This window comes from Desulfovibrio legallii (genome assembly GCF_004309735.1).
GTDB lineage: Bacteria > Desulfobacterota > Desulfovibrionia > Desulfovibrionales > Desulfovibrionaceae > Desulfovibrio > Desulfovibrio legallii.
In genome coordinates this window covers 1-89139 of the sequence record NZ_SIXC01000012.1, presented here as the reverse complement: position 1 = coordinate 89139, position 89139 = coordinate 1, and the positions used below count along the sequence as shown (strand labels likewise).

Here is an 89139-nt window from a genome sequence, read left to right as displayed (position 1 = left end):
GCGCACCATTTCTTCTCGACTACGAACCGTCAGTTTGGCATTCTTATGGCTGTTCACCCTTTCCCCCTCTCGGTTTGCTGTTGTCTGTTAACTCCAGCTTTACCGATTTGGGGAGGGTGAACAACCTATTGAAACACTACACCTAGAGTACCTTTGTTGCCATATTTTTGACTTTCTCTAGAAAATCCGCTCCGCGCAAGAGTTTTCAGATTCTGGCACCCATCTTGCTTTATTCTGCGCCAATGGCTTGAGGCGGCATTTTTCGCCGCCCGCTTTCCCCATAGATGCGGGCGCGCGGCAACTGGGGCAGGCCAGTGAGAATTGTGCGGCAATAAACTGTCAAGGGGGCGTTTGTGACTACCAGCAGTCAAAACCAAGTTCGGAATATGCTCCATCTGCGCCACCCTGCTGCGGCATCCCCGGAGGACGGAGACGCCTTTGCTGCGCCGCCCCCCCTGGACCCGGCGGCCCGGCGTGCTCTGGACAGCCTTTCCCGCATCTATCCGCTGGTACTGCCTGCCCTGGAAGCCCGCCTCGATGCCCTGCAGGAAGATTTTTTAGCCCGGCTGACGCTCTTGATGCAGGCGCGCGGCCTTGCCCCGGAGGGGCGGTTGCGCCTTTCTGTAGCCGGGGGTAACGCCGTGCTGGTTGAAGGCGAAGAGGACGAGGCTGCCGGGCTTTACGCGCTGTTTGCGGAACATCAGGATTTGAGCGTGCATTTTCACGAAATGGCCCGCCTGGCCGTGCTGGCCCACGGTATGGAAGTGACTGCGCAGGCCTGTGCCGCTGCGGAAGAGAATGTGACCGCCCTGGCGGATAATGCCGCCCTGTTGGGGCGCTATCAAATGTGCCTTAAAGGATCGCTTTCACATTTTTATCTGCGTTGAGCCTTTCACGGGCTTACGCCACCCAATGCCCCCAAGAGCCCTTGCCAAATAGCGGCGAGAGGCTTATCTTCCAAAAGAACCCATTGGGGGGCGCACTGGCTTCGACGGGGACGTAGAAACCGGAGCGGCAGGCCGAGGCGCCGCTGGCCTCGTAAAAAGCGGCAACAAAAGTAATTGCCAACAACGATTACGACTACGCTTACGCTGCCTAATAACAGCGAGGCAAAGACCGCCTAGGCGGTCACGTCGCGCGGGGCCACGCCTGATAACCCCGTGCGGCGACATTTATCAGGCTGGCAGAGACCGGTGCCCACCGGGGTCTTCTGCGAGGAGGTTACCGGCGGGATTGCCGTCCTGCGCCTGGTCGGGGGCCATCAGGACGGTGAAAGCCATACTCGACCTAAGCCTGTAGATGCTTCGTGTGGAATGTTCGCGGACGGGGGTTCGACTCCCCCCGCCTCCACCATTTGGAAAAGACAAACCCGTCTCTCTGGGGTCATTCTCCGGGGTGACGGGTTTTCTTTTTCCCCTTGTTTCTAAAGGGTTTGCGCCCGTTTCACATCTTTCCAAAGCACCTCTCCGCACCATCGATTCTCCCCATCCTCCAGCCTTTCTTTCTCTGTTTGGCCCCTGATTCTCTGTTTTCTCCGGACGAAGTCCGAAGCGCGTCCGGAAAGCTACATCCTTGATTGATATGGGTTTGTGGCTGATTGCCATTTTTGGCGGTTGTCTTAGGTCATCGTTCGATGCCGCAACCGGACGTTTTTTTCGAAATCACCCGCTTTGCCCATGAAAAGAAGCGTGGTCAATTCCGATTTCCTGCCACCCAAAGTAGAAAAGCCGACGCTGATGGTCGGCTCTCTGGGGTGGTCTCCGGTCCGGTCGTCAGTCGGTGGCGAAGCCGAAACGGCGGCGCTGCTCGGTCCAGTCCTCGGGAAAGGTCTGGGTCAGCTTCGCCAGCGAGAGCCCGTTGGGTTCCTCGCCGTTGATCAGGGCTTCGACGATGTCAGGGGCCAGGGTCGTCAGCTTGAGAATGCGGGCCACATACGAGCCATCGACGTCGAGTGTACGGGCAAGCTCGCTGATGGACTTGATCTGTCCGGATTCGAGGATGTCGGCCCAGGAAAAGGCCCTTCCCAGCGCCTGGAGGATGGCGGACTGCACCGGTTCCTGCGCTCCGGTGATTTCTCCATCCAGGGCCTGGGGAGCGATGACCGTCTTGCGGCCACGCATGCGCCGGATCAACATCGGGATGTGGATCTGCAGGTTGCCGTTGTCGGCAACGGTAATGGTCGGCTTCATTTTCATCGGCTTGCCCTCCGTTCGGTGACTTCGCATGCCAGACCAGCCAGCTCGGCGATGAGCGTTGTCAGCCCGTTGGTACGCAGTTCCATGTCGATTCCGGTCTCGCGGATCTCGACCTTGTCTACCAGGAGGCGGATGAGCCGATTCCGCTCCACCGGAAAAAGGTCTTCCCAGAAGCCCTCGACATTCTGGAAGGCCTCCGACACATCCTGTTCCGTAATGCTGTTCCCCTGGTAGGCTCTGCAGCGCTCGCTCACATGGGTCAGTTGTTTCGAGAGCTCGACCGCCTGGCGGTTAACCGTCGTCAGCATCTCGGTTTTGCCCGGCTGATCGTTGCCAGGTTTCATCAATTCGAGTGCCTGCTCCCGCGCCTGCGACAGCTCCATCTCGAGCTGGGCTTTCTGCTTGAACAACCGCTCCCGCTCTGCCTGCTCGATGTCCCGGGCCGCGAAGTAAGTCTTGGCCACCAGCGTCGGTGTGCGGAACACGGCGCTCAACTGCTCGATTACCGCCTGCTCGATGTCCCCGGCGGGAATCCGTTTGAGCGGGCACCGGCTCACGGTCCGCTTGCTGTCTTTCTGGCAGATGTAATAGGTGTAGTGGCGGCCGTTCTTGCGGGCGTAGGTCGGTCCCATCGCGCATCCGCAGTGGCCGCAGCGGATGACGCCTTTCAGCGGGGCGACCATTTTGGTTCTGGCCATGGACACCTTGACCGGTTTGTTGTCCTCCAGGATGGCCTGAACCTTGTCCCAGGTCGCCCGGTCGATGATCCCTTCGTGCTCACCGGGGTAGCTGCGTTCCTTGTGGGCGATCTCGCCGACATAGATCCGGTTGTTCAGCAGCCGGTAGATGTGGGCGGTGTTCCATTCGGAGCCCTCGCGCACTCTGCCTTTCTTGGTGGTCCAGGCCTTGGTGCGGTAACCCTGTTCGTTCAGCTCCTGGCCCAGCTTCTTGGCCGAGCCGATCTGGATGAACCGGCGGAAGATGTACTGCACCGTCCTGGCTTCATCGGGGTTGACCAGCAGCTTCTTGTTGTCCCTGTCGACGTCGTATCCGAGGATGGGTACGCCGCCGCAGTATTTCCCCCGGCGCTTGGCTGCCGCCACCTTGTCCCGGATGCGTTCGGCGATGACCTCCCGCTCGTACTGGGCGAAGGTGATCAGGATGCCGAGAAACATCCGGCCGGTGGGATCGGTGGTGCTGAAGTGCTGGGTGACCGAGACGAAGCTGACGCCCTTTTCATTGAAGAGATCGATCATCTTCATGAAGTCCAGCAGCGAGCGGGACAGTCGGTCGACCTTGTAGACGACGATCACATCGATCTTCCCGGCGTCGATGTCCGCCAGCAGTCGGCGCAGCCCCGGGCGCTCCATGTTCCCGCCCGAGAATCCACCATCGTCGTAGCGATCCGGCAGAGCCGTCCAGCCACGCATCCTCTGGGCTTCGATATAGTGTTCCGCCGATTCTCGTTGCGCATCCAACGAGTTGAATTCCTGTTCGAGCCCTTCCTCGTGGCTCTTGCGGGTGTAGATGGCACAGCGCAGAGTCTTGTTTTTGCCCGGCGCGACATTGCTGTTATCAAGCATCCGAACCTCCCTCGGCTTTTCTGCCGTAAACCTTCTTCAATCCGAAAAAGACCTTGCCATTCCAGCGCGTCCCGGTGATCTCCCTGGCCACCGCGCTGAGCGACCGGAAGGTGCGACCTTCGAACTCGTAGCCATCGGCAATGACGATCACCTCATAACGCCGGTCGTTCCAGACCCGCACCAGCCTGGTTCCAGGCAGGATCGCCTCGTTCGATTTCCGCTCTTCTGGGATGCGTCGATTGACAGTGGCAACCGGGTCCTCCTTGGCTGCCTGCTGGAGATGGACCTTGGCCTGCTCGGACAGCCCGCCGTAGAAAAGCTCCTGGATGCGATAGGCCAGCCGCTTGATGAGGAATTGCTTTTTGTACTGGGGCGGCTCTTCTCCGTAGAGGTCGAGCCATTTTTCCCGGAGCTGCTCAAGGGACATGGATTGCAGCAGGGCCATCTGCCGAAGGACCGAGTTTCGTGTTCGGTCCTGATTCTTGCCGCCTGTGGCTGCGTTCTGTAACTCATTCATTTTCAACTCCTTATTTTGGTTTCCGGACGAGTTGTCATGAATGAATGCTCTGTTCCGGCAATGAATCAAGTCCTTCTCCGAGCACAGGGGAAGAATCTTCGAAAATCTCTAACCCACTGCCTACACATGCTTTTTTGGCCTTTCGGCGCAGGATCGCAGTGGCCAGAATGGAAGCGGCTGACTGGAGCCTCGCCTCACCCGACAGGCGACCGGGTTTGCCGTTTTCGCCGAGACCTTCCGTCCCCGGCACATCATTCATTTCCTGTACATCCAACATCGAACACCTCCGGTGGGACCGGGGGGCTGGATGGTGTGGATGCCAGAAAACGGTGGCGGTCGGGATGCGCGTTCGATGGCACCCACAACCGCCTCAGCTCCGCCTCTGGTCGGTTATCTGGTTTCTAACTGCTCGTCCGGTTTCAAACCGGCATTCTTCAGGCCTTACCTACCGAGGGGCTCGTGGAAGTGTCGGAAATCAGGTATGAGATTATTTCTTGACCTGATATGCATCAGGTTTATATTATTAGGGTTTGGCGGCGCATTGCGCCTTTTTGTCTTTCAACAGAAATGGAGACGCCATGGGCAAAGCGAAGACGGATGAGATAACGCCGTTGCAGCGGAAAACGCTCGAAGCGATATGTCGTTTTGTCGATGCCAAGGGCTTCCCTCCAACGGTGAAGGAACTGAGCGAGATCTTTGAAATCAGCCCGGCGAGTGCCCACGACCGGATCAATCAACTGGTGCGCAAGGGATACCTGAAGCGGGAGGACGGGAAGTCGCGGGGCATTGCCGTCGCCCGCCGTCCCAGCGAGATGGCCGCCGCCCTGGTAGCTGTACCGATTGTGGGCGTGGTGCCCGCTGGCAGCCCCATCCTGGCCGAAGAGAACATCACCGGCCAGGTGCTGGTCGAGTCAGCCGTGGTTCGTTCCGGAAAGCACTTCGCACTCCGTGCGATGGGTAACAGTATGGTCGGTGCTGGTATCAACGATGGTGATTTGATCATCGTGCGGCAGCAGCCCATCGCCGAGGACGGAGACATCGTTGTCGCGCTGCTCAACAATGAGGCGACCGTCAAGCGGCTGAAAATCAAAGACGAGCTCATCGAATTGGTGCCCGAGAACCCGGAGGTAAGAAAGATCCGGATCAGGCCGGAGGATGACCTTCGAGTTTTAGGCAAGGTCGTTGGATGGAAACGGAATTAACCGAGACAGACATGGACGAATAACGACAAAACGACAGGAGTATTTGATGGCAACTTTCAACCTACGCCGCTTTTCGAAGCCGGAGATGCTCCGGCGAATCGACAGGAAGCATCTCATTGCCTTTCTGGAGCCTCATGCCGCCTATTTTTCAGCTCGCGGCGTAGAGTTGCCACCAGTCCAGCAGGAAGATGGCCTGGACTACAACGCCCTCAGCCACCTTTTGCTGACGCCGGACAGTACCACTCCGGATGATCTGGCCGAGGCGCTGTTTTATGTGAATGAAGTTTCGACCCCCGAGGGTTTTGATTCCATTCAGGATGAGATCGCCGGAACGGACATCGACGTGGAAATCGGGGAGAACGCCGCACCGGCAGACTTGGCGATCCAGGTCTGGATGGCTGACCGGGAAATCATCGAGAAGGTACACGCCGAGCAGTTCTTCATGAACGTCAGGTCCTTCGAGTATTTCAAGACCAAGAAAAACCCACTGCCGGATTTCGTGCTGCCATCGGAGGAAACCCTCGCGGCCCTTGAGTCCGATCTCGACGAGTGGTTTTCCAAGAAACGTCGGGGCAAGTATTCCAAGGTGTTCGTCTATCCCAAAGAGGGTCACACATGGTTCCTCGTGCGCCATGGCAAGCCCTATGCCCGTGAGGCGGTCATTGAGGCCGGTGAGTCCACCAGCCAGTATTTTCGTCCTGAAAAATTCGACGTGCTTGCATACAACCCCGTCATCGGGGAGATCCGTATGAACGCCGAAACCAAGGGTGAGAAGGAGCTCTACCGCAAGAAATTTGGATTTCACCTGTTCGGAGACGAAGAGTTCTTCAACGAACGCAGCCGATTTGACCTGGAACCTTTGCGGCAAATTGGTGAGGACGCGCTCCTATGTGACGACGTCGATGGCATCGAGTATGTCAGGCTCAAGGAGGTTCAGGTCTTTTGGGGCGGCGCTCATAAAGACGTCGAAATTCGCAGGTCTGAGGACATTTTTGCATCCCTTCGTGATCGAGGCGCTTCACTCCCAGGTGGAGGGAAAATCATCAAAGCAAGCTTCCAGATTAAGTTCGAGGGGTCCAAGACTCCAAGATCTGTGATCTTGAGTTCAGGCAACCGGGCGCAATTCAAACGTGATGGTGATGCCGAGGTTATCGAGCGTTGGCTTGGACTCAGGGGATTCATCGTCGGAGCCGGGGGCGTTTCGGATGAGTGATCCCGTCTGGGCATATCTGGAGAGATTGCCTGGGAAGTCGGCGGCGCTGTTCGATTGGGATAAGGCGCTATCCGGCTGGGATCGGTATCCGTTGTTTCGGGATCACTTCCTTCAACTGACCAAGGATCATGCGACCGCAGTGGATTGCCCGACGGAATGTGGCCTCGGTTGCCCACGGAGTGTGGTTACCCATGCGAAGACCAACATCCGGGCCATCTGCAATGAAAAAGAAGGCCCGGCCATTCAGCTCTCTCCAAGGCAGACGCTGATCTACCGGCTCAAGCAGTCAACCATCAATGGCGCTATCTGCGCGGCCTTGGGAATAGAACACCGAGAGTCGAAATTCGATGGCCTGCCCCACACATGGAGATTGGGCGATTTCATACCCACGGCGGGGATGGACTTCCCGGTTGTACTGACGATGCAGGACAGCAAGGATGCGCTGATCGAGGTCGTGCGATCATTATGCCTTTCAACCATCAAGCCTTTTGTCTTAATCGCGCCCACGCGCCTTCATCTGAGTCCTGCAGTTGAAACACTGCTGGCGCAGAAAGACAGCCTTTTCATTGCGCTGAACGAAGATCTGTACCTGGGTGATGCTCCACGATTCCTGACCCGTCGGGGCAGATCTGAGATATTCGCGCCCCTTATCGGCCAGGTGCCTGAGCCGGATTCTGGCGGCACGGTGTTTTTCCCGACACCGCCGGGGACCACATGGTCGCAAATCAAGATTCAGTTCCGCGATGGTCATACCGTCACAATATGGGCGGGAGATCAGAGCGGCCGATACACCTATACGCAAATGGGAATGGCGAGCAGGAAGAATGGCAATCCTACCGAGCAATGGAAATTGCTTGAGGGGTTTGCCAACTCCCGTGGCGAGATCGACTGGCACAGCCGATACGCCTCGGACAAGCTGAAGAAACAGAAGCAGGAGCTGTCGAAGCACCTGCGCGAATTCTTCCGGCTCGATGACGATCCCATCGAATGGGTCAAGGACACAAAGACTTACCGGTGTAAGTTCCGCATCCTCCCGGAAGGTGCCGAGGTCTACTGACCCCCTTTATAGCCCGACAAATCTAAAGCCCCGATTCAGGATTCTGGATCGGGGCTTTTTGCGTCTTGGAGGCCCGCCCGGTGAAATTTCACCGGGGTCGGGCAAAAAAAGTTAAAAAAGTTTTCCTCTGTAAACCCACCCCCAATCAGAGCCTTACGGGCTTACCTCCTCCTTGAACCAAGGCGTTTTTCGGGGTCGCAACGAAAATTCGCCAAAGCAGGGTGACAGGTCTGGTGAACACAAAGAGTTCACGACCGCCACCCGGGAAATTCATGCCGGACCTGTCTCCCGGTCGGTCCACAAATGAAGGAGGTTCGGCATGAACCAGACAAGTAAAGCACATCTCACCCCACCGAAGCGGCGACTCATCGAGCTGATGCAGGACATCAACTTCGGCCGCATCACCAACATTCCGGTCCGCGACGGCGAGCCGGAACTCACCCCTGACACGGTCATCGAGCGCGAGATCAAGCTGGGCGGACAGAGTGGTCCCCGGCCCGAGCGCGACCAGGATGACTTCATCCTCAAGCAAGAGGTCGTGGCGCTGCTGGAGCACCTCGCGCAGATGGGCAGCGGAAAAGTCTGCCTGCTCGAGATCAAGCACGGTCTCCCGTTCCTGATGCGCATCGAGGAACGGGCAGCCTGAACACGTAACGACCTGAACCCTTAGACACTGGACAACAAGCTGGACGCATGGCGGAGGCTGTTGTGGGTGTCGCCGAGCCGAATACGGCAATTGGCGGCGTACCTGCGACCCCTTCGCCCACGCGACAGCTTTGTCCTGTGATCTGGCCCGTGCCGACACCCACGCGGACCTCCTCCTCGCTCCGAGGAGGCCCCGATGGTTTCACAGAATTCTTACGACGGCATCGACAAGTATGCCGCCGACCTCATTCGGCACAAAGCACGTCAGCTCGTAGGCAAAGCCGGATTCACCGAGGACGACAGACCCGACCTCGAACAGGAACTGATGATCGATCTGCTGCAGCGGATGCGGCATTTCAATCCCGCCAAGGCCAAGAAGACCACCTTCATGGCCCGGATCGTCGAACGTCACATCTCCACCATTCTGGAGGCCCGGTTCGCCCAATGCCGGGACTGGCGGCTCTGCCAAACCTCACTCAACGAACCCCTCGACAACGGTGAAGGCGACACCACCGAGCGGATCGACTTCCTGGACAGCGAAGGCTCTCTGGGAAGCGGCACCCGCGAGACAAGGGAGCGTCTCGCCCATGAGATCCGCATGGATCTCGACCGGGCCATCACCTCGCTGCCGGAAGAGCTCCGGGATCTGTGCGTGCGCCTGCACGACAGCACCATGGCCGAAATCGCCCGGGAGATGGGCATCCCCAGAACCACCCTCTACGACCGGCTGAGCAAGCTGCGGGAGGCTTTCAGCGAGGCTGGCCTGACCGACTACCTGTGATCTCCGACGCATCAGCCCCGGCTCCGGTAAGTAAGCACCGTGCCGCATGGTGCGGCTATCCGGGGCCTCGGAAATCAGAACCTGAACAAAAGAGGAGTTCAACCATGACTCACGACACCTACAAGTACCGTTTTGACGAGTCGGTCCCGGCCCAGGAACTGGAAGACACTTTCATGCTGGCGATGCTGGCCGTCGAAAGCCTGCATGGCCGTTCCCGTGTGCGGATGGAGAGCCGGTTCAATCTGGACAAGGCCCGACGCACTTGCGTGATCGACGCCTCCACCGATGTCGGCAGCGACCTCGCCCGCATCTTCACCGGCTTCGCCACCAAGGAATACGGCGAACGCTCGGTCCTGATCGAACGATCCCAGCCGTCGGGTTGCGCCTGTGCCTCCAAGCATCGCGCAGCGCCTGCCGCCGCTACAGCGGGGGTGGCGGTATGAGCGAGCTGATGACCACCACCTATTCCATGTGGCGGCTGTTCCGCAACTGCCGCATGGCCTGCAAGTGGCGCTACATCGATGAGCTGGTGCCGCTCGAGCGCGATCCCAATCTGGCCTTCGGCGCGGTCATTCACGATTGCCTGGAGTGCTGGCACGGCGAGCGGGATCTGGCCAAGGTCCTCGACCACATCGACCGGACCTATCCGAACCGGGCGCAGGACGATCATCAACAGGCCGACTGGCATCTCGCCCGAGCCATGATGAGCGCCTATGCGGAACACTACCCGGCCGAAGAGTTCGAGGTCGTCGCGCTCGAAAAGACCTTCGAAGGTCCCATCGTCAACCCGGCGACCGGCGCGACCTCGCGCAGTTTCATTCTCGCCGGAAAGGTGGACGGCATCGTCCGTCAGGATGGCCAGTATTTCCTGCTGGAACACAAGACCGCCTCGCAGATCGACGCCAGCTACCTGGAGCGGCTGTGGACCGATTTCCAGATCATCCTCTACGCCTGGTACCTGGAGCAGACCCTCGGCATCACGGTCAACGGCATCATCTACAACGTCCTGGTCAAGGCCAAGCTGCGCCAGGGCAAGGGTGAGACCGAGGCCGAATTCGAGGCCCGCCGGGCGGAGCTGATCGCCAAGTCGAAAACCGGCAAGAGCAGCGCCAAGCGCAAGTTGCCCGAGGACGACGACACCTTCCAGCAGCGGCTTCAGGAGAAGTACCTCGAGCCGGGCATGTTCCATCGCGAGGTGCTCTACATCTCCCGCGACCAGTTCGAGGAACTGCGGGCGGAGCTGTGGGAACTCTCCAAGGCCATGCTCGACGCCCGTCGGCGCGACACCTTCTATCGAAACACCAGCTACTGCTTCCAGTACGGAAGGCCCTGCGCCTACTTCCAGCTCTGCCGCTCGGGCGGCAACCCCAACGTCATCGAAAACCATTTCCAACGGATCGCCCCGCACGAAGAGCTGCGGGACGGAGCCGGTGAAGACGCCGCTCCGGTGTTTTAAATCCCAACCATAAGGAGACGAAGCCATGCTTCCCAAGACCAAAAGCAAACCTAAACACACGCTCTCGGACCTCACCGCCCTAGTGTACGGCCCGAGCAAGATCGGCAAGAGCACCTGGTGCTCCAAGGCCGATGACGCACTGTTCCTGGCGACCGAGCCGGGCCTGAACGCCCTGGAGGTGTTCCAGACCCCGATCACCTGCTGGGACGACCTCCTGCAGGCCTGCGCCGAAATCGCCGAGGGCAAGCACGAGTTCAAGACCATCGTCGTCGACACGGTGGATAACGCCTACAAGATGTGCTCGGACTACGTCTGCAAGAAATTCAAGATCGAACACGAGTCCGACCTGGGCTACGGCAAGGGCTACGCGCTGATCAACAACGAGTTCCAGCGCGTCATCAATAAGCTCGCCTTCCTGCCCTATGGGCTGATCCTGATCTCCCACTCCCAGGAGCGGGACATCGAGACCCGGACCGGCAAGCACACCCGCATCGTGCCGACGCTGCCGGAGAAGGCGCGGAAACTGGTCACCGGCCTGGTGGACCTGATCCTGTTCTGCGACCTGGACATGAAAACCGGCGAGGACGGCAAGCCGGTCTGGCAGCGCGTGATGCGCACCAAGCCCAGTCCCAACTACGACGCCGGTGACCGCACCGGCCGACTCCCCGAAGTCATCCCCCTCGATTTTCCGAGCTTCATGAAAGCGTTCAACAACACGGCAGCCGGAGCTGCGGCGAGTGCCGCCCGGCCGAAGCCGGAGCCGACCGCGAGTGCGGCGGCGAAACCCCAACAGTAAGGAGATCCGACCATGGAAAACTATGAAAACCAATCCAACAGCAACCTCGACCTGGCGCAGTTCGACGACGCCTTCGAAACCGCCGAAGTCGAGGAACGCGAGTTCGAGGCCGTCCCCGACGGCAAATACCAGGTCAATGTCGACCGGGTCGACCTGACCCGCGCCCAGACCTCGGGCAATCCCATGCTCAAGTGGACCCTGCGCATTCTCGCGCCGACCCACAAGGGGCGTCTGCTCTGGCGCAACAACGTCATGGCCAGCAACGAGAACATCAAGTGGCTCAAGCAGGACCTCTACACCTGCGGGCTGCAGCTCCAGAAGCTCTCCGACCTGCCGGGCCACCTCGAGCAGCTTCTCAACATCAAGCTGGAGGTGACCAAACGCACTCGCGGTGAAAACGAGAACATCTACTTCAACCGTCGCATTGTCATGGCCGACGATGCCGGGGCTCCCGGCGCTGCGATGGACGACATGATGCCGTTCTGATGATGGACCGGATCACCGTTGTCGTCGACACCCGCGAACAGGAGCCCTACAGCTTCGATACAGACAAGGTTTCGGCGGTTCGCAAGGCGCTGCCCGCCGGTGATTACTCGCTGGTCGGCCTCGAGGAACGGGTGGCGGTGGAGCGCAAATCCCTGACGGATTTCGTCTCCACCGTCATCCGGGGGAGAAAGCGGTTCCACCGTGAGCTGGAAAAGCTCTCCGCCTACGAATCCGCCTGCGTGGTTGTCGAGTGCAACTTTCGCGATCTGGTCGATGGCCGCTACCGCAGCGATGCCCACCCGCATGCGCTGATCGGAACGGTCGCCTCCATCGTCGTCGACTTCGGTGTCCCCGTCTACTTCTGCTCGGACCGGCAGGCCGCCTGCCGTTTTGTCGAGGAGTACCTGACACGTTTTCACCGGAGGATCGCGAGATGCCAAAAAGAAATGAGAGTAACCCGGCGCGACTCCGGGGAAGAATAGAGCGCGTTTACTATGCCGGACCCAAGTTCTCCGCAGGCCGACTGCTCACCCCGACCGGTGAGGAAGTCCAGTTCGCGGGCAATTTGTTCGCCCGGGAAAATCAGCCTGTGGTCCTGCTCGGGTCGTGGTCCACCCATCCCAAATACGGTCGTCAGTTCAAGGTCGATGGGATGGAGCACGACCTCGAACTCGATCCGGAGGGGCTGATCCACTATCTGGCCAACCATCCGGAGATCAAGGGCATTGGACCGGCCAAGGCCAGATTGATCGTCGAAAGCTTCGGCGACGCCTTTGAAGAAACCCTTCTGAACGACCCCGAGCGCATTGCGCTCAAGGCTCGACTGCCCCTGGACGCGGCCCGGCGGTTGCGTGACGAATGGTTGAAGAACCGTAGCGTCAACACCGTCATGGCCTGGCTGTCGGCATTCGGCCTGACCCATCATCAGGTCACCACCCTGGTCGAAAGACTCGGCGGCAACTGCCTCGATATTCTGAAGGAAGACCCGTATATCCTCATTCTGGAGATCCGGGGATTCGGCTTCAAGAAGGTCGACAAGATCGCCCGCAAGCTTGGCACCCCCAAGGACCACACCCCTCGTATCCGCGCTGGGTTGAATTTCTGCGTCCGTGAAGCCCTGGACAATGGTCACTGCTGGATCGAATACGAGGATCTGGTGGACCAGGCCAATCTGCTGCTGGTCATGGATGCCCTGGACAGCCGGGTCCGCATCGAGAGCGCCCTCGACGGGCTCATCGAAGAACAGGCGCTTTCCTGCGATTCCCACGGCGGACGTTTCGTGGTCGCTCTGCCGGAGATCGTCCGCATGGAGCGGGAGTTGGCCTCGCTGTTCGGCCAGGCCGAAACACCCAATCCTCATTTCCAGTCCGTCAAAAAACTCGACGCCCTGATTCGGCGCTGCGCGGCGACGCTGAACGAGAAACAGCTTGAAGCGGTACACTCGGCCCTCCAACACAGCATCAGCCTGATTTCGGGTGGAGCCGGTTCGGGCAAGAGCTACACCATTTCGGTCATCAACACCATCTGCGAGGAGAGCGATCTGGAAGTCGTGCTCGCCGCGCCGACCGGCAAGGCCGCCAAACGCCTGGAGGAAGTCAGCGGCCGTAGCGGCACCACTATCCACCGCCTGCTCGGCTATGACGGCAAGGGTTTCTCGCGCAGCAAGGAGAACCCCATCGATGCCGATGTCCTGGTGGTCGACGAGTTTTCGATGGTCGATGTGCCGCTGGCTTGGCACCTGTTCGAGGCGGTCGATCTGTCGCGGACCACGGTGCTGCTGGTCGGGGACCACAACCAGCTTCCGCCGGTGGGACCAGGGAACATCCTGCGCGATCTGATCCAGACACGCGCCATCCCCACGGTCATCCTCGACAAGGTCGTGCGTCAGGCTGGCGTCCTCAAGGAGAACTGCACCGCCGTTCTCAGGGGCGAGGTGCGCAAGACCAGCGAAGCGTCGGTCGGCGGATGCCGGGATTGGTACCTGGTAGATCAGTTCACCGATCCAATGGCTGCACGCTCGTTCCTGCTGGAGCTGTTTCAGGAGCGGCTCGACGCCCTGGGGTTCGACATCATCAAGGACGTGCAGGTGCTGACGCCGACCCACAAAGGTCCGCTCGGCACCAAGGAATTGAACGAGGAACTGCAGCGGCTCATCCAGCGCAAGCTCTGGAACACCGAAGTGCCGCCGGTCGCCATGGGCCGCCGCGCTCCGTTTCTCAAGCACGACAAGGTGATCCAGACCCGGAACAACTACGACTTGAACGTGATGAACGGTGCCATCGGCTATGTGGTCGATGTCCTCGCGAACGGCACTCTGGTCATCGACTTCGACGGCATGTCGGTGGAACTGGAAAAGGGTTCGCCCGACCTGCAGGATCTGCAGCTCGCCTATGCGCTCACCATCCACAAAACCCAGGGTTCCGAGTTCCCCTGTGCCGTCGTGGTGGTCCACAAGGCGCATTCCTTCATGCACCACCGCAATCTGCTCTATACAGGAGTGACCCGCGCCCGGCGCACCGCCATAGTCCTGGGTGATCACTGGGGCATCCAGAATTGCGCCAAGCGATGCCAGGTGGATGACCGCCGGACCTTCCTGCCCCTGTTTCTGGACGCCGCCCAGCACGCGGATGCCGATTTCGCCCGTGTCGCGGAGGCCGAATGAGTATGGGCGGAACGGATAACGTCAGGGAGTATTACCGGCTCGTCACCGAGATGGACATCGGTGAGGTGGCCCGGGAACTCCTGCCAGGACGGATCACCCAGGAGACCGGCCAGCGCTTGATGTGCGACTGCCCCAACCATCAGAGCCAGTCGCGCCTGTCGTTGCATGTGATGCTCGACAAACAGGGCTGGTACTGTTTCGGCTGCGGGGTCGGCGGCGACGTGCTGCAGCTCGTGGAGTTCATTCAGACGGGCTCGGTCACCGCCGGGCAATCCGGTCCGATGCCGGACAGCCACCGCCAGGCCCGGGACTATCTCGCCAAGAAGGCGGGCTTACCGCCGTTGTCGCGCTATGGCCTCAGCCAGGAGCGTCTGGCCCAGACAGAGGCCGACCGCGCCTTCGAGCTGCGGGTCAAGGACGCGCTAACCGCGCTGGCCAGGCTTTACCACGCCAGGCTGAAGGAGTCGCCAGAGATCCTCGACTGGCTGAAATCCAAATACGCCCTGAGCAATGAAACCATCGACGATCTCCTGATCGGCTACGCGGACAACGCCTCCGGCGCGGTCGCCCAACTGACCGGGGGTGAAGACGGCTTCTCCAAGCGAGAGCTCGCCGCCACCGGCGCGTTCCGGCCCACCAGCCAGGACGGGCTGACGCCATTTTTCGAGCGCCGCATTGTCTTTCCGTACTGGAGCCGTGGCCGGGTGGTGTTCATGATCGGCCGTAAAACGCCGTGGACCCCGGACAATAACTGGGAGCAAGGGAAATACAAGAAGCTGCCGGTTCACGACGAGCACCAGCGACCCTACGTCGCCGATTTCATCAACAACGCGTTGCTGTTCAACGAGGACTGCCTGCTGGCCAGGCCCGGCAAGGTGATCATCACCGAGGGGGTGACCGATTGCCTGGCGCTGATGCAACTGGGCCTGCCCACCGTATCGCCGGTCACCGTCCGCATCCGGGCCGCAGATTGGGAGCGCCTGATCCCCAAGTTGCGCGGCGTCGGAACCGTCTACATCTGCCAGGACAACGAACTCTCCCAGGCCGGTCTCAAAGGGGCGCTGCAAACCGCCCGCACCCTGGCCGAACACAAAATCGACACCCGCCTGGTGACGCTGCCCTTGTCGGAGACACAGCTCTCGGCCCGGCAGGAGCTAACCGAACGCTTTGGCCTGACGGCGAGCGTGGGGCCGAAGGAGCTGGCCAAGCTGCTGGCGGGACGTCCCGCCGAGGAAATCCAGTCAGCCGAGGCGCTTCTCGCCACCGCCAAGATCGACGTCAACGATTACATTGCCGCTGGGCATACCCGGGAGGATTTCGAACGCCTGCTCGCCGAAGCCAGCACGCCCATCGAGTTCGGCGTGCGCTCGCTGCCCGAGGGCGCTGAAGAAGAGGAGCGCAACCGCCTGCTCGAGCCGATCCTGGGGGAGATTTCCGAGCAATCGCCGCTGGAACAGGCCCGCCTGCTGAAGCTGGTGCAGGAGCGCATCGGCGGTGGCGTCTCCATGGCAACCCTGAAAGAGCAGATCCGCGCCATCCAGAAGGACCGCAAGGTCGAGTTCCGTAACGAAAAGAAAAAGGCCAAGCGGATGTCCGGCGCGATGCCCGGATCGTGCCGCGCCCGGGTCGACGAGGTGCTGATCGACACGGAGCTGGAGAACGGAGCACCTGATTACACCCTGGCCGCCGAGGCCGCCTACGACTGGTTCACCGCCAACGGTGCCCAGTTCTTTCATACCCTGCAGGGCGAGCCGTTCATGTATTTCGACAACGCCATCTATTGGATGGATTCACCGGACCGGGGCCGCAAGCGCCATTACGCGGCCATGCTCTACAAGCACACGGGCATGGTGCCGACATCCAACGGCGGACGGACATTTTTCGAGGTACTGCCCAGCCTGGCCATGATCCGTGGCCAGGTGCGCGACCATTTTTCCTGGCTGCACACCGATGTGGCTTCCTACACCGTCTATTTCAATCTGAACAATCCGGAGCACGAAATTGCCAAGATCACCCCGGACGAGATTCAGATCATGAAGAACGGCGGCAACGAGGATGGCATCATCCTGGACGGCTCACGAAAGATGAAGCCGCTGAAATTCCTGCCCGACGCCGACCTCGAAGAGGCGGACCGGCTCCTGGTCGATCTGCTGGTGGGCAACATGACCTGTCCGCAGGGGGATCGCTTTCTCATCCTTTCCTGGCTCTCCTGTTTCCTGCTGATCGACTTCGCCGGAACGCGGCCCATGACCCGCTTCGAGGGCTCGGCCGGATCGGGCAAGACCACCGCCAGCAAGATCACGTCGACGTTGCTCTACGGTGAGCCCCAGCACAAGAAGGCCACCGACGCGGCGAACTACACCGATGGCTCGCAGAACCCGCTCATCGTCCTCGACAATATCGAGGTCAAGCAGATGACCGAGGATCTGACCACCTTCATGCTGACCAGCATCACCGGCATCGCCAAGGAAAAACGCAAGAGCGGCACCGACAGCGAGACCATCACAGAGCGGACCAAGTGCCTGCTGAACACCACCGGCATCGAGCCGCTGTGCGGGGAGCTTTCGGAGATCCTGTCGAGGTCGTTTGTCATCAACTTTGACCTGGCCAACCAGGCCAGCGACTGCTTCCTGGAATCGGAGGTCATCTCCGCCATACAGCAGAACCGGGATCTGATCATCTCGGCCATCATGAAGCGGACCAGCCATGTGCTGGCGATGATCCGGGACGGAGCCCAGAAACAGGTCATGCGCCTGCTGCACCGAACCATGCCGACTCATGGCAAGCGCCGGTGCAACGACTATCTGAGCCTGATGTATCTGATGATGCTGGCCGGGTCCGAGGAACACGAGGTGACCACCGGACTCGAGGAGCTGAGCCCGCTGTTCATCGAGCAGATCCATTCCATCAACGACACCAGCCAGGAGATGGCGCGGGAGTCGAACCCCATCGCAACGGCGCTGGCATCGCTCTTCCATGCCTACCGAAACGCGGTGGAGCTGGACGAGAAGGCCCGCTACGGCGAGGACGACCGGGCAAACCACGTAGTGGGGTTCATCGAACGCTACCAGGTGAGGTTCGAGAACGAGAACACCATGGAACCGGTATCGGCGGGACGGCTGCTCGCGGCGCTACGCAGGGTTGGCAGGGAATTCAACCTCGAGTTCGAATACAAGAAACCCGCCCAGCTCGGTCGGCGCATCAGCAACGACCTGGACGTCATACGGGACGCCGGGTTTGACATCGTCCGGCAGCGCAACGCCCACACCAAGAACTTCGAGTATTGGATCAGCGCGAACAGGGGGAAATGAAGGAGAACTGGAGAGTTATGCCTGTAATAGACGACGTTGCAGCAAGGTCTGCATATCGCGGCGGCCGTCGGCAATCACCATGACATAAACATTTTCGGCCATGACTCGATAGATGATGCGGTAGGGTTTGAAAAAAATCTCACGGTACTCGCGAAGCCCGATGGCCAGCAGTTCTTTTGGATAGGCTCCTCGCTCCGGGTTCTCGGAGAGGCTCGAAAAGGCCTTCTCTATTTGATCGAGAACGTAATCCGCTTTTCCCGGCGCGTCGTGGGATGCAATGTAGTCGTACAACTCCTCCAAATCCCGTGACGCATCGTCGGTCAGAAATATCTGGAAGGTCATCAGCGACTCTTGCTCCGGTCGCGAAGCCGCTGGATGACATCACCGGCGGGCTGGACTTTGCCTTCCTCGATCTGACGCGAGCCGAGCGCGAGGATCTTCAGAAGGGCCATGGTCTCCTGGGTTTGCTCATAGCTTTCGATGTCCTGCATCACGACCTTGGCTTCGCCATTCTGAGTGATGACCAGGGGTTCACCTTGCCCTGACATATTGCGCACGATTTCTGCGGCATGGGCTTTCAGGTAACTGATCGGTTTGATTTGGCTCGATAGCTTCATATCCATCCTCCTTTGCATGACCAAATATAGTCCGAAAACAGGTCAACTGTCAATCTGAAACGCTCCGAGTCGCCACCGTGGTGGCTTGGAAAATCATCCAGGACGCTCTCGGGCGTCCTTTTCTTTTGCGGTGGTGCGGTGATCACCGCTGTCTCTCGCGGTGGATGACCACCGCACGCCAAACCCTTGCCAAACAAGGCGTTCATGGCCTTTGCGGTGGATGCGGTGGCAAATCCAGAGGTCTCACCCCCTATGGGCTGGATTATTTTTTCGATTCACCGACCCAGCGTCCCCCACCAGGGAAATTCCGGACCAGCGTGAGAGACATTCCCCAAATACCACCGCAACCACCGCACTCTATCTTCTCTTTCTTCATAACTATCTAAAAACAAATAACAAACAAAGAACCACCCCCTGCGGTGGGACGAGAAAACCTTCCACCGCACGACCACCGCAGCCACCGCACGTATCCACCGCAGATTCTGCCGGTTTCTCGAAAAACGTTTAGAGACCTCAAAAAACAGTTACAAAACGGCTGCTCGCTAAAAAAACGATTACAAGCGAAAGCATCGGTCCGCCGTCACCTGGCCATGGGCTCCGGTAAGTAACGGGAAAAGCGATTAACCCGTATTTCTGGAGCCTGAAGCCATGAGCCTTCTGAAAACCATGATCAAGCACACCGCTGGAGGACAGGACGCCTCGGCAGGATGTGAAACCCCATCATTACCACCGCAACCACCGCAGCCCGCCATCTATGTCTCCACCGGGCTCGACGTCCACGAGATCGAGGACGCCAGTGACTGGCCTGAAGACCGGGAGGTCAACGGCACGCTGTGTCGCCGTCTGTCGCCTGAATACTTTGCCTGGCTACGTTCCCGCATGCTCACGGCCCAAGCCGCGCACAAGGCCGGAAAGCTCCCCGACGATGCCTGGAACACGCTACGGCAGAGGTTCAACGCCCTGCAGGAGCTGGCCATCCGGGAGTTCGGCAAGGATAGCCTGCAGGAGATCCTGCACTCCTTTTCTCCGAAGAACTACCGGCCACCCGCGCTTCGTCCCGAGCCACAGGAGAAACCCGTCGAAGTTCCCAGAAAGGACTGGATTTATCCCGGGAACCAAGCTTGGAAATGTAAGCAGCCGGTGACTTCCCAGGCTGTCGCCAAGGTCGACACCATCCGTGAGGAGGCCATGGCCAAGGGCTGGTCCGAGGTACGCCTCTATCAGAACCAGGGCCGGTTCCGGTTTCCCTGCGGCGAGGACTACGGTCTGGTCTGCTTCGTCGATGGCGATCAGGAGATTGGCGAGGTCACCGAGCGTTCTATCGAAATTATCCACGGGCCGAAGTCCGGGCGTCCCAGCACGCTGCGGTTCTACAACCCGGACGTGCCGCAGCCGTGGATGAAGAAAGTGGAGGATTGAGCCGTGAAGAAAAAGAAACGCTACGCCAACGCCAAGGATGTCCTGCCCGAGGAACTCTTCGAGCAGATCCAGAAGCACTACACCGGAATTCTCTGGGTCCCGGCACCGAGCCGGTTTTACCAGGAGCGCCGCGACCTGGTGCTTGCCCTTCATCTGCAGGGGATCAGCAGCCAGGAGATCTCCAACCTCGCCGGAGTGACCACCCGCCGTGTCAACCAGATCATCGCCGCCGAACGAAAACAGGACCGGGACCGACAGTTGGCCGCCGTTTCCGGTAAGTAACCCCTGAACCGGCGGGAGCGCGTTTGGAGGCTAAATCGGCCTCCCGCCCCGCATCCCGGCTTGGGAAAACAATATTCGGCAGGATTTCCACGTGGCACTGAACAAACCGGACAAAGAGACGCTGGACCGCTGGCACCGCAACGAGGGCAAGACCGAACCGCCCCGGCGCGGGCCTGGTGCGCCCGAGGGCAATCAGAACCGGCTGCGTCACGGCATCTTTGCCGACCGCTGCCTGACGCCGGAAGAGAAGATCATGTTTGACGCCATCATCGACCGCCTCAACCAGGACTTCGAGTTCAACAAGTCCAGCGACTTCCTGCAGGTGGAGCTGGTGGGCGTCTACTCGGTGAAGCTGGTCCGCGCCCAGATCGAAGGGAACACGGACGCCGCCGAAAAACTCGACCGGATGATCCGCTGCCACATGAAGGATCTCAAGACCACCAAGATCGCCCGCGAGGGTGAGGAGCCGAAAGGCCCTCAGACCTCTCCGGCGGAATGGGCGGCCGCGCTGCTCGAGAAGGTGGCCGAGGCCGCCAACGCCCCAGCCACGAAAACCTCCGGCCGCAAGAAACGCGGAAAGAATTGCGGATAACACCATGGAGGGCTTTTCCGATGACCCCGGCACACGGCGACTTGCGGCAGACAGCTTCACCAGGAATTGCGGATAAGACGTGTTCCTTGCACTTTCGGAATCGGCATTCTTCGGCCGCCGATCATCATTTCCACTCCTCTATTTCTTCCTGCAGCTCTCGATATCCGCTTGGCATGTGTGCGCATAAGCCGAGCCGCATAAGCCAAGCAGATATTGGCATGTTCACGCCGGGGCTCTCTCACACAACCCAAGTAAATATGGGCATGTCGAGCCCCAGGCAGAACCGGCCAGGCCCCGCAAACAGCCATTCCTTCGGCAGCGGCCCCCACATAAGCCAAGCAGATATTGCCATGTGTGTTCCGCGCCCGGAGCGCACAAGCCAAGCAGTTATAGCGATGTGCGGCCGACAGACAGAAAAGGAGAAATTCCGGTCAATCGATATTTCCCGCGCCGCCCGGGAGGCCGAGAACCATCGTCATGATCATTCATCATCGGCGGATGTGTTCTTCTGCGGGCTCTGTCATTCACTGTCTTCGATACTGTCTTCCCCAACGAAAACAGGAGCAGCCGAGGCCGCTCCCATCGTCGGGTCCGGAAGGATCAGAGGCGTTCGAGGGCTTCCTCGAGCTGGCCGTCCACGAGGTGGGTGTAGATCTGGGTGGTGGACACGTCCCGATGCCCCAAGGCCCGCTGCACCACGAGTAGGTCGTTGGTCGCGCCGTAGAGGTGGGTGGCGAAGGTATGCCGCAGCCCGTGCGGCGTCAGTTCCTTTTCGATCCCGGCTTTCCGCAGCCAGTGAGCGAGCCGGTTGGCAATCTGCCGCTGGCAGAGCCTGCCGTCCCGGTTCGACAGGAACAAGGCTTCCATTTCCGGGCGGCCGTGTCGACGGCGCTCGGCCAGGTAACGGCGCAGCAATGTGCGGAGGTCGGTCTTGATGAACTTGACCTGCGGCACATTCCCCTTGGCCCGCACCCGCAGATGCTTGGCGTCGAGGTCGATGTCTTCCATGTCGAGCGCGGCCAGCTCGCCAAGCCTGATCCCGGTGCCCAGCAGCACCTCGATCATGGCGCGGTCGCGCAGCGCGGAGAAGTCGGTCCGTCCCTTGAGTTCCTTGAGCAGTCGTTTCTTTTCGGCGGTGGTCAGGAACACCGGCAGCTTTCTCGGCAGCCGATGCATGCGGATGGACCGGGCCGGATTGTCATCGACCACGCCAGCCTCGGAGGCCCAGGCGAAAAAGGCCCGCACCGCCGCCTTCATCCGATGGAGCGAGGCCGCCGAGCGTGGGCCGCGCTTACTCTCGGTGACAGCCTCGGCGGAGAACACCTGGTCGAGGAGCCCGGCCGTGACCGCCCGGCAGGCGATGCCCGGGGCCAGCTCCCCGGCCACGCGGGCCACCAGGGCGAGGTCCCGGCGGTATGCGGCTATGGTCGCCGGGGAGCGTCCTTCGGCCGACAGGCGGGCACAGAACGCCTCTATCGCGCCCGTCAGGTCGAGGTCAGCCGTTCGGTTGCTCATCGCTGGACTCCTTCACTCGGCTGTGGCCCATGGGCGTGCTCTTGGGCAGCGGCAGCTCCTCGATGCGCCCCGACTCCCTGGCCCAGACCATCATCATGCGGAACACCCGGACGGTCTTGGCGACGGTGCGTTCGGCTCGCTCCTTGCCGTCGGGGAGTTTGAGCAGCAGGTCGGACTTGTAGAACTTGCCGACCTGGGGAAGCCGGATCTCTGCGAGCTGGCGATCCGCGCCGAAGAAGGACTCAACCACGTCGAGGTCCTTTCGGTAGGTGTAGAGGGTCCGCTCTTTCTTTCCGGATTCCCGCAGGTAGCCGATGAAAGCCTCGGCGGCTTGATGCACGGTGCATTCGGTCATGTCGATGTCTCCTTTGTTGGTGGCCCGGTGTGTTCAGGACAGGAACTCGTCCAGCTCCCGCAGCAGTTCCTCGACGTGGCCGAGGGAGCCGACGCTCGCCCAGGTGATGTCCGGCTGCTTCGCGTCCGCTTCGAGCTTGCCGCGAATGCCCTCTATCAGGCGGGCGATGTTCTCCTGCTTTTCTCGGTACGCCTTGAGTGCCTGCTGGCGGTTTCTGTCGTAGGTCATGGCCTGCCTCCGGTTCCGTTTTCGTGGATGCGGGACCATCCCGCGTCACATCCAATGACGCTTCTATTTCGTTGGAAATCAAGTGTTTGCAGAGATCTTTCTGCATGTGCCCAAAACCCATAACCCAAAGGAGATCAACATGTTGAAGAAGACCATCGGATGGACCATCCCGCTGGCCCTGGCCGGAATCATGACCGGCTGCGCCACCTACCGGCCACCGGCCCAGATCCAATCGGCGGTGGCCATCGTCAACCGCCACACGCCCGAGTACGTGACCGAGGCCAACAAGGCGCTGCGCGAGGTCGGCCACCCGGACGCCGAGCGCCTGACCGGAGTCGGTCTGCGCCTGCAGACCGCCGTGGACGCCCTTGACCAGTGGGCCAACGGCGCGAACCAGGAGGCAGGCCAATGAAAGAGATTCTTCAGGAGAACAGCGATGCCGTTCGCCAGGCCGGTGAGGCCCTGGTTGAAATCGGCACCGAGCTGGCGGCGGGACGGATCGAGAACGCCCTCGGCCGTCTGGAAGCGGCCCAGCAGCAGTACCTGGCTTGGGCGGAGTTGGACCAGGCCATCATCGACATTCAGGAGGCTGTCCACGACCGGAAGAACACCCTGGCCGTGCAGCAGATCCTGACGGAACTGGTGGGCACCATCCTCGGCAGCGCCTTGAGGACGGGAATGCACTGATGGCGGTAACCGACAAGGAGCGCAAACTCGCGGCGACCCTGAGCGATCCCGTGTTGTGGGGGCAAGCCTACCTCTACAACCGGGATGGCTCAGGCCGCGACTATTGGCCGCATCAGGTGGAGGACCTGCGCTGCCCGGCCAAGAACATCATCCACCTCGACGGCCGGGACGTAGGCAAGTCCATCGTGCTCTCGACCGACGCGCTCCATTACGCCTTCACCACGCGAGGCGGCCAGGGCCTCATCGCGGCTCCGCACCAGGGGCATCTCGACACCATCATCGAGGAGATCGAGTTCCAGCTCGACACCAACCCGGATCTGATGAACAGCATCGCCCTGACCAAGTACGGCAAGCCCAAGATCCACCGCAAACCCTACTTCCGGCTGGAGTTCACCAACGGTTCGGTGCTCTATTTCCGCCCGGCCGGGGCTTATGGCGACGCCTTCCGGTCCCTGCACGTGGGCCGCGTCTGGGTCGATGAAGGAGCCTGGCTGACCGAACGGGCCTGGAAGGCGCTGCGCCAATGCCTCAAGGCCGGGGGGACGCTACGCATCTACTCCACTCCCAACGGCCTGCGCGACACCACCTATTACCGGCTCACCTCGTCGGATCAGTTCCATGTGTTCCGCTGGCCGTCCTGGCTCAACCCTCTGTGGACCGAGGATCGTGAGTCTGAACTGATGGAGTTCTACGGCGGTCGCGACAGCTCCGGCTGGCAGCACGAGGTGGCCGGTGAACACGGCAAGCCCTCCTATGGGGCCTTCAATGTCGAACAGTTCAACCTCTGTCGGCAGGATCTGCTGGAGTACCAGAAGATCGTCATCACCGATTCCGAGCTGCGCGATTGCGACACCGAGGAAGCGGCCCACGACCGGCTGGAGATGCTGCTCAACCTCACGCCCCGCAGCGGGCAGTTCTGGGTTGGCGGCGACCTGGGCTACACCAACGACCCCACCGAGATCGTCGTATTCCAGGAGACGGAGATCGGCGAGCGGACGCTGTTGAAGATGATCCTGCGCGTCCATCTCGAACACGTTTCCTATCCGCACATCGCCCAGATCATCGCGCTGCTGGAGCGTTACTACACCCCGGCGGGCATCGGCGTGGACAACGGCGGAAACGGTCTGGCTGTGGTTCAGGAATTGCTCACCCTGGACAAGTACAAAGGGCTGGAGCTGGAAGGCAGGCTCAAGGGATACGACTTCGGCGGCATGACCCGGCTGGCGGTGCGGGACGGCAAGGAAATCAAGAAGCGGACCAAGGAGCTGATGACCAGCCTCATCAACGGAGCCCTGCAGCGCAAGCAGCTCATTTTCCCCTCGGACGACCTGGAGGTGGAAGACCAGTTCACCACCCACACCTACACACTGCGGGACGGCAAGATCATCTATTCCAAGGGTAACGACCACATCATCGACGCGGTGCGCTGTGCCATGCTGATCAGGGAGGAAGGCAACCTCGACCCGGTCGGCGAAGAGGTGGTTTCGCTCAAGCCGGTGCTCACAAATCCGGTCTTCATCTGACCGCATCCTCCGACGCTTTCCAACCCTCTCCGGTAAGTAACCGGCATCGAGCCGGGTTCGGCCCACACGGGCCGGATGTGCGGCTGTCATGGCCGAAACTACCGAGAGGATCACGTGGAAAGCACCGCCCATCAGGACGAACAACCCGAAAGCCTGGACACCACCGGCTTTGTCATCGCGCCGCTGGCCGCAGCGGCCGCGCTCGACTCGGCCGCCTTCAGCAAGGTCAACGCTACCGAGGCTATTCCGGCCACCTGGGAAGAACGCGCCCGTAAGGCCTGGGAATACTATGTCGAGGAGCCGCTGGTGAAGAACTGCGTCAACTCCTGGCGCACCTTCGCCGTGGGCGACGAGATCAAAATCACCAGCGATGACGAGACCCTCAAGGAGCAGGCTCTGGAGGCCGCCTGGCGGTTGAACATCACGCAATTCATCAAGGACATGGTTCTTCAGCTCCTGGTGAAAGGCGACGCCATCGGCTTCAAGCGCTTCACCAAGTCCGGCCAGGACATCGAGGAGCTGGTCTGCGTCAACCCGGTCTCGGTCAAGGTCAAATACGCCCAGGGCGAACTGATCGAGGCCCGGCAATTTCCCGAGGACACACCCGGCGGCGGGGAATCCATACCGCTGCCCGTCGAACAGGTGGTCCACCTCAAATGGGATGCTCCAGCCTTCTCGCCCCGGGGCAACTCCCTCGTGCTTCCCGCCTTTCAAGCCATCGAACTGCTGCGCGACTACCGCCGGGCCGAACAGGCCATCGCCAAGCGCTGGGCCACGCCGTTCCGCCTGCTCAAGGTGGGCGGCGCGTTCGGCCAGAAGATGGTGATGCCGGACCAGCGGATGCTCGAACAGGTCCGCGACATGGTCAACAAGATGGACATGAAAAGCGGCCTGGTGGTCCCGTTCTACGTCAATGTCGAAACCCACGGTACCGATGGCCAAGTCCTCAACGTCGAGGACAAGGTCAAGGAGGTGAAGGAAGACATTGTGGTGGCCCTGGGTTTGTCACGTTCGCTGGTGACCGGCGACGGTCCGAATTTCGCCACCGCCTCGGTGAGCATGCAGAAGATGATGGTCATGATCCGCGAGATCAAACAGGCCGCACGCAAGCTCCTCGACTGGGTGTTCGACGACTGGATGGAGCTGAACGGCCATGGCGACAAAAGCATCCAGTTCATCTTCAACGACCTCGACCCCAGCGACGCGGTCGATTTCAAGAAGCTCCTCATCGAACTCTACGACCGCAAGCTCATCAGCCGCTCCAGCCTTCAGCTCAAGATGGACCTGGACCCGGACATCGAGGCTGCCAACCGCGAGACCGAACGCAAGCAGATCGACCTGATGGACGAGAAGCAGGTGAAGCCGGTGGTGGATATGGTCGTCTCCGGCATCCTCAGCGTGCCTCGCGCCAGGAAGATGCTTCAGATTCCTGCCGAGGACGATGAACCAACGGCGGAGGCGGCATTGGTCTGGTCGGGCGACCTGGAGTCCACCGGCATTGCTGCCGTGTGCGACGAGTGCAGCCACTTCATTGCTGACACCAACCACTGCCGGGTCCACAACAGCGAGCGCACCTTCGACGCCCCGGCCTGTCGTTTCATCGACCGCCGGGAGCCCCGCTGATGCCATCGGACCTCAAGCAGCGCATCCAGGCGGCCACCCTGAAGAGTCTGACGGCCCGCAACCGCTACAACGACCAGGTCACGGCCCAGCTCACCCAGGCGCTGAAACAGGCCGAAGACGAGGTCGCCCGCGCCATCCTCCAGTACCGCTCCCTCGGCTCCCTGCCGGACAACAAGCTCGCCGCCCTCAAGGGGCTGGAAAAGCTCCAGCTCGAACTCGAGGACACCATGAAACGGCTCAAACGGGAGCAGACCCTGGTCTTTCGCAAGACGACCAAGGAATCCTTCAAGCTCGGCATCCAGCAGGGAATCGGAGAGCTCGCCGATGCGGCGCTGCCGTTCTACGCCGACCTGAAGCCAGATGGCATCGACAAGCTGGCCACCAAGGTGTTCACCATCGTCGACACCAATGCCCTCGACTTCATGGCGCAGTACAACCTTACCCTTGCCGGTGACGTTAACCGCGAACTCTCAGACGGTATCAAGCGCACCATCCTGAACGGTGTCGCCACGGGCAAGGGAGCCGACGACATCGTCCGGGACATGGGCAAGGTGATCATCGACAAGGACTCCTTTCGCCAGGCCGGAAGCCGGGTGTTCAGCAAGGCCCAGTACCGCATGGAGATGATCGCCCGCACCGAGGTCCTCCGCGCCCACAACATGGGCAGGCTCAAGTTCCACGAGCGGGTCGGCATCCAGAAATTGGAATGGCTGGCCATGGAGGACGAGCGCATGTGCCCGGTCTGCGGCGGCCTGGACGGCAAGACCTTTCCCATCGACAAGTTCCCGCAGCAACCCGCGCATCCGCACTGCCGCTGCACCAATATCGTGGCGTGGCCGATGACCGTCTGCGGCAGCGAGATGGTCGCCAAGGCCGCCGCCCAGGCATCGCAGGGGGACGCCTGCATTCTCCCGCCCCATGTGCTGGAAGGCATGGCCGACGCCCAGGCCAAGGAGAACGCCAAGCTCAAGAGCGCCTTTGAAAACGGCGACATCGCCGACCTCGGTTCGCTGACGGTCAAACAGCTCCAGAGCCTGGCGAAACAGAACGGCGTGGCCATCGCCCGGACCAAGGCCGATTTCATCAAGCTGCTCGATCTGGCCGAACCCGGGATCGATCACGGCGACCTGGCCGGAGCGGCGCTCAGCGCCAAGCTCAAGGAACATAAGATCGGCCTGCTGCGGACCAAGGAAGAACTGGTCGAGCTGCTGGGACTGAAGCAGGCGGAACTCAAACAGGCCAAGCTGCTCGCCGCCCAGATGGCGAAGATCCCTCCCGCCGAGGGGCTGGAGGGCATGACCGCCCAGCAGCTCAAGGAGATGGCAAAGGAGAACGGCATCTCCCTCAACATGACCAAACAGGAGACCATCGAGCTGCTGGACAAGCTGGAACCCGGCGTGGACCACAGCGGCCTGATGGGCAAGGAACTCGCGGCGGCCAAACAGAAGCACGGCATCGGCATCCTCAAGAACAAGCAGCAGCTCGTCGAGGCGCTGCAGAAAAAGGCCGGTGCCGACATGGCCGAGTCGGTCAAGAAAAAGGCGGTCGACGAGGCCAAGCAGAAGCTGATCCTGAAACAGAAAACGGCCCTCGAAGACGCCGCCAAGGCCGTGGTCGTTCCCGACACGCCGACCGGCTACAAGGATTTCCTCGACGCGATTGCCAAGGCGGAACAGGCGGTTTCCGGCGGCACCGATCTGCCCCAGGATCTGCTTGCGGCCCACAGCAAGGAAATCGCCCTCAAGAAACAGCTCTTCCAGGATCAGGTCGGCAAACTGAAATCGGCAGAGCTCAAGACGCTCGCCAAGGAGACCAAGGTCCAGTATTGGCAGTGGGCCAACAAAGACGAGCTGACCACGCTCTTCACCGAGACCGACCCGGCGAAAATCAAGGCGGTTCAGGCCAGCATCGACGCCAAGCACGCGGCCTGGGCCGAAAAACATGGCGGCAAAAAGAAAACCTTACCGGCCAAGCCCGCCACGCCGAAGAAAGAGCCACCGAAACCGGCTCCACAACCGAGCCCGGTCAAGCCGCCCGAGCCCAAGATCGTCAAGAAAGGCGCGGAGTTCACCACCGTCGATACCGCATGGCAGCAGAAGGGTCAGCCGTCAAAATTCAAGAAAACCGGCAAGGCCGCTGTCGGCGGCGCACATGAAAAGGAGTTCTGGACCGATGAAAACGGCGACAAATGGCTGTTCAAGCCCATTGGCCGCAAGGATGACGAGTTCATCGCCTTCGGAGAGGAAGCCGCCTACAAGATCGGCCGCCTGATCGACCCCCATTCCATCGAGGTGCGCACCATCCAGTTGAACGGCCGCACCGGCTCCATCCAGAAATGGCGTACCGATCTGCGGGACGACTTCGATTTTCGCAATATCCTGCCCCAGGATCTGACCACCATCGAACTGGAGCAGATCCAGCGCGAGCATGTGGTCGACTGGCTGATCGCCAACCACGACGGACACTCCAAGCAATTCATCCGCGCCCGGGACGGTCGCGTCTACGGCATCGACAAAGGCCAGGCCTTCAAGTTTCTGGGCCAGGACAAGCTCTCGCTCGACTATCACCCCAACGGCGTCTGCGGCGAGGAAGAGCCGTTTTACAACAAGGTCTTCCGGGCGGCCAAGGAAGGCAAGGTACGGGTCGATCCGAACGCGACCCTTCGCTACATCCAGGAAGTCGAAAAGATTGCCGACGAGGATTACCTCGATCTGTTGCGGCCCTACGCCGAGGGACGGTTTTCCAAGGACCCGGCCGGGCTGCGGTATTTCTACGATCAAGCCCTGGATCGGAAACACAATCTCCGGCGGGACTTCGAGGGCTATTACGCCGATGTGCTGGGGGATCGGGGCTTCCGTTTCGACAAGCTGAGCGCCGCCACCGGCAAGAAAAAGCTGCTCTCCTCCGCCGAAGAGACCCTGGTCGAAGAGGCCCGCAAACTCGGCTGGCAGGGCAAGACGCTGCCCTTCGACAGCGGCGACGTGGAGGACCAGAACGCGCTGATCTTCACCGAGAGCTTCAAGGGGAAGAAGCGCACCGTGGTCAAGATGAAGATCCGGCCGGACACCGACCGCCGCATCGACGAGGTGCTGCGCAGGTATGTGCAGACGGCGGCCGGGGAAAAGGGACAACCGCTGGTCGAAGACAGCTTCTTTCCGACGATTCTGGACGCCGTCAAAAACGTCAACTTCCACGTGGGCGACGGCAAGTACAACCGGACCAAGATCGACAAGGCCCTGCGCCTGCGCAAGAAACTGGAGACCCTGCAAAAGAGCGCCGACCCCAAGGTCAAGGAGATGGCGGACCACTATCTGAAATGGGTCAAGGAGATCGAAGAGTCCGTCGACTGGGACCGGGCCACCAACGGCGTATTCGATCAGTACTTGCCCAAGCTCGACGCGCAGAAACCCAAGGAGAAACCGCCGTTTAAGGTGGAACGTGGCAAGGTGACCCATACCAAGCGCAGGATCGGTTCCGGCACCATCACTGTCGAGGCCGACGACATCGACAACCGGACGCTGTTCAATCACAACTCCCGCATGCAGGACGGACACCAGTACACCGTTACCTTCGAGGACGGCACCCGGGTCCGCTATCGCCCCTGGTCGGACACCAACCTCTATGCCCAGCGCGGCGAGCTGGAAATGATCCTGGACGGCGACGCCACCCCTGGACGGGTCGAGGCGATGCTGGAAAAGCTCGAACAGCTTGGGATCGATACCCGGGTGGCCACGGCGGAAAACGCCGAGCAGATGTATCTCGAAAAGCTCGCCTACATCCGCAAGACCGACAAGAGCGCCGACTACAAACGGCTGCAGAAATCCCTCGACGACCGCAATGCCACCACCACCGAGCGGGTCCAGGCTCTGCGCGGCTATTGGCAAAAGGAACTGGGAGTTCAGGACATCACCCAGCTTTCCGGATACAACCCGCTGGGCGAATACCAGGCGGGTTTTCTGGACCGCGACGCCAAGGGCGGATACCGGCACCAGTTCCGGTTCGACATCACCGAGGAGGACCTGGAAAAACAGATGAAGGGCTACTCGCTGGTCCACGATCTGACCAACGGTGAGAGCATGTCCGGCTTCATCGACTTGATCATGGAGAACAACGGAGCCATGGTCAGCACGGTCGAGAAGATGCGCATGGGCGTGGCTCCGGGCGGAATGTCCCCGGTGGCCGACATGCAGACCGGCGGCGCGAGCTATTTCTTCACCCGAATCAAGAAGCAACCGGCCAGCGATGCCTCACCGGCCCTCTACTTCAAGAAACAGATGCTGCGGCGCATGGACGCCATCAGCTATGACCATGACGCCTACGGCAAGGTGATCGACGACTACGTGCAGCGCAACCGGGGAGCCAGCATCGATGATTGGAAGCGGTTCTCGCAGCGCCATGGCAACGAAACCATCTTCAAATACTCGGTGACGCTGCTGGACAACATCGAGTTCATCGTGGCCAGAAGCGACAACGAACGCCGGGAGATCATCCAGAGTTTCACCCGGCGTGGCATCAAGAAACTGCCCGACGGGCGCAAGGTGGAGGACATCGTCCATACCTCGCAAAGCTGGAGCAAACGCAAACAATGACCATGAAAGACTTTATCGAACAGGAGAAACGGCGGCTGCAGGAATCGCTGCACTGGTTCAACAGCCGGGGCAGCCGCATGACGGTCAGAGAATCCGGGGACCTCTTTCTGGATACCCTGGTGGACAGCTTCACTGTCACCCGGATCGCACCCCATTTCGACGCTGCTGGCAACCATCTGCGCACCGATTTCTGGCTGTTGTGGAAGGCGCTCGGTTACGACGAGGGCTTCCAGCACGCCCACACCATCAAGGTGGTGGATGTCCGGGTCGAAGACACCCTGACAGCCGAACATGACGGTAAGAAGGCCGAAGGGTGGCTGATTGTCGATCTGACCGACGACCTGGGCCGCATTCACCATGTCGAAATGATCGAGCCGGTCTCGGAGCCCGAACTCGCGGCGGACTGGCAACGCTGGATCTCCTACAGGAAGAAAAACGCCGAAAGATTCCACCGGCTCGACGCCCAGCTTCTGGCCGAGCATCTCCGGATCGCGGAGGACTGGTCATGAAACTGCGCTATATGATCGACTCGATAATGGCCGACCGGGAGGCCGCCGTCCCGGAATACGTGCCCGTGGGCGTCTGGGTTCAGGGACCGGGTCCCGGTCTGGATGTGGAGATGTACTACCTCGACCGGGGACCGAACGGGCTTACCGACCGCAAGGATGAGGCTGCCTGGGTGGTCAACCGTCTGGTCGAGGCCGGGGCCACCTCGCTTCCGGCGGATTTTCTCGAATACCACCGGCTGTCCCGTTCTCCCTACGACGGGGTCTTTTCCGAGATCTCAGAGAGCGACGAATACCCTTCCATCGACGCCTGCGGCAAGGCCGTTCTGGCCCGGCTGAACCCCGTCCGCTGAAATTCGCCGTCACCCTCCGACACATCGCCGACGCTTCCGGTAAGTAACCGCTGAACGCTCCCCGCAGGTCGCGGAGAGCACAGCAAACTGACCGGAGACGCTGATGGAACTGTTCGCCACAGACCTGGAAAGGCTGGCGTTTCTACTGGAGGCCGATGCGGCGCTGACTCTCGATCCCGACACGCTCGGGTCCGAGGCCGCCGAACAGTCCGCTCCTGAAGAGCTCCCTCCCGAGAAGCGCCCCAAGTACATCACCAACTACATCGGCAGTAAGCAGAAGCTCGTCGACTGGATCTGGAAGCATACCCCGGAAGGCGCTGGCACGGTGCTGGATGCCTTTTCGGGGTCTGCGGTCGTGGCCTACATGTACAAGACCAAGGGCCTCCAGGTCATCGCCAACGACCGGCTCCGCTACTGCCACCATGCCGCCAAGGCGATCATCGAGAACAACTCGGTTCGCCTGAGCGAGGACGAGATCGAGGCACTCCTGGCCGACAACGCCAAGGCGGGCAGCTTCGTTCAGGACAACTTCAAGGGCATCTTCTTCGCCAAGGGCGTCCATGCGCTGATCGACACCATCCGCGCCAACTGCGACAAGCTCTCCGGCTTCAAGAAAGACATCGCCCTGTTCGGCCTCGGCAAAACCTGCATGAGCGGCAAGGGTGGCTTCGGCCACTTCTCGTCGTCCACCGATTATGGCCGCCGCCAGGACACCCCTGACGAGTTCAAGGATCGTCTGCGCAAGAACCTGCAGCGTATCAACGCCCTGGTCTTCGACAACGACAAGGAGAACAAGGCATACCGGCAGGACATCAACGACCTGCTGCCGAAAGCCAAGGCGGATCTGGCCTACTTCGATCCGCCCTACGCCACCGAGTTTTCGACCACCAACTACGAGCGGGCCTACCACTTCGTGGAGGGGCTCATGACCTATTGGGAAGGGCTCGAAATCAAGGCCGACACCAAGGTCAAGTATTACGAGACCGACCACAAGACCGTCACCAAGGCCAACGCCAACGAGTTCTTCCAGACCTTTCTCGGTAATGCAAAGCACATCCCGCACTGGCTGATTTCCTACCGCGATCACGCCTATCCCAACGAGCAGGAGATGAAGCGGATCATCGGCTCCTTCGGCAAGCAGAGCCGGATGAAGTCCAAGGATCACCACTACGCCATCACCTCCAAGCACGGCGAGGCATCCAACGCCAAGGAGCGTCTGTTCGTATGCGCTCCCGGGGCCAAGGTCAGCGCCGAGCGGGAGGAAAAACCCTTTCCGATGGCCGCCGCCGCGAACTTCCACACCAGCATCCCCGTGGATATCCGGCTGGGCGAAGGCGAACGCCTCGCGACCGAGGCCATGGATGTCGGCTCGGCGGGCGACCCCCAGTTCAGCTTCGTGCTCTGCCGCACCGGGACCAACAAGAACGGCGACCACTTCACCGCCGAGGAGTTGTCCGGTCGGCACATGACGGCCGTGAACAAGAAGGTCGATCTGCAGCATTCGCAGGAGTTCAACGACATCGTCGGCGGCATCGTCGCCGCCGACTACCTGGAGGACGACAACGGCGGCCGCGTGGAATGCGTCGGCGAGCTTTACGTCCACGACACCCCGGCCGCCCGGCTGGCCTACAAGCTGATGAAGCGCGGGATCATCTCCCAGGTCTCCATGGAATGCGACTACCAGGAGGGCGAATGCTCGGTCTGCCACAAGCGCTTCCAGAACAAGGCCGACTACTGCACCCACCTGCGCAAATTCAAAGGCCGTGATTTCAACGGCCAACCCGTTTTCGAGATTCTGCACGGCGTCACTTTCACCGGACTGGGACTGCTCGACCGCAAAGGCGCGGACGAGAACGCCAGGATTCTGCAGGTGGCGTCCCTTCAGAGCCAGCCCGACCAATCCCAACCCGAAGGAGATTCCACGATGGAAGACAAAACCAAACCTACCGATGACCCGGCCGTCGAAGCGGCCAAGAAGAAACCGGCCCAGCAGGAAGGCGATCCTGCCCGCGTTTCCGACCTGGAAAAGGAAAACCGGCAACTCAAAGCCCAGGTCGCCGAGCTGCAGAAGCGCGTCCAGGAACTGGAAGCCGAACAAAAGGCGGCCGCTTGCCGTTCCCGCGCCAAGAAACTGCTCACCCGGCTGGAGAAGCAGGGGCTCTCCTTTGCGTCCGATGAGGACCGGGAAGCCGAGCTGAAACGCCTGGCCGAACTGTCCGACGAAGCCTTCGCCGCCACCGAGGCCGCTTATGAGCGCCTGCCCAAGTCGGCCAAGGCGGACAAGGACAAGGACAAGGAAGAGAAACCCGCTGACAGCGACCAGGGCGGCAAGCCCGCCGCCAAGGCATCGACGGAAACCCCGCTGCGCAGCGACGCCGGTGTTCGGCCCCACGATGTGGACGACCGCAAGGTGTCGCTCGAGGACCGTCTGCGCGACGGGTTCATGGCCGCTTACCGCAACCGTGTCGGCGAGGACTCTCCCGAACACTCGCAAATCAACGCATAAGGAGGAAACACCATGCCATTCATCAATCCGTGTCACCGCAGCCTCGCCTATGGCGACGGCCACATCCAGGGCGACGGCCAGCTCGGCCAGGTGGTCCGCGTGGTCGGCGACGACCTGTTCGCCGTCAACACCGATCCCACCAAGCGCTCCTTCGGCATCCTGATCAAGGACTACGCCGGTGGCGAAATGCCCGGCATCTACTGTGGCGGCGGCGTCTACGAGACCGACGCCTTCGAAGGGACCGTCGTCGCCGGAGACGACCTGAAAGTTTCGGCGAGCGGTCGCCTGACCAACGGCGTCGCGGCCGGGGAGCACGTCGTCGCCCACGCCATTTCCGTACAGAGCGGCGTCCTCAAATTCAGCCTGCTCGTCTAACCCAAGGAGCCAACGCACATGAAAACCAATCAGTTGAAGATCCATTCCCAGGAATACATGGAAACCATGGCGCGGCTCATGAGCGAGGCTCTCGAGTCGCCCGAAGGCATGCGGGCGCTTGCCGCCGCCATCGCCGCGCCCATCGAACAGGAGATCAAACGCAAGGAGATCTCCTCGCTGCTGCTCACCAAGCACACGCTGCCCAAGGGCGAACGTCCGGTCTATCAGAAGAAGCCGACGGTCAAGGCCCACTGGATCAGCAAGGACGGCGACGCCCAGGAGCAGGAGGTGGGCAAGGACGAGGTCGAGTTCCCCACCAACCGCATCCACTCCAACCCGATGGTGGACGTTTCCGTCCTCAAGAACGGCAACATCGGCACGCTGATGGACATCCAGACCAGCGCCGCCGACGCCATCCGCAAGGAGATGGATCGCCGCACCATCTCGGTGCTCTCCTCGGCCATCCCGGCGGCCAACATCATCGAGGTGACGGGTGGCGAGCTGGTGGAAGACGCCCTGAACGAGGCCATCTCGATCATCGAGGACCTGGAGCTGTCGGTGAAGTACATCGTCATGCGCGGCCGCCGTTTCAACGACATGCGCGGCTGGAACCTCGATCCCCAGACCAAGCTCGAGCTGCGTCAGAAGGGTGTCATCAAAAACTACGGCACCGGCGGCATTCTGTTGACCGCCTCCATGCCGCTGGACGAGATCATCATCGTCCCGGATGAAGAGGTCGGCAAGATGCCGGTGCGCGAAAACCTGAAGACGGAGTCCATCGACCAGAAGACCCGCTTCAAGACTGGCTGGCTGGTGTGGTCCGAAATCGGTCAGGGCATTACCCGCCCCGACATCATGGCCAAGGTCAAACTGGTTCCGTAATCCGGGAGGTGACGTGAGATGAATCGAATCAAGAACATCCGTCCCGGCGTTCTGGTGATCCCCGACGCCGGGCTGAAGCTCAAACCCGGTCAGGTGGTCGAGGTGGAACGCCTCACCAAGCAGATCCAGGCGGCTCTCAAGAACGGCCGCCTGGCCATGGCCGACAAACCGAAGCAGGAACCGCTCGCCCCTCCAGAGCCCGACCAGGACGCGGAACCGGTGGACCTGAGCAAACTCTCCGCCACCGACGCCATCTCCCGGGTCAACGAGGAAGCCAATCCGGAAACCCTCAAAGGCTACATGGACACCGAGAAACGCCGCACGGTGATCGACGCGCTCAAGAGCCGTCTGGAGGGCCTGCAAGGTGCTGCTGAGTGACCTGATCGCCGACCTGCGGCTCGACCTGTCCGATCCGGGCGCATCTCTCTTCGAGGACCAGACTCTGGAGAGATGCGTCCGGAAGGCCGTTTTCCGGGTGAGCCGCGACCTCGACCAATCGCTGACGATCACGGCCGGAGAGATCACCCCCGATCCCACCGGCGAGGTCCGCGAGCTCCTGGTGATCATGGCGCAGATCCACGCCTGCCAGGTCATGCGTTCCGCCACCGCCAACGCCTTCTCTTTTTCCAGCGGCGACAAGCGGGTGGACAAAACCGGCCAGCCCGGCCACTGGGCCAAGCTCGAGGCCGATCTGCTCGCCGACTACCGGCAGCGGCTCACCGAGCTGCGTCCGGCCACCCAGCTCGATCAGGAAGCCTACATCCTGACTCCGAGCGGCCTCGCGCCGGTCATCTACGAACAAGGGATCGATCTAGATGTTGTTGAATGACCGGGAACGCGCCGAAGCCGTGGCCGACGTCGCCCGGCTGATCCTCTCCTCCGGCCAGACAGCACGCGTCCTGCGCGTGGTTCCCGGCGAGCGGCTCTATGGCACCGACGATGCCGAATACGCGGAGATCTCTGTCATCCCCCTCGAACTGAACGAAACCCCGCCGGAGGAGCTGAGTGGCAAGATCGACGCGCTCGCCTGTGTGCTTCCGGATGCCGATGTCCGGGGTGAAGACCGCCTGGCCGCAGACAGGGAAACCTATCGCATACAGAGTGTGGAAGAAGAACACTTCTTCGGCACTGTCACTCACAAGAACCTGCAACTGGTGAAGCTCAATGGGCGTTAGGCGGACCGGTGACTGGGACAAGGCCCGCGCCAAGCTGACCACCGGCATGGGGCCGCGCCTGGCCATGGCCCTGCGTCAGGCCACGATCCGCAACGCCCTTTTTCTGGTGCGCGAGATCCAGCGGGGGATTCGCTCCCAGGCCCCGGGCGGACAGGCCTTCGTGAAACTCGCCGAGAGCACCATCGAGCGCAAAGGCTCCAGCAAGGCGCTCATCGACACCGGCTTTCTCGTCAACTCCATCACCCAAAAAATCATGGCCGACAAGGCGTTCGTCGGCCTGCTGCGTGGCACCGTCAACAAGGACGGGGAAGACATGGTGAACATCGGTGCCGTCATGGAGTACGGAGCCACCATCAAACATCCCAACGGCGCGACCATCGTCATCCCCGCCAGACCCTTTCTGCATCCGGTGATGGAGAAGTACCGCGAGCAGATCCTCCAGAACTATCGCGAGGCGATCCGCTCAGCGCTTTGAGCCTCCGACACATCGCCAGCGCTTCCGGTAAGTAACCAGGCAGAAAACGGAGGCGTCCTTTGAGCACGATACAGACCGTCACAGAAACCCTGATCCGCCTGGCCAAACAGGCCATCCACCCGGACACCGTGCTGGTGTTCCCGGATGACCTGTTCGAGGTCCAGCGAACCCCCAGCGTCATCCTCCAGGGGCCGAAGCTGACGGAAGACCGTTTCCGCCGCAGCCACAGCCGCCTGTTCGAGAAGAATGTCGCGGAGCTGAGTTTCGAGGAGTGCCGGTTTCCCCGGCTCTATCACCTCGATTTCGACCTGGTGGTCACCGTGGACCGGGAGGCCGAACTGCTCGGTTTTCACGAATCGGTGTCGCGGTTCCTCCAGCTTCACCCGGAGATCGCCATCGCCGACCAGGGCAGCTTGAACCTTACCGAACTGGTTCCTCTGGGCGGCCTGGCCCGGGTGAACCTCTCCAACCTCCGGCAAAGCTCCGGACGCATCCGCATCGAATCCTGCCCGGTGTACGACGGCGACCTGCGCGACGGTCGGCTGATCCGGGACCGGACCTTCCAGTTTCACGGCGACGTGACAGAGCAACGAACCATTCAACCGTAAAGGAGAACAACCGTGATCGAGATCAGAAACCTGCAGTTCCAACCCCTGACGTTCAACCTCTCCGGCCAGGGAACCCTCCACCTCGGGCCGCGAGAACGCAAGAGCATCGCCCGCAAGGACCTCTCCGCCGAGATCAAGACCGCCGGAAAACGCGGCCTGGTGCGCATCACCGACCTGACCGGCGGCGTGGAACCGGAGCCGGAAAAGCCCACGGCGACCGATGACGCCGCAGCCGATGAGGCCAAGACCACCAGCAAGCGGAGGAAATAACCATGCCGACCTATCTATCCCCCGGGATTTACACCCGGGAAACGGACTTCAGTTTCTATGTAAAGCAGATCTCGACCTCGTCGGCCGCCATGGTCGGAGTGGCCGAGAAAGGCCCGATCAACAAGCCCGTGCTGGTGACGAGCTGGGAGCAGTTCATCAACCGTTTCGGCTCCTATATCAACGAGAGCTATCTGGCCTACGCCGCCCGGGCGTTTTTCGACAACGGCGGCTCGGTCCTCTACGTCACCCGCATCGCCCATCTCACCGATCCCACCGACCGGGACACCCTGACGGCGCTGAAGTCTTCCATCGTGCTGCAGAACCGGGAGGCGACGCCCGCCGACGCCCTGCGGATCGAGGCCGTGAACGAAGGCGTCTGGGGGGACCGGCTCTCCGTCTCCGTCGAGGACGGCTCCCTCGACCCGGCCAACCATTTCAACCTGGTGGTCCGGCATAAAGGCGATGTGGTCGAGGTGTTCAAGGATCTGAGCATGAACGAGACGCTGCCCAACCATGTGGAGCTGGCGATCAACGACCGTTCGGATTTCATCCTGGTCCAGGATCTGGCAKCCGCGTCGGGAACGCCCGGCGACCGTCCGGCATTGGGCGTGTTCACACTCACCGGCGGTGACAACGGACTGACCGACCTGGCCGATGCCGATTTCATCGGCGATCCCTCGCAGCATACCGGCCTCTATGGCTTTGACGAGATCGACGCCCTGAACCTGCTGATGGTTCCCGGCGTCACCACGGTGCCGGTCATCAACGCCGGAATCGCCTATGCCGAGGTGCGCAAGGATCTGCTGTTCCTCGCCGACACGCCCATGCATCTGGAACCGCTCGAAGCGGTCGACTTCCGCAAGGGACAAGGGATGTACAGCCACGCGGCCTTCAACTCCTCCTACGCGGCGCTCTACTACCCCTGGCTGGAGATCAGCGATCCGGTCAACTCGCGCAAGAAGCTGGTGCCGCCCTGCGGCGCGGTGGCGGGCTGCATCGCCCGCAGCGACCAGAAGACCAACGTCTGGAACGCGCCCGCCGGTATCGACCGGGGCCGCATCTTCAATACGCTCTCCCTGGCCTACAAGACCAGCCGTGGCGAGCGCGATGTGCTCTATCCGGAAGGGATCAACGTCATCGCCGTGTTCCCCGACACCGGCATCAACATCTGGGGCCAGAAGACGCTGCAAAGCCAGCCCTCGGCCGTGGATCGCATCAACGTCCGCCGCCTGATGATGTTCATGGAGGAAGCCATCTCGGAATCCTCCCGCTTCGTGGTGTTCGAGCCGAACCATCCCCAGACCTGGCGTGCCCTCGGCCGCCTGATCAATCCCTTTCTGCAGGACATCAAGGACAAGGGCGGCCTCTACGACTTCGCCTTCCAGTGCGACGAGGAGACCAATACCCCGGCGGTCATCGACCGCAACGAAATGGTGGCCCGCGTGTTCGTCAAGCCGACCAAGACGGCGGAGTTCATCGAGCTGAACTTCATCCTGACCAGCACCGGCGCGGACTTCAAAGAAATCATCTAACGGGAGAACACGGCTATGAGAAGCGGAAATATGCCCAAGAGCCTTTACCAGAACTGGCAGTTCGCCATCGAGGTAAACGGCTTCGACGTGGCCCTGTTCCACAAGGGACAGGAGCCCAAAACAGAATTCGAGGAAGTGGCCTTTGCCCCGGCCGGTTCGATGTTCGACCAGAAGGTGGCGGGGCGGGTCAAGTTCGAGGACATCACCCTCGAGAAAGGCAACCTGCAGGACGGCTCCGACGAGGCGGCCCGCGAATGGATCAAAAAACAGGTGGACGTGAACGCTGTCACCGGCGGCCTTCCGGCCAACTACATGCGCGACATCGACGTTGTCCGATACGACCGCACCGGCAACGAGACCCGTCGCTGGACCCTGCACGGGGCCTGGGTGAAGGCGCTCGAATACGACGAGCTCGAGGGCGGCAACACCGAGAACACCATCGAGAAGCTCACCATCTGCTTCCAATACTGGACCTAAACCGGAGGATCGACCATGTACAGCATTGAACTGCCAAGCGGCACTGAACTCGAGCTCCGGGAGATGACCGGGGCCGAGGAAGAACTGCTCACCAACCAGCGCCTGATCCGTTCCGGAGAGGCGATCAACCAGGTGCTCCGCAACTGTTTTGTCCGGCTGGGCGAGAAGACCGACCCCGATCTTTCCGAGGTGATGAACCTGCTCTCGGGTGACCGGTTGTTCGCCCTGGTCCGCCTGCGCCAGATTTCCCTCGGTGACGAGGTTGAACTGGAGCTGAGCTGCCCGAACAGCGCCTGCCGCATGACCAACTTCGTGACCGTCAATCTCGAGGATCTCAAGGTTACCCTCTACGGCGAGGAGCGCGAGTTCACCTTCAAGCTGCCTGGCTCGAAAAAAACCGTGCGCTTCGGATATCTCGACGGCCACAAGGAAAAGCGTTTGGCCAGCCTGCGCGAGCCCAACATCACCTCGGCCATGCTCATCCGCCTCCTCGACATCGACGGCAAGGCTCCCTCCAAGAAGAGCCTGGCGGAAATGTCGATGCGCGACCGCAACGCGCTGCGGCAGGAGATGTCGCGGGTCGACGCGGGAATCGAGACCTCGGTCGAGACCGAATGCGATGGCTGCGGCACCAAGATCCGCACCCGCCTGGAGGCCGAACCGGCTTTTTTGTTCCCCGGAGTTCGCTTGTAAGCGACGCATTCTTTCTCGCTTACGGCGGACTGCACTGGGGCTGGTCGGAAACCCGCTCGCTGCCGCTCAGGGTCCGGCGTCAGTTCGTCGAGGCCCTCGAGCGGCAGCTTGATTTTGAACGTGAGCAAACGGAACGGCGATAGATGAACGGCGATCTCGGACTGGGCATAGTGGTATCGATGAAGGATGCGTTCTCGCAGAACGCGCAGCGCATCCGTGGCTCCATGATGGACCTCGATTCCACCGTGGCGGATGCCAGCGAGCGGATGACCCGCAATCTGGACCGCATCCAGCAAGGGACCATGATGCTGGGGGCGGGACTGGCCCTGATGGCGATGCCCGCCGCCCTGGTCGCCTCCACCGCCGCGACCCAGAAGGCTCTGGGCGAGCTGGCGTCCCTCGGCGTGCAGGACCTCCGCGCCATCGAGGACGCCGCCGAATCCTTCACCAACCAATGGTCCGGTGCCGACAAGGCCGCTTTCATCACCGCCACCTATGACGTGAAGTCGGCCCTGTCCAATCTCAGCGATGAGGCGGTGGGCGTCTTCACCTCCATGGCCGCCATGACCGCCAAGGCGACCAAGGCCACCACCCAGGAGATGGTCGGCACCTTCACCACGGCCTACGGGATCTTCAAGCCCATCATGGCTGACATGAACGACATGGAATGGGCGACCGCCTTTTCCGGAGCCATGGCGCAGACCGTGGCCTCGTTCAAGACCAACGGCACACAGATGGCCGACGCCATCAAGAACATCGGCGCGGTGGCGGCGGCGAGCAATATTCCGCTGAACGAGCAACTCGCCGTGCTCGGCCAGCTTCAGACCACCATGCCCGGCTCCGAGGCGGGCACGCTGTACAAGGCGTTCATCATGAAGGCGGCCGAGGCCGGTGACGAGCTTGGCCTGTCCTTCACCGACACCAGTGGCCGTCTCAAAGGCGTGGTTCCCATCCTGCAGGAGATCAAGCGCCAGTTCCCCGATCTCTCCAACGCCGCCGCCCAGGTAAAGCTGAAGAAGGCCTTCGGCTCGGACGAGGCGGTCAAGTTCCTGCTGCAGATGTCGGCGGGCATGGAGAGCCTCGAAGGCAATATCCAGTCGGTGGGCCGAGCCATGAAAACCGGCACGGCGGTCACCGAACAGATGGCCGACGCCATGAACCAGGACATCGGAGCCCGGTTCCTGCTCCTGCGCCAGCAGGTGGCCAACCTCAGCGAAATCCTGGGACGCACTCTGCTACCGGTGGTCACGCCGGTGATCAACGGCGTCTCCCGCTTCATTCTGTTCCTGCAACGCATGGCCAAATCGATGCCGGGCGTGACCCGGGTGGTCCTGGGACTGTCCATGGCCCTCGGCACCATTCTGGTCGTGGCCGGAGCCGTCACCGCCGCCGTGGGCATGGTGGGACTCATGCTGCCCGCCATCAAGGCCGGGTTCGTGGCCATCAGCGCTGCGCTCGCCGGAGTGGGTTCTGCGGTCGCGACCTATTTTCTGCCTGTTACCGCGATTATCGCAGGGGTGATCCTTTCGGTGTATTTGCTCAAACGCGCCTGGGAAACCAATTTCGGCGGCATCCAGGACGTCATCACCGGGGCCTGGAACAAGGTCTCGCTGGTGTTCCGGGGGATCAGGGAGCTGGTGGGCTCGCTCAGCGGCGGTGTCGGGCAGATGTCGGCCGAACTGGCCAAAAAGCTCGAATCCGCCGGACTGCTGGGCTTCGTGGTCACCGTCTTCAAAGCCTATTACCGCGTTCGTGAGGCCCTGGCCGGATTGTGGGGCGCTTTCTCCCATGCCTTTGGCCGTATCCGCGCCATCCTCGAACCGACCGTCCGCACCCTGATGAGCGCCTACGCGGCACTGGCCAGCGCGGTCTTTTCGGTGGTGGAGATCTTCGGCGTGGCCGCCAGCGCCACCGACGGCTCGTCCTGGCGCACCTTCGGCACGGTTATCGGCACCGTCGCCGGTGTGCTTCTGCAGGGACTGGCGTTCGCGCTGAAGATCGTGGCCTGGAACCTGTCGCTCATCGTGCGAGCCCTGGCGGTGGTGGTGCGCAGCGTGGTCTGGGTCGGCAAGGCCATCGTCGGGTCACTGGTCGGAGCGACCAAGTTCATCTACAAGTTCCTGTTGCCCGTGCGCATGATCGGCGAGGCCTTCATGGCCGCCGGGAAGATCGTCTATGCGGTCTGGCAGGTGCTGACCGGCGACATCTCCCTGCTGGACGGTCTCAAGGCCATTGGCGGCGCGGTCTACGATTTTCTTGCCACCCCGTTCCGCTGGGCGCGGGATGTGGTGGTCGGTGTCTGGAATTTCATTTCCGGCATCTTCACCTCCATCGGACGCCTGGTGGCCGACGCCGCCGGACATATCGGCCAGGCGATTCTGAATCTGCCGATTATCAGCACTCTGCGTGAGCTGTTTGCCACCGTGCGCTCCTTCTTCGCCGGGGATACTACCTTTTTCGAGGCGGGCAAGAAGCTACTGATCACCCTTGGCGAAGGGATCTGGTCGGCGGTGACCTATCCCTTCACCATGCTTAAGAACGCCCTCGGCAAGCTGCGCAATCTGCTGCCGTTCTCCGATGCCCGCGAGGGACCACTCTCCAGCCTGACCGTCTCCGGTTCCGCGCTGCTCAAGACCCTCGCCGACGGCATGAGCCTTACCCAGTCGCTGCCTGCGAAAGTGTTCGGCTTCGCCGCTCGCGGGATTCTCTCGGCCGCTGCGGGAGCCTGGCAGCAGATCAAGACGGCGGGCGGAAACCTCATGGACGCCGCCTCGGCTCCCTTCCGGATGGCTGGAAAACTCTGGGATGGGTTGACCTCCGGGGCTCAAACCGTCGCGGCCAAGGCCGGGGCCATTTTCGGCGGTCTCAAACAATCCCTGTTTGGCAACACGCCCGAACTGGCGCTCAAGTCGCCCCAGGTCAATACCTGGGACGCGCTGGCCACGGGAGCCGTCAATCTCCGCGACCGGATCGTTGCCACGCTGTCTGCCGTCCCCGGGGCTGTGGGCCGAATCTTTGCCAGTGCCGGTACCGAGGGGCAATCCCTCTGGCAAAGGCTTTCCAGCGGCGCGAGCGCGGGCATTCAGGCGATCAAGGATCGCAGCGCCGGGATCGCCAACGGTTTGCTCTCCTCCGCTCGCGCCATGCTGGGAGTCCAGACCCCGATTCCGCAGGTGGCCGAGCAGAAGCAACCGCTCGGAGCTGCGCCGCCCGCCGAATCGATTGGGCAACGCATCATCGAAAGCGTGCTCAGTCTCGTGCCGCGTCTGGACGAGCGCCTGGTGCCCAAGGCCCTGAGCGCCATGCTGATGCTCCAGCCGGTCATGGCCACGGCCGCGCCGCCTCCGCAACCGATAAACGGCACAGTGCAGACCGTCGCGGCGGCCGTCGAGCCGGTAAGTAAGAGCTATATCCAGCCGTTCGCGGTGGAACCGGCAATGGAAGTCGGAAGTGCCTCTCCGGCTCCGGCCGGGATCGAGCGGCCCATAACGGTCGCTCCGACTCCGATAGCGAAGCCCCTGCAATCCGGACTCGCCGAGACGGTGCCTTCCGAACGGTTGATTGCTCCGGCCCGCACCGCTCCCGCGATACCCCTGCGCGGAGAGGACGCCGGTCCGGGGCTGCGCGAACTGCTGGAATCGCTGCTCTCGCGCCTCGATGGTCTGGCCGACCGCCCGGTGGAACTGAGCGTGACCACCAACATCGATGGCCGGAAGGTGGCCGAGGCCGTCTACAAGGATCTTCGGGAGCGGAAGATCAGAAACTACGAAACACTTTGAGAGGACCGATGAAACGCATCTTTGTCTGCAGCCCGTTCGCGGGTGACATAGCTCGAAACGTGAAGGTCGCCGAGGCGCTTTGCCGACGGGTCATGAGAAACGGTCACGCGCCGTTCGCGCCGCACCTGTTGTATCCAACCTTCACCGATGACAGCGTTCCCGAGCAGCGGGAGACTGGCATCGCCTGCGGCCTGGCCTACATGGAATGTTGCGACGAGGTGTGGGCGTTCACCGGCAACGGCATTTCCAGCGGCATGCGGCTGGAACTCGACCGGGCCGGACAACTGGGCAAGACGATCCTCGAGATCGCCGAGGTGTAAGCAATGGCCTGGGATCAACAGCCCATCAAGGGATATCTGGTGGACGCCGACACGGGAGAGCGGCTTGAATTCCAGTACAACCCCAACTCCATCAGCGACGAGAAGTCGACCGACTACGCGACGATTAAGATCCCCGGCATGAGCCACCCGCGCTACCAGTACGTCGCCGGGGAGCCGCGCCGGATCGCTTTCAAAGTCGAGCTGTTCAAGGGGCCGGTGAAACAGAAGGTCGACTGGCTCCGCTCGCTGCAATATCCGGAACACGCCGGAACCATGCTCAAGAACGCGCCGCACCGTGTGCTGCTGATTTTCGGCGATCTCTACCCAGGCGTGACCTGTATCGTCCGGCAGGTGAAGGCGCGTTTCTTCGGCCTGTTCGACCGGGACAACCTGCTGCCGCAACGCGCCGAGGTGGACATCGTCCTCGAGGAATATGTGGACCGTTCCATCAACTGGTCGGAGGTGCGCTCATGATCGGCCGCAATTCCCGATACGCCCGCTGCCTTCTCTACCGGGACAGCGACGGTACCTCCCTCGGCATGCGCCAGCGCATCGACACCACCCCCAGACACGACGACCGCCTACACACCGTGGTCGAGGGCGACCGCCTGGATCTGCTCGCGCACCGCTATCTGGGTGACGCCAGGCTCTGGTGGATCATCTGCGACTACAACGACCTCTTTTTCCCGTTGGCGCTCGAGCCGGGTCTGGCGCTGCGCATTCCCTCCCGCGAACACGTCCAGATGCGCCTGCTCGACTGAAGCGTCCGACACCTCGCCATGCCTTCCGGTAAGTAAGCAGGGAACTGCGAACCACCGGAGAGACGCATGGATCTGGATACCTTCAAACCGACATTTCTGATTCAGATCGAGGGGCAAGACCTCTCGAAGGACATCACCCAGGAGATCACCTCGTTCGTCTTCACCGACAACGAGGAAGAGCTGGATGTTCTCGAGCTGTCGGTGACCGACCGCAACCTGCAGTTCGTCGACGATCCGCTGTTCCAGGAAGGCAACGAGATCGTGGCCCGCTTCGGCTACGTGGGAAACCTCTCCCCGCGCAAGAAGGCGGTCATCAAGGACATCGATTACGATTTTCCGGAAAATGGTGATCCGACCATCCGCATCAAGGCCTACGACAAGGGCTTCAAACTGGCGGGCAAGGAAAACCAGAAGGTCTGGCAGAAACCCGCTCCCGGCATCCTCTATTCGGAAATCGCCGAACAAGTCGCCGCCGCCAACGGTCTCACGCCGGTGGTCACGGCTACCAAGGGAACCCATCTCCGCGTCACCCAGAGCAACATCTCGGACGCCCAGTTCCTCAAGGAGCTGGCGGAAAAGGCCCGCGACCGCGATGGCGACGGCGTGAGCGGCTATGTCTTCTATATCCAGGACGACGAACTTCATTTCCATCCCCGCGAGCTCGACCAGACACCACTTCTGACCCTCGAATATTTCACCGATACCAAGGGCCTGTTGCGCTCGTTCCGCCCCAGCACCCAATCCCAGGGAGCCAAGGGCGCGGGGGTCGAGACCAAGACGGTCGGCGTCGACCCGCGCAAGAAGGACGTGGTCGAGCACAAGGCCAACAACGCCACCACGCCCGAACGGACGGCCCTGGGCAAGCAGACCTATCTGGTCGACGGCAACACCGGCGAAGGCAGCTTCAAGGAACAGGAGACGGGGCAGATCGTGCCCAGCTTCGACCGTTCCGAAGGCTTTCACGAAGAGCCGCGCCAGGAGCCCGCCCAGGACAGCGCCGAAGGCAAGTTCCGCGAGGCCGAGCTGCGCCAGGTCGAAGCGGACGCCGCCACCATCGGCATTCCCCAGCTACGCGCCAAGAAGAACGTCGAGATCAAGGGCGTGGGACGGAAGTTTTCCGGCATCTACTACTGCCACTCGGTCCGCCACAGCATCAGCGGCGCTGGCTATCTCTGCGAACTCAAACTCAAGAAGAACGCCCTCGGCAAGGGCGCGGGCGACAAGTCCGCCGAGTCCCAGGGCAAACCCAACGACAAGGAGGCCCCGCCCACGCCGCAAAACGAGCCGCCAGCCATGGTGACCATCGACGCGGATTCCGGCGCGGTCACACAAGGAGGCGGCAATGGGTGATCTCAGCAAGAATTTCAACCGTTCGGAATTCGCCTGCAAAGGCACGAACTGCTGCGGCCATTCGGCTGCGGTCCATCCCGACCTGGTCGACGCCCTGCAGACGCTGCGCGACCGCATCGGCAAACCGCTGTCCATCACCAGCGGCTTCCGTTGCAACCGGCACAACAAGGCGGTGGGTGGCGCGGAACAGAGTTTTCACACGCTGGGCATGGCGGTCGACGTGAGCTGTCCCGCAGGCGTTTCGCCCGAGGAACTGGCGGTCATCGCCGAGGAGATTCCACTCTTCCGCGAAGGCGGCATCGGCGTCTATGCCTCCTGGGTCCATCTCGACGTGCGTCAGTCGGGCAAGGCGAGGTGGAGGTCATGAGCGCCGAAGCCAAGACCCTGTTTTCCGGCACCGCGCTGGGTCTCTCCGGGCCGCTTCGGGTGGAGATCCTGCCCAATGGAATGACCGCAAGGCTGACCCAGCCGTTCCGTGTCCGCACCGGCGCTGGCCGCATCATCGAAGTGCCCGCCGGGTTCGAGACCGACTTCGCCTCGGTGCCGCGCCTGTTCTGGCGCGTGGTGCCGCCCTGGGGACGATATTCCCCGGCGGCCGTCGTTCACGACTATCTCTACCACACCGGCAAGGTCTCGCGGCTTGCGGCCGACCGCCTCTTTCTCGAACTGATGGCGGCTTTGGGCGTGCCTCTGTGGAAAAGGCAGGTCATGTATTGGGCGGTTCGCCTGGGCGGCTGGCTGGCCTGGGACGCCAGTCGAAAGCGTGAGGCGGAGCATGCTTGAAACTCGCGACCGTCAATCCGAGGAGCGCTACCGCAACCGCTGGTACGGCAAGTACCGGGCCTTCGTGCGCGACAACAACGACCCCGAACGCCTCGGTCGGGTCCGTCTGGAAATCCCCGCCGTGCTCGGCAGCGGGCGGGAGAACTGGTCCGAATGGGCCGCGCCCTGTTTCCCCTACGGCGGCAACGACGACACCGGCATGTTCCTGGTCCCAGAAGAAGGGGCCTCGGTCTGGGCCGAGTTCGAGGGCGGCGTCGTCCAGTATCCGATCTGGACCGGGGTCTGGCTGGCCAAGAGCAATCCCGGTGAGCAGCCCGAGGAATCGAAGCGCACCTGCGCGAATGCCTTCTGTCATGACTGTGAGGACAAGGTTGAGCATCAGGCCAACCGGCACGACGATCTCGAACACAAGAAGTACCACGGCCATCCGCCGTATTACTGCCCGCGCCTGAAGGTCCTGCTCAAGACCGAAACCGGCCACACCATTCTTGCCGATGATCGCGACGGCGACGAGCTGCTGCGGATCATCGACCGCGCCGGGCAGATCCTCACCATGGAAGGGAAGGTGAAGCCGGAGATGCAGAGCGGCAACGCCCTGCGCCGAGGCACGAAGGACGCCGAGAAAGGCGACCAGCTCGACATCGCTTCGCAGATCGTCGGCTCCCGCGCCCGCATCCAGCTCACCGACCTCTGCCGCCAGCAGGTGATCCTCGAAGCCTGGCAGGACAAGGAGAAGGTCCACATCCTCTCGTGCGACAAGGGCCGCTCCCGCTGGCAGAAGATCCTCATCGATACCACCAAGGGTCGGGAGAAAGTTCACATCTGGGGGCTCAACGGCACCCAGGAAATCCTCGTCGATTCCACCGCCGCCGCCGAACAGATCCGGCTCACCGACAAGGCCGGTCAGGTGGTGCGCATGAACGCAGCGCCCGGCCAGGAGAGCATCAGCGCCACCGACAAGTCCGGCAGCCTCGTGTTCATGGATGGGGTGGCCGGAAACATCATCATTCGCTCGACGAACACTGTCTTGATCAACACCTGAAGGAAGCATCGCATGGGAGAAAGAACAACAACGCCCTCCGGACTCTCGGCCAGCGAGGAATTGCTGGCCCGGACCTTCGATCATTGGCGGGAGGAATTCCGCAGCATCCTCGAAAGTCACCGCCGGGAAATCCAGGACCGACTCGAGAAGATCGAACGTGAAATCGAGAAGAAATCGGACAAGGAAAACGTCGAGGTACTGGTCCGCTCGATCTATTCCGATCTGCACCGGCACGCCGAGGAGATCGACCGGCTGCATGCCCGGGTCGGCTCCAAGATGGGGACCGAGACCATGTGGAAGATCGTCGGCCTGGTGTTGACCATCGGCAGCACCATCGGCGGACTCATCGGCTTTCTGATCCATCTGTTGCTGAAGGTGAATCCATGAGCTCCCAGGCGCGACTCGGTGACATCAGCAGTCACGGCGGCGTCATCATCACCGGGGCCAGTCGGACGCTGGACAACGGCATGCCCGTGGCCCGTATGGGGGACCTGCACGTCTGTCCCATCCCGGGGCATGGCGTGACGCCCATCGTGACCGGCAGCTTCGACACCATCACCGAAGGATTGCCCAACGCCCGCATCGGCGACATCACCGCCTGCGGAGCCATCATCGTTACCGGCAGTCCCGACACCATCGACAACTGAGGGGGATGCCATGAACAATCTCGAACAACCGCAGGAACCGCACTACTGGGATGTCTTCCCGAAGTTGATCCGGGTCTCGCGATCCCCATTCGTTCAGCGCATTCCGCTCTCGATCCGGGGTCTGCCCGAAGCGCCGGTGTTCGAATCGTCCAATCCCGACGTGGCCAGTGTCGATGAAGACGGCAATGTCGAATGCGGCTTCGTTCCCGGAGCGGCCATGATTCTGGTCTGGGATTCGCCCGAGCGGCTCAGCCTGCGGCACGTTCAGGTCGAGGTCTATGGCGGCGGCGTCTCCGCACCGGTGGAGGTTCCTTCATGACGGATACCCCGTCAACCTTTAGCCACTGGGAGGTTCAGCCTCGCTCCATCCGCCTCTCCTCCGGCGAGTTCGAGCAACGGATTCCGCTCTCACTGCGCGGCGACGTGGACGCTCCGGTCTTTGCCACCAGCAATCCGGAGGTCGCGGAGATCGGGCCGGACGGTGTCATTCGCTGCGGCTGGACCATCGGCAACGCCGTGCTCATGGTCTGGCGATCCTCGGCCCGGGACAGCCTCCGACATGTACTGGTGGAGGTCCGTGATCCGTCCTGGTTCGCCGACCACCCGGACTTTGCCAGCGGAGCCACGGTCCTCCTCAGCGGCATGGTGGTCAACGCCCTCAACACCAGCGGCGTCGGCAACGCGCTGATCGAATTCCGCCGCTCGGAAACCGGCCCGGCGGCGTACCAGACCTTCGCCAACGCCTATGGCGGGTTCGAGCTGTCCGTACCCGAGGGGTTCTATTACGTGGAGGTCACCGCGCCGGGATACATCGCCTGGCATGGCTGGGTGAATGCCGACCCCAACACCTCCGGCGACATCCAGATCGTTCTCTCGCCCGAGCTCGACGGCCAGGTCGCCCGCATCGTGTTGCAGTGGGGCCTGAATCCCCGGGACCTCGATTCCCATCTCACCGGACCGACGCCATCCGGCGGCAGGTTCCATGTGTTCTATTCCCACACCATCGAAAACGAGGCGGCGGAATTGGACGTGGACGACACCAGTTCCTACGGGCCGGAGACCATCACCATCCATCGGCTCATCCCCGGCATCTACCGCTACGCGGTCCACGACTACACCAACCGCAACGCCAATCCGAGCTCCGGCCTGGCGCAGTCCGGAGCATCGGTGAAAGTGTTCTTGAGCGATGGCCGTGAGCAGACCTTCAACGTTCCCAACGCCCCCGGCACGGTCTGGACCGTGTTCGAAATCGACGGCGCGACCGGAACGGTGACGCCGGTCAGCGCCATGAGCTATCAATCCCAACCCGCCAATGTCGGCATGTAATGGAGGTTATCCATGATTTCCGAAGAACCCTCCGACTTGCAGGCCACCATCGAACAGACCGATTCCGGCGAGCAGCAGTATGTTTTACGGGCGCTCTGCGATCACCTGTCTGGCATTCGTGAGGAGCTTTCCGGCATCCGCACACTGCTGGAGGCCGGTCACGCCGCCTCGGAGGCGATGCGCGGCCAGGCCCAGGCCTATCTGGAAGCCCAGCAGGCCAGGACGCAGGAGTATCTGGATCAGGTACAGGTCGAGCCGGAGCCCGATTTCTATCCCTTCGTCGAACTGCCTGCGGGCACCGAACCCCGGGATCTGCCGGACGGCAACCGGCTCTTCACCTTGCCCGACGGCATGATCCTGCGGACCACTGACGATCAGCGAATCTGCGTCATCGACGCCGGGGAGCAGCAGGTCGTCACCCCCGGACCCGGCACGGCTGTCGAGGTCGCCCCGGGACGCCTTTACACCCTGGTCGAGTCCTATCTGAGCGCGACCCGGGAGGCAGCCGGTATCAGCGGACTGCCCGCCGGGATCGATCCGACCGCCATGGGCGCGGAACGCTTCGCGGTGGATCTACCCGAGGGCATCCGTCTCGACGTCGATCACCGGGAGCGGTTCATCACCCTGATCAACCCGGCCGGACCAATCGACATCATCGGCATCGGCCGCATCGAGGGCATCGGCGAAACCATCGCCGTCCGTCTGCTTTCCGGGGGAGCCAAGGGATTCCAGTGCGGCCAGTCCGGCCACGGCGGGCTGATCGAGGCGAACGGAACCATTCACCTGGGGCTCAAGAGCGGCCTGGATCTGGTGATCCGGTTCCAGGGAGAAGCCGTCGACGACGCCACTTCGGAAAATGGCTGCTCGGGACAGTGCGGCATCGACTGCGAGGAGCGTACCTGATGAGCTATGACTTTCTCGGCAAGGGATTGCGCTACCCGTTCCGGTTTCAGTCGGTATCCGGCGGCACCCAGGTATCGACCGCCACCTCGCGGGAGCACGAGCACATCCGCGAAAGCATCCTGCAGATCCTCGGCACCCGGATCGGCGAACGGTTCATGAATCCGGAGTTCGGCTCCAGGCTGAAGGATCTGGTGTTCGAACAGAACGACGAGGTGCTCAAGGGCTTGCTGCGTCATTACGTGATCGACGCCATCAAGCGCTGGGAAAAGCGGGTGATTATCACAGAGGTGCGCTTCGACGACCGACCGCTGAACATCGACGGCAACCTGCTGCTGGTGCATATCGCCTACCGGGTGATCCAGAGCCAGGTGGACGGCAACCTGGTCTATCCCTTCTACAGAGAAGACCCGAACAATCCCGCGCCCAGCTATCCCCAGCCGGAACCCGAGCCGGAACCGCCGCCGGTGCGCAGCGTGCGCCTATCGCCGGATGTGCGCTCACTGTTCAATCTGCTCTGGTTCGACGCAGCCGAGATGAGCCCCGATCCGGACGATTCCTTCATCTGGCCAGCCGGGGAATACGAGATCGCCTACATCGAGGGAGCTTTTCAGGACCGCAACGGCAAGTGGATCGTCAGCGATCCGGGTGACAACCACGGCCATTATCTGGTCTTCAAGGGAGCACCCGAAACGGAAACGCCCCAGGCCGAGCACGCCCTCTATCTGGCCGCAAGCGGTCTGGGCTTCGACACCCAGAGTCAGGCGGAAGATAACGCCGCTGGTACCGCTCACCGGATCACCACGTCGGAGCCTGGCCGCATCGGTCTGTTCTATTTCGAGGGCAAGAAGGAATCCCACTACCTCAACAACACCTCCGGGCAGCCCAACCCGGTCTGGCAACTGCGCGGCCCGCTCTGAGGCATCCCGCCTCCGACACATCCAGGCCCCTTCCGGTAAGTAACCGGCGTGGCGAGAGCATCAGGCGCTCTCGCATAACCGCCGAAAACCGGAGAGACCATGGGCCGCGCAAGCATCGGATACATCAACAAGGATTACGAATCGATCCGCCAGGAGCTGCTGGCGAAGATCCCGCAGCTTACTGACCGCTGGACCGATTTCAACCACTCCGATCTCGGCGTCGTCCTGCTCGATCTGTTCTGCGGCGTGGGCGACATGCTGGCCTACTACCTGGACGCCCAGGCGGCGGAGGCTTTCCTGCCCACGGCCCGCCAGCGGCAGAACGTCATCAACCTCTGCAAGCTCATCGGCTACCGGCTGGATTCACCGGTGGCCTCCACCACCACGCTGCGTTTCCGGCTCTCCGCCCCGCTTGGCAAGGACCTGACCATTCCGGCGGGAACGGCCTGCCGCGCCTTGCTGAATGACGGCGAGGCGGATTTCGAGACGGTCGAGGACGGCCTGATCCCGCGAGGCGTGCTCTCTTTAGACATCCCGGCCCGTCAAGGCGTGCGCCGCACCGAGACCTTCACGTCGACGGGGCTGCCATTTCAGCGCATCCGCCTGACCGGCGACGCCATCGCCCAGGGCACCATCACCGTTACGGTGGGGGACGACGCCTGGAGCGAGGTCGATCATTTTCAGGACAGCCTGGCCGACAGCCGTCATTTCATGGCCGACCTGGATGCGCTCGACATCTCTACCCTGATTTTCGGCGACGGGCAAAGCGGCGCTGTACCCGCTCAGGGAAGCACCATCACCGTCAGCTATCTGCAGACCATCGGAGACCAGGGCAATCTCGGCCCGAACCGGATCACTCAACTGCTGAGCCCGGTCTACCTCGACGGCGGCCAGGTCTCCCTGACCGTCACCAATCCTGTTCCCGCCACTGGCGGCGCTTCGCGGGAAGCCCTCGAACACGCCCGCCGACAGGCACCGGCGGAACTGCGAAGTCTCTGGAAGGCCGTCACTCTGGAGGATTACCAGGTCCTCGCCGAAGGTTACCCCGGCGTCGCCAAGGCCAAGGTGCTCGACACCAATGCCTGCCAGAACATCCGCTATTACAATGTCCAACTGGCCATCGCCCCCAACGGCGGCGGAATGCCCTCGGCGCTGCTCAAGCGGGACCTCGCGGAGTTTCTCGAACGCCGCAAGGTCATCACGGTCGAGATCAATCTGTTCGATCCGATCTACCGCCCCGTTTCCATCGACGCTGAGGTCTACGTCTGGCCCGGTGAACCGCTGGAAAACGTGCGCAGCCGCATCGAAGCCGCGCTCTCCGATTTCTTTTCCTTCGACCAAGTCTCTTTCGGCCAGACCATTCACTTCTCCGACCTGGTAGCACTGATAGACGGCGTGCGTGGCGTCAGCCACATGCATCTCTACGCACCGCAGCAGGACATCGAGCTGCGCCACGGCGAAATCCCGGTCCTCGGCAGTGTCAACCTCGATCTGCGGAGGGCCGGTTGATGTCGGATTGGTTCAAGGACAATCTGCTCGGCCTGCTGCCGCCGCTTTACGAGCACAACGACGAGGCCGGTGACCTGCGCACCTTTCTGAGCCTTCCCGCCGGAACGCTCGACGAGCTCAAGCAGGCTATCGACGACTTCCCGACCATCTTCGACGTCGATCATTGCGACGAACGCTTCTTGCCACTGCTGGCGAGACTGGTCGGCCTCGAAGTGGACGGCACCTGTTCGCCGGACTGCCAGCGCCGCCGCGTGCGGGAGGCGGTCGAAATCTATCGCCGCAAGGGCACTATCCCGGCCATCGAACGCGATTTTGACGCGCTCGGTTGGAAGGGGGAACTGCAGGAGACCTTCCGCTCGGCTCTGCGTCTCAATGCCCGCTCAAAACTCAGCAGCGCCAAGCTGCCCGGGCTGGTGTTCAGCCTCGGCGTGTTTCGCGTGCTGTGCCTCAACCAGACCGAGGGGCTGCGCGACGCCCTGGTGTTTCACCACCCGGCGGGCACGCGCTGTTTCTGGCTCCAGTTCCTCCTGGAATGGATCGAAGGCGGCGCGATGCTCGACTTCGGGCATGCCAACGCCGTGCGCCGGATCGTATTGGCATTTCTCGACGAAACCTTCGTCCTTGGCCGATCCTCGCTCGGTTCCTGCCGCCACCTGACCAACAAGCAGAGGGCCTGGGAGCTGTTGCAGCTCACCAGCACCACGGAGATGATCCCGGAGATCGATCGGGCCGACGTGAAGGTCTCCCGTTTTCACGGCCGCCAGAACCGGATGCGCCTGAACCACAAGGCCCTCAACGACTGGCGGCTGCCGTACACCCGCGTGGGCGAGGATCGGGTTTCCTTCTGCACGCCCATCTACACCGGCCGCGATTTCGAAGGCGATGTGCTGGAAAGCGGCTTCGGGCTGGGTGAGAGCCATCTCAACCGCAAGCCGCTGACCCATGGCGAGACCGCGCTGCGCTACTGCTTCCGGCAGAAGGATTTCTTTTTCGACACGCAGGCGGAACCGGTCGAGCGGGCGGAGGCCAAGTACGACCTGCGCCTGCCCTTGGAATCCCGGCACCGCCTCTGCTTTCAGCTTGGCCGCGCCAGGCTCAACGAAGGTCTCGACCTCACCGCCAACCAGGGCGGCATCAGCAATCTGCTGCTCGCCTCCACCGCTGGCTGCGACGCGGACGTCACCCTGGCCGTCGACCGGATCGACCGATGGCGGCGGAGAGGGCCTGTGTTCCGGCTCAACGCGAACACCCTGAACACCCGGTATCTGAGCAATGCGAATCTGACCGGCGAACGGGCTTCGCTTGAAGTCTATGTGGACACGGGCTCTCTCCAGCGCCATCGGGTCGAGACCATGAAGCTGGGCGCAAGCCCGCTCAACACCACCGGCCTGCGTCTCTCCGTGGATCGGACCCGCCCCATGCGCGTCAGCCGCATGCGCCTCAACCAGGCCGGATTCCGCTGGTCGCGGCCTTCCTACCGCTGGCTGTTCCGTCAGCAGGATCTGCACGCGCCTACGCAGGCCGGGTTCGAGGCCGCCACCAACAACTATCGCGCCACCCAGTGGCCCACCTGAAGGAGAACCCATGGCGATACATCTCTATCTTGACGAAGCGCTGACCCAGCAGATTTCCGAGGGGGATTTCAGCCGCCCCGAGGCCGAGAGCTACAACGGCACCGACGGCGACATCAAGGATCGGCAACTCTACGTCGCCAACGAGCAGACGGGCCTCGCTTCGGCCATCGACGCGGCGCAGACATCCATCGCCCTGGCCGAACAGCGCTTTGCCGACGGCGAACTCATTATCATCGACGGCGAGCAGATGCTCGTCGAAAGCGGCGGCGGCACCGCCAATCTCACCGTGCAGCGGGGCGTGGCCAACACCAATCCGGCCGCGCACAACGTCGGGACGACCGTCTATTCCGGCTACGACTACACCGGGCTGGTGCTCGATCCCATCGATGAAACCGGCACCGACGAAGCGGTCTGGTACCGCCTGGCCCTGACCCATGCCGAACTCGACACCGCCACCCAGGGCGCACCGCTGAATCTCGGCGACAAGGCCTTCCAGCAGACGCTGTCTTTCTGGCGGCGCTGCACCGTGCTCCCGGGCACGCCGGTGCAAAACAAACTCGACATCAAGCTGCGCCTGACCGGCACGGAAAACCCGATTCTCTAAGGAGGCCGCCATGGCATACCACAGCATTCAAGGACTCGCTCACGGTCGGCTCGACCTGCTCAATCAACTGCGGACCTTTCTGGTGACCACCACCGGCTGGACCCTGCACGACGATCAGTCGGCCGACCCGCAGCCGTATTTCGTTTTCAAGTCGCACGGAGAATCCGGAGCCGAGGACGCCTATCTACAGTTCCGTATCAGCACCACCTCCGGGCGAATTCACGTCGCCGCATTCCAGTATTGGGACGCGGCCACCCACACCGGCGTCAACGAGGCTTCGCACACCAGTTACACCTATCTGCGGGTGGAGGACAGCGCCGACTTCATCTTCTGGCTGTTCGCCGATCTGGACCACGTCTTCGTGGTGACCAAGCTCGTCTCCACCTACTACGGCCATTACAGCGGCCTGCTGAAACGCTTCTGGTCCGGGGCCGTCGCGCTCACGCAGGCGGCGGCCACCGCCGGAAGCGGCGTGGTGCTTCAGGTCAACGACGCCACCGTGGTCACGCCCGGACAGGACTATGTGATCAAGGACGACGCGGGCATCGAACGCGTGCGTGTGAGCGCCATCGACACCGCCGTCACGCCGAACACCATTACCGTCGAGACCCTCGTTCGGGATTACGCCTCGGGGGCCAAGATCGGCGAGGACCCGCAGCCGGTCATCAACAGTTACTACAACGCGCCGGGCACCTTCTACGCCGTGAACAAGTTCGACGGCTGGACCTCCGCCTCCGGCCAGCAGGGCCGTTGCGGCGCGGCCAACGGCGGTCTCCAGGGCGAAACCGATCCAGAGATGCGCTACGGCACCACCATCCTTTTTCCCTGGCTCGCCTCGATGTCCGGTTCCGCTGCCTACCAGGAACTGCGCGGCGAACTCATCGAGATCTTCTCCGTGGGCGGCGGCAACGTCGCCTCGGAAGACACCATTCAAATCGGAGCTGACAGCTACCGCGTGTTCAACCTGACCACCGGCGGCTGGTGCGCGGTGAAGGAATAACGCCATGGCAATGCATAGCGGAAAGCTCAAACCCATCAGCACGATCACCGGCCAGCGTCGTCCGGAAACGCTTATGTCCATGAACCGTGGCCAGGCACTCAAGCTCAGCGGGAGGATTCGCCGTGGCCGTGCATAAGGGACAACTGGCATCCATCACCACCCGCAGAGGCACACGGCGGCCGGAACTGCTCGCCATTGGAGCGGCGCAACCCGGAGCGCTTTTCGAGCTGTTTTCCGGGGCACCGGCCAGGCGCACGGTGATGGTCCGGGCCGACAGCGCAATGCGGGTCGCCCATCGGCTCGAACGTCGATCCGACCTCGCGCTTCGCGTGAACAACCGCCTGAACCGGAGCGCCGACCTGTGGCTCGTCGTCCATGGCCGTCTGGGCGTCGATGTTGACGCGGCGGTGCGGGTGACGCGCCCCTGGCTGCGGAACATCGACACCAGCGTCCGGACATCCGGCGCACACATCAGCCGTTCCGACACCGTTCAGCGCATCGCGGTCCCGGCCGGGCTGCTGGCCGACACGCGCCAGATCCTGTTCGCGGTGCTCATCGATCAAGACCACGAAATTCAGACCTAAAGGAGAACAGCAATGGCACTGGGACTCATCGTCAAAACCGGCCGGATACTGACGGCCAAACTCCTCCTCGGCCAGGCCGTGGACGGCATCACCCACTGCGCCATCGGCGACGGGGATGCCAGCTTCAGCGACCCGCAGAATCCGCCCGCGCCGGACATCGGCCAGACCGGGCTCAGAAACGAACGCGCCCGCAAGCGCTACTACAAGCGGACTTTCCTCAAGGAGGACGCCGAAGGGGCGCTGCTGGTCAACGGCGTGCGCTATCTCGAAACCGGCGAGGAGACCAACACCATCGGCATCTTCTTTCGCTTCGACGAGGCGGAGGCCAACGGCATCACCATCCGCGAATACGGCTTCTTCGGCGGCGACGTGCAGTACGTGCAAAGCGTCACCGGGGATCTCGCCATGGGCGGCGTGTTCCATCAGGACACCAACCCAACCGGCGAGGTGCTGCACCCGGGCTACCTGTACGAGGTGAAGAACATTCCCGACTTCAACAAGATTTCCGACACCCGCGTGGAGCTGGTCGGGATCATCAAGATCTAACTGGAGGATTCAAACATGAGCATCTCACGCGAGACATTCGACCCGACCAAGAACTACAAGCGCATCCGTTACCATCAGGATCGCGACCTGCTGGATTCCGAACTCAACGAGCAGCAGGACATCATCAACCTGGAGCGGCGCAAGATCGCCGACATCCTGTTCAAGGAAGGCTCCATCATCATGGGCCTCGAGGTCAGCGCGGCCGCCAACGTCCTGACCCTGGCCCCGGGCGTGGTCTACATCGACGGCCATCTGGAACAGGTGAGCGGCGCGACCCTGACCTATGATCCGGCCACCACCAGCGGGGCCGAATACGTTTACGTGGAGCTGCTGAAGTACAACTACGGCTACACCCAGGACCCGGCCCTGATCAATCCGGCCACCGGCGAGCCTACCGCCGAGCGGGAAAAATGGGTTCTTTCTCTCAAGGCGACGGACACCAGCGGCCAGACGCTGCCCAACAACGTGGCCGAGCGCCGGGTGATCCCGATCTACAAGTTCGACCGCGAGAGCGGCGATGTCACGCCCACGGTGCAGGAGAAGTCCAACCTCTACCTTCGGGATCTACTGGGCACTCTGCCGGGCAGCCGGATCACCGTCTCCTCGATCACCGAGGACCAGCTCTCCTTCGCCGCCGCCGAAGGGCTCAATTCCCTGATTCAGAATCTGGCCGAGCGCACCTTCGACCAGGCCGGAAGCTATCTGGTGCGGGGCTTCGACACCTTCATCGGCGGCGTCGACGACGACAGTGTGGAGGCGATCACCAACGCCGGACGCGCCTACATCCAGGGCTTCCGGCATCAGCGCGATCTGCCCACCTCGACCCTGGTGCCCAAATCCATCGCCACCAAGTCGGTGCGCGGTGAGCAGAAAACCTTCGACATCAACAAGCGCCGCTATCCGGTCAACTCCACGCCGCTGAAGGAGACGACCCAGGTGGAAGCCATCGTCGAGATCACCCGCAACGTCACTCGCGGCTCGGTGGGCGGCGGCGAAGACCTGCTCGATCCCAATCCCGTGGTGGACATCCTCGAGGTCAGCCAGGGGGCGACCATCTTCCAGGAGGGCGTGGACTGGCAGCAGTCAGGCAACCATGTCGACTGGCTCGGCTCCGGCAACGAACCGGCCATCGGCACCACCTACACGGTGCGCTGGACCTACACCAAGCAGATGGTCAAGGGCACCGACTACGTGGACAGCGGCTGGTTCGGACAGGCCAACCATCCGGCGGCCGGAAACTACTTCTATCTGGTGACCGCCTACAACGCCACCGGCGAGACGGCCTTCAACGCCGCTGCGGTCATCGCCCGGGTCACCGCAGCCGGGGAGATGAACAAGCTCTCCTGGCTGCCGGTCAGCGGCGCGACCGGCTATCGCGTCTACCGGGCTGCCACCAACGGCGCACGCACCGACTACAAGCGCCTGATGGAGCTGGGCAGCGAGGCGATCTCCTACGTCGACGACGGCGTCGAGGAGATCGGCACCGCTTCGCCTCCGGCCACCAACACGGCCGGACTCACCATGTCGCCGGTTCAGCTCGAGCTGGGTAACCTCAACGTGATCAATTTCGGGCGCGGCAGCCTCGGCGATCAGCCGGTGAACGGCTCCAACTGCAGCCTGGACTATGACTATTACCTCGGCCGCCGCGACATCGTTTACGCCACCACCACCGAGATCAAGCGGCTGGAAGGGGCTCCGGCGGATTTTCCGAAGCTGCCCATCGTCCCGGAAAACGCCCTGGGGCTGTGCAGCATCGACTGCCCGCCCAACTCCACCGACATGGAGATCCGCAACTTCGGCCTGACCCGCATCACCATGGACCAGATCCACGACATCATCCAGGACGTCGAGGATCTGAAGTACAACGACGCCCAGTACCAGATGAACAACGAGCTGCAGAACCGGGACGCCCAGACCAAGAAAGGCATCTACTCGGACGACTTCTCGAACACCGCCCAGTCGGACATCTACCACGCCGAATGGGACGCCCGGGTCAACGAGATCGCCCGTTTCGTCGCGCCGGACCGCATTCCGCACTCGACGGTGCTCTCGGTCGATCAGGCGGGCAGCAACGCGAGCTTCTTCGGCAGTCTGGCGCTGCTGCCCGGCAACGAGACCGTGCTCGTTGAACAGAACGACTGGTCCGAGGAGCGCAACATCAACCCCTACGCCGTGTTCGACAAGCCCCCGGCTATGTTGCAGATCACGCCCAACCTCGGGCGGCGCGGCCAAACCGGGATCGCCGTCACCGGCATCAACTTCACCCCGAGCAAATCCGGCATCGTGCTGCGCTGCGACGGCCAGGTGATGGCCAGCAACCTGATCAGCGACGAGGCCGGTCGGGTCAGCGCCTCCTTCACCATTCCGACCAACGCCCGCAACGGCAACCGCATCGTGGAGATGGCCGACGGCGTCTACTCGGCCCGGGCCAGCCTGCAGATCAACGATCCGCTGGTCATCACCCGCATCGAGCGCATCATCGAGAACCGCATCATCCGCGTGCCCGTGGTGCAGGTGGTCTGGCGCACCCAGACCATCTTCGTACCCCGCGATCCGCTGGCCCAGACCTTCAGCTTCACCCAAAACCAGGTGATCTCCAGCATCGGACTGCAGTTCACCGCCAGGGACCCGAGCATCCCGGTCACGGTGCAGATTCGCGGCGTCACCACCGGTCTGCCCAACGGCGTGGTGTTCGCCGAGAAGGTGTTGGCCCCGAACGAGATCAGCCTGAGCGGCGAGACCCGCATTCGCTTCGATGACCCGTTCTACGCCGAGGCCAACACCAGCTATTCCGTGGTGCTGCTGACCAACAGCACCAACTACAAGGTGCGCACCGCCACCCTGGGCAAGATGGGCCGCTGGGGCATCATCACCCGCCAGACCTACATGGAAGGCGTGCTGCTGGAGAGCTCCAACGCCGAGACCTGGACGCCGCTCAACGGCTCCGACCTGGCGATGAAGATCTACGGCTACAACTTCCAGTCCGAGGGTATGATTCGCTTCCAGCCGATCACCGGCGTGCAGTTCTCCGACATCAACCTCGACGAATACTCGGCCATTCCCCAGGGCACCGGCCTCGACTGGGAATACTCCACCGACGGCGGCGTGACCTGGGACGCCATGGTTCCCGCCGAGGAGGAACGGCTGCCCAACCTCGCCACCCGGGTCCAGATCCGCGTGCGCCTGAGCAGCTCCCTTGCCAACGACACCCCGGCCATCAACTTCCGCGACGTCAACCTGGTGGGCTACCTCAACAAGACCACCGGGGCCTACCTGACCCGCGAGAACGAGCTGACCCAGGGAGTGGAATCGACCAAGGCCTATGTGCAGATGCAAATCCCCAGCGGCACCACCCTGCAATGGTTCGCCAGCAACGACGGCGGCCTGACCTGGGAGGCGATGACCATCCAGGACACCCGGCCCATCGACGAGAACTGGACCGAGTACACCCTGGTGCGCACCTTCACCGACAACACCGGCAACAAGGTCCGTTACAAGGCCGAGATGACCGGCACGCCGTTGATCTACCCGCGCATCCATTCGCTGGGCGCGACCCTGAGCTAAGGAGGCACGGCCATGATCGTTCGACGCAAAGGCGGCCTGACCGAGTTCATCCCTACGCCGCAGGAGAAGCGCGACGGTCTGATCCGTGACCACGCCCTGGGCCTGCTGGAGAATCTGCACCAACGCCTGGCGCGGCTGGAACGGGCGTCAAAGCTCCCGGCCGCCGAAGCGGAGGCCTTCACGGCGCTGCTGGCACGGATGCGGGCCGACGAGTCGCGCAACCTCGAGCTGCACGCCAGCCTGATCACCTCAGATACCGCCTCCGGCTGACCGGCTCACTGCCACCGCTAACTCAGAAACCCCGGATACGGCCAGCCCGTTCCGGGGTTTCTGCCGCCTGTGCGCCGCCCAATCCGGCCAAGTTCGCAAGTCATTGAAAATAAACGTGTTAAATGTCGGCTCCGGCTGTTCTTCTACTTGATTTGTGTCCGGAAAGAAGCATTCATTCATGGTGTGAGCGGAGGTTGAAAAGCCTTGCCAGACAACGACTTAGAAGCGCCATGAACGACGGAGGCACGCATGAACCTGAAAGAGATCCACTACGGGATCGAGATCGAGACCGTAAAACGCACCCGGGAACAGATCGCCTGGGCCATCCACTCGGTGGTGGGCGGCACGGTCCGCCATGTCGGCATCCCCAGCAGCTATGACCCCTGGGAGGTCGAGGGCCTGCGCGGCCGCGTCTGGAAGGTGGTGGGGGACGCCTCCCTGACCAGCGTCCCGGCCCATCTGCGGGCCGAGGTGGTCAGCCCGGTGCTCGGCTACGACGACATCCCGCAACTGCAGGAGGTGGTTCGGGCCATCCGCCGCGCCGGAGGCAAGATCAACAGCCAGTGCGGCATCCACATCCATATCGACGCCGCGCCCTTCGACGGCAGGCACCTGGGTAACCTGGCCAAGATCGTCTACAAGCAGGAGCCGCTGATCCTCCACGCCCTCGGCATCAGCCGCGACCGGCTCAACCGCTACACCCGGCCGGTCAGCGACGAGCTGATCCAACGCATCGAACAGCATCGCCCGCGCACCAAGGACCAGCTCAACCGCATCTGGTACGGCTACCACAACCGCCAGCCCCAGCACTACGACAACAGCCGCTACCACGGGGTCAACCTGCACAACGTCTGGTACCGGGGCACGGTGGAGTTCCGCTGGTTCGAGGCGACCCTCCACGCGGGGCGGATCAAGGCCTACCTGCAGTTCTGCCTCGCCGTCGCCGCCAAGGCGCTCAACGGCCGGGCAGCCTCCAGCCGCAAGCGGGACTTCGACCCCCAGAGCGCTAAGTACGACTTCCGGGTCTTCCTGCTCCACCTCGGCCTGATCGGCGACGAATTCAAGACCGCCCGCAAGCATCTGATGGCCAACATGCCCGGCGACGCCGCCTTTAAGAACGGACGCCCCAAACCGCAGGACGTCCTTCCGGACGAAACAACCACCACTCTCACCAACGAGGCCGGGCAAGTTCCCGGCCTCACTGTTTAAGGAGGTGCCCCATGAAGATTCTGATCCGCTCCACCACGCTGGATGGCGACCCGATCCCCGGCAGCGGGGAAATCATCCAGGCCGCCGACTGCCTCGAAGTTGTCGAGATGATGCGCGGTCAGACGCCGTTCACCGCCAGCCGAGCACCCCGGGACTACATGACCGAGGTGCTCTCCGGCATCGAAGGCGGGCCGACCCAGCCGTTGCCGGAGGACGCCGCCGCTGCGGCCGCCGAGTTTCTCACCCGCCTGGCCCGGCACGGCCTGATCGAGTTTCTGCCCGACGACAAGGCCAGCGATCCCTGGCCGGAACGCTTCCTCGAAGCCCTGGAGACGGTGCGGCTCTCCGGACTCACCAACATGCTCGACCACCCGGAGGTGACCCGCCTGACCGCTGAGATGGGTTATCCGGAGGTGGCCGAGTGGCTGGCGGATCACAGGCGTGAATACGCGGCCTTCGTCCTCGAAGGAACGAGACCGCTCGGCAAGAACTTCGGCGGCAAGGAGGACCCGGCTCCATGTGCGGACAAGTAGGCATCATCTTCGGCCGCAAGCGCAGACGGCCCGACGAGCGGGATTACCTGCGCGAGGTCTTCATCCGCATGCTGCTGCACAGCGAGGAGCGCGGCCCGCACGCCTCCGGTCTGGCCTGGCTCAAGACCAACGGCAGCCACCGCATCTTCAAGCGGCCGATGCGGGCGCACGAGCTGGTCTACGAGAAGCCGTTTCAGGAGCTGCTCGGGCAGGTCGACAACGAGACCACCATCCTCATGGGCCACACCCGCTGGCGCACCCGGGGCAACGAGTTCAACAACCGCAACAACCATCCCATCCGGGCCGGGATCGTCATCGGCACCCACAACGGCACCATCTACAACGCCGATTATCTGTTCCGCCGACTCGGGCTGCCGCGCTACGCCGAGGTAGATAGCGAGTTGATCTTCCGCCTGGCCGACCGCTTCGCGCCCGAAGGCCCCATCGACCAGGACGGCCTGAAGAAGGCGCTCGCCCTCTGTCGCGGCCAGATGAGCGCCGTGCTGGCCTCGCGTCTCGACCCCGGCACCATCACCGTGCTCAAGGGCAACAAGCCGCTCTGCCTGCGCATCCACCGCCAGCACCGGGTGGTGCTCTACGCCTCGGAGCCCGCCTTTATCGACTTTGCCGTGGACAACGAGAAGGGCTGGCGCGAGCTGGAGGTGCCGCCCATGACCATGCTCACCATCCGTCACGAGGATGTGCGGGCCATCGAAAACAGCGAATTCCGCTTCATACCCCAGGAGCGCAAAGGGACACTGCCCGAAGGAGTGAATGCATGAACATTGGAGACACCGCGAACCTGAACACAAACCCGGAAGACACTCCCGAGACCATCCTCCGTCTCTTCGTCTACGGCACCCTGAAAAGGGGCTACTGGAACCATCAGCGCTTCTGCGCCCAGGCCCGCAGTATCGAACCGGCCGTGGTCTGGGGCAGGCTCTACCACCTCAACGCCGGGTTCCCGGCGCTCGAGGTACCGGAGGGGCTGATCCTGGCCCGGGGTACCGCCGACCCAATGGCCGATGCCCGCAGACAACAGGAGATCGACACGCCGCGCTTCGGCCGCCCGACCGGCGACTGGGATCTGATCTATGGGGAACTGGTGACCTTCACCGACCCGCTGCGCGATCTTCCGCCCATCGACCGGCTGGAAGGCTTCCGGCCCTGCGGCCACAGCATGTACCAGCGGGTGATGGTGGCGGTGATGTGCGGTCGCACCTCGATTCCAGCCTGGACCTATTGGATGCCATGCCCGCCTTACGCGGAAAGAGTCGCCAGCGGCGAGTGGTTACGCCCATGAGCCTTCTTTTGCGGCCTTATCCGGACGAAAACGTTTGACAATCGGCCCCTGCCTAAAGTATGTTAGAGGATATTTTAAGTTGGGGGAGTTGCGCCCAGCATCCCCATTACCGCCTCTGGCGTGGCAAGAAAACCAATTGCCCATGAGGACATAGAGAAATGGCCGAGATGGAAGACCGCTGGTTATCAGTAGACGAGATAGGCAAGTACCTCGGTGTCAGCAGTGACACCGTTTACCGCTGGATCGACAAGCATGCGATGCCCGCCCATCGCATGGGCCGTCTTTGGAAGTTCAAAAAAGACGAGGTTGACGAGTGGGTGAAGGCTGGCGGCGCGGCGGACAAGAGCAGACAGGATCAAGCTGAATGAGCAGGAAGAACGGAAATAACAATTCAGTCGATCTGGATATCGGGACCCTCTCCGGGCATCTCTGGGAGGCGGCCAATATCCTGCGTGGTCCTGTTGACGCGGCCGATTTCAAGACCTACATCTTCCCGCTGCTGTTCTTCAAACGGCTCTCCGACGTCTATGACGAGGAGTATGTCGTGGCACTGGAAGAGTCAGACGGCGACGTGGAATTTGCCCAGTTCCCCGAGAACCACCGGTTCCAGGTTCCGGAGGGCTGCCACTGGAAAGATGTCCGGGCCAAGAGCGCCAACATCGGACATGCGCTCCAGAAGGCCATGCGCTGCATCGAGCAGGCCAACCCGGACACCCTGCACGGCATCTTCGGCGATGCCCAGTGGACCAACAAGGACCGCCTTTCGGACGCGCTGCTCAAGGACCTGATCGAACACTTCTCGTCGCTCAACCTGGGCAATGAGCACTGCAAGGCGGACATTCTCGGCCAGGCCTATGAATACCTGATCAAGAAATTTGCCGACCTGACCAACAAGAAGGCCGGTGAATTCTATACCCCACGCTCCGTGGTCGCGCTGATGGTTCGCATCCTTGCGCCCAAGGCCGGGGAAACCATCTATGACCCGGCCTGCGGGACCGGCGGCATGCTCCTCGAAGCGCTGCACCATGTCAAAGAGCATGGCGGCGACGAGAACCTCATGCTGGGCAAGCTCTACGGCCAGGAAAAGAACCTGACCACATCCTCCATCGCCCGGATGAACCTCTTTCTCCACGGCGCGGAAGATTTCCATATCGAACGCGGCGACACACTGCGATTGCCCGCCTTTTATTCAGGCGACAGCCTCGCCACCTTTGACTGTGTTATCGCCAATCCTCCCTTCTCCCTGGAAAAGTGGGGGGACGACGTCTGGATCAACGACCCCTACGGACGCAACTTTGCCGGACTGCCGCCAGCAACCTCTGCTGACTTCGCCTGGGTTCAGCACATGATCAAGTCCATGGCCCGCAAGACCGGCCGCATGGCTGTGGTGCTTCCCCATGGCGTGCTGTTCCGCATGTCCAAGGAGGGCGAGATCCGGCGCAAGCTGCTGGAGATGGACATGCTCGAAGCGGTGATCGGCCTCGGTCAGAACATTTTCTACGGCACCGGTCTCGCGCCCTGTGTTCTGGTCTTCCGCGACAGCAAGCCCAAGGCCCACCGCCAGAAGGTGCTGTTCATAGACGCCTCCAAGGAGTTCAAGACCGGTCGCGCCCAGAACGAGCTACTGCCGGAACACGTGGACAACATCCATCGCTGGTACGAGGGCTATCAGGATGTGGAAGGGATCTGCCGGGTGGCCACGCTCGACGAGATCCGCGAGAACGATTTCAACCTGAACATCCCCCGCTACGTGGAGCCGGTGATCGAGGAAGAATCCACGACCATCGATCAGGCCATCACCAACCTTAAGGAATCGCTGCAGGCAGCGTATGCGGCCGAGGATCGCCTGAAGGGGCTGCTGCTCCGGGAGGGTCTGCTGTGAAAGTCTACCAGTACAAATCACCCACCGGCCTCTTCCTCATCAAACCGCAAGCAAACGGTCGCTGGGGGCTGTGGTTCAAGGATGACCTGCTCGGCTCCTATCACTCGGCCATGGCGGCCGCCGATGACGTCTACATGCAGGCGACCGGCGATTACGACTGGGACTCCCTGGATGACGTCGATATTCCAACGGACATTTCTGAATGGGAAGTGGTAGCGCGATGAAGAAAAGCAAACACATTTCCCAATCGGAGCTGGAATCCTACCTCTGGGGCGCGGCCACCTTGCTGCGCGGCTACATCGACGCCGGGGACTACAAGCAGTTCATCTTCCCGCTGCTGTTTTACAAGCGCCTGTGCGACGTCTATGACGAGGAGCTGGCCGATGCGTTGGAGGAATCCGGCGGCGATCAGGAATACGCCGCGCTTCCCGAGCAGCACCGCTTCCAGATCCCGGAAGATGCTCACTGGAAGGCCACCCGTACCAAGGTCAAGAACGTCGGTAAGGCCATTCAGGATGCCCTGCGGGCGATTGAGACGGCCAATCCCGACACCCTGTACGGAGTCTTCGGCGACGCCCAGTGGACCAACAAGGACCGCCTGCCGGACCACATGCTGCGCGAGCTCATCGAGCATTTCAGCTCGCAGACGCTTTCTCTCTCCAACTGCCCGGAGGATGAGCTGGGCGTGGGCTACGAGTTTCTGATCAAGAAGTTCGCCGACGATTCCGGCCACACCGCTGCGGAGTTCTATACCAACCGCACCGTGGTCCACCTGATGACCGAGATGCTCGAACCCAAGCCGGGCGAGTCGATCTATGACCCCACCTGCGGTTCTGCGGGCATGCTGCTTTCCGCTGTCACCCATCTGAAGCGGCAGAACAAGGAGTGGCGGAACCTGCGGCTGTTCGGCCAGGAGCGCAACCTGCTCACCTCCGCCATCGGCCGGATGAACCTGTTCCTGCACGGCATCGAGGACTTCCGTATCGTCCGGGGCGATACCCTGGCCAACCCAGCCTTTGTCGAAGGCGACCGGCTCATGCAGTTCGATGTGGTCCTGGCCAATCCGCCGTACTCCATCAAGCAGTGGGATCGCGATGCATGGTCCGCCGATCCATGGGGCCGAAACATCTACGGCACGCCACCCCAGGGCCGCGCCGACTATGCCTTCTGGCAGCACATCATCAAGAGCATGAAGGCCAAGAGCGGCCGCTGCGCCATCCTGTTTCCGCATGGCGTCCTCTTCCGCAACGAAGAGTCGGCCATGCGCGAGAAGCTGGTCGCCCACGACGTGGTGGAGTGTGTGCTGGGCCTCGGTCCCAACCTCTTTTACAACTCGCCCATGGAAGCCTGCGTCGTCATTTGTCGGATGAACAAACCCAAGGAGCGCAGGAACAAGGTGCTCTTCATCAACGCGCTGAAAGAGGTGACCCGCGAGCGGGCACAGAGCTTCCTCACCGAAGATCATATCCAGCGCATTGTCGCCTCCTACCAGGCTTTCGGTGACGAGGACGGCTTTGCCCGGGTGGTCAGCAATGACGAGATCCGGGAGAAAGCCAGCAACCTCAGCATCCCACTCTACGTGCGGGCGGACAACGGAAACGGTAATGGCAACGGAGCGGCCGATGCGGTCAGCCTCAAGCAGGCCATTGCGAACTGGCAGCAAAGTTCGATGGCATTGCGGGAGTCGATGGATGGCCTCTTCGAGGTGCTTGAGGACGCACGGGTGATGGGAGGTGGCAAATGAGTGCGCAATCCCTGAAGCCCGGCTGGAAGATGGTCAAGTTTGGCGACATCGCCCAGAACGTTGCTGTGCGGGTGGACCCTGCCGATGCCAAGACTGATGTCTATGTCGGGCTGGAGCATCTCGATCCCAGCACGCTTCATCTGCGCCAGTGGGGGCAGCCTTCAGATGTCACCGGACAGAAGCTGGCCTTCAAGAAGGGCGATGTGATTTTCGGCCGCCGCCGTGCGTATCAGCGCAAACTCGCCGTGGCGGAGTTCGATGGCATCTGCTCGGCCCATGCCATGGTCGTCCGTGCAAAGCCCAAGATGATTCTGCCGGAGTTTTTGCCGTTCTTCCTGCAATCCGACATGTTCATGGAGCGAGCCATCGAAATATCGGTGGGCTCGCTTTCGCCGACGATCAACTGGAAAACGCTGAAAGTGCAGGAATTTCCGCTGCCGCCGCTTGATGAACAGAAGCGCATTGCCGAGATCTTGTGGGCGGCGGATGAGACTATGGAATTTTTTGCGAAGGCATACTTGCATTGTGAAACTATGCAAGGAGCATTGATTGATGACTTGATCATAAAAAACAACAGTCATCAAAATTTTATAGCTCTAGGTAAGTTAATCCATGGAAAGCCACAATATGGCGCAAATGCGCCAGCAAGTGAATTCCAGAATGACGGCCTTCGATATATTCGAATAACGGACATAAACTCAAATGGCCTTTTAAATCAGGAAGAAAAGGTTGGGGTTCGCCTTGGTAATGATGATGAAGAAAAATACCTACTGATGCATGGTGACGTTTTGTTTGCTCGAACCGGAAACACAGTTGGTAAGGTTTATCTGCATTCAGAACAAAATGAGAAGTGTGTTTATGCAGGTTACCTCGTAAGGTTTAAGCCTAACACCAAAAAACTTCTACCAGACTACTTGTTTCTATTCACGCGTTCTAGTTATTACAAAAAATGGCTAGACAACACTGTAAGGGTTGGTGCCCAGCCAAATATTAATGGGCAAGAATACTCTACATTGCCAATTTTTCTTCCGCCCATAGAGACGCAGATTCAACTTGTTGAGAAATCAAAAACAATCGGATCTGTAAAAGGGGAGGTTTTAAGGCATATTGCAAGCGTACGGAGGCTTTCCAAAGCTCTAATGGAAGGCTATGAACATCGGGAGGGAGCCGCCCATGTTTAACGAAGAAAACACGGTCGAACAGATGGTTCTCGACACGCTCTGCGGCAGCGTGACTTCGAACATGGTTGCCGAAGAGCTTGCCAGTTATGGCGGCGAGCTCAAAGGCTGGCGCTTCGTTGCCGCTGAAGAGCTGCCGCGCCAGCACTCCGACGTGCTGGTGGAGTCGATGGTGCGCGACGCCCTCATCCGCCTGAACCCGGAAATCAAGGCCCAGCCCGACCGGGCCGACGAGGTGCTCTACCGCCTGCGGACCATTCCGCTGTCGGTGCAGAGCGAAGGCCTGGTGCGGGCCAACGAACTGTTTGCCGAATGGCTGCGGGGCGAGAAGTCCATGCCTTTCGGCGAGCGCGGCGAGCATACGCCGGTGCGCCTGATCGACTTTGAGAATCTCAGCAACAACGATTACGTGGTCACCAACCAGTGGGTCTATCCAGTCAAGGAAGGTGGCCGCCGCTTCGACATCATTATGCTGGTCAACGGTATCCCGGTGGTGGTCGGCGAGGCCAAGACGCCAGTGCGCCCGGCGGTGACCTGGGTGGACGGGGCCAGCGACATCCACAACGGCTACGAACAGAGCGTACCGCAGATGTTCGTGCCCAACGTCCTCTCCTTTGCCACCGAAGGTAAGTGCTACCGCTACGGCTCGGTGCGCATGCCCATTGATATCTGGGGGCCGTGGCACGAGGGAAACAACAAGGCCGAGGGGACGCTGGCGGACGTGCAGCGCTCCATCCGCTCCATGCTGCGCCCCCATGTGGTGCTGGACATCCTGCAGAATTTCACCCTCTTCGCCACCGACAAGAAGCACCGGCGTATCAAGATCATCTGCCGCTATCAGCAGTACGAAGGCGCTAACCTGATGGTGGCCCGCGTGGTCAAGGGCTACCCCAAGAAGGGCCTGATCTGGCATTTCCAGGGCTCAGGCAAGTCGCTTCTGATGGTATTCGCGGCGCAGAAGCTGCGGATGCATCGCAAGCTCGGCAACCCCACGGTGATGATCGTGGTGGACCGCATCGACCTGGACACCCAGATCACCGCCACCTTCAACGCCGCAGATATTCCGAACATGATCGGCGCAGCCACCCGGCAAGAACTGCAAAGCCTGCTGGCGGCAGATACGCGCAAGATCATCATCACCACCATTCACAAGTTCGGCGAGGCGGACGGCCGCCTGAACGAGCGTTCGAACATCATCGTGATGGTGGACGAGGCGCACCGTACCCAGGAAGGCGACTTGGGGCGCAAGATGCGCGACGCGCTGCCTAACGCCTTTCTCTTTGGTCTGACCGGTACGCCGATCAACAAGCGGGACCGCAACACCTTCTGGGCCTTCGGCGCGGACGAGGATGAGCAGGGCTATATGAGCCGCTACTCGTTCCAGGACTCGATCCGGGACAAGGCCACGCTGCCGCTGCATTTCGAGGCGGTGGACGTGAAGCTGAAAATCAACAAGGACGCCATTGACGAAGCCTACTCCCAGATGACCGATGAGCTGAGCGAGCTGGATCGTGACGACCTGGCCAAGCGGGCCGCCAAAATGGCGGTGCTGATCAAGGCCCCGGCACGGGTGAACGCCATCTGCCAGCACATCGTCAAGCACTTCCAGGAGAAGGTGGAGCCGAACGGCTTCAAAGCCCAGGTGGTGACCTTCGACCGTGAATGCTGCGTGCTCTACAAGAAGGCCATGGACGAGTTGGTCGGTCCGGAGGCCAGCGCCATCGTCATGCACACCCAGGGTGGAAAGTCCGACGATTACGCGGAATGGAAACTGGCCAAGGACGAGGAGGAAAAGCTCCTCGACCGATTCCGCGATCCGAACGACCCGCTCAAGTTCCTGATCGTCACTTCCAAGCTGCTGACCGGTTTCGATGCGCCGATTCTGCAGGTGATGTACCTCGACAAGCCGATGAAGGATCACAACCTGCTGCAGGCCATCTGCCGCACCAACCGTGTCTACCCCGGCAAGACCCATGGCTTGATCGTGGATTACCTCGGCATCTTCGATGACGTGGCCACGGCCCTCGATTTCGATGAAAAGGCGGTGCAGAAGGTCATCACCAACCTGGATGACCTCAAGAAAGAGCTGCCCGGCGTGGTGGCGAGATGCCTGGCGTTCTTCCCTGGCGTGGACCGTACCGTCGGCGGCTACGAGGGGCTGATCGTGGCGCAGGATTGCCTGCCGGATAACGAGACCCGGGACAAGTTCGCGGCGGAATACTCGGTGCTCTCCCGTCTGTGGGAGGCGCTGTCTCCCGATCCCTGTCTCGGTCCCTATGAAAAGGACTACAAGTGGCTGACCCAGGTCTATGAGTCGGTGAAGCCGCCGAGCGGCAATGGCAAGCTGCTCTGGCACGCCCTGGGGGCCAAGACCATCGAACTGGTGCATGAGAACGTGCATCTGGAGACGGTACGCGACGATCTGGACACCCTGGTGATGGACGCCGAGGTACTCGAAGGGCTGCTCGATGCCAAGGACCCGGACAAGAAATCCAAGGAAATCGAGATCAAGCTCATCGCCCGCCTGCGCAAGCACAAGGACAATCCGAAGTTTGTCGCCCTGGGCGAGCGCCTCGAAAAGCTCAAAGAGCGGCACGAACAGGGTTTGCTCCACAGCCTCGATTTCCTCAAGGAGCTGCTGACCCTGGCCAAGGAGGTCGTCCAGGCCGAGAAGCAGGTGGACCCGGTCGATGAACAGGCCAAGGCCAAAGCGGCCCTGACCGAACTGTTCGCCGAGGTGAAGAACGGCAAGACGCCGATGGTGATCGAGCGGATCGTGACCGACATCGACGAGATTGTGCGCTTAGTCCGGTTCCCCGGCTGGCAAAACACCAAAGCTGGAGAGCGCGAGGTCCAGAAGGCCCTGCGCAAGGTGATTTACGTGAAGTACCAGGTCAAGGACCAGGATCTGTTCGACAAGGCGTTCGGATATATCCGGCAGTACTACTGAGAAGGGATGGTAATGGGGCTCTATGGCTAAAACAGGTCAGGCAAAGCAGATCGTTGAAAACCGCAGAGGTGACACCTTTGGCGGTTGGCCTGCCCGTACCCTGCTGGAGGCGGGCGACATTCCCATTGCCCAAATCGCCGAACTTGCCCTGCGTGAAGGACAGAGCTCGAATCCTTTGTATCGGGTCCACCGCTGGTTTGCTCGCCGGGTGGGCTCTCAGTTCCGTTCGATCCTCACCGCGTTGACCCTTCCTCCTGACAAGGCCGACACCTTTTGGGATACCTATCTCGGCAAAACCTCCGTGCATGGCGCTGTCGTTCTCGATCCCTTCATCGGCGGCGGGACAAGTTTGGTGGAGTCCATGCGCTGCAACGCCCGGGTGATTGGTTTTGATATCGACCCGGTCGCGACCTTTATTACCCGATTTGAGTTGGCCGCCTCCCGGATGGAGGATCACTACCCGGAAATCGAGCAGATTTGCAATGAGGTCGCCCAACTCATTACGCCGTTGCATCGGACCATGGTTGATGGTGTCGAACGGGATGTTCTTCATCATTTCTGGGTCCAGGTGAAGCAGTGCTCGAATTGCCAGAGCGATGTAGAGCTCCATCCCCATTTTCAACTGGCCTACTCCAAAGAGAAAGGTCTGCAGTGGGTATTCTGCAAGGACTGTCATGCAGTCCACGAATTGCCGATTGAACGCAAGGTGCTGCACTGCTCTTGCGGCAAGCGCACGACTATCAGCGCGGGCACGCACGGCAACGGGATCATGACCTGCCCGACCTGCAAGAACACACAGAAGATCGCAGCGGATGACCTTGACGGTGCCGAAAGCCCCACTTGGAAGCTCTTTGCCCAGGAGTATCTGGTCGGAACCGGCAAGAACTGCACAAGGCATTTCAAGCGCGTCGAAGAGGCGGACCAGGAATTGTACGACCGAGCCACCCGGAAGCTGCGGATGATCGGGAATGGCTTGCTTGTGCCGACGAGAAGCATTCCCCGCGAGGGGCGTTCGGATGGACGACCTCTGATCCACGGGATTCGGCATTACGCAGACTTTTTCAACGACCGGCAGAAGCTCCACCTGCACCTTCTCGGTTCGGCCATCGGCCGAGTGGAAAGCGATGAGGCGCGGCGCTGCCTTGAGCTGGCCTTCAGTGAACATCTCACCACGAACTGCATGTACACGGCCTATGCGTTTGGCTATCGCCGAACGAGCCCAATGTTCTCCATCCACTCATACCGGCACATCACTCGTCCGGTCGAACTGAACCCTTGGCAGGATGGCGTCGGACGGGGGACGTTCATCAACACGGTCCGGAAAATATCGAAGGCGATTGCCTTTTCCAAAGCGCCCCAGGAGCTGCATCCGGAAGGCACCAGAGTTGCTTATGAAGATGATTTCGAGCGCGAACAAGCCTGCCTTGGCTCTGTCGATGATGTATTGAGCGGCAGCGCCACGGCGGCGATTGAAACCCAGTCTTCCGAGGAACTCCATTTACTACCGGACGGCTCAGTGGATCTCGTGCTGACCGATCCGCCGTATTTCGACAATCTGAGCTACTCGGAACTCTCGGACTTCTACTTGGCCTGGCATCAGGCTTTGGGAATCGCACCGCCCCCGTATGACGACAACGTCACTTCGGCTCCGATACTGCAGAACCTGGCCATCACGCGACGGTCCGATGAAGCCATCAAGGGATACCAGGAGCGGCTTCAGCAGATTTTCATGGAATGCAACCGAGTGCTCAAGCCGAACGGGATCTGCGTGTTCACCTACCACCATAAACTTGCATCGGCATGGGATGCTCTCGGCACGGCTCTGCTTCATTCGGGACTCTCGGTAACCAAGGTTCTGCCCATGCGTGGCGAAGGCCAAGGAGGCCTTCACACTTACGATGGCACCATCAAGTGGGACGCGGTGCTGGTCTGCCGCAAGAAGAAAGGCGTCATCAAGAGGGGCGTTCCGGTCATCAGCGAAACCGCCTTCAAAGACGCTGTCGTGGAGGCGGAATCTCACTTTGATGCCTTGTCCGCCCATAAACGGATCGGCTTCAAAATTCCTGATTTCACTAATTTGGCTCGGGCGTTGGTCGTCAGTAGAGGTTTTTTAGGCGAGGCGGATACCAGCACACGACCGATGTCGGATGCATTGAAGAACATACCAACCCCGGGAGAGTTGTGATGGCGAAACTCGATAAAGGAACGCTTGCCCTAACATTCAAATTCGATTGTGACCGGTTTCTCCGGTTTCGTCTGGCCAGTGATGCTGAAAGGGACTCACTTGGGGTCTCGGCCGAAACCTACAAACGCCCTGGTATTGAACTTATCAAAGCGGCCGGACGGCGTTGGGAAGCCGACAAATACCAGGATCTGATCGACACCTCAGATGATGGGAAAGTTGTGTTCCTTCTCGAGGACAAGGTCGATGATCTTCTGGGACGGAAGCCCTTCAAGAAAATTCAGAACCTTTTTGACATCCTCCGGCAACAGGAACCACCCCAGGCAATTATCGAGGCGGAGTTCACGGTTCCCACAAACATTACTCCCGGCCTTCAAAAGGCATACGACGATTTCGGTCTCGACCAGGTACGAGTGCGCCCGGACATCCTTTGGATACGTCCAGGTGGTACTGGTGCGCCGCTGATCGGCAATGGGACTGTGCCTGAATACGAAATCCATATCATTGATGTGAAAATGGCTGCGGAGCCATCCCTGCGGCACTTCACGGAAGTGACCTACTACGCTCTGGCATTGGCCACAACCATCCAGCAAGAAGGGCTTGGCGGCAGATATGCCGTTTCGGCGGAAGGCACCATCTGGCCAGGAAGCCATGACATCAATGCGTTCAGGAACCTGGTCCAGCTTTATCAGGCCAAGGGAGCCGCAGATCCTGTTTCCGAGGCCCTCAGCGAAACGTTGATTCGGGTTCCGTATGAAGTCTATGAAGTCCACGTGAAGCAGTTTTTCGAGGATCGCCTTCTCCGGGTTCTACAGACCGGTATGGAGGATGCCAGTTGGCATGTCGGTCCCAAGTGCCAGCTTTGCGACTACGTTCGCTACTGCCGAGACAAGGCATCCGAATGCGATCACCTTTCCCGGCTGGCCTGGCTCAATCAAGGGCAGGCGGAACTTCTCCGTTCAAATGGCATTACCACTACGGCGGGACTGACTGAAGCCGTGACTACCGCCGATGATCGGTGGCAATCCGTTATCGATTCCAGCCACCAGTTGCGGGCGGATGGGCCAGCGCTGGCAACTCGCGCCCGTTCCTTGACCGAGGGGGCACCCTTGCCGGTCGATGGACGGCGCAGCGCCATGATCCCCGCGTGGACTGACCAAAGCATCTTTATCACGATTCATTTCGACCCGGGCTCTGGTATCTCCTTTGCCCTGGGCGCGGCGCGGCTCTATTTCCCGCACGGCCGCAAACCCGGCGATCCTCCGGTGACGGACGAAAAGATTTTCATCGTCGACCGTGTCGATGCGATGAACCCGGAAACGGAGCGCGAGAGGCTGAAGGAATTTGCGACCGTGGTCTCTGAGTGGTTAGAGGAGGTGTCGACCGTCAACACAGGTCTACCGGCTCGTGACCGTCTCTCTTCCCACATCTTCTTCTGGGACATGCTGGAGGTGCGTCAGCTCAAGCGCATGTTCGAGCGTCATATGCAGAACCCTGACGTGATCGAACTGATCGAGGTACTTACCCGATTCTTCCCGCCGGACAGTCTGTTGCCCGATCCGGATGCTTTCAAGTCCCAGCCGGGGACCATCGTCAAGGAAGTTCTTCGAATGCTGGTTGGGCTGCCGGTTGCCCACGATTACTCCCTGTTTGATGCAGCGAACAGTTTCTTCCCAAATGTTCGAGAGGATGGCACCCCGTATAAATTCGATCTGCCTTTTGGGTTCGCTACCCCAATGAGCGATCAGATCCCCTTCGAACGTGCCTATGAGCTGTGGCAGGACAAAATTTTCGTCCGCCATTTCAATAAACTTCATCCTACTGACCCGTCAAAGTGGAGGCGCTACACCCGGGACGAACTCTACGATGGCATTAAGCGGGCCACGAAGGTTCACCTGCAAGCTTTGCAGCACATCGTCCGGCGACTGCGTGAAAACTACAAAGACCGGTTAGTGCTGAAAAAGAGCGGCTTCTCTGCCGCACGATCCTCCCAGGCAAGCGTTCCGGAGGCGGCAAGAAGCCTGATCGCTTTTGAGAAGCTCAATGTCGCGTGCCAGGAAATGGAGAACCGGAACACTCGCTCACTGCCCGTCGATGAACGGGAGGCGAGGTTTTTCTCGATACGCGGGTTGACCTTGAAGCCTCAAGCAGAGGCTGATCCGATCATCGATGAGATCAAGTTCGCGAATCCACAGTACCAACACGAAACGCTCTATGTTTTCGATTTTTCTCCGACCAGCAGGGATTCCCGAATCAAGGAAGGCGAATTTACCGTCGCCCTATCCAACGAGAATGAATACGTGGATCTCGACGAACCGTGGCGTCGGCGACTTGGATTGGGCTTCCAGGATGCAGAAGAACTGCTGGGCGAACACGGCCTGACCGAGCGGTGGATGACGAACAAGTCGATAGGGGCATTGCTTCAGGTAGAGGTCATTCGGTTAGAGGCCATGCAGGACAATCCCTATGTGGTTCTTAAACCGGGTCACCAGGGGCTCTTTCAGTTTGCGGTCGCCCAAGGACTCGTGGCGCTCGACTCACCGCTTGTCCTCGATCCGATGTACCGGGACTTCTCGAGCGACAGGATAGAAAAAGCATTGAGGTCTGTCGGCGGCAAGGCAGCACCGATCAAACGTGCCAGGAAGCGGAGGTAAGGCAATGGCTAAGAGACCGACAAAAATGACCGAACCAGCCCATAGCCTGATGTATACCCCCGGCTCGCTGGCAGCAGGAAAAGCATTCGCCGACACCAACCAGTTGTACGCGAAGGTAACACCATATCTGAAGGATGCCTTTAACGAAAAGCAGGAATCCCTTTTTCACGATGCATTCGGAAACAGGATTTCTTTGCTTTGGGGGCCGCCGGGTACAGGAAAGACCACGGTCTTGGCCGGGACTATTCTTGGGTGGATTGAACATTACGCCGAGGCGGGAACTCCGCTGCGTGTCGGTATCGGGTCCAGCAACTACAACGCTATCGATAACGTCCTCAACGAAGTCCTGGAACTGATCAACAGACGGACGACCTCGGTCGGAGCTTTAGCTTGTCCGGTTCGTGTCACAAGGGTGAGGAGCGACTCCTCCGCACCCCCCTTGAGTGATCAGATCGAAGATATGCCGAGGACCTCTGCAAGGGCTCAGGGTTTTGTGAATGCCCTGAAAGGCGACGATCCCGGGATCATCATCGTGGGGGGTACCTGGCAACAACTTGGACGGCTGGCCGAGAAAGACCACCAGGATAGCGAGCCGACAGCCGAATGGTTTGATCTGCTGGTGATCGATGAGGCGTCACAGGTTCAGGTTGCTGCGGCTGCGGCCTACTTTCTGCTTTTGAAGTCTGATGGGCATGTTGTCCTTGCAGGTGACGACCGGCAGCTTGGGCCGATCTACGGCTTCCAGATGAAGGATAGCGTTCAAGGGCTGTTTGACTGCATTTTCTCTTACATGAAGGAGACCCACGGCATCACCCCGGTGCAGCTTAAACACAACTACCGGACCAACGTGGAAATTTCCGCATGGCCCTGTAAGCGTTTTTATAAGAACGAATACGAAGCGTTCTTCCCCGAGAGAAAGCTGGATCTCGCCATCAATATTGATGGAAGACCCGCCGACTGGCCTGAGCAGTTGCCATGGTCCGACGAGTTTCTCCGCATTCTTGACCCGGCTTGCCCTGTGGTGGTGATCAGCTATTCCGTCAACACCTATACGTTATCGAACCCTTTTGAGGCGCAGATCGTTTCCGCTTTGACCCTTTTGTACAAGAAGCTGGTCGACGCCCAACAGTCCGGAGTAAGCGCCCAGGAGTTTTGGACGCAGAAAATCGGCATTGTGACTCCCCACCGAGCCCAGATGGCATCCATCAGAAATCTGCTCGTGGACGCAGCCGGTATGACGATGGACCCGCCTCCATTTGTGGACACCGTAGACCGGTTCCAGGGTCAGGAGCGCGACCTGATCCTTTCCAGTTATGTGGTGGCCGACCGGGATTTTGTTGCGTCTGAAGATGCGTTCATCCTAAGCCCACGACGATTCAATGTGACGCTGACCCGGGCGAGAAGCAAGTTTGTGATGCTTATCAGCGACGCGCTTCTCCAGTATCTGCCATCCGATCCGGACGTGGCTCGTGACGCCGCTCACCTGCAGCTCTTTGCCGAGCAATATTGCAGTTCGGTATGCGACACCATCGACTTGCCGTTCTTTGAACGCGGTGCTCTGTCGACCATGAGATGCAAATTGAGGGGGCGATACGAGAATGGAGTTTGATGCAATCAACGCCGATCCATTTGTGGCTGTAGGGGGGGAGTACTGAAAGATGCCTTCCGTCCTTGCATGGATTGACCATGACTCGAAAGCAAGGGAACGCACGCTTCGCATCCTTTCCCTTTTCCAGGAAAAGGAAAGTCGTGACGAGCTTGGGCTCGGCTCCGTGCGGGACAGCTTTGCCGATCAGTTGTTTCCAGGAACAAGCACGATCCAGACACGCCTTCGCTACATGCTTTTCGTGCCATGGATTTACCATTCGCTAGAAGAGAAGCGACTACCTGCAGAGAGTTTTTCGATCCAGGCTGACAAGCTGGAAAGAGACCTGGTTCAGCCATTGATGGATTCCGATGATCAGGCTGGCGTCTTTGGTAAGACCGCAGGAAAGAGGCTCAAACGGTTGCCCAGCTCCGTCTACTGGGCCGGTCTCGGTGTCTGGGGAATACGCATTACGCCATTCTCGCAGGACGAATATCACAGGCGCATCGACGAAACATACCGTCGCCGGAATACCCTGAAGGCTCTTGAGAAAGACGCAAAGGTACGGGGAGACGACATCGACGTTGAGCAGCGGATGGCCACTCTCAGTTGGCATCCTCGATTGCCAGCACCTCCGGAAGACTTTCCGGGGGCGGTGAACTTCGCTTTATCCAGGGAAGAATCCGAATTTATTCGGGATCGCATCCAGGTCGCTTGCCCCAACAGTCTCCTCTCGTTCTTGGCACTGCACTGCGAACCCGCCGACACCCAAGCTCCGTGGGAACATCCGGACTACGGCAGCTTTTCCGAACAGCATAAAGAACTCCTGACCCATGCACGGCTGTTCTCGGAGGTGATGCATGGAGCGGCGCTCTCGTACAACGTTCAGCTCGCCAGGCTTCGAAACCATGAAGATCTTGTCGCCGAGCATCAGGCAAGTTTCGATGAATGGACCGCAAATCTTCCCCTGGAGGAAATTCGCTCCTGGTCGGTGAGCCGCCTCTGGGAGTTGACCATGGATCATGGCCACACCATCACCCCGCAAACGAGATTTTTCGTTCAGCAGTGGATCGACCATACCCGGAGGTCCCCCAATGACCTCCTTTCTAACGCAGATGCGCTCACCCTGATCAAAAGAAGGGAAATGAAACTCAAGGGCACGCGTTCCCGATTCAGGAATCAAAGGGCGCTCGAGCAGTGGGGCGGGTACTCCGGAGTCGGAAGACTCGTCTATCGCTGGCCGAATGTGAAGGTGCTTTTGAACGACCTGTACCAGGGGATGAGCCGGGAGGAGCAATGCTGAATCCAAACTCCCGGAGCCTTTATACCTCTGCATTGACTCCACCGCCGGGGATGATTTTCAACGAGGCTGTTGCGACTACCTTTTCGATGGACCCAGCCCTGCTGCTTGAGGCTCCTGTCTATCTGGCGTTAATGGCGGCGGATGGTCAGACCGATCCTGACCCGTTGTCTGTGCTTGAAGCCATCCGCAGGTACTCGAAACGCATCACCGTTTATGTGCAACGAGGACGGATTCAGGTGCCCCAGATTGCCAAGCCCAACCCCTTGTTTGGGTTTCTGGAGGAAATGGTTGTCGAGGTAACGGCCCCTGGCGGAGGCGTCTTCCATCCGAAAGTCTGGGCAATCCGTTTTGTCAGCCCCGATCAAAGCAGCTCGATGTATCGTCTGGTGGTCCTGACGAGGAATATGACCACCGATCAGTCCTGGGACCTGTCACTTCAGCTCGAAGGGACGATTGCAGGCCGGAAGTCCAAATCAAATAAACCGCTGGCTCATTTCTTCAAGACGCTTCCTGATCTGGCCACCGGAAAAACAGAGCCTGGCAGGAGCGAACAAGCTCTCAGATTCGCGGACGAGTTGCATCGAGTCCAGTGGGAACTCCCCGACGGCTTTGACGAGCTGACCTTCTATCTTCCGGGAACGAAAGCGTATGACTGGGAGCCTCCCATGGCGAATCGGATGGCCGTCATTTCGCCGTTCTGTTCTGATGAGGCCCTGCGAGCATTGACGAGAAAAACCAAGGCCGCTGATGCTCTCATCTCACGTCCGGAGTCATTATCAGCCCTGAAGAAGGAGACTCTCGAGCTCTTCACGCAATGTCTTCATCTGGACGACGCGGCGGAAACCGAGGATGGCGAGGAAGACGACGCCATCGAACAGCCGCTTGCGACCGGCCTCCATGCAAAGGTCTATCTGTTTGAGACCAGGTACTATTCAGACTATACCCATGTGATCATGGGGTCTGCGAATGCAACCAACGCGGCGCTGAATGCTTCGAAGAACGTCGAGATTCTGGTCGGGCTAGTTGGCCGGAAGAGCAAAGTTGGTGGCATCGACGAGCTTCTTGGCGCTGACGGATTAGGTGAATATCTTGTCGACTTTGACACGAGCAAGGAAGCAGAGATTGATGCTCTCCGGCAGGCGGCTGAGGAATCCGTCGAGGGGGCTCGCTCCCGGATAGCTGAAACAGCTCTGTCCATCGAATGCAGTCCGGGATCGAAGGACGGTCTGTGGGCATTGGTGTTGACGGGAGAAATCCCAGCCCTTGAGGGGATCGTCAGTGCTATTGCATGGCCGATAACCGTTACTCGGGACTTCGCGGTGGACATTCTTAACGGAGATGCTCACGGCGGGATCGGCCTCGGAGAGTTCTCCGCCTCTTCTGTAACGGGTCTCATCGCGTTTGAGCTTAAGACCAACCATCCGGATGTTTCGGCCCGGTTCGTTCTGAATATTCCCGTTACCGGCGTTCCAGAAGAACGCAACTCTGCCATCCTGCAAACCGTGATCAGCAATCAGGAGGGATTCCTGCGTTATCTCCTGCTGTTGCTGGGGGATGACAGGGTATCCGGACTTGATCCAGGTAGTGGCTCCGGGTTTGCCAAATGGTTGGCCCGATTGGCCGACGGTGAGGATATCCCGCTACTGGAAGAGCTGACCCGCACGTACAGCCGACACCCGGAGAGACTATCGGAAATCTCGGGGCTGGTTCGCGATCTGTCCCAGGGAAGCCAGAATGCGATTATCCCCGAGGACTTTTTAAACCTCTGGGCGGTTTTTGAATCTTCCATCGGGGGGCGTGATGCATAGCAACCGCTTTTTATCTGCTCCCGCCTTGGCCGGTCTGAAAGATTTCCAGAGGAAGACCGTTGAGTACGTCTTCAAGCGGCTCTATGGCAATGAGCCAACTTCCCGTTTTCTGATCGCCGATGAAGTTGGACTTGGAAAAACGCTAGTCGCCCGGGGAATCATTGCCAAGACCTTGGAGCGCCTTCAAGACGAGGTGGATCGGGTCGATGTGATCTACATCTGCTCCAATGCCGCCATCGCGACCCAGAATGTCAATCGGCTCAATGTCAGCGACACGGATGGTTTTTCAATCGCTACGCGACTGACCTACCTGCCCAGGCAAGTACGCTCGCTGCGAAAGAACAAGGTAAATTTCATCAGCCTGACGCCCGGTACCGCCTTCGACCATGCCCGCAGTCGAGGGGGGCATGCCGATGAACGGGCTATCCTCTACCGGATGCTGTACGACTTGCCCCTGGCGCAAAATGAACGGCGCAGACGGCTGCGCGTAGGCCTCCTCAACATTCTTCAGGCGACAGCAGGGAAGGATAACTGGCGAGCCAAGGCCAAAAACCTACCAGCGGAGGATCTGGATGCAGACCTTTCCAAGGCCTTCCGCCGGGCAGTTCTAGAGGATGCCGAACTTTATGCGGCCTTGAAGGAAGGCTGTGAACGCTTTGCTCGTTACCGGGACTACAGCAGAATCCCCTGGGAAGACTCTGAGCTTCGCTACGACCTGATCGGAAAACTCAGAAGCAAGCTGGCGTCAGTATGCCTTTCCGCGCTTGAGCCCGATTTGGTCATCCTTGATGAATTTCAACGATTCAAGCACCTGCTGGATGGCGATGACGAAGCCTCCATGCTGGCGACCGCCCTCTTTGAACATCCCGACGTTCGCGTTCTCCTGCTGTCCGCAACGCCCTACAAAATGTTCACCCTCGACCAGGAGAATGACGAGGACGACCACTATCCAGATTTCATCAGGACACTGAACTTCCTCTTCAATGATTCCGGCAAGGTTGATGCGGTCAAAAATCTCTTGTCAGAGCATCGAACAATGCTCCACGCCTGCGCAAAGGGTTCCGTATGTCATCCGGGGAAAAAGGCCGAACTTGAACGAGCGCTCCTTAACGTCATGTGCCGAACGGAGCGGGTCGCGACGACTCGTGATCACAACTCAATGCTGACCGAGATCGAGCGGACGGCTCCCCTAAAGCCAGCGGATCTTCAGCACGCCGCGACCGTTGACGCAGTGGCAATCTGCGTTAAGGCCGGGGAACCAATTGAATACTGGAAGTCTGCGCCTTACTTGATCAACTTTTTGAAACATTACGAGTTGCGGCATAAGTTGGATGCCCAGTTGAATGCCCCTTCAGATGCTCTTCGCGGAACTCTTTCGTCGGCAAATGGACAGTTGCTGACGAAAAACAAATTTGAAGGCTATCAGGCTCTCGATCCTGCCAACCCAAGGATGCGCGTGCTCTTCGAAGACACTATTGATAAGGGCATGTGGCAGCTTTTATGGATGCCGCCGTCCATGCCGTATATCAAGCCTGGTGACGCATACCGGGACAAGGATGGTTTGACCAAAGCCCTTGTGTTTTCCTCTTGGAGCGCCGTTCCGGACGCGGTTGCGTCAATTTGCTCCTACGAAGCCGAACGAATGATGATCGCCGGAACCTCGGTTTCCCACAGCGAACTCTATGACAAGATCAAGCCATTGCTGCGGTTTGCGGTAGCCTCAAACGATAACCGCCTTACTGGTATGCCGGTTATTGCCTGGTTGCTGCCGTCCCCAACCCTTGCCACCAAGATTGATCCGCTCGAGATTGCACTTCGCCATGGAAGCGGGCCAGTGGACGCCCAGGAACTGAGGAACGAGGTTAAGGCTACCTGCCGTAGTTTGGTCGAAACCCTGCCTCGTGCCGGGGAAGGGACACGAGCTGACGAGCGATGGTATTGGGCGGCTCCCATTTTACTCGATTCTCATAACGAGTTGCTGGACTGGTGTAAGAGCCATTCGGGATGGAGATCCGCTACACCGGACCATGAATCTGGCACTCGCTTCAAAGATCACATCGACCTGCTGGTCAGCATGGCGGAGGGTAACATTCCTCTCGGCCCTCAGCCGGATGATCTAGTCGATGTGCTTTGCGATCTGGCTCTTGCCGGTCCTGGCGTGTGTGCCTTGCGAGCTCTTCGCCGTATCAGTGCCGAACTTGACGTGTCCGACCCGAACCTCCTGTCAGCCGCAGCCAGGATCGCATCCGGCTTCCGATCTCTTTTCAATATGCCGGAAACGATTGCCATGCTGCGAGGCTCCGGCGAGGACACTTATTGGCGGTTAACGCTTCAGTACGGTATTGACGGCAATCTCCAATCGGTGCTCGACGAATACGTGCATGTCCTTCGAGAGTCTTTGGGTCTCCAAGAGCACTCACCGGAAGAACAGGTGGCTGGCATAGCCGAGTGTATCCAATCGGTGTTGTCACTGCGGACCGCGCAGATTCGAATCGATGAAATAAAGATGTCGGGCGACGGCTTTGCTCTTGATGATTTCAACACCCGCTGTCGTTTCGCGCTCCGGTTCGGGGATATTCGAGACGACAACAACCAGGCTCTCGTTCGTGCCGACTCGGTGCGGGATGCCTTCAACTCACCGTTTCGTCCCTTCGTTCTGGCATCGACCTCAATTGGTCAGGAAGGGTTGGACTTCCACACTTGGTGCCATGCGGTAGTCCACTGGAACCTGCCTTCCAATCCCGTTGATCTTGAACAGCGCGAAGGCCGGGTTCATCGCTACAAAGGCCATGCGGTCAGAAAGAATATCGCGGAACGATATGGTCTGACTGCTCTCTCCGAGGCGTTTGAGGAAGGTGATCCGTGGCAGACCCTTTTCCATATCGCGGCCCAGCGAAAGTCCAATGGGCACTCCGATCTCATCCCATATTGGATCTTCGAGGATGGTTCCGCCCGGGTGGAGCGCCGCATCCCTCTACTCCCGTACAGCAAGGAGGTTGGGAAGCTCAAACGACTGAAGCAAGGCTTGGCCCTTTATCGGATGGTTTTTGGTCAACCCCGCCAGGAGGACCTGCTGTTCAGCCTTAGCCAGAACGGTAACCATGAGTCAGCGGATTTAGCTGACTGGCTGATTTCGCTTCAACCCCCGGAAACTGTTTTGAAGGATGAATCGGCCGAGGAAAACACCCTGATCCTGCCTCCGGCAAAGTCCGCTCAGGGCATTAGCAATTGATACGAGGGAGCGCATGAGTTTTTCAAAGGAAATCGTCGAAGATGCATTAGTCGCCTGCGGGCGATCATGCTGCATTTGCCACAAATTCTGTGGGGTCCGAATTGAGACTCACCACCTCAAACCAAAGCACCTTGGCGGTGACGACAGCTTTGAAAATTGCATTCCGCTCTGCTTTGATTGCCATGCAGAAGTCGAACACTACAACAATAACCATCCTCGAGGACGCAAATTTTCGGAGGGAGAACTCAGGAAACATCGGGACAACTGGTACAGCAAGGTCTGCGAGCTGAATACGCCGCTTCCACGTCCTGAGAATTCCGTCCACGTTATTCAGGCGGTGAATGGCAAAGGAAATATGGTAGCCGGTCGAGACCTGAATATTGTTACCGAGAGGGTGGTCAAAAAGACTGTCGTACAGACTGATCCGGGCGGTAAGCACATTAGCAATACCACAGCGAGAAAAATCCTGGAATTGGTCAATGAATATATCGATATTTACACGGCGGCCGAGAAAGATTCCCAGCGTGCTGCAAAACGGATCTGGAGCTCGCTAAAAAAGGAATTCGATGTTACCACCTACAAGGAAATATCATCTGACGATTCCGATAGAGCCATCCAGTGGTTGCACGCTCAAATTGCCATGGCTCGTCCGAAGATCAGACGCAAGGCTCCGGAGCGGTGGAAGCAAAGTTTCTATAAGCCGATCTATGCCCGAGCTAACGAACTTGGGATGTCAAAAGAAGATCTCTATGCGATTGCGCAAACACGACTTGAATTGAAGAAACCGGTCGGTTCACTAAAAGACCTGACCCAGAAAAACCTTGAAAAATTACACCATATTATGATTGGCGAGGTTAACAAATCGAAGCGCGGGGATTGATCAGTGGAAACGGCAGATACGCCTTTTGGGCCGAATAAATTGGGTCGGAAACACATCAAGAGTTTTGCCAGCGGCATCGCTCACATGTTTTCCTGTTCGGCCCAGCATTATGCTTGGCTGGCGTATCAGCACCGGTTGCCAACGGTGACAATTGACCTCCTGGATCTGCGAATAGAGCCCTCGGAATTCGACATTGAAAGGAACCGGATTCTTGCCGGGATGTGTCAGAGAACGCTCTTCAGAAACTTCGAGCAATTGGCACCACCTGGAGCTGTAGTCTCGGCCGTTCTTTCTGCCCACTTCGGGATTGATGACTATTCGGAGGACGGCCGTTCTGCCTCGATTGGCAGGTCAGTTTTCACCGCAATCCTGACCGATGACAGAGGCAAGGAGTGGCGCGTTGACCATGCCGAGAAGCGGATGCTGATAGATGATTGAGGACACGTAAAGGGCGGGTATGCAAGCTATCGCAGAATTTCAGGAGAGGAGGCGTGGTTTTGACAGGCTGTGCAATCAGCTTTGGAATCCTAACGGGGAACCGTATGAGGTCTTCAATCGCTGTGCCTGTCCCGCGTGTGGGTACCCAACCATAGAAGAGCGTTCTCGATATGATATGTGTCTCTTGTGTAAATGGGAGGATGACGGCCAGGACGATGATAGTGCCGATGAGGTTTGGGGTGGGCCAAACGGGGATTATTCGTTGACAGACGCGAGGCTGAATTTCTCCCGCTTTGGCAGTATGTACCCTCCGGATGATATTTGCGGATCTGAGTGGGCGAACAAAGACGTTGAGGAAAAGAACAAACTCAGAAAATTGTACGATTCTCTGCTAATTATCTCGGACAGCAAGAAACTCGCGGAACAGATATTGGCAGTGAAAAGGCTTGAAGGGTCACCGACGACACTGGAGGAATATCTGTCACGGAAACCTCTGCGCTATGATCAGCGAAAGGGAGTGTTCCTCGACAATTGGTGGTTAGCTCATCCCGTTTGGGAGGGGACCCTTTACGGATATGGAAGGGTTACTCGAGAATTAGCGGTCGGATATTCTCTTCAACGTATCAGCCGAATGGAAGATCTCTGCGAACGTCTCAGAGGTAAATCTCCCGGTTTTGATCGTCGTCCCTGTCTGGCTTGCGGGCTTCCAACTGCTCCAACCGGTGATCAACGATGCCTGTTATGTGGATGGCCGGAGAATCCATTAGACTCGGATGCATCTGGCAGCGAAGAGCCGTCGCACCTGGATTACTCTCTGACTGAGGCGCAGGTAAATTTTGAAAAGTATCTGACAATGTATGCTCCAGAGGATGAGCCGAATTTCAGCCGAAGTCAGACAAATCTGTTAAAGAAATGCCTTCTAATCAGAGCGTATTTGGATCTCTCTGCAGGCAGCTTCCAGCTTGAAAACCAGATACATGCAATTCTGGATCTTGAGAAACAAGTCCTGGCAGAGAGGTAAGGATAGGTCACTGCCTTCAAGGTCAGGCCGATTCGATTCCCGTTTTGGGAACTGAACCGGCGTCCGAAAACCGGATTCGAAGTTGTTGCTGAGAAGCGCCAGGTATCCGGTTTTACTGCAAACCCGTAACCCTCGTCCGGTGCAGGGAAATCAGGGGAGAAAATCGTTTCTCTGGTCGGGTTGTCGGGAAGTGGTTGTGTGAGATGACTTCGGTGTTTATTATCAAGGAGTTACGAGGAGCGCGGGCTTTGAGACTGTTTTGCGGTAGGTCGTCGTTCCCTCCACCAACAGCTCAGTCCAACGATGGACAGAAAAGGCCAAAACACCTTGCAAATAAAGGGTTTTGGCCTTTCTCTTTGTCCGACAGAATCCGGCCCAAAGTGCCTTTGTACTCAATTGCCTTGATAAGAATTTGAGTAGAAATGGTAATCCTCCCAAAAAGAAGTAGCGTTTATGGGTAGAATTTCCGATACTGACCCGAACGGAGATTTTACATGAAAGCGTCCAGATTTTCTGACAGCCAGATTTTGGGAATTTTGAAGCAGGCCGAGAATGGGATCCCCGTGACCGAG

Annotated in this window: 84 protein-coding genes, 1 other RNA gene and 1 pseudogene; 77 read left to right on the top strand and 9 right to left on the bottom strand. The window is 60.4% G+C overall.

The window, feature by feature from the left end:
* Positions 1 to 386 precede the first annotated feature (386 nt).
* Together EB812_RS09820 and ssrA are read left to right on the top strand one after the other, a co-directional pair.
* Positions 387 to 887, top strand: a complete 501-nt coding sequence (locus EB812_RS09820; protein ID WP_118228863.1) for a hypothetical protein — start codon at positions 387 to 389, stop codon at positions 885 to 887.
* A gap of 86 nt (positions 888 to 973) precedes the next feature.
* Positions 974 to 1353, top strand: a transfer-messenger RNA (tmRNA) gene (ssrA, locus tag EB812_RS09815).
* A gap of 419 nt (positions 1354 to 1772) precedes the next feature.
* On the opposite strand, the gene EB812_RS09810 is transcribed toward ssrA, so the two are convergent.
* Genes EB812_RS09810 through EB812_RS09795 form a run of 4 tightly spaced genes read right to left on the bottom strand, consistent with a single transcriptional unit; the run spans position 1773 to position 4572 of the window.
* The gene (locus EB812_RS09810; protein ID WP_130958224.1) at positions 1773 to 2195 is read right to left on the bottom strand and encodes a hypothetical protein; all 423 of its coding nucleotides are present in this window, start codon (positions 2193 to 2195) and stop codon (positions 1773 to 1775) included.
* Complete coding sequence (locus EB812_RS09805) at positions 2192 to 3778, bottom strand: recombinase family protein (protein WP_130958223.1); 1587 nt, start codon at positions 3776 to 3778, stop codon at positions 2192 to 2194. The genes EB812_RS09810 and EB812_RS09805 overlap by 4 nt, the downstream gene beginning before the upstream one ends.
* On the bottom strand, positions 3771 to 4295 hold the full coding sequence (locus EB812_RS09800) for a DUF2924 domain-containing protein (RefSeq protein WP_130958222.1): 525 nt from the start codon (positions 4293 to 4295) through the stop codon (positions 3771 to 3773). The genes EB812_RS09805 and EB812_RS09800 overlap by 8 nt, the downstream gene beginning before the upstream one ends.
* 34 nt (positions 4296 to 4329) lie before the next feature.
* The gene (locus EB812_RS09795) at positions 4330 to 4572 is read right to left on the bottom strand and encodes a hypothetical protein (RefSeq protein WP_130958221.1); all 243 of its coding nucleotides are present in this window, start codon (positions 4570 to 4572) and stop codon (positions 4330 to 4332) included.
* 301 nt (positions 4573 to 4873) lie between these two features.
* Here EB812_RS09795 and lexA point away from each other — a divergent pair, with 301 nt between their 5' ends.
* From lexA to EB812_RS09735, 12 genes are all read left to right on the top strand, one after another.
* Positions 4874 to 5497, top strand: a complete 624-nt coding sequence (gene lexA, locus EB812_RS09790; protein ID WP_130958220.1) for a transcriptional repressor LexA — start codon at positions 4874 to 4876, stop codon at positions 5495 to 5497.
* A gap of 46 nt (positions 5498 to 5543) precedes the next feature.
* A complete protein-coding gene (locus EB812_RS09785) occupies positions 5544 to 6710 on the top strand; it encodes a hypothetical protein (protein WP_130958219.1) in 1167 nt (388 codons plus the stop codon).
* Positions 6703 to 7767 carry a hypothetical protein gene (locus EB812_RS09780; protein WP_130958218.1) on the top strand — a complete coding sequence of 355 codons (1065 nt, stop codon included), beginning with the start codon at positions 6703 to 6705 and terminating at the stop codon, positions 7765 to 7767. The genes EB812_RS09785 and EB812_RS09780 overlap by 8 nt, the downstream gene beginning before the upstream one ends.
* Positions 7768 to 8086: 319 nt before the next feature.
* On the top strand, positions 8087 to 8413 hold the full coding sequence (locus EB812_RS09775; protein WP_011367849.1) for a hypothetical protein: 327 nt from the start codon (positions 8087 to 8089) through the stop codon (positions 8411 to 8413).
* Positions 8414 to 8608: 195 nt separating this feature from the next.
* Positions 8609 to 9193, top strand: coding sequence for a sigma-70 family RNA polymerase sigma factor (locus EB812_RS09770; protein ID WP_130958217.1), 585 nt, complete (start codon positions 8609 to 8611; stop codon positions 9191 to 9193).
* A gap of 104 nt (positions 9194 to 9297) precedes the next feature.
* Entirely contained in the window at positions 9298 to 9636 is a 339-nt protein-coding gene (locus tag EB812_RS09765) for a hypothetical protein (protein WP_029895089.1), read from the top strand.
* A complete protein-coding gene (locus EB812_RS09760; protein ID WP_130958216.1) occupies positions 9633 to 10649 on the top strand; it encodes a PD-(D/E)XK nuclease family protein in 1017 nt (338 codons plus the stop codon). Before EB812_RS09765 ends, EB812_RS09760 begins: the two co-directional genes overlap by 4 nt.
* Positions 10650 to 10674: 25 nt before the next feature.
* Positions 10675 to 11445, top strand: coding sequence for an ATP-binding protein (locus EB812_RS09755; RefSeq protein WP_011700579.1), 771 nt, complete (start codon positions 10675 to 10677; stop codon positions 11443 to 11445).
* A 12-nt stretch (positions 11446 to 11457) separates the two neighbouring features.
* The gene (locus EB812_RS09750) at positions 11458 to 11931 is read left to right on the top strand and encodes a DUF669 domain-containing protein (RefSeq protein ID WP_130958215.1); all 474 of its coding nucleotides are present in this window, start codon (positions 11458 to 11460) and stop codon (positions 11929 to 11931) included.
* Entirely contained in the window at positions 11931 to 12413 is a 483-nt protein-coding gene (locus tag EB812_RS09745) for an ERCC4 domain-containing protein (RefSeq protein ID WP_011367843.1), read from the top strand. The genes EB812_RS09750 and EB812_RS09745 overlap by 1 nt, the downstream gene beginning before the upstream one ends.
* On the top strand, positions 12365 to 14593 hold the full coding sequence (gene recD2 / locus EB812_RS09740; RefSeq protein ID WP_130958214.1) for an SF1B family DNA helicase RecD2: 2229 nt from the start codon (positions 12365 to 12367) through the stop codon (positions 14591 to 14593). The genes EB812_RS09745 and recD2 overlap by 49 nt, the downstream gene beginning before the upstream one ends.
* Positions 14590 to 17904 (top strand): CHC2 zinc finger domain-containing protein, encoded by a 3315-nt coding sequence (locus tag EB812_RS09735; RefSeq protein ID WP_130958213.1) that lies wholly within the window; start codon positions 14590 to 14592, stop codon positions 17902 to 17904. The genes recD2 and EB812_RS09735 overlap by 4 nt, the downstream gene beginning before the upstream one ends.
* Positions 17905 to 17919: 15 nt before the next feature.
* Here EB812_RS09735 and EB812_RS09730 read toward each other — a convergent pair whose 3' ends face one another.
* A complete protein-coding gene (locus EB812_RS09730; RefSeq protein WP_022661695.1) occupies positions 17920 to 18246 on the bottom strand; it encodes a type II toxin-antitoxin system RelE/ParE family toxin in 327 nt (108 codons plus the stop codon).
* A complete protein-coding gene (locus EB812_RS09725) occupies positions 18246 to 18521 on the bottom strand; it encodes a type II toxin-antitoxin system Phd/YefM family antitoxin (RefSeq protein WP_020886703.1) in 276 nt (91 codons plus the stop codon). The genes EB812_RS09730 and EB812_RS09725 overlap by 1 nt, the downstream gene beginning before the upstream one ends.
* A 648-nt stretch (positions 18522 to 19169) precedes the next feature.
* Here EB812_RS09725 and EB812_RS09720 point away from each other — a divergent pair.
* The 3 genes from EB812_RS09720 (at position 19170) to EB812_RS09710 (ending at position 20814) form a co-directional block, all read left to right on the top strand.
* Complete coding sequence (locus EB812_RS09720) at positions 19170 to 19940, top strand: hypothetical protein (protein WP_130958212.1); 771 nt, start codon at positions 19170 to 19172, stop codon at positions 19938 to 19940.
* 3 nt (positions 19941 to 19943) lie between these two features.
* The gene (locus EB812_RS09715; RefSeq protein WP_130958211.1) at positions 19944 to 20222 is read left to right on the top strand and encodes a hypothetical protein; all 279 of its coding nucleotides are present in this window, start codon (positions 19944 to 19946) and stop codon (positions 20220 to 20222) included.
* A gap of 91 nt (positions 20223 to 20313) precedes the next feature.
* Positions 20314 to 20814 carry a hypothetical protein gene (locus EB812_RS09710; protein WP_130958210.1) on the top strand — a complete coding sequence of 167 codons (501 nt, stop codon included), beginning with the start codon at positions 20314 to 20316 and terminating at the stop codon, positions 20812 to 20814.
* Positions 20815 to 21414: 600 nt separating this feature from the next.
* Here the strand turns inward: EB812_RS09710 and EB812_RS09705 are convergent.
* Genes EB812_RS09705 through EB812_RS09695 form a run of 3 tightly spaced genes read right to left on the bottom strand, consistent with a single transcriptional unit; the run spans position 21415 to position 22912 of the window.
* On the bottom strand, positions 21415 to 22329 hold the full coding sequence (locus tag EB812_RS09705; protein WP_130958209.1) for a tyrosine-type recombinase/integrase: 915 nt from the start codon (positions 22327 to 22329) through the stop codon (positions 21415 to 21417).
* Entirely contained in the window at positions 22310 to 22684 is a 375-nt protein-coding gene (locus EB812_RS09700; protein WP_011700588.1) for a hypothetical protein, read from the bottom strand. The genes EB812_RS09705 and EB812_RS09700 overlap by 20 nt, the downstream gene beginning before the upstream one ends.
* 33 nt (positions 22685 to 22717) lie before the next feature.
* Entirely contained in the window at positions 22718 to 22912 is a 195-nt protein-coding gene (locus tag EB812_RS09695; RefSeq protein ID WP_011366959.1) for a hypothetical protein, read from the bottom strand.
* A gap of 139 nt (positions 22913 to 23051) precedes the next feature.
* Between EB812_RS09695 and EB812_RS09690 the strand changes: the two genes are divergently transcribed.
* From EB812_RS09690 to EB812_RS09395, 60 genes and pseudogenes are all read left to right on the top strand, one after another.
* On the top strand, positions 23052 to 23324 hold the full coding sequence (locus tag EB812_RS09690; RefSeq protein WP_130958208.1) for a hypothetical protein: 273 nt from the start codon (positions 23052 to 23054) through the stop codon (positions 23322 to 23324).
* Positions 23321 to 23599, top strand: coding sequence for a hypothetical protein (locus tag EB812_RS09685; RefSeq protein ID WP_011367831.1), 279 nt, complete (start codon positions 23321 to 23323; stop codon positions 23597 to 23599). The genes EB812_RS09690 and EB812_RS09685 overlap by 4 nt, the downstream gene beginning before the upstream one ends.
* A complete protein-coding gene (locus EB812_RS09680) occupies positions 23599 to 25122 on the top strand; it encodes a terminase large subunit domain-containing protein (protein WP_130958207.1) in 1524 nt (507 codons plus the stop codon). The genes EB812_RS09685 and EB812_RS09680 overlap by 1 nt, the downstream gene beginning before the upstream one ends.
* Before the next feature lie 114 nt (positions 25123 to 25236).
* On the top strand, positions 25237 to 26745 hold the full coding sequence (locus tag EB812_RS09675; protein ID WP_130958206.1) for a phage portal protein family protein: 1509 nt from the start codon (positions 25237 to 25239) through the stop codon (positions 26743 to 26745).
* Positions 26745 to 31334, top strand: coding sequence for a minor capsid protein (locus EB812_RS09670; RefSeq protein ID WP_130958205.1), 4590 nt, complete (start codon positions 26745 to 26747; stop codon positions 31332 to 31334). The genes EB812_RS09675 and EB812_RS09670 overlap by 1 nt, the downstream gene beginning before the upstream one ends.
* Before the next feature lie 2 nt (positions 31335 to 31336).
* Positions 31337 to 31843, top strand: coding sequence for a hypothetical protein (locus tag EB812_RS09665; protein WP_242621264.1), 507 nt, complete (start codon positions 31337 to 31339; stop codon positions 31841 to 31843).
* Positions 31840 to 32193 (top strand): hypothetical protein, encoded by a 354-nt coding sequence (locus EB812_RS09660; RefSeq protein WP_130958203.1) that lies wholly within the window; start codon positions 31840 to 31842, stop codon positions 32191 to 32193. The genes EB812_RS09665 and EB812_RS09660 overlap by 4 nt, the downstream gene beginning before the upstream one ends.
* A gap of 103 nt (positions 32194 to 32296) precedes the next feature.
* A complete protein-coding gene (locus tag EB812_RS09655; RefSeq protein ID WP_130958202.1) occupies positions 32297 to 34699 on the top strand; it encodes a DNA adenine methylase in 2403 nt (800 codons plus the stop codon).
* Between the two features lie 12 nt (positions 34700 to 34711).
* Entirely contained in the window at positions 34712 to 35074 is a 363-nt protein-coding gene (locus EB812_RS09650; protein WP_130958201.1) for a hypothetical protein, read from the top strand.
* Between the two features lie 18 nt (positions 35075 to 35092).
* Positions 35093 to 35956, top strand: coding sequence for an HK97-fold major capsid protein (locus EB812_RS09645; RefSeq protein ID WP_130958200.1), 864 nt, complete (start codon positions 35093 to 35095; stop codon positions 35954 to 35956).
* Positions 35957 to 35974: 18 nt separating this feature from the next.
* The gene (locus EB812_RS09640; RefSeq protein ID WP_013258624.1) at positions 35975 to 36334 is read left to right on the top strand and encodes a hypothetical protein; all 360 of its coding nucleotides are present in this window, start codon (positions 35975 to 35977) and stop codon (positions 36332 to 36334) included.
* Positions 36321 to 36785 carry a hypothetical protein gene (locus tag EB812_RS09635; protein WP_130958199.1) on the top strand — a complete coding sequence of 155 codons (465 nt, stop codon included), beginning with the start codon at positions 36321 to 36323 and terminating at the stop codon, positions 36783 to 36785. The genes EB812_RS09640 and EB812_RS09635 overlap by 14 nt, the downstream gene beginning before the upstream one ends.
* Positions 36772 to 37131: a hypothetical protein gene (locus EB812_RS09630; protein WP_130958198.1), complete on the top strand. Its 360-nt coding sequence runs from the start codon at positions 36772 to 36774 to the stop codon at positions 37129 to 37131. Before EB812_RS09635 ends, EB812_RS09630 begins: the two co-directional genes overlap by 14 nt.
* Positions 37121 to 37606: a phage virion morphogenesis protein gene (locus EB812_RS09625; protein WP_130958197.1), complete on the top strand. Its 486-nt coding sequence runs from the start codon at positions 37121 to 37123 to the stop codon at positions 37604 to 37606. The genes EB812_RS09630 and EB812_RS09625 overlap by 11 nt, the downstream gene beginning before the upstream one ends.
* A gap of 59 nt (positions 37607 to 37665) precedes the next feature.
* Complete coding sequence (locus EB812_RS09620; protein ID WP_130958196.1) at positions 37666 to 38214, top strand: hypothetical protein; 549 nt, start codon at positions 37666 to 37668, stop codon at positions 38212 to 38214.
* Positions 38215 to 38226: 12 nt separating this feature from the next.
* Entirely contained in the window at positions 38227 to 38484 is a 258-nt protein-coding gene (locus EB812_RS09615) for a hypothetical protein (RefSeq protein ID WP_130958195.1), read from the top strand.
* A gap of 2 nt (positions 38485 to 38486) precedes the next feature.
* Positions 38487 to 40016, top strand: a complete 1530-nt coding sequence (locus EB812_RS09610) for a phage tail sheath C-terminal domain-containing protein (RefSeq protein ID WP_130958194.1) — start codon at positions 38487 to 38489, stop codon at positions 40014 to 40016.
* 30 nt (positions 40017 to 40046) lie between these two features.
* Positions 40047 to 40493, top strand: coding sequence for a phage tail protein (locus EB812_RS09605; protein WP_242621263.1), 447 nt, complete (start codon positions 40047 to 40049; stop codon positions 40491 to 40493).
* Between the two features lie 15 nt (positions 40494 to 40508).
* Complete coding sequence (locus EB812_RS09600) at positions 40509 to 41186, top strand: T4 family baseplate hub assembly chaperone (RefSeq protein WP_130958192.1); 678 nt, start codon at positions 40509 to 40511, stop codon at positions 41184 to 41186.
* Between the two features lie 143 nt (positions 41187 to 41329).
* Positions 41330 to 42529 (top strand): annotated as a pseudogene (locus EB812_RS11980) (phage tail tape measure protein); the annotation flags it as partial.
* Positions 42530 to 44973: 2444 nt separating this feature from the next.
* On the top strand, positions 44974 to 45285 hold the full coding sequence (locus tag EB812_RS09590) for a DUF7768 domain-containing protein (RefSeq protein ID WP_130958190.1): 312 nt from the start codon (positions 44974 to 44976) through the stop codon (positions 45283 to 45285).
* Between the two features lie 3 nt (positions 45286 to 45288).
* Positions 45289 to 45759: a CIS tube protein gene (locus EB812_RS09585; protein ID WP_011366981.1), complete on the top strand. Its 471-nt coding sequence runs from the start codon at positions 45289 to 45291 to the stop codon at positions 45757 to 45759.
* Complete coding sequence (locus tag EB812_RS09580; RefSeq protein WP_013219047.1) at positions 45756 to 46046, top strand: LysM peptidoglycan-binding domain-containing protein; 291 nt, start codon at positions 45756 to 45758, stop codon at positions 46044 to 46046. The genes EB812_RS09585 and EB812_RS09580 overlap by 4 nt, the downstream gene beginning before the upstream one ends.
* A 66-nt stretch (positions 46047 to 46112) precedes the next feature.
* Entirely contained in the window at positions 46113 to 47396 is a 1284-nt protein-coding gene (locus tag EB812_RS09575; protein WP_130958189.1) for a phage late control D family protein, read from the top strand.
* Complete coding sequence (locus EB812_RS09570; protein ID WP_130958188.1) at positions 47389 to 47763, top strand: YcbK family protein; 375 nt, start codon at positions 47389 to 47391, stop codon at positions 47761 to 47763. The genes EB812_RS09575 and EB812_RS09570 overlap by 8 nt, the downstream gene beginning before the upstream one ends.
* Positions 47760 to 48179 (top strand): DUF1353 domain-containing protein, encoded by a 420-nt coding sequence (locus EB812_RS09565; protein ID WP_130958187.1) that lies wholly within the window; start codon positions 47760 to 47762, stop codon positions 48177 to 48179. Before EB812_RS09570 ends, EB812_RS09565 begins: the two co-directional genes overlap by 4 nt.
* On the top strand, positions 48172 to 49221 hold the full coding sequence (locus EB812_RS09560) for a phage baseplate assembly protein V (protein ID WP_011700611.1): 1050 nt from the start codon (positions 48172 to 48174) through the stop codon (positions 49219 to 49221). Before EB812_RS09565 ends, EB812_RS09560 begins: the two co-directional genes overlap by 8 nt.
* Positions 49222 to 49233: 12 nt before the next feature.
* Positions 49234 to 49608, top strand: coding sequence for a hypothetical protein (locus tag EB812_RS09555; RefSeq protein ID WP_013514566.1), 375 nt, complete (start codon positions 49234 to 49236; stop codon positions 49606 to 49608).
* The gene (locus tag EB812_RS09550) at positions 49605 to 49868 is read left to right on the top strand and encodes a PAAR domain-containing protein (RefSeq protein ID WP_011366988.1); all 264 of its coding nucleotides are present in this window, start codon (positions 49605 to 49607) and stop codon (positions 49866 to 49868) included. The genes EB812_RS09555 and EB812_RS09550 overlap by 4 nt, the downstream gene beginning before the upstream one ends.
* Positions 49869 to 49878: 10 nt before the next feature.
* Positions 49879 to 50187, top strand: coding sequence for a hypothetical protein (locus EB812_RS09545; protein WP_020886740.1), 309 nt, complete (start codon positions 49879 to 49881; stop codon positions 50185 to 50187).
* Complete coding sequence (locus tag EB812_RS09540) at positions 50184 to 51194, top strand: hypothetical protein (protein ID WP_130958186.1); 1011 nt, start codon at positions 50184 to 50186, stop codon at positions 51192 to 51194. Before EB812_RS09545 ends, EB812_RS09540 begins: the two co-directional genes overlap by 4 nt.
* A 12-nt stretch (positions 51195 to 51206) precedes the next feature.
* Positions 51207 to 52097: a hypothetical protein gene (locus EB812_RS09535; RefSeq protein ID WP_130958185.1), complete on the top strand. Its 891-nt coding sequence runs from the start codon at positions 51207 to 51209 to the stop codon at positions 52095 to 52097.
* On the top strand, positions 52097 to 53014 hold the full coding sequence (locus tag EB812_RS09530; protein WP_130958184.1) for a GPW/gp25 family protein: 918 nt from the start codon (positions 52097 to 52099) through the stop codon (positions 53012 to 53014). The genes EB812_RS09535 and EB812_RS09530 overlap by 1 nt, the downstream gene beginning before the upstream one ends.
* 99 nt (positions 53015 to 53113) lie before the next feature.
* The gene (locus EB812_RS09525) at positions 53114 to 54523 is read left to right on the top strand and encodes a baseplate J/gp47 family protein (RefSeq protein ID WP_130958183.1); all 1410 of its coding nucleotides are present in this window, start codon (positions 53114 to 53116) and stop codon (positions 54521 to 54523) included.
* A complete protein-coding gene (locus tag EB812_RS09520; protein WP_130958182.1) occupies positions 54523 to 56097 on the top strand; it encodes a phage tail protein in 1575 nt (524 codons plus the stop codon). Before EB812_RS09525 ends, EB812_RS09520 begins: the two co-directional genes overlap by 1 nt.
* A gap of 10 nt (positions 56098 to 56107) precedes the next feature.
* Positions 56108 to 56701 carry a hypothetical protein gene (locus EB812_RS09515; protein ID WP_130958181.1) on the top strand — a complete coding sequence of 198 codons (594 nt, stop codon included), beginning with the start codon at positions 56108 to 56110 and terminating at the stop codon, positions 56699 to 56701.
* Between the two features lie 10 nt (positions 56702 to 56711).
* Complete coding sequence (locus tag EB812_RS09510) at positions 56712 to 57701, top strand: hypothetical protein (protein WP_130958180.1); 990 nt, start codon at positions 56712 to 56714, stop codon at positions 57699 to 57701.
* Positions 57702 to 57823: 122 nt separating this feature from the next.
* A complete protein-coding gene (locus tag EB812_RS09505) occupies positions 57824 to 58285 on the top strand; it encodes a hypothetical protein (RefSeq protein WP_130958179.1) in 462 nt (153 codons plus the stop codon).
* A gap of 12 nt (positions 58286 to 58297) precedes the next feature.
* The gene (locus tag EB812_RS09500; protein ID WP_130958178.1) at positions 58298 to 58831 is read left to right on the top strand and encodes a hypothetical protein; all 534 of its coding nucleotides are present in this window, start codon (positions 58298 to 58300) and stop codon (positions 58829 to 58831) included.
* A gap of 15 nt (positions 58832 to 58846) precedes the next feature.
* Positions 58847 to 62395, top strand: coding sequence for a DUF4815 domain-containing protein (locus EB812_RS09495; protein WP_130958177.1), 3549 nt, complete (start codon positions 58847 to 58849; stop codon positions 62393 to 62395).
* A 12-nt stretch (positions 62396 to 62407) separates the two neighbouring features.
* Positions 62408 to 62665 (top strand): hypothetical protein, encoded by a 258-nt coding sequence (locus EB812_RS09490; RefSeq protein ID WP_013219032.1) that lies wholly within the window; start codon positions 62408 to 62410, stop codon positions 62663 to 62665.
* 249 nt (positions 62666 to 62914) lie between these two features.
* Complete coding sequence (locus tag EB812_RS09485) at positions 62915 to 63874, top strand: amidoligase family protein (RefSeq protein WP_130958176.1); 960 nt, start codon at positions 62915 to 62917, stop codon at positions 63872 to 63874.
* Positions 63875 to 63885: 11 nt separating this feature from the next.
* Complete coding sequence (locus EB812_RS09480; RefSeq protein WP_130958175.1) at positions 63886 to 64407, top strand: DUF5049 domain-containing protein; 522 nt, start codon at positions 63886 to 63888, stop codon at positions 64405 to 64407.
* Positions 64392 to 65189, top strand: coding sequence for a glucosamine 6-phosphate synthetase (locus EB812_RS09475; protein WP_130958174.1), 798 nt, complete (start codon positions 64392 to 64394; stop codon positions 65187 to 65189). The genes EB812_RS09480 and EB812_RS09475 overlap by 16 nt, the downstream gene beginning before the upstream one ends.
* A complete protein-coding gene (locus EB812_RS09470) occupies positions 65186 to 65710 on the top strand; it encodes a gamma-glutamylcyclotransferase family protein (protein WP_130958173.1) in 525 nt (174 codons plus the stop codon). Before EB812_RS09475 ends, EB812_RS09470 begins: the two co-directional genes overlap by 4 nt.
* A gap of 158 nt (positions 65711 to 65868) precedes the next feature.
* Positions 65869 to 66078 carry a helix-turn-helix domain-containing protein gene (locus EB812_RS09465; protein WP_063142412.1) on the top strand — a complete coding sequence of 70 codons (210 nt, stop codon included), beginning with the start codon at positions 65869 to 65871 and terminating at the stop codon, positions 66076 to 66078.
* Positions 66075 to 67592 carry a type I restriction-modification system subunit M gene (locus tag EB812_RS09460; protein WP_130958172.1) on the top strand — a complete coding sequence of 506 codons (1518 nt, stop codon included), beginning with the start codon at positions 66075 to 66077 and terminating at the stop codon, positions 67590 to 67592. Before EB812_RS09465 ends, EB812_RS09460 begins: the two co-directional genes overlap by 4 nt.
* The gene (locus tag EB812_RS09455) at positions 67589 to 67816 is read left to right on the top strand and encodes a hypothetical protein (protein ID WP_130958171.1); all 228 of its coding nucleotides are present in this window, start codon (positions 67589 to 67591) and stop codon (positions 67814 to 67816) included. Before EB812_RS09460 ends, EB812_RS09455 begins: the two co-directional genes overlap by 4 nt.
* Positions 67813 to 69336 (top strand): type I restriction-modification system subunit M, encoded by a 1524-nt coding sequence (locus EB812_RS09450; RefSeq protein WP_130958170.1) that lies wholly within the window; start codon positions 67813 to 67815, stop codon positions 69334 to 69336. Before EB812_RS09455 ends, EB812_RS09450 begins: the two co-directional genes overlap by 4 nt.
* Positions 69333 to 70517, top strand: a complete 1185-nt coding sequence (locus EB812_RS09445) for a restriction endonuclease subunit S (protein ID WP_130958169.1) — start codon at positions 69333 to 69335, stop codon at positions 70515 to 70517. Before EB812_RS09450 ends, EB812_RS09445 begins: the two co-directional genes overlap by 4 nt.
* A complete protein-coding gene (locus EB812_RS09440; RefSeq protein WP_130958168.1) occupies positions 70510 to 73464 on the top strand; it encodes a type I restriction endonuclease subunit R in 2955 nt (984 codons plus the stop codon). Before EB812_RS09445 ends, EB812_RS09440 begins: the two co-directional genes overlap by 8 nt.
* A gap of 22 nt (positions 73465 to 73486) precedes the next feature.
* Positions 73487 to 75649 carry a DNA methyltransferase gene (locus EB812_RS09435; protein ID WP_130958167.1) on the top strand — a complete coding sequence of 721 codons (2163 nt, stop codon included), beginning with the start codon at positions 73487 to 73489 and terminating at the stop codon, positions 75647 to 75649.
* Complete coding sequence (locus EB812_RS09430) at positions 75649 to 78300, top strand: hypothetical protein (protein ID WP_130958166.1); 2652 nt, start codon at positions 75649 to 75651, stop codon at positions 78298 to 78300. The genes EB812_RS09435 and EB812_RS09430 overlap by 1 nt, the downstream gene beginning before the upstream one ends.
* Before the next feature lie 4 nt (positions 78301 to 78304).
* Positions 78305 to 79909 (top strand): AAA domain-containing protein, encoded by a 1605-nt coding sequence (locus tag EB812_RS09425; RefSeq protein ID WP_130958165.1) that lies wholly within the window; start codon positions 78305 to 78307, stop codon positions 79907 to 79909.
* A gap of 49 nt (positions 79910 to 79958) precedes the next feature.
* A complete protein-coding gene (locus EB812_RS09420) occupies positions 79959 to 81188 on the top strand; it encodes a DUF6361 family protein (RefSeq protein ID WP_130958164.1) in 1230 nt (409 codons plus the stop codon).
* Complete coding sequence (locus EB812_RS09415) at positions 81182 to 82996, top strand: phospholipase D family protein (protein ID WP_130958163.1); 1815 nt, start codon at positions 81182 to 81184, stop codon at positions 82994 to 82996. The genes EB812_RS09420 and EB812_RS09415 overlap by 7 nt, the downstream gene beginning before the upstream one ends.
* Positions 82989 to 86228, top strand: coding sequence for a DEAD/DEAH box helicase (locus tag EB812_RS09410; protein ID WP_130958162.1), 3240 nt, complete (start codon positions 82989 to 82991; stop codon positions 86226 to 86228). Before EB812_RS09415 ends, EB812_RS09410 begins: the two co-directional genes overlap by 8 nt.
* Before the next feature lie 13 nt (positions 86229 to 86241).
* The gene (locus tag EB812_RS09405; protein ID WP_130958161.1) at positions 86242 to 87108 is read left to right on the top strand and encodes an HNH endonuclease; all 867 of its coding nucleotides are present in this window, start codon (positions 86242 to 86244) and stop codon (positions 87106 to 87108) included.
* Between the two features lie 3 nt (positions 87109 to 87111).
* On the top strand, positions 87112 to 87546 hold the full coding sequence (locus EB812_RS09400; protein ID WP_130958160.1) for a hypothetical protein: 435 nt from the start codon (positions 87112 to 87114) through the stop codon (positions 87544 to 87546).
* Positions 87547 to 87565: 19 nt separating this feature from the next.
* On the top strand, positions 87566 to 88567 hold the full coding sequence (locus tag EB812_RS09395) for a CPCC family cysteine-rich protein (RefSeq protein WP_130958159.1): 1002 nt from the start codon (positions 87566 to 87568) through the stop codon (positions 88565 to 88567).
* Positions 88568 to 89139 lie beyond the last annotated feature (572 nt).

What these genes read in the sequence shown, in the direction of transcription:
- EB812_RS09565 (WP_130958187.1), top strand. Translation starts at nt 47,760, where the DNA reads ATGAGCGCCGAAGCCAAGACCCTGTTTTCCGGCACCGCGCTGGGTCTC.
- EB812_RS09460 (WP_130958172.1), top strand. Translation starts at nt 66,075, where the DNA reads ATGAGCAGGAAGAACGGAAATAACAATTCAGTCGATCTGGATATCGGG.
- EB812_RS09465 (WP_063142412.1), top strand. Translation starts at nt 65,869, where the DNA reads ATGGCCGAGATGGAAGACCGCTGGTTATCAGTAGACGAGATAGGCAAG.
- EB812_RS09700 (WP_011700588.1), bottom strand. Translation starts at nt 22,684, where the DNA reads ATGACCGAATGCACCGTGCATCAAGCCGCCGAGGCTTTCATCGGCTAC.
- EB812_RS09670 (WP_130958205.1), top strand. Translation starts at nt 26,745, where the DNA reads ATGCCATCGGACCTCAAGCAGCGCATCCAGGCGGCCACCCTGAAGAGT.
- EB812_RS09535 (WP_130958185.1), top strand. Translation starts at nt 51,207, where the DNA reads ATGATTTCCGAAGAACCCTCCGACTTGCAGGCCACCATCGAACAGACC.
- EB812_RS09405 (WP_130958161.1), top strand. Translation starts at nt 86,242, where the DNA reads ATGAGTTTTTCAAAGGAAATCGTCGAAGATGCATTAGTCGCCTGCGGG.
- EB812_RS09445 (WP_130958169.1), top strand. Translation starts at nt 69,333, where the DNA reads ATGAGTGCGCAATCCCTGAAGCCCGGCTGGAAGATGGTCAAGTTTGGC.
- EB812_RS09745 (WP_011367843.1), top strand. Translation starts at nt 11,931, where the DNA reads ATGATGGACCGGATCACCGTTGTCGTCGACACCCGCGAACAGGAGCCC.
- EB812_RS09660 (WP_130958203.1), top strand. Translation starts at nt 31,840, where the DNA reads ATGAAACTGCGCTATATGATCGACTCGATAATGGCCGACCGGGAGGCC.
- EB812_RS09430 (WP_130958166.1), top strand. Translation starts at nt 75,649, where the DNA reads ATGGCGAAACTCGATAAAGGAACGCTTGCCCTAACATTCAAATTCGAT.
- EB812_RS09520 (WP_130958182.1), top strand. Translation starts at nt 54,523, where the DNA reads ATGTCGGATTGGTTCAAGGACAATCTGCTCGGCCTGCTGCCGCCGCTT.
- EB812_RS09560 (WP_011700611.1), top strand. Translation starts at nt 48,172, where the DNA reads ATGCTTGAAACTCGCGACCGTCAATCCGAGGAGCGCTACCGCAACCGC.
- EB812_RS09420 (WP_130958164.1), top strand. Translation starts at nt 79,959, where the DNA reads ATGCCTTCCGTCCTTGCATGGATTGACCATGACTCGAAAGCAAGGGAA.
- EB812_RS09600 (WP_130958192.1), top strand. Translation starts at nt 40,509, where the DNA reads ATGTACAGCATTGAACTGCCAAGCGGCACTGAACTCGAGCTCCGGGAG.
- EB812_RS09735 (WP_130958213.1), top strand. Translation starts at nt 14,590, where the DNA reads ATGAGTATGGGCGGAACGGATAACGTCAGGGAGTATTACCGGCTCGTC.
- EB812_RS09625 (WP_130958197.1), top strand. Translation starts at nt 37,121, where the DNA reads ATGGGCGTTAGGCGGACCGGTGACTGGGACAAGGCCCGCGCCAAGCTG.
- EB812_RS09440 (WP_130958168.1), top strand. Translation starts at nt 70,510, where the DNA reads ATGTTTAACGAAGAAAACACGGTCGAACAGATGGTTCTCGACACGCTC.
- EB812_RS09770 (WP_130958217.1), top strand. Translation starts at nt 8,609, where the DNA reads ATGGTTTCACAGAATTCTTACGACGGCATCGACAAGTATGCCGCCGAC.
- EB812_RS09725 (WP_020886703.1), bottom strand. Translation starts at nt 18,521, where the DNA reads ATGAAGCTATCGAGCCAAATCAAACCGATCAGTTACCTGAAAGCCCAT.
- EB812_RS09510 (WP_130958180.1), top strand. Translation starts at nt 56,712, where the DNA reads ATGGCATACCACAGCATTCAAGGACTCGCTCACGGTCGGCTCGACCTG.
- EB812_RS09530 (WP_130958184.1), top strand. Translation starts at nt 52,097, where the DNA reads ATGAGCTATGACTTTCTCGGCAAGGGATTGCGCTACCCGTTCCGGTTT.
- EB812_RS09540 (WP_130958186.1), top strand. Translation starts at nt 50,184, where the DNA reads ATGACGGATACCCCGTCAACCTTTAGCCACTGGGAGGTTCAGCCTCGC.
- EB812_RS09495 (WP_130958177.1), top strand. Translation starts at nt 58,847, where the DNA reads ATGAGCATCTCACGCGAGACATTCGACCCGACCAAGAACTACAAGCGC.
- EB812_RS09820 (WP_118228863.1), top strand. Translation starts at nt 387, where the DNA reads ATGCTCCATCTGCGCCACCCTGCTGCGGCATCCCCGGAGGACGGAGAC.
- EB812_RS09730 (WP_022661695.1), bottom strand. Translation starts at nt 18,246, where the DNA reads ATGACCTTCCAGATATTTCTGACCGACGATGCGTCACGGGATTTGGAG.
- EB812_RS09525 (WP_130958183.1), top strand. Translation starts at nt 53,114, where the DNA reads ATGGGCCGCGCAAGCATCGGATACATCAACAAGGATTACGAATCGATC.
- EB812_RS09755 (WP_011700579.1), top strand. Translation starts at nt 10,675, where the DNA reads ATGCTTCCCAAGACCAAAAGCAAACCTAAACACACGCTCTCGGACCTC.
- EB812_RS09480 (WP_130958175.1), top strand. Translation starts at nt 63,886, where the DNA reads ATGAAGATTCTGATCCGCTCCACCACGCTGGATGGCGACCCGATCCCC.
- EB812_RS09570 (WP_130958188.1), top strand. Translation starts at nt 47,389, where the DNA reads ATGGGTGATCTCAGCAAGAATTTCAACCGTTCGGAATTCGCCTGCAAA.
- recD2 (WP_130958214.1), top strand. Translation starts at nt 12,365, where the DNA reads ATGCCAAAAAGAAATGAGAGTAACCCGGCGCGACTCCGGGGAAGAATA.
- EB812_RS09645 (WP_130958200.1), top strand. Translation starts at nt 35,093, where the DNA reads ATGAAAACCAATCAGTTGAAGATCCATTCCCAGGAATACATGGAAACC.
- EB812_RS09490 (WP_013219032.1), top strand. Translation starts at nt 62,408, where the DNA reads ATGATCGTTCGACGCAAAGGCGGCCTGACCGAGTTCATCCCTACGCCG.
- EB812_RS09765 (WP_029895089.1), top strand. Translation starts at nt 9,298, where the DNA reads ATGACTCACGACACCTACAAGTACCGTTTTGACGAGTCGGTCCCGGCC.
- EB812_RS09580 (WP_013219047.1), top strand. Translation starts at nt 45,756, where the DNA reads ATGATCGGCCGCAATTCCCGATACGCCCGCTGCCTTCTCTACCGGGAC.
- EB812_RS09760 (WP_130958216.1), top strand. Translation starts at nt 9,633, where the DNA reads ATGAGCGAGCTGATGACCACCACCTATTCCATGTGGCGGCTGTTCCGC.
- EB812_RS09785 (WP_130958219.1), top strand. Translation starts at nt 5,544, where the DNA reads ATGGCAACTTTCAACCTACGCCGCTTTTCGAAGCCGGAGATGCTCCGG.
- EB812_RS09515 (WP_130958181.1), top strand. Translation starts at nt 56,108, where the DNA reads ATGGCGATACATCTCTATCTTGACGAAGCGCTGACCCAGCAGATTTCC.
- EB812_RS09705 (WP_130958209.1), bottom strand. Translation starts at nt 22,329, where the DNA reads ATGAGCAACCGAACGGCTGACCTCGACCTGACGGGCGCGATAGAGGCG.
- EB812_RS09585 (WP_011366981.1), top strand. Translation starts at nt 45,289, where the DNA reads ATGGCCTGGGATCAACAGCCCATCAAGGGATATCTGGTGGACGCCGAC.
- EB812_RS09800 (WP_130958222.1), bottom strand. Translation starts at nt 4,295, where the DNA reads ATGAATGAGTTACAGAACGCAGCCACAGGCGGCAAGAATCAGGACCGA.
- EB812_RS09500 (WP_130958178.1), top strand. Translation starts at nt 58,298, where the DNA reads ATGGCACTGGGACTCATCGTCAAAACCGGCCGGATACTGACGGCCAAA.
- EB812_RS09395 (WP_130958159.1), top strand. Translation starts at nt 87,566, where the DNA reads ATGCAAGCTATCGCAGAATTTCAGGAGAGGAGGCGTGGTTTTGACAGG.
- lexA (WP_130958220.1), top strand. Translation starts at nt 4,874, where the DNA reads ATGGGCAAAGCGAAGACGGATGAGATAACGCCGTTGCAGCGGAAAACG.
- EB812_RS09435 (WP_130958167.1), top strand. Translation starts at nt 73,487, where the DNA reads ATGGCTAAAACAGGTCAGGCAAAGCAGATCGTTGAAAACCGCAGAGGT.
- EB812_RS09555 (WP_013514566.1), top strand. Translation starts at nt 49,234, where the DNA reads ATGGGAGAAAGAACAACAACGCCCTCCGGACTCTCGGCCAGCGAGGAA.
- EB812_RS09485 (WP_130958176.1), top strand. Translation starts at nt 62,915, where the DNA reads ATGAACCTGAAAGAGATCCACTACGGGATCGAGATCGAGACCGTAAAA.
- EB812_RS09410 (WP_130958162.1), top strand. Translation starts at nt 82,989, where the DNA reads ATGCATAGCAACCGCTTTTTATCTGCTCCCGCCTTGGCCGGTCTGAAA.
- EB812_RS09720 (WP_130958212.1), top strand. Translation starts at nt 19,170, where the DNA reads ATGAGCCTTCTGAAAACCATGATCAAGCACACCGCTGGAGGACAGGAC.
- EB812_RS09630 (WP_130958198.1), top strand. Translation starts at nt 36,772, where the DNA reads ATGTTGTTGAATGACCGGGAACGCGCCGAAGCCGTGGCCGACGTCGCC.
- EB812_RS09690 (WP_130958208.1), top strand. Translation starts at nt 23,052, where the DNA reads ATGTTGAAGAAGACCATCGGATGGACCATCCCGCTGGCCCTGGCCGGA.
- EB812_RS09680 (WP_130958207.1), top strand. Translation starts at nt 23,599, where the DNA reads ATGGCGGTAACCGACAAGGAGCGCAAACTCGCGGCGACCCTGAGCGAT.
- EB812_RS09545 (WP_020886740.1), top strand. Translation starts at nt 49,879, where the DNA reads ATGAACAATCTCGAACAACCGCAGGAACCGCACTACTGGGATGTCTTC.
- EB812_RS09450 (WP_130958170.1), top strand. Translation starts at nt 67,813, where the DNA reads ATGAAGAAAAGCAAACACATTTCCCAATCGGAGCTGGAATCCTACCTC.
- EB812_RS09695 (WP_011366959.1), bottom strand. Translation starts at nt 22,912, where the DNA reads ATGACCTACGACAGAAACCGCCAGCAGGCACTCAAGGCGTACCGAGAA.
- EB812_RS09550 (WP_011366988.1), top strand. Translation starts at nt 49,605, where the DNA reads ATGAGCTCCCAGGCGCGACTCGGTGACATCAGCAGTCACGGCGGCGTC.
- EB812_RS09655 (WP_130958202.1), top strand. Translation starts at nt 32,297, where the DNA reads ATGGAACTGTTCGCCACAGACCTGGAAAGGCTGGCGTTTCTACTGGAG.
- EB812_RS09650 (WP_130958201.1), top strand. Translation starts at nt 34,712, where the DNA reads ATGCCATTCATCAATCCGTGTCACCGCAGCCTCGCCTATGGCGACGGC.
- EB812_RS09590 (WP_130958190.1), top strand. Translation starts at nt 44,974, where the DNA reads ATGAAACGCATCTTTGTCTGCAGCCCGTTCGCGGGTGACATAGCTCGA.
- EB812_RS09575 (WP_130958189.1), top strand. Translation starts at nt 46,113, where the DNA reads ATGGATCTGGATACCTTCAAACCGACATTTCTGATTCAGATCGAGGGG.
- EB812_RS09415 (WP_130958163.1), top strand. Translation starts at nt 81,182, where the DNA reads ATGCTGAATCCAAACTCCCGGAGCCTTTATACCTCTGCATTGACTCCA.
- EB812_RS09750 (WP_130958215.1), top strand. Translation starts at nt 11,458, where the DNA reads ATGGAAAACTATGAAAACCAATCCAACAGCAACCTCGACCTGGCGCAG.
- EB812_RS09775 (WP_011367849.1), top strand. Translation starts at nt 8,087, where the DNA reads ATGAACCAGACAAGTAAAGCACATCTCACCCCACCGAAGCGGCGACTC.
- EB812_RS09605 (WP_242621263.1), top strand. Translation starts at nt 40,047, where the DNA reads ATGCCCAAGAGCCTTTACCAGAACTGGCAGTTCGCCATCGAGGTAAAC.
- EB812_RS09475 (WP_130958174.1), top strand. Translation starts at nt 64,392, where the DNA reads ATGTGCGGACAAGTAGGCATCATCTTCGGCCGCAAGCGCAGACGGCCC.
- EB812_RS09805 (WP_130958223.1), bottom strand. Translation starts at nt 3,778, where the DNA reads ATGCTTGATAACAGCAATGTCGCGCCGGGCAAAAACAAGACTCTGCGC.
- EB812_RS09640 (WP_013258624.1), top strand. Translation starts at nt 35,975, where the DNA reads ATGAATCGAATCAAGAACATCCGTCCCGGCGTTCTGGTGATCCCCGAC.
- EB812_RS09425 (WP_130958165.1), top strand. Translation starts at nt 78,305, where the DNA reads ATGGCTAAGAGACCGACAAAAATGACCGAACCAGCCCATAGCCTGATG.
- EB812_RS09470 (WP_130958173.1), top strand. Translation starts at nt 65,186, where the DNA reads ATGAACATTGGAGACACCGCGAACCTGAACACAAACCCGGAAGACACT.
- EB812_RS09795 (WP_130958221.1), bottom strand. Translation starts at nt 4,572, where the DNA reads ATGTTGGATGTACAGGAAATGAATGATGTGCCGGGGACGGAAGGTCTC.
- EB812_RS09810 (WP_130958224.1), bottom strand. Translation starts at nt 2,195, where the DNA reads ATGAAAATGAAGCCGACCATTACCGTTGCCGACAACGGCAACCTGCAG.
- EB812_RS09780 (WP_130958218.1), top strand. Translation starts at nt 6,703, where the DNA reads ATGAGTGATCCCGTCTGGGCATATCTGGAGAGATTGCCTGGGAAGTCG.
- EB812_RS09665 (WP_242621264.1), top strand. Translation starts at nt 31,337, where the DNA reads ATGAAAGACTTTATCGAACAGGAGAAACGGCGGCTGCAGGAATCGCTG.
- EB812_RS09685 (WP_011367831.1), top strand. Translation starts at nt 23,321, where the DNA reads ATGAAAGAGATTCTTCAGGAGAACAGCGATGCCGTTCGCCAGGCCGGT.